Below are 115343 nucleotides of genomic sequence, written 5' to 3' on the forward strand. Positions count from 1 at the left end.
GACGGAATAAGTGAGAAATGGTATCGAAAAATTGAGAAAAACGAACGGAAACCTGGAGTCGCTACCATTCACACCATTTGTCGCGCATTACGTATAAGCAGCGCTGAATCGAGATCGATATACCTCCACTCAATAAAAAGCGAAAAGCGATTATTGAAAATCGCCGATATGTACTTTCGCAAAGAAGGATACATACTGGCTAAACGTGTTATGTCGGGTTTCTTTGCTATTTCAAAAAAGAAAGGTAAACAGTACATGATTTTGACTGGTTTATCGATCATGATTAAATGAGATTTTTATCATGACAATGTAAAAAAACGTATGCTTATATACCTTATTGAACAGGATAAAAGTATGAGTAAAAAGCAGCTTCTATTACTCATTAAAACGGTTTTTATGCCTAAAAAGGACAGAAATCGTTCGACAAATCGATTCTAATTTTGACTTATTTTGTAGAAATAGATACCTGGACGGGGCATTTTTGGAATATAAGGTGCCTTTTTATATAGCTACCGATTAAGGGTTTAACAAACGGTTATTTGGCAATACTGGCTCCTATCATCACAATGATAAGGAGCGGATTATGTTATGAAAAAATCACTGATTACAAACACTCACGGATTTACGAGTGAAGCGTTACGAAAGGAAGAGCGTGTGATTTTTGATGCTTTTTTTCGGCAGCGTGTGACGGCTGTTCGGCTGATTCTTGAAGGTTTTTCTACGGTAAAAGCTGCAGAAGTACTGGGCATTTGTCGCCAGTCTGTCTCTACGTATGTCAAGATGTTTAATCGAGGTGGGATAGCTGAACTTCTTCGCTTCAAAAATGGATCGAAGAACGGTTTTCTGTTACGATGTCACGTTCCGGTATCGCGGATATGCTTCATCGCTTAGGATTGCGTTGGAAGCGTACAACGTATGTATTGGCAAAAGCAAACAAAGAGAAACAGCAGGCGTTTGTACACCAGGTAGAGATGATAAAAAAACGTAATGGACGAAAATACGGTACTGCTTGCACAAGACGAGACCCATGTTCACTCGTATCAAGCCCTTCGGGCTACATGGTCTCCGAAAGGAGAACAGAAGCAGATTCCAACATACGGTCATCACGCTCAGGTGACTTTATTCGGAACCGTAGATACGCAAACCGGCGACATATTCTGTACAACGGCAGATTCCTGTAATGCCGCTTCTTTTCTGGAATTCTTGAAGAAAGTGATGAAGCGCTATGCCAACAAGAAGGTCATTATGATCATCGATAATGCCCGTATTCATCATGCCAAACTCCTTCGTCCTTTTCTAAAAGAGCATCATCAGTGAAGTGCCCCCTGTCAAGTAGACAGGAATAAAAAAGCACGTTAATCAGAGATGGCGCCCATGCCGGGCACACATAAAAAAGAGACTCCGGCAAAACCAGAGTCTCTTTTACGTTTATCACTGAAATTAACGGAGCAGTTGCAGCACTTGTTGCGGTTGTTGGTTGGCTTGAGCCAGCATTGCTTGAGCGGCTTGAGCAAGGATGCTGTTTTTCGTGTTCTCCATAACCGTTTTCGCCATGTCTGTGTCACGAATACGGGACTCAGAAGCAGTCAGGTTTTCAGAAGATGTATTCAGGTTGTTGATTGTATGTTCTAAGCGGTTTTGGAATGCACCAAGTTTGGAACGCTCAGCTGATACTTTTTCAATAGCTTTCTGAATGGTAGAGATAGCGGCTTCCGCCCCAGATTGGGTAGTCACATCAATATTTTTAACACCCAAGCTTACTGTATCCATCTTATTGATGTCAATGTTCATTGTTTGCGATTCATTCGCACCAATGTGCATGGTTAACGCATTATTCGTTGTTGTAATTGTTGTAGTGCTTCCAGCTGCTGCTAACGCAGTATCTACAGTCATACCGAATTCAAATCCGCCAGCATTGAACTTGCTTTGTGTGATCTTAAGAGAGCCACTATTAGAAAACTCCGTACCACCAGAAGAATTCTCTACTTTGAAATCACCAGCAGCGCCATATGTTGCATTTAAGTTAAATGTCATTTTTCCTTCTTGTGCACCAGCTGCTGCATTCAATGTAATTTTTGTAGTTGTTCCATCAGGTAAAGTTCCTGTCAAAGCACCACCAGCAGTTGAATCCCAAGAAGCTGCAGACGCAACCACTACACCATCGCTATTTTTCAAAGTAACATCAAATTTGTTTGCAACACCTGTAGCCTTTAACTCAAGAGTATAATCGCCTAATTCAAGACCAGTAACCTTTGAGGTATCAGCTAAATCAAAAGTAGCAGCTGTCAATCCGGTCGTATTTGTTTTAATATCTACACCCAATGTAGCCGCATTCGTCTGTGTTACAGTATAAGTGTCAGCTTTCAGATCGCTCTTAACAACTTCCGCAGTTTTAATGGCTACATTGTTATTGGACATGGTCGCATTATTGCCAACTGTTCCGTTAAGCAATTTTTTCGTGTTGAATTCCGTCGTATTGGCAATACGATCAATTTCATCTTTCAACTGCGTAATCTCTTTTTGAATTTCCTTACGGTCAACGTCAGTATTGGTGTCATTGGATGATTGTACCGCAAGTTCACGCATACGTTGCAAAATGCTGTGTGTTTCATTCAATGCGCCCTCTGCTGTTTGGATAAGAGAAATACCGTCTTGAGCGTTACGGCTTGCTTGATCCAGACCACGAATCTGGCCGCGCATTTTTTCAGAAATAGCCAGACCTGCTGCATCATCGCCCGCACGGTTGATGCGGAGACCAGAAGAAAGTTTTTCAGTAGATTTCGCCATGTTAGCATTGTTAATACCAAATTGACGGAATGCATTCATGGCATTCAGGTTGTGATTGATAATCATGTTCTATTCCTCCTTGATGATTTCGTGAACGTCCATGTTCACTTATTATTTATTAAAAAGCCAGATGGCTTTTTAAACAGAAAGCGGCATACTCTCAACAACTGACGATATGTGATCGCCACCAGCATTCTTGCGAAACAATACGTCCGCCTATGTCGCGCGCCACAAGCTTCCTTATTGTTTCTTACATTATCTATATCGGAGAGCAAACCGGCCTGTTTAATACTTTTTCGGAAATTTTTTCGACTTCTCATACCTCGTCTTTTCCCTGTAGCAACAAACATGTCTACTCCCTCGGAGCAGCAAAAAAATATCCGGACACAAAGAAACATGGCCCGGAAAGAAAAAACGTATTGGTTAATTATCACTTTGATTGCTCAACCGCTTCAACTGCTCAATATGAATCTCCGGCTTTTTGCCTCCAGCAAGCCGATTCTCGGCCTGAATAGCTTCATAGATTTCCTGCCGGTGAATCTGCACATGCCGGGGTGCTTCGATACCGAGCTTTACCTGATCTCCGTCTATGCTTACAATTTTTATCGTAATCTCGTCCCCAATTACAATCGATTCGCCTGCTTTGCGCGTTAATACTAACATACATTCCGCCTGCCTTTACTGGCCTGCCGCCTCACTCCGTCCGGCAGCTCCTTTCTTTCTATCATTGTACTCTTTGTTGCCCTGGTGCGAAAAGAGCGGTTGACGGACGGAATAGCTGCTGTTCTCCAACACAAGCTGCATCCCTTTACGGTTCACGGTATTCATGATCACCGGAGCAAGCAGGTTGACGGTGGAATCGGCCAGCGGTTCGCGCAGCACAACGATACAATAGCAAAGCACACTGTTACGATCCTGAATCCCAAGTTCCTCAAGCATCGGGTCTGGAATGGTAACCTCATAATCGGGAAAAAGGGGAAACGGATCAATCAGAAAGAAATATAAGTCTTCCCGAATCGAATGTAAGACCGTAAACGGGCTATCTTCAATTTTCATAAACATAAATTCACGTTCTTCAGGAAATCCAGGCAGTCCGTGTTCGAATCGATACACTTCCTCTGCCGCATATTCAAATTCACCGAATAAGCTGGATATCATCTTTGTCGCCATCGGCTAAAACTCCTTTATCGGGACTATCTCCGTTTGTTCTTTAATACATGGTATCAACATGTCCGCCGGTAATCTGAAAATGCAGTTCATTTTTCTGCTGCATCGTATAGAAAATTCGTCCTTTTTCATAATGGTGCCGGAAAGGAGTCGTTTGTACATCGACCGACGTACCGCCAATTTTCCAATCCATATTCAATTGCCCTGGCGTAAACGAAATTTTTAATGAAAAATTTCCGGGGACATTTCCGTATGCGAAACGGTGCTGGGGCAAAGTACGTTTACTGGCAGCGAGCTGGCGAATCACATTCCCCTTATTCTCGATCGCCCCCAGTTGTTCGCCCTCCTCCGTAACGCGCGCAATATATGCGAGCGCCTCCCGTTTGCCGTCCGCAGCCGCTTCGGCGATACACTGAAAAACATGTTTTAGCTCCATATCAGCCCAGCATTGCCTCTGATCAATCGTCAACTTCGACGGGGTGGGATGCAGAACCATCTCGGGCGGTTTCTGCTCCAGTTTCAAACGTGTACGCGACGGTTCAAACCTATAGACAGGCTGCTGCACATCCCAGGCAAGCTTCGCGTTTTTCTGTTGTATCTCAAGGCGTAAAACATTCATTTCTTTCCCGCTCCTCTAGCGAAGGAAATCAAGAAGGGAGGGTTGAATCAACCGCGAACCAGCAGCCAGCGCTGCTCGGTGCACATTTTCATTCGTTTGCAGGTCAATAATAACTTTTGCCAGATCAGCATCTTCCCCGTCAGAAATCATTTTCTCTGTCCCAAACGATTGATTGCCGAGACGATTTTGCAGCAGTTCAACCCGGTTCATGCGTGCGCCCACAGAAGCCCGGACTTTCAGAAAGTTATCAATATGACTTTGAATAATTTCCAAATCGTTCTGAATGTCAGCGGTCGTTGGCGGCGGATCAGTAGGAGAAGGATCTAGATGACTTATGACGTTTTTTAACACGGCAAATACGGTACTTCCACCTGTTTTAAATAGTTCGTCCGGCTGCACATTGATCGGAATTTTGACATTTGTCGATACTTCCAATGGAATTTCACTATTGTTTACATCGGATATTAAATCTTCCGCTGTTTTGTCGTAAGGAGGCGTCAGGGTGTGCGTACCGTTAAAAATGTATTTGTCGGCAAACGTGGTGTTGGCCACCGAACCAAGCTGGTCGCGCAGCTGCCGGATTTCAGTGGCAATTTTTTGGCGTTCTTCTCTTCCGTTCGTATCGTTGGCCGCTTGCGTTAATAGTTCTTTTACACGGAGCAAGATGTCGATGCCCTCGCCGACCGCAGACTCTGTTTGCGTAAGCCAGCTCATCGCTTCATCCGTATTGGAACGGAACTGTTCAATTTCGGAAAAATTCGTTCGGAAAAGCATGCCACGGCTCGCCACAATCGGATCATGGGACGGTTTTGAAATTTTTTTGCCTGTTGACAGCATCTCCTGCAGCCGTTCCATCCTTTGCCAGCTATTCCCCAAATAATAAAGCATATTATTATTTAACATGTTTTGTGTAATCCGCATCATATTCCCTCCTACCTACCTACAATTCCCATACCGTTAATGATCTTGTCAAGCATCTCGTCAACCGCCGTAATAGTGCGAGCCGCAGCATTATATGCATGCTGAAACTTAATCATATTACTCATTTCCTCGTCTAAAGAAACACCGGAAATGGATTGCCGCCTGTTCTCTACTTCCATGACCAGACTCTCGGCGTTTTCTTTCATCCGTTGTGCTTCCTCTGTTTCAACCCCTAAAGTGGCAATCATTGCACGGGTAAAACCATCAAAAGAAGTAGTTGTCCCTCCTATCGAAATAGAAGTGCTCTGCTTTAAGGCATATACAGCTAAAGCTATACTATTATCTCCGGGGTTCGCAGGGTCGTACGCAACCTTATTTGGATCAGTAATCGCAACGCCTATATTTGAAGCATCCGCTCCACTGAAAAAGTTTTCCGAAGAATGTTTTTCATTCACTTCTTTAATAAACGCCTTAGCTAAGTCATTTATTTTGGTAATATAATTATGAATAACCGTGTCGCGAGAGTCGACTAATCCGTAAATCTCTCCTGCCTTGAGATTTCCCGAATCCAACTGCGTGCCTCCTACCGAAATAAAACGACGATCATCCCCATTTGCAAGTTTTCCTGAATCAACAAGCGTAATGGACGCAGGAGTATTTCCTGTCACCAGCTGGACACCACTCGGGTTTTTCAATGTAATATTTACTGGCCCATCCACTTTTTTACCGTCTACATCTATAGGAACCGTTTCCACTTCAATGTCCAGCATTTTAGAAAGCTTATCAATCAAAACGTCTCTTTTATCATAAAGATCGTTTGGTATATAACCGTGCGGCACAATGTCACTGATTTGCTGATTTAAGTCTGCAATTTGCTTTACAATCGTTTCAAGTTGTTCCGCTTTTATCTCAACCTGTGAATTAAAATCTTTTTGTAGCTGTTTCAGTTCCCTATCAATAAAATTTAACGTTTCTGCCAACGCTTTTCCTTTTTGAATGACATATTCACGAGTAGAATAATCCGCAGAAGGTTGGGAAACCTTTTGCCATGAATTCCAAAACTCATCCATGACATAACGAAGTCCTTTATCGGATGGCTCATTCATAATTACTTCGATTTGCTCCAACGCATTCGTCCGAGCTTCATATTGCCCTACATTTTTATATTGGCTACGAAACTGTGCATCGAGAAAACGATCACGCAAGCGCTGTATAGAACTTACTATTACCCCGGTACCCATCTGCCCGGCCTGGCGCTCATTCGTTAGGCTTGGATATGGAAACGGCATTGATGCTTCCATATTTGCTCGCTGGCGTGTATATCCTTCCGTATTCGTGTTCGCGATATTGTGACCCGTAACATTCAACGCGGCCTGCTGAGCAAATAAGCCACGCTTCGCAATCTCTAATCCTCCAAACGTTGATCTCATCGCTTTATCTCCCTTCCTCTACCGATTTCTTCTATCACGGTTTCCCTTTATCCACCACTCACCTTAAAAAAGTGCAGAATAATCGACAACGCTGTACAACTATGCCTTACTGTCAAAAAAACGCACAGAACCTGCGTGATGATTACCTTTCTGCTGATATAGATACGGATCTTCCTCCGGCGCCGTCAACTCTTCCAACGTAAAATTGATAAATGCAAGCGACTGCTGAAGCAACTGCTGATTCAACCTATTCAGCGTCCGCAATTCTGCAATCACGTCTCCCAATCTCTTCTGGCAGCGGGCCAAATTCTCTTTTAGTTCCGGAGTATCGGCCAACTCGATCAACTCACTGAGATAGCATGTCTCCTTATGAATCCCCTGCCGCATAAAATAGAGCGAGATTTGTTGCTCCCGCTCTTGTTCAAGTGATTGGATGGTGTTCATGCAGCGAGATTCAACTTGCAGGATGCAAGCCAGTTCGTCCATATCGCCTTTAATCAAGACTTCCTTCTTGTACCCGGCCAGCTTCAACATCCGCTCATGTTCGGCGAGCAACCGCTCCAAAATTCCCACAACCTTGTATAATTCACTCATTATCTTGTCACCATCCGACATTTATTCCGATTTACATCCCCTTCTTCAACAACGCCTCCGCGATCAGTTTAGCGTCCACATGGTACGTTCCAGCCTGTACCTGTTTTTTTAATTCGGCGATACGCTCTGTGCGTTCTGCCTCCGTTTCCTGATTTTTCTGTAGCTCCAGCGCTTCTGTGGAAATTTCCAACTGATCGCGCTCTTTTCCTTTCTTTTTGGCTTCCTCCTGACGCATTTCTTGCTGGCGGTACGGATGGATTGGCTGAATATGACCCGTTCTTTCAATTCTCACTGTTATCACCCCGGCTTTCTTTATTACATTTATATACTTCTTATTCATTCTTTTTTATTCTTCATTGCTCCATTAATATATACATTTCGTTTGAACTTCGGCATTTGTGCCTATTTCCAGTTCATTAACCGCCTTGTTCTCGATAACAAAAAGCCGATTACTTGTTAATAAAGTAATCGGCAACTTTCACAAAAAGTTTAAGTTTTTCTTTACTTCTCCGCTGCTTCTTTTGCCGCAGCAATGGCTTTCTCATAATCCGGGTGATTTGTTACCTCCGGAACGTATTCCACATACGTTACTTTATTGTCTTTATCCAAGACGAAAATCGCGCGGGTCAGCAGACGAAGTTCTTTAATCGCTACGCCGAATGCTTCGCCGAAAGAAAGATCACGGTGGTCGGACAGCATTTTTACATTCTCAATGCCTGCTGCTCCGCACCAACGAGCCTGGGCAAAAGGCAAGTCTACGCTTACCGTCAACACTTCCACATTTGGAAGTTTGGACGCTTCTTCGTTAAAGCGACGGGTTTGCGCATCGCATACGCCTGTATCAATGGAAGGAACAACGCTGATGAGGTGCACTGTTCCTTTGCCATCATTCAAGGAGTACGGCTGCAAGCCTTGCGCCAATACAGTAAAGTCTTTTGCTGTATCGCCTACTTTTACTTCTTCACCGATAAGGGTTACCGGGTTGCCTTTAAATGTAACGGCTCCTGCTCTTTCAATTGCCATATGTAATTCCTCCCATTCAAAAGTGGGTTGTCCTAGTTACCATTCTAGTAGAGTTTCAACTAAATTACAACATTTACACGTTGTTAACATTTCTAACTTCTACATCGTTTCTTTTATTTTTTTCGCTTTTCCTTTCAACAATTTAAGTGCACCATTTTCTAACCCAACAGTATAGGTAGCCTTATAAAGCGAAATTCGCTGCTCCCCCTGCACATTTTCTTCGGCTTCAATGATCACGACCACTTCGGCTGTGGAAGAAGTAGTGGAGCCGAGCACAATATTTTTCAGCCGGACACTCAATGTATGCAAATATCCTTCCCGAAAGTTTTCATAACTGGTACCAGTCTTCCTTCATATATTAAGGATGCGAATGGAGGACACGAAAAGATGCCTTTCCACGTGTGATTCATGACGTGCTGCAAATGGTGTGGGGACAATCGAGACAAGCTGTTTTACAACATCAACACCCTCTTTACCCCATAAGCTGTAATATGCCGTATCCGACAAAAATAATGAGTATAAAAAAAGCGAGAGTCCCTGTACTGTCATCGATCTATCCCATACAGAACAGGAACCTTCGCTTACTTTTAACCTAAACGGCTCTTCAAACGGTGAATCTGCTCACGATTTTCATGCGCCGTATCAATCGCATAGCGTACTTCTGCACGCAAGTTGCCAATTTCGCGCAAAATTAAATTGTCGCTCTCCAGATTTTTCACCTGCGCTGCACTAATCAATTGCTTCATTTCTTCGAAATTTTGTTGTACTAACCGATCGAGCTCATCAAACCGTTTGTCCGCTGCCTCAAATTTCCCATCAACTTCGTCAAACCGCTTGTCTACCGCTTCAAGCTTCCGATCAATTCCGTTAAACCGTTCGTCTACCGCTTCAAGCTTCCGATCAATTCCGTTAAACCGTTCGTCTACCGCTTCAAGTTTCCGATCAATTCCGTTAAACCGTTCGTCTACCGCTTCAAGCTTCCGATCAATTCCGTTAAACCGTTCGTCTACCGCTTCAAGTTTCCGATCAATTCCGTCAAGTCGTTTATCTACCGTTTCAAACTTCTGATCTATCTCGTCGAATCGTTTGTCTACCGTTTCAAACTTCTGATCCATCTCGTCGAATCGTTTGTCTACCGTTTCAAACTTCTGATCTATCTCATCGAATCGCTTGTCTACCGTTTCAAACTTCTGATCTATCTCATCGAATCGCTTATCTACCGTTTCAAACTTCTGATCCATCTTGTCGAATCGCTTATCTACCGTTTCAAACTTCTGATCTATCTCGTCGAATCGTTTGTCTACCGTTTCAAACTTCTGATCTATCTCATCGAATCGCTTGTCTACCGTTTCAAACTTCTGATCTATCTCATCGAATCGCTTATCTACCGTTTCAAACTTCTGATCCATCTTGTCGAATCGCTTATCTACCGTTTCAAACTTCCGATCCATCTCGTCGAATCGTTTGTCTACTGCCTCGAACCTCTTATCCACTGCACAAAACCGCTCATTCATTTCTCTTCTAAGCGATTTTTGTTCGTTCTCGAACCGATCCATCCGTGAGTCAATGCCGTGTATAGCTTCAAGAATTCGCTCGAGCATTTCACCGCTCATCTTTACCGCTCCCTTTCCCGCTTCTTATAGTATCCATTCTAACATAAAAGCCCGAAACACCTGTACAACTTATCTGGCCACAGTCAACCCGTACACTTCCGCTCCCGGAATCCCTTCTTTCAGCGCACGAGCGGCCGCATTTAGCGAACTTCCTGTCGTGTATACATCATCCAGCAGCAACAGCGCCTGTACCTCAAAGCTATTCACTGCTTGCGCGTCCGAAAAATAAAACGCGTTTTCCAGCGCGTGCAGACGGGCCGCACGTTTTTTCTGACTCTGCTTCTCCGTTTCTTTTCTTCGCTCCAACAGTCCATACACAGGCAAGCCAATCCTCTGCCCCAAGAAACGCGCCATTTCTTCCGCCTGATTAAACGTCCGCTCCACTAAGCGTTTTTCATGAAGCGGAATATACGTAATCGCGTCGATCTTCATCTCTCTATAATACAAATACCAGGCACGCCACAATAGCTCCACCATCATTTCTGCCAGCCTGCGATCTCCACGATATTTATATCGTGCAAGCAACTCTTTCATTGGCTTGTTATAACGGACCGCGCTGCGCGAATAGCAAAAATGCCTGCTTTTGCGCCGGCAACAATCCGGACACGGCTCATTCGTCGGCCAAGCACGCCCGCATATCGGACAAATGGTATCTGTCAAAAACACAAATTGCGATTCGCAAACACTGCAAAACGTCAGTCCTCCTTTTCCTGCTCCAGGCTTAACAGCCGCCTCTCCGCGCTTCGGATTCCCACACAGCGTACACCGCGGCGGTGGCGGATACAAAATATCCAGAAGCCAGCCTGTCCAACGTTTCCAATGTAACAAATTCATATTCTCTCCTCCCTCTTTGTGGCCTTTAGATATCCCAGTTTTTTCGCCAGCCGGTTCATCTCCCGAATCTGTCGAATAGACGCTTTCATCGCCTCAGTCACCTCTTCCGCCATAAAAATAACCATACCATCAGGAGCGACCGCTGAACGGCCTGCTCGCCCTGCAATCTGAACGAGCGCTGCTTCATCAAAAATCGGCGCGTCCGCCTGGCACACCAATACCTGAATCCCCGGAAGTGTCACGCCTCGTTCCATAATGGTCGTCGTCAGCAAAATCTGTAGCCTGCCCTCCCGCAACGCTTTCACTTTCGCTTCGCGCTCCGGATCAGCGGCATGAACAACCGCCAGTTTATTCTGCCATTTGCTGTTGTATGCCATAATATATTCGTATAATTGAGGAAGCTGCTGAATAGCCGGAACAAAGATAAAAGCGGGCACCCCTTTTCGTTCGATATCCTTCAAAAAGGAGAGGAGGGAAAAAATCGGCTTTTTCGCGCTTAAACGTGCGTTTAATTTGCTTTCCTGGCGAATTCCTGGTTCGGGTAGCGGGTGTCCATGGTAGCGAACCGGAATTTTGACATGAGGCAGAAAATCCTTGGCATAGCTGGGTTTGCGTATTCTTTTTTGATAGTCGGGGCGCGGCGTAGCCGTCAAGTATATGATTTTCCCCGACAACGTTCGGGCGCGATTCACCGCAAACGGCAGCATCTCATCTTGGTTGTACGGAAATGCGTCAAGTTCATCAAGTATCACCACGTCGAAATGCCGGTAAAAACGAAGCGCTTGGTGAGTTGTAGCCAGAACGAACCGTGACGCATTCCACTTATCCTGCGCTTTGGCACCGCCGTATAATACGGAAAGCGGATGGTTCGGAAACGCGCGACGCAGCCTCGGAGCCAGTTCCAGCACGACATCCCGGCGCGGAGTTGCCCAAAGCACGCGCTCTCCGTTCGCCAGCACATCATGCAGCAACGGAAACATGACCTCCGTTTTTCCTGCGCCACAGACTGCCCACACCAAAAACTCCTGCATCCCCGTCTCCTGTCGGTAAAAATCAAGCATACTACGTGCCGCAGCCCGTTGCGCCTGTGTCAACTGCGGATAATAAAAAAGGGCTTCCTCGGTGCAACCTTTCGGATTCCGCTTTCTCTCATCAGCTGCAAACAAATAGTGGCTACTGCAACTACTACTGCGCCCCATTGTCAGGCAACGGCAACAGTACGGACATTCTCCCTGACAGCGATAACAGTAAACAATATGGATGTGCTCCTCTTCCGCCCCGCAACGGTTACAGCGGTACCTTATTCTTTCTTCGCTTTTCTCGCCTCGGATCAAACACCAGATCCAAGAAACGAAAAGGGAGAAGCTACTCCCTTCTCCCTTTTCTGAGACCCTTTCCACTCCTGGTTTGCGTTCGACCTTCCCGCTCTGTATCCATTCCTGCAGAAGCTCTTTCATTTCTTCTTCTGTTATCCTTCTCCTGCCATCACGAAACAGTAACTGAAACAGCCAATACACTTCCTCTTCCAAGAGTGCCCGTCCCTGAAAAAGCTTGTAGATTTTCTCCTTATCTTCCCATTTCATAATTCTATCCTGCTACTTTTAAGAATCATATTCATCGTCATCTTCCGCGACCTGCCAGAGCCCCTCATCCACTTTACATTTTCTTAGAATCACTTCTCCTTTTTCCCCCATGAAAAATTCGACAAAGTCGCCTGTCTGCAAATTCACCCTTTCTCTAATTTCTTCTGACAGAAACAAAACTCCGTCTTTCGTCACTTTCACTTCTGTAGTTTTTTTCATAGGTACTTTTTCTCCTTTCCAAAATTAATAACAAGGATGCATATTTTGTCATTCTTTGTACCTATTTAATTCGCCAAAACCCATTATTTTCCTTTTTTTATTTTTCAATTTTTTGTTTTTTTCTGCATTTAATCCCGAATTTTTACATGAAATTTTATGTCTGACAAATCTAAAACGCGGAAATACTGGAAAGAAAGAGGTGAGAATAGGTGGCTAACAAACTCTATGTATCGCACGCGCGCGAGAAATTCCGCGAACGAACAAAAAAATTAAAGCTGGGACAGTACGTTAACGCTCTATATATTAATACATACGATCCGTCCTATTATGAAAAACGACTTCGCTACAACCGCTATGACGCTCGTGCTCTCTATTATTTAGGTCAGCGTTATGAAAAAGAAGAAAACTGGGGACAGGCGCTTCATTATTATAAACAGGCAGTGCAGGCAGAGCCGCACTACGAAGCGGCCATCGGCGCGCTGATCCTGCTCCAGCGCAAACAAGAAGAAAGGTTCAGAAAACTCGCATCGCAAGCAACACGCAGGAGACCCGTAAGAAAAAAAATGTCGCTGCTCCAGATGGTAACAGCGATTTTCACAGGTTACTTTCTCATTTTAATGATCGTATTTGGTATTCTTCTTCGCTAGCGTCTTATTCGACCATTTCGTTTATGTTCCTCATCCAAGTCCGCAGCTGTTGATTAAGCAAAAGTCAAGATAAAGAATAAAACAGATTGCCCGTATGCTTTTTTAATGTGGAAAATCCAAAAACCATGTATGAAGCGGAAGCAATGGTTCTTGAGGTTTTATATTTCTGATTGGCAAATCGGGCCACGCTCTTTGAATCATTGGAAGTAAAGTGGAACTATTCACTTCTTCATTCACATATATTTGAAGTGAGACACCATGCGCTGCAGATACCCAAAGCGCGTGGCGTACCGCGTATTCCAGGTGTTCGTCCGGATTGTCGAGCAAGAGCACCACTTGCAGCGAACCGCTTTTTCTTCCGGTACGCTGCAAATGCGGCGGAAAACGATCAAAAAGGAAGCGGCCGCCCCATACGAGAACCCAAGCCAGTATCACATAGACAGCCGCCGTGATGGCAGCAACTGACCATACCCCATCATGTTTCCCCCCTTTTTTCTTACTATATGCGGAACAAAGCAGGAAGGAAACTGATAACAAACCGCTCCATTATTTATTTGCCCGTTTCTTGCTTCTAACTTTCCGGCTTCTCACACTATGACAACCGTACCCAACCGTTTTTGATCGACATAACAACCGCCTGCGTACGATCCTGCACATCCAGCTTTTGTAGAATGCTGCTGACATGGTTTTTTACCGTTTTTTCGCTGATGAACAATTCTTCACCGATCATGCGGTTGCTTTTTCCTTCTGCCATCAATTGCAGCACTTCGCGCTCGCGCGGCGTCAGCGCCAGAATGTTGCTTTCTTTCTCGCTGACACCAAGCTCGCTCACATCGCTTAACAGCACATTCTCATCATGGTTGTGCTCAATGCTGCTTAGACGACGAAACTCACTAATAAGCTTGCCAGTTACTTTCGGATGAATATAAGCTTCCCCGCGCACTACCGAGTTAATCGCTTCGATTAGCGAGTCGGAATCCATTTCTTTCAACAGATAGCCGGCCGCTCCGGAAAGAAGAGCCTTGTATACATAATTCTCATCATCATGAATCGACAGAATAATAATGCGCGATTCCGGCGCTCGTTCCTTGATGCGCTGCGTAGCCTGCACGCCGGTCATTTTCGGCATGTTAATGTCCATCAGGATTACATCCGGCTGAAATTCAACTGCCATCTGGCATGCTTCCTCTCCATCGGACGCTTCGCCAACAATATGGAAACGATCCTCCATCTCCAAAATCCGCTTAACTCCTTCACGGAATAACTTATGGTCATCTACTAACAGAATCGAAATCTTTTGCTCCGTCATACTAACCTCCATACATTCATTAAGGTTTTGTTTCTATGCTATTACCACGCTTACTGCCTTCTTCAATACGAAGAGGAATACTAAACAGGACGCTGGTTCCTTTGCCGGGGGCGGACGTAATTTTCATCTTGCCCTGCAAAAGCTTGACCCGTTCTCTCATCCCCATGATTCCAAATTGCGGCCGCTCCGCTTTTACCGCTTGGTCGAATCCCACTCCATCATCGAGCACGCGAAAATGCACCACATGTGGCTTAAATTCAAGCCTTACTTCCACATGGCGGGCTTTTGCATGCTTTGCTGTATTGTTTAGCGACTCCTGAATTAAGCGGAATACGGCGACTTCAATCGAATTCTGCAGGCGGCATTCCGGGGTAAGCAACGTAAGCTTCGTCTCGATCCCATGCCGCTTCTCATATTCCTCAAGGTATTTACGAAGCGTCGGCACAAGTCCTAGATCATCGAGTGCCATCGGACGCAGATCAAAAATAATCTTTCTTACATCCATAAGGCTTGCCCTTGTAAGTTCTTTTAATAACCTAAGCTCTACCTTAGCTTCGTCAATCCGATTTTGATTAAGCATTCTCTCAACGATTTCGCTCCGCAAGGTAACATTGGCCATCGATTGCGCCGGACCGTCGTGAATATCGCGCGCCACTCGCTTCCGTTCTTCTTCCTGGGCCTGAATGATCTGAATTCCCAGCAGCTGCTGATTCTGGGCTGACTCCAGCGCAATCCCCACTTTCCTTAAGTTGCCCTGCAGGTAGTTTAGCACAATTCCCATCTGCGCAATCAAGTTTTCCGATTTCTCTATGGTGCTTAAAATGCTGCGGTGGCGCCGCTCCAGCTCGTCCCGCCGCTGCCTGAGATGGAGCTCCTTATCCCTTGAGAGCGACAGCTTAATCTGCATCTGGCTGGCTTGCTCATACGCTTCGCGTATTTCCGCCTCACTATATTGGTGGAAACTACGGCTAATACTAGCCAGCTTCTGGCGCGCCTTTCTCGCCTGCAGTTCAAGTTCATCCGTCTGGCTAATGACCCATTCGATTTCTCTTTTTAGGGCTTCCAGTTCGAGGCTGATATAATTGCTTTCTTTATGCGCGTTTTCCGCGATATCAAAAATCTTTTCCCTACTTTCTTCCACCGACGAAATCGTCTTATTCATGACCTCATCAAGCAGTTGAAAATCAATGTTCGCCTCGGTCACGTACATCCCCTCTCTATCATTAGCCAATAAGTACCATTCGAATTGTTACCTTCTACGCTTCTCTTCCCTACTGGTTGACTTCCTTTATAGGCAAGAAGAACAAAAACTCTTTTCCTATTGTATCATTCATCCCACATAAACAAAACAAGACCCACACACTATTGATGTGTTGGGTCTTTAGTCTTATTTTTATTAGCGAGCGGAAAGTTCAGAAGCTTCTTTCTTAAGAATTTCTGCCTTATCCGTTCTTTCCCATGGAACATTTAGGTCATTGCGACCAAAATGTCCATACGCGGCAGTTTGACGGTAGATCGGTCGACGCAAGTCAAGCTGTTTGATAATGCCTGCTGGACGAAGATCAAAATGTTTGCGCACAAGCTGAACAAGAATTTCTTCATCCACCTTGCCTGTCCCGAATGTATCTACATTAATGGATACAGGCTGCGCCACCCCAATCGCATAAGCTACTTGCACTTCACACTTCTCCGCCAACCCCGCGGCCACAATGTTTTTCGCTACATAGCGCGCCGCATACGCACCGGAGCGATCCACTTTGGTCGGGTCTTTACCGGAGAAAGCGCCGCCACCATGACGAGCATATCCACCATATGTGTCCACGATAATCTTGCGTCCGGTCAATCCAGCGTCACCCTGCGGTCCACCGATAACGAAGCGACCTGTTGGATTGATAAAATACTTCGTTTGCTCATCGAGGAACTCGGCTGGAACAACCGGCTTAATCACATGTTCTTTCAGATCCTTCTGGATTTGCTCAAGCGTTATGGACGGATCGTGCTGCGTAGAAATAACGATCGTGTCCACACGTACTGGTTTGTTTCCTTCATATTCAATCGTTACCTGCGTTTTGCCATCCGGACGCAGGTAGCTCAACGTTCCATCTTTGCGGACTTCCGTCAAACGACGGGACAGTTTATGAGCAAGAGAAATCGGAAGCGGCATCAATTCTGCCGTTTCGTTGCAAGCGAATCCAAACATTAAGCCCTGGTCGCCAGCACCAATCGCTTCAATTTGCTCATCTGTCATTTGTCCTTCGCGCGCTTCGAGCGCCTGGTCAACCCCCTGCGCAATATCAGGAGATTGTTCGTCAATAGAAGTTAGAACCGCGCAAGTGTCAGCGTCAAAACCGAATTTCGCGCGAGTATATCCGATTTCACGAATCGTTTCACGAACCACTTTCGGAATATCTACATAGCAGCTTGTCGTAATCTCGCCCGCTACAAGCACCATGCCTGTTGTTACGGATGTTTCCGCCGCTACACGAGCGTTTGGATCTTTTTCAAGAATCGCATCAAGAATGGCATCGGAAATCTGGTCGCAAATTTTGTCCGGATGGCCCTCCGTTACCGATTCCGATGTGAAGAGATGACGGCCTTTTTTCAGCGCCATGTTCACGTACCTCCTTATAAACCATGAATATATAGATGGTCTTGGTTAAGATACGGTACTCCCTTCCCAAACGTTGTCGCAAAGCAGTAAAAAACCTTTTCCATTATTTTATCCTGGAAAAGGGTCATCTTTTTACTCATTCTTTGCCCTTTATCTTCCAGAATCAAGTATGTATCCATACCTGTTCTGCTGGTTAGCACCGTTCATCGCGCCGGGAACACTTGTCCGCGCTAGCTCGTTGCGCGATGTGGTTGCCGGGCTTCATCGGGCCAGTCCCTCCGCCTGCTCGGGATACAAGGGTCTTCCGTTCTCAATGAGCATATCTTATTTAGGTTTGGATGTCAATAAAGAAAAATACTTGGTTGTTCGTTCGACCGTGCTACCGAACTACATATTCACCGCGGATCATAATGTCCGCCGGGCCTTTTACAACTTTGAGGCCACGGCCGTCATCGCGCGGCAACAACAAATGGTGATTGGCTGGTACCGGCTCGCCCTGCGTAATGTTCGTGCCTGCGGTCAAATCCGGGAGACCATACCCTTCGCCCGGCGGCGTATGAGCGACCACTTTTCCGGTCCGAACAATAAATTCCGTGCCCGCATAGCCAATAATCGTCTTTCCTGCCGGAACTTTTTCCACGATCAGCTTCGCCGCAGCCGGTGTCTGCGTGTCGCTTGCCGGTTTGCCGGGCTGGGATTTCACCACATTCAAAATCTCCTGCTTTACTTTCTCCACATAGCTCTTCGTTACAACCGGATCTGCATCAGAGCCGGGCTCAGGCGTAGCTGCCAAACCGGTGGACACCGCCCCGATCACCAAGGCCAACGCGGCACCTGCCAATCCATATCCCCATTTTTTCATGTACATTCCTCCCTGCGTATACTGATCTAAGGGAAGAAGCCGGGCATCTCTCCCCGGCTTTTCCATCCTCCCAATTACGGTATAAATGGTTATCTAATTGTATATACGCCCGGGAAGGAATTTTGTTGTGAATCCATGCTTTACTTTACATAAACGAACAGATTATCCCCTCTCGTTTCGACAAGGATGGACGGAAAGTCGCTGTCCAATTTTTCAAGCGAAAGCCAGAGGACACCTTTTTCGTTGCGTACATATGCATTATTTTTGCTCGGATATTTGCGCACAGTTTCACCACAGCGCATGGTCGCTATTTCCTGGGACGCATCCCAATAAACTTGGCAACCATACAATTGGGCAAACGGGCGAAGCGCGATAAACCATTTGCCATCGATTTTTTTCGCAACGCTTTCGCCCGCAGGAATACCAGCCACCGAAGCAGTCCCGTTCGAATGTAGAACAAGAGCAGTGGAACCATGCAAATACGAAATCGCCTTGATAACCTGCTCATTCGGGTTTTCTACGATAATATCCGGCGTAATGCCGTGCCCGTTGATCTTCCGAAGTTTCGGGGAGAAATACTCTTCGATCGTCAGCTTTAAAATCCCGCCTTGTTTCAACGGTACCAATTCCTGAACCGTGCCTTTGCCGAATGTTTTGGTGCCGACGATTTTGGCAACATTGTAATCCTGTAGCGCGCCTGTCAGCACTTCGGACGCGCTGGCCGTTCCTCCGTTTACAAGGACGACAACCGGAAGCGAGATCGCTCCGGATTTGGCCATAATCGCCGTTCGTTTGCCGCTTCGATCTTTTACATATACAAGCGCGCCTTTATCGATAAATTCATCGGCAATTTCCAGCGCCGCATCCAGGTAGCCGCCGCCGTTGTCGCGCAAGTCAAGAATCAACCCCTTCATCCCGTCCTTTCGCAGCTTGGCGAGATGCTTGCGAAACACTTCTGCGCTATTTTCAGAAAATGTGTAAAGCACCATATATCCAATTTTATTGTCCAGCATGACACTATCGACCGGCGAGAATTGCAGCGCCTCACGCATGAGTGAAACTATCTGCTCCTTTCCCGCGCGTTTAATCGTAAGTTCTATGCTGGAACCGACTTCACCTTTCATCCATTCCGTAACCTGCTCGATAGACTGCCCGGCAACCCGCTTGCCGTCAACAGCAATGATTTCGTCACCTGCCCGCAAACCAGCTTTTGCCGCAGTCGAACCTTCAAATACACTTTCGATGAGCAATTTGTTATTTTCTTGCTGAATATATACGCCAATGCCTACGAACGTACCTTCTAAGTTGTTATAAAATTCTTCAAACTCCTCATTCGTAAAATAGGTAGTGTAAAGGTCGCCCGTTTCCTCCAACAGCCCGCGAATGGCGCCATCTGTGAGACGCTTTACATCCAGCTGGCTGTTCAAATGTTTTTCCATTACGGTTTGCAGCACTTCATGAATCCGTGCTTCCTCTGCGGCATACGGATTGTTTGCGGCATTCGGCACATTCTCCGCCGCCAGCGTCGGAGCGGCCATGCTTCCTGCTACGGCCATAAGCATGCTCCATACAAGTAAGTGTTTCATCGTTTTTTTCAAAGTACTCAACTTCCTCTCCCTATTCACATTTTGCTGCTTGGTTTACTTCCTTCCTCTTAACTATCATTCGACACGCGCGCCAACTATCCTTTTTTTTCCTCGTATACAGCGAGCGCGGCAAACACTTTGCGCCGCATCCACTGACGGTTGATCTGCCTCCCATGAATCACCAACTGGGAGGAACGGCCACCGTCAAGATTAAGCGCGATATGACAGCCGACCTGCCGCAAAATATGTGCCAGTTCGCGACAGGTCAATCCTGAAGGGCGGCCATCCGTCACCGCAAAAATAACATCCGTCTCTGTCAATCCAACGGCCGTGCGCGGATGAGACTCCGCCGCAATCGTCGTTTCTATATGCGGACTTGCCACAAGGCCCGGCAACAGCAGCGGCGACGACTCCACCGCCCAGTGCGCCTCCTGGAAATCAGCAATCGTTCTTCCTTTCACCGTGTCGATCCGGACGATACCTGCGACATCCCGATACAGGTAAAAACCGCCCATTGAACGGTCAACAGTCGTGCCATTGCTGTATTTCATGCCGGAGATGGAATACCCGCCATCAAGGTGGAAAAAGTTTGCGTTCATTAGAATTATCGGCACTTCCTGTCCTTCTTTTTTGAGCCTGTCATACATACGGGTAAGCCATTCCCCTTCCGGAAGACAGGGAAGCAATTCAATGGGCGTTCGTCGTGAAACCTTTACAAAATGCACCGCCTTTTCTTTCCAATATTTCATTCTACTCTCTGTTCTCTCCTTTTCGTCATCGACCGTATTTTATGGTAAAATAGAAAAGATATTTTGCGGAGGAAAGTACATAGTATTACAGAATACAATGCACTTTCCCAAACATTGAAAAAATGGGACACGCCTGTGTCTTATTTTTTCAGGCACATAAGGATGGGCATCGGTTATGTTATTTCATACGGCTGAATTCTTTTTTCTTCTTATTATTACGTTTATTTGTTATTACTTGTTTCGCAACGCCCGGCTTGTCATTTTAAGCGTAGCCAACTGCCTGTTTTACGCGGCAGCAAGCTGGGGGTTTCTCGGGCTATTTCTTGGCATGTCGTTTACTTCCTATTTAATCGCCCGGCGAATTCCGAAAGGACAAAGTCGGTTCTGGCTCACGATCGGAATTATTCTGAACGTGGCCAACCTAGCATTCTTTAAATATTCTATGTTCATCATTCAAAACCTGGAAGCGGTAACCGGCCTGACGCTGGTCGCCAAAGACGGATTTTGGGCCCATATCGTGCTTCCGATCGGTATTTCCTTTTATACGTTCCAGCTTATCGCCTATCTGACAGACGTATATAAAGGTCGTATCGAGCCTACGGATTCATATCTTCGCTTCTGGGTATTTATCGCGTTTTTCCCGCACCAGCTGGCGGGCCCGATCATGCGTGGGCATGAATTCATGCCCCAGGTAGAACGGACACATAAACTAACGCTGACACCGACGGAATTCAAATACGGTGTCTACCTCATTCTATGGGGACTTGCAAAAAAAATTCTGATCGCGGATCAAGTGTCTCCCATCGTTGATGAGTATTTCAAAAATCCAGCTGACTTGACAATGGCCCAAGCCTGGACAGGCGCATATTTGTTCGGATTTCAAATTTACGCCGATTTTTCCGCGTACAGCGATATGGCGGTCGGACTCGGGTATCTGTTCGGATACCGCCTACCACTAAACTTCTTAAGCCCGTATATTAGCGCGAATGCGACCGAATTCTGGCGACGCTGGCACATTACACTATCGAGCTGGATTCGTGACTACATCTACATTCCGCTGGGAGGTTCGCGCAAAGGCCGCTTGCGCAAGGACGTCAACCTGCTTGCGGCGATGTTGATTTCGGGACTATGGCACGGCGCGATGTGGACATTCGTCATCTGGGGCTTCCTGCACGGAATGCTGCTGATTATTCATAAATGGTATGCAGACGGACTGAAAAAGCTGTTGGATGCGCTGCCTTCGCCAGGCAAAGCTGTCTCTCGCATAATAGCCGTGCTATACCGGATAATCGCCGTGGTTCTCTTTTTCCACATTACCACGGTTACATGGGTATTTTTCCGGGCAGAAAGCGTGCAGGACGCGTTCGATTATATAACGGCCATGTTTGACCCGGCAGGCTGGGCCAATTTCGTGCAGCAAATTTCATCGCAGGCGTTCTACCTACAGATCGTCCTGGTGCTGTACGCTGCCCACTTGCTGGAATATATCGTGCGCCGCAATGAAGAAGGAATCGCAGCATGGTGGCACCGCCTGGTTCCGTCTCCTGTGCGTGGAATCGTATACGCCCTGCTTGTGTTCGTCGTTATCGCCATGATTAAGGGTGAGAAGCATGATTTTATCTATTTTCAGTTTTAAATTAAACAAAAAAGGGAGCTTCCTTCAACTTGTCAGAAATGAGAAAGGAGAAGTTACATTAAGACGCTCAAAGAGACGTCGGAAGCAGTCGTGGTGGATGCGCGGATTTTTGTGGGCTTTGTTGCTTGTGGCGCTGTGCGAAGCGTTCATTTTCCGCAATCCGGCGCTGTACGGGATGAGCCCGGCCAGCTTTATCGGGCAAATTACAGATGTCGAGAAACGACTGGAAAGCCAGAATACAGCGAAAATCAAACTGCTTGTACTCGGCGATTCGCAAAGCATGGACGCGCTGCGCCCGCCGCTGCTCGCCGCAAGGTACGGCCTGAAACCGGATGAAGTGTTCAACCTGAGCATAAGCGGTGGCAAAGCGGTTGATATGCTGCACCTGTATGAGAAGCACAAGCAAGATCTGCCGAACCTTCAGCACGTCATTATTTCGGTAAACGAGCACCAGTTAAACGCTTCTACTGATTTTTCAGACAACAAATTCCGCTATCACGCGACGCTTGCGGAACGGTTGCAGGTGCCGCATTTCGAAAACAAAATGGATCTGGCTTTCGGCTGGCTGCTTTATTCATATGGACTGCGTGAAGTGTGGACCGAGATGGCGAAGCTGTACTGGGAAGACAAGCTGCCGCAGCCACCGCGGGATCAATACAAATACAAATGGGGGCTGCCGCCTGTGGAAGCCCGCGAGGCCAATCACCTTGGCCCAGCCTATGCTGCCGAAGTAGCCAAGCGATGGATGCGCGACTACCAGTTAAAAGGCGTGGAAACGAACGCCCTGGAACGGCTGATGAAAGAATTGTCCAAGCAGGGAGTATCGTTCACCGTAGTCCAGCTTCCGCGTACGCAGGCGTTTGAAACCATTATGAAAAAACAGTACGCTTCCGAGCAGGCCGCTTACCGTCATCTAGTCGGAGAACTGTCGACCAGATATAATGGGAGATTCATAATCATCCCGCCGACGCTGGATGATTCGTATTTCCGCGATGCGAACCATGTGAACAAGAAGGGCGCAGAAAAAATTACGGCAGAGCTGTCCTTATAGCTCTGCCGCTTTCTCACCATTTTCCGCGCTTATTGCTGCTTCATCGTGAAAATTTCCCGATCATGCTCTCCGATCTTCATATCATAGAATCGCAAATCCTTCTTCGTGACCATGTTTTCACACAAAGTTTTTAATCCGCCTTTCATATCCGCTATATCATACTGGACAGAATCGATAACTGCTCTGCTTTCAAGCTGATTGTTTCGGATCGCGTGTACCATCTGGTGCAATTCTTTCTGCCCGACTTCCAGTATATCTACGCGCTGTTCCAGCTTATCCATGCGTCCTTCCAACGTATCCATGCGCTGTCCGAGCTTGTCCATGCGCTGTTCCACTTTGTCGAGCCGATTATCTATATTTTCCAACTTCTGATTAACATGCTGCAGCTCGCCCAATATCCGGTTCAACACAGCTTCCATCCCATTGCCTCCCCGTGATTTTATGCACTCATTATACCACAAAAGCCGATCGATGCATTCAATTATTTTACATTTTTTAACAAATGGGAGACTTGTAGACTTTGCTGCTCTCCCTTTTTCCACGACGAAGCGGAACAGAGGCCTGTATTACTGCGGGCAGACAAGATGCATTCGCGTCAGAGTTGAAAACTTTTCAAAACATATGATTGAATATTCATTCACTTATACAAACAACAGACTTCTTTGCAAATTTTTATGTGTGAATAAATGTGAAAAGTTATGAGTGAATATTCATTCACAAATAAATATAAAATATCATCCAAGCCGCATTATTCAATAAACACCGTCTGACTTTCTGCATCCCAACGTGCCTTCGCGCCCAAAGCTTGCACGACATGATAAACCGGAAGCATCATCCGTTCATTTTTAATCTCTGCAACCACATCGGTCGGGACAACCGTTCCGTTTACCATAATCTTTCGTTCTCCTACCTTGATTTGTACGACCTTATCGCCTTTGAATAAAGTAACCGTATGTGCTGCTTTGTCCCAGACGATATCCTTCTCCCCTACACCAAGTACTTCGGCGACATAGCGAACAGGTAAATAGGTACGGTCATCCTTAATGTACGGAGCCGCATCCATAACTTTCTCGTTATCGCCGATTCTATAAATAGTACTGCCTATCGTAAACGAGCCGCTCATTTTTGTATCAGTCGGGGCAGGCGTGATAACGCTTGCATACTGAAACGCAGAACCTGTCGTTACATTGAAAACTTTGCTATTGAATGGATGGGATAGCGCATAGCCCGCAACTTTCGCTTCCATGACTCCTTCCGGCACGCTCCGATCCAGGCCAAGCTTAATTCCCGAAATTCTAATTTTGGAAGGTTTGGTGCTCTCCGCTTTCACATTGAATGTAATCGCATCGTATATAGATTCCGCCTTTACAATCTGCACGGAAGCTGTATCAATTTTCAAATCCCCTTCTATGACTTCAACTTTCGGCGTCGTGGTATATGTAACCCCTTTTGGAAGATAAACCACGACGAATCCGTTCTCCGTCCCAAGCGGTCCCATATCGATCGCCTTTCTAATGGCACCCGGCATTGTCTCAGCGAGGAAAATATCAGGTGCTTCCTGCCCCTGCAAACCAATTCTCAACTTTCCTTCCCCCGCCGCTTTAGGAATCACCGGGGGGATGACTTTAGCGACGAGAACTTTTTGCTTTTCGATACCCGCTCCCTCAACCGTCGCCTCGATATCGCCCAGGGTACCTGTCTTCACGGCGATGGCTGCTTCAAAGACAAGCTTGCGCTTGCTGCCGGAAGGCGTGGACGTGGAAGGAATGGTGAACGTAATCCGATTGCTATCGCTGTTGACAACGCCTCTCACGTCGCTGCCTGAATAACTGATAAGATGCCTCACTATATTGCCGGAAGGCGTAACCGTTCCAACGATTTTCACAGTGCTCGGGAACTCGACTTCAACTTCCCGCCCTCCTATGAACGCGCCTGGCGAAGTTTCTTCAATCGTCATTTTGACAACTTTTTTGTCATCAAATTTACTGGAAAGAATCTGGTTAACTTGCTCTACCTTTATATTCGCTCCCCACTTCTGATACTTCGCCACAACCACTTCCGCATCGCTCAGTTCCGTACCGGAAATCGATACGTATACATCCCCCGGAACGGCTCCGTCTTTCGGCTTCACCCTCGGTTTTACATAAAGAAAACCGCGATCCTTACTCCCTGCTGGAATATTCAACGTTGCCCGTAATGTATTCCCATCCTTAATAATATTTGTAAAAGTCGCTCCGGTAAATCCGCCCGTACCTGTCAGCTTGATGTCCCGCCATTCAAACTGCGACGGCAAGCGGAACGTAACCGGCGTAGAGGAGCCCCGCGTAATCTGTCCTGGAGAAGCCTCTTCAATCCGTACTATACCTGTGTCAGCTTCCGTTTCCCCTATCGCCTCTACCGTATCAGCAACGGCTATCGTCTTGCCTGTCCGAACAATAGCGAACGTATACTCGCCGGAAGTAATGGTGCTATCCATCGGCTCCACCTTGACCTTCAGTTCGCCTGTCGCACCATTCACTTTGATATCCAGGGGAATCCGTATCTTGTCCGCTTGATCCCCATCGTTGTTCACGATATTCGGGCCTGCCGGTGTAACGACCAGAGTGCTCTCCGTCATCAGTACCGCCGTGGCGTTTTCCAAACCCGCCGGAACTCGATTCCATTCCACTCCTGGCGGCAATGTCACACGAAATGTATCTCTAGTAGTAAAGTCGATATCCTTTTCGCCTACATACAAACTGGCAGCCGGATTGCCATCAGCATGATAATTAGACGAAAGATGTAAAATCCGGTCTACGTAATTGTTGCTGTTCGCTTCTACTATAGACATCCAGGGCATCACTGCCAGAGGCGCCGCTAGTGCCACAAAAGAAACCTGCCGTACTCCTTTATACCATTTTTTGTGACCTCTTTTCATCACTTTCCCCCTTTTATGCTCTTGTTTTTGCCTCTCACCATGCCAGAACACGATCAATAGAAAGCGCTATCATTTCCTTGAGCACTCACCCCCTAAAAAAATTCTAATATTTTCATATATTTAGATTATATATACAAAATTTTGGAATCGTCAATAAAAAATATAAATAATCATTCTTTTTAAAATATTCTTTGAGACAAAAAAATAGGAGACACTCGCAAGTGTCTCATCAAATGGTTCTGCCTCCCTTTCTCCATCACAATCAACCTTTTATCCGAAATGTTCCGCCGCCTGAATCGACCATTCACTGAAATCAGGATTTTGCTTTTTCCGTGATTCTTTATCATACACAAGCTTCCAGCGCGTGACTGATTTCGGCGCAAGCTTCACCTGCGATAAATCAAAAGCCTGCGCAGCGACGACATCTCCGGCCGCATCGCGCAGCACGAACGCCATATCTTTTTTTAGCGCCACTTCTTCCGTTCGGCCATTGCGCAGGAATAAGTCAACCACTAAGCTTCCATCTCTTGCATCATCCACCGCGGCACCAATAAAGTTGATCTGGGCCTCCGTCTCTTGAATCGCTTTTCGAATATTTTCCGTCACTTGCTGTTCCTGTTTTTCCATGTACTCACGCATCGAAAAATGTACCGCCGGTTCAAAGTCTAGCTCCGAAACGACCGGGCGAACCGAGCCATCCTCCATATGGAAGCCTACCTTCCAAGACGAAAAGTCGGCCTGTGGTACCAGAAAGTCATGGTGTGGGAACAAAAAGCGCAACGGCACCGCGCTATGCGCGGGAATCACCGTCTCCTTCATGTCAAACATACTGCGGGCCACCGTATTTTGATTGGCATCCTGTAACACCAGCGGCAGCCGTTCCAGAGAAATGTCCGCATCCATATTGTTGCGCAGTATCAGCGTCAGCTTCAGCCCGTTCACTTCCTGCTCGATTTTATAGCCGTCAATCGCAACCTGTCCTTCCGCAATCGGGGACAACTCGCTTATGAAGAACTGAAGTACGTATCCTTCCTCCTGAGAAAAACTCTTATCGTGCCCCGGCAGGAAATAAAGTTTCATTCTCGTATTTGTTTCCTCTACTTCGCCGGCCGCTTCCGCTTGTTCCTCTTTCTTTACCGTATTCTCTGCTGTCTCCGCTTCCGACGCTGCACCCGAAGAGCGGAGTTTTTTAAAAAACGAAATCATAGGTAGAATTCCTCCTTTTGTTCCTTGTCTATTATATCCTTTTTGCATGCAAAGCAGAAGGATAAAACAATGGAAAGTAAGAAAAATCTCCGGTGGCAGAACAGAACAAGCCGTTCCGTCGTCTTTTCTCTTATTTCTGTTCCCGCTCCTGCAATAACGCGCGGCGCAGCTTGCCCAAGGCCCGTTGCTTGCATTTTTTCATACGTTCATACGGCACATTCAGCCGCCTGGCAACCGCCCGCAAAGAATAGCCGTCACGAATATGCAAGGTTAGGCAAAGCGCCTCCATCTCCGACAAATATGCCATCCACGCCTCCCAGACAAGGGACGCATCCGGCGGCAATAAGTCCGCGTCTTCCCATTCCGGTGTCCCTTCCTGTTCCTCTTCATCCCCTTGTGCCGTAAGAAGGCGATGACGGTCATACCAGCGTCGTTCCTGCGCGTACCAGTTCAGTAGTGCGCCTCGCACAACCATAAACAAATAGCTGGAAAGCGAAGCGCCCCGTTCCGGATTATACAGCCCGAGCTTCTGCCAGCAGGCGATTCGCGCCACCTGTTTCGCTTCCTCACGCACCACTCCGGCAGAGTAACGGGATATCCAGCGCTCCAGCAACGGTTCATATTCCTGGAAAAAAAGTGCCCAATCTTTCTCTTCCATACTTCTTGTCCCCCATTGTGCGAGGGCCGGCCCTGCAAAGATTTCGCGCACTTTCATCCTAGCGGAAGCGCGCATTCGGCGCAGAACACGGTTATGGAATAGAGAAAAATTGTTCACCTTTTCATATGGGACATAGCGACTATCACGAGATAGGCGTCAGTTTTTACACTTTTCCGCCGTAATAGGGGAAAATTGAGCTTCTTTCCTGATGCGGGCCGTAAATTTATAATACACAAACTCGGCGTGAATCAGCTGCTTTTTCAAGCGCTGGAATGAATACGGAAGCTCCAGCGTATGGTTATCTTCAAGGACAAGGGTCACAGAGGCATCGTGCGAATGGAAACGGTAGGACTGGATGGAAGACATACTTACGTACGCTGTTCGGTGTGCCGCGTTGTCGTACCGCGGATACCAAAACGGTATGAGCGTCAGCCCGGCGGAAAGCACGAACGGCGCATGCTTACGCTGACCCAGTATCTCATAGGAAAAACGTAAAAGAAGCTTTTCGCTCATACAAAACCAGCGAATTAAACGCTTACAAAAATCCTTGCTGTTGCAGACTACATAATAAGTATCTGCACCAACATACAAAACCGTAACATCCCCCACACCCGGCTGCCGCGCTGGATAAAACGCATGGCCATGCCGCGCAAATTGCTCAACCGCTTCTGCCACTTCGACAAACTCCTCCATATAATCCCTCCCTATATACTACATTTTTAGGAATAATGTCCTTAGGTATATTATATCAACATTTTTTGTAAAATCAGGATATGATTCATCGCAAGTTTCATGATGATTTCCTAATATTTGTTGTTTTTCAACAAAAATCTATCCTGCTATCTTTACCGTCTCGACATCTGTATGATAGAACCTCATGTTCCCTGCCCGCTTGTCCTTTTCCCACAACAAAGGAAGAAGCGCTGCAAGTGTATTTCGCAGCGCCTTATGCAACAAACATTACTGGGCGGAACCGCCGCCAGCGGATGCTCCTGCGGCAACCCAAGGTTTCTCATATGCCAGCTTCAGATTATCAAGTTGAATCAATGTGTCAAAAATTTTCTTTTTCTTATCGGCTACTGCCAGCTCGGCAGCGGTCACGTCAGCTTTAATTCCTACGCCAGTATCATAGCGTACTTGCGCCATTTTCAACGTTTCTTCCGCTTTTTTAAGCTCAATCGTTAGCACTTTGTACTGTTCTTCCAGCTGCTTGATAGAATAATAGATGGAACGCATGCCGTCGGCCAAATTCTTCTTCGTATCTTCTACCTGATTAGCTGCTTTCCGCACATCGATTTCTTCTGCTTTGTACGAAGTCGGGCTGCCTGCGTTATACGTATACAGGTCCACATCCATGCGCTGAATTTTCACCTGTTCTTCCGCCATCGCTACGGCATCGCTGTTCGATACGATAAAGGTAATGTCATTTTCCAAATCAGTTTCACTTTTATCAAACGGTTTGAACTGTGGTTCATCCACAAGCGCAAAACGCGCCTCCTGCGAAGCGCCAATGAGCGCATTCAGCTTCGTCCAGGCATCATCCAGCGCTTTTTCGGCAGCAACTTTTTGTTTAAGGGCAGAATTATATTTTCCTTCTTCCTGGCTTAATTCGTACTGGCTCAGCGCCCCTTCTGATGCTTTATAAAAAGCCACATTTTTTTGCACTTCCTGGTTTTTGGCATTGGCCTCAGCCAGCTCTTTCTGTTTCTGCGCTTTTAAAACATTGTTGTAAGCTGTTTTCACCGAATAAATAATGTTATCTTTTTCCAGATCATATTTGCGTTTGCTGATGCGCCAGGCCATATCTGCTTGCACTACACCTTTCGCCTGAGCGCGCACCATTTCATCCTTTGGTCCATTACCCACGCCAACAGGATAATATTGAATACCTGAACCGAGATTCTGACGAATTTCAAACGAGCGATCGATTTCATCCCCCGCATTTTTCAGCGGAATGCTTGCGTTAAACGCCCGTTCCAGCGCCTGTTCATACGTAAGCGACTGGCTCTGGACGACCAAAGTTGTTTCAGCCGCGTATACCGGAAGAGAAAGCGGGAATAATAGAGCAGTAGAAAGGACAAAAGCAGGTAGCTTTTTCATATTTTTCATCTCCCTCTAACAAAAGGAAAATAGAGTTGTAAGAAAAAAGGAACTCCCATATGGGAGCCCCTTTTTCATGTAGTTGTCAAGCTTATTATTTCACTTGGATTGTGATTTCGCTCGTTTCTTTGTTCCAGTTGATTTCAGCGTTCAGCGCGTTAGCCAGGTAACGGATCGGAACCATTACGCGGTTGTTTGTTTTCTCTTTATTGCGCCATACCGGAACATCCATCGGAGTTTTTACACCGTTAATTGTCAGGAACTTGTCGCCGACTTTACCGGAGATTACGCGATCGCCTTTGAAGATTGTGAACGTGCTAGTTTTGTCATCCCAAATGATTTGATCGTCGGATACGTTCAGCGCATTAGCAGCGAAGCGTACCGGCAGGTAAGCGCGATCCCAGCCTACAAGCGGAGCAGCATCCATTTCGAATTCTTTACCGTCAACAGTGTATGTTTTGCTGTTGAGCTTGAATACGATGTTCTTCGCTGTTGTATCGGACGGAGCCGGCGTAATCGTTGAACCAATTTTGAAAGTTACAGCATTTTGCGTATTGAACGTACCCGGAGTTTTGTTAGACACCTTGTTAATGCTTGTTCCTACCCAACCATTAGATTCATTGACATAGTTTTCAACAACTGCAGAGCCACCGATTTTTGCTTCAATATCGCCTTCCGGAACGGTACGATCCAGAGTCAGGCGAACATCAGAAACTTTCAGTTTCATCGGCTTAGAAGTGCTTTCCCCTTTAACCGGGATGGCCAGAGCATTGTCATTGTTAATACGGCGGATGTTGCTGGAATCGATTGTGCCGTCGCCTTCTACTACTTCAACTTTCGGAACTTTAGAGAATTTCACGCCGTCAGCAAGCTTAACAACGATTTCTCCAGTTCCGCCTTTACCATTTTCGTGGTTCTTTTCAAATACGCCTTTTTTCGCTTCTGTAATGTAGAAGGTAGGACCTTCCTGATCCTGTGCACCAATTCTCAGCTTCGCTGTGTCACCTTCCACAGAAACTGCTGCCGGAGCAACTGCTTTTGCAACGACTACTTTACGTTCTTCAATGCCGCCACCTTTGATAGTTGCTTCGATATCCCCAGTTTTGTTTGCTTCTACGCTCAAAGCAACTTTAAATTCGATTTTACCAACAGTGGAACTAGATTTACCACCGTTGTTTTCCTCGATGGTAAAGCTGAATTCATCGTCTGTACCATCAACTTCCCCATTGATACCAACCTCTGGTTTGTTTGCTTTGATTGGTCCAGATACATTCCAATCAGAAACATTAACAACTTTCACCCAAGACGGGAACAACACATCAACATCACGGCCTGCTACAAGAGAACCTGGTACAGTTTCTTCGATTGTAATCTTCGCTGTCTTCGTATATTCATCGAATTTGCCAGCTACAAGTTCTTCTACCTTTTCAACTTTTACATCTACATTGTAGTCGCCGTATTTTGCAACCGTCACATCGGCATCAGAGAAATCGCCGCCGCTAATGTTAACTCTTACTTCACCTTTTGCAGCATCGCTATCCGCTTTGATGTGAGGCGTGATGTAAATGTATCCGCGATTGCCGGAATTGCTTGTATCAGGAAGATTTTCGAAGTTTATAATCAACTCGTTGTCAGAAGACGGTTCAACAGTATATTTGTCGTTACCTGCATAACCACCGCCCAGAGTGACATCTGTTTTCACCATGCCATTCCATTTAAAGTTGGAAGGCAGTTTCAATTTAAGAGATTGAGCGCCCTTCAAAGCACCAAAAGAATTTTCTTCGATGCGGATACGTCCACCATCGCCAGTTTTACCGATAGATTTTACTTCATCTACTGATGTAATTGTTTTACCGGAACTTGCAATAGCAAACACTTTCTCTTCGGACGTGATGGTGCTGTCCATAGCTTCTATTTTCAGCTTAAGCTCACCGCTTGCACCATCTAATTTAACATAAAGCGGAATTTTAATTCTGTCACTTTGATTTTTTTCTACAAATCCATCTTCTAATTTAACTTCTAAATCTTTTTCAGTTCTAAGAGTGGCTTTAACAACGTTGCCACCAGTTGTAATTTTGAATGAGTGGTCTTTTGAATCATAAGCACTAATACCATTAGAGTTAGTATCACTAGCATTTTTTATCGCTTCTTCATCCCATTTAGCACCGGATGGAAGAACAACACGGAACGTATCACCTGTAGAGAAATCAATATCGTCTTCATTCACATATAAATAGCTAGTTCCAGATAACTTGCTGTTGTTGTTCACATTCAAAATCTTATCAACAAGGTTTGAGCTGTTTGCGCTAGCAGGAGCAGCAAACGGAGCTGCCAGAGAAGCAAGAAGCGCAGAAGTCGTTAAAACTTTAAGAGCTTTATTCGTCTTCACGTTTTTTTCCTCCTAAGTTAGGGTAATATTTTTGCGGAATTTGCCACCGTGTTTACCATTCCGATTCTTAGCCGTCAGTAAACACGTGTCTTCATTGTGAAGGAACATTTCCGCTTTCGGTTCGGTTGAGAGTATTGTTTATCTATATATCTCGAGCCTCTTACTCCCACTATGTACCTTCACCCCCTTTCGAGGAGTAGAGCTCTTCTTATGTACAATGTAGTATAATGAAAGTTTCACGTGAGACTAAATCATAGAATGACTCTGGTATAATCTACTATTTCATGTCTCACAAAGCACAGTATACAATGCCCCAGTCTAAAAGTAAATAGAGAAGCTAGTAAAAAATGCATCTATTCACTTGTTAGACATATCTGCAATATACTGCATTAATATAGACGAATATTCATAGAGAAAAGTTGCGCAAAATCTAATGTATTTTTTTGTTTGCTACTTTCTCTTTGAAATATTCATCCTTTGTCATTTGACTTACATCTTATTAGACGATGAAACCTAAAAAAAGTTGCACCTGCCGAAAAAAATTTTTTTCGGCAGGTACAAAAACCTATCGTTTTTTCATGAACTGATTCTGTCTTAAGATTCGGTTCTCTCTTCTCTCAGCAAAGAAACACTAACCCCAAACAAAATCCAGAAAATAAACCCTGTCCCGATAACCGAGTCATTGAACATAGCCTGTACAAGGTACGCACACCATCCGGCAAACAAGCTGGCGAGAATCGCCTGCCGTTCTGTCTGAATTCGTCTTTTAAAAAGGAGCACATGCTGCCAGGCATGACGCACAATAAGAACGAGAAATGCCAGCAACATGATTACCCCTGAACCAAATGCCAGCCCAATGTACATGTTATGCGGCTTATCCACAATCGTGTTCGGATCATTGATTCCCGAGTTTTTATACGGATCGTCCTGCGGAAAGTAATACGCTAACGTATCCATTCCATAGCCAAGGAACGGGTTTGCCTGAATAAGTTCCAGTGTTTTGGACCATATATAGACACGCCCCGTTCCCGCTGCCCAGCCCTGCGGCGGTAAGTTGAATTCGTCGTCTGCATTTCCAGACTCGGTTGCCGCACTAGCAACATGCACAGAAAACGGGGAATGCTTTTGTACAAAATCTTTCCATCCAATTGCTTCGCCTGCGCTGTTCTTCCCTTCCATTGCCCCGCTGGAAGTTCCAAAGAAAAAGCCTAAACTCTCCTTCCATACTAGCGAATTATGGCTATTCATAGCAAAGAAAACTAACGGGAACGCAATGAGTATAACTAATGCTGGTAAAAGCGCGGCTTTTTTGTTTCGTCTTAGTAAAACCATTACAAAAATAAGCGGCAATAGCACAACGAACGTAACAAAGCCACTGGTTGACAACGAACTAAGCAAAAGAGCAAACGCAACAACGGCACAAATAATATCCAATGCCTTCTTCTTTCCTTGGCCAGAAAGCAAGGCTTTTGTCAAAAACAGTACAACAAGCATACCGGCAATCCCGCTAACATAGTTAGGATTGTTAATGGTACTGCTCACGAATCCGTTTAATGATTCTTTCGATAATCCGGCCGGAAGCAGAATCCCCTGGAAAAAGGCATTATTCAGTATATCGTAACCATAAAAATACGCGAGACCAAGCCCGGCATTGATGAATAAAAGCGGGTACAGCGCATAAATAAGAAGATCCATTTTCTTTTCTGTATACAAAATATTAGCGGCAATAAAGAAAAGAATAAAATAGCCAAGGTACGTCAGCGTTCCCTCATGTCGGTTGTACTGTCCAAACATCGCAAGCGTTTTATACTCCGCAAATACACCGGATAACAGGACAAACACAAACATGATAAGAAGCGGAAAATTTATATAGCTTGGTTGAATCTGATACCCTTTGGCCAACATCTTGTATACAAAAACACAAATAGCAAATGCAACTACAAGCATAAGCCAGATAAATTTGTAATATGTAAAAATATCCGCCTTCATCCCCGTATCAAGTGACGTACCTGTAATCACAGGAGAGAAGAAGGGAAAAATGGCGGCTCTTGTTAGCAATGGAATAACAGCAAGCGCAAACAGTAACCCCCAGATTAAGACTCGATCCGCGCTTTTCTGTCCTTCCATATTCAGCATTTGATCAATATTCATTCCCTGTTTTGTGCTCACTTTATTTCCCCTCCTTCGTTATTTATATTTCGTCGCCATCTCTCTCAGCATGGCGTCTGCCTGTGCGGATAACTGTGGATTCGTATTTACTTTCTTCGCTTCTTCTAAATATCTTTTTGCCTTTTGATAGTTTTGCTTCTTATATAGTACCTCTCCATACTGAACAAGATATTTCTGATTCCTCACTAAAAATGGCCTTTGCTTCCGCGCCTGAATAAAATATTTTTCCGCCTCATCATATTTACCCTGACCGGCAAAACTGGAAGCGTATCGCCATTGCAATATGTAGCTGTCTGAATGTGTGGCAAGCAACGGTTTTAGTACTTTCTCCGCTTCGGCAAATTGGTTTTGCTGCAAATGTTTTTGCGCCTGCATATATGCTTGCGCATCCGCTTGATACACTTTATCCTGGTTTCCTCCCATGACTATGGCAGTGATGATACCGATAAGTGTCAACCCAAGTAAGCTATATACAATATTATTTCGCGTTCGTCCTGAGACCTTTTCTTCCATTGCACTTCCTCCATTTCTCCTTTTCCTTTTACTCGCTTCGACAAATCTTGCTAATCATCCTGCCTATCCAACAAAAAACTCGTTGGCTTATCTTTTTCCACATAGAAGACGAACAGCCGCTTTGTAGTACGTCAGTTGAAAAGAAAACGACAAAAAAACAGGGAGCTTCCCTGTAAAAATGCCTAGCTTCTTCTTTTGCCCACGATTTTTCCTTGTCCTGCGGCTATTTCAAGATTCAATTTCTTGATTAGATCTTGTTCATAAAGCTGTTGATTATGGTTTACCCCGCTCGATTGTTCCCACTGAAAAACGACCCGCAATGTCTGCAACAAAATTTTAATATCAAGCGCCAGCGAATAGTTACGTACATACATTAAATCAAACCGTAACTTATCCTCTACCGTCGTACTATACTTTGCCATCACCTGCGCCAGGCCGGTGATGCCAGGCTTCACAGACATTCTATATGTGTAATCGGGTAAATTCTCCTTAAATTGATTGATAAAAAAAGCACGTTCTGGCCGGGGCCCGACCAGACTCATATCCCCTCTCAATACATTAAAAAGCTGTGGAATCTCATCCAGCCTTGTGGCCCGGATAAACTTCCCTAACGGCGTAATGCGCGGGTCGTCATCTGTCGCCAGGGTCGGGCCTGTCTTCTGCTCCGCATTATGTACCATACTTCTAAACTTGTAAATCATATATTCTTTGCCGTTCCGGCCGATTCGTTCCTGCTTGAAAATCGCCGGCCCTTTCGATGTAAGCGGAACGAGAATAAACAAGACAAGCATAATAGGGCTTAACAATACGATTAAAACCGCGGACACCACGATATCAAATGCACGCTTCAAAAACAATTGTGCAGCGGTTAATCCCGGAGGCTGTACGGACAATACCAACATGTCGTCAATTTGCTGGGGTTCGGCATCCAAAATAAACAACTCAAAAAGATCAGGAACAAGCAATACTTCTTTACCATATCGCGAATAATAACTTAAAATCTCCGCCCGTTCTTCCCCGGTTAATGCAGGACTTAATAACACAACATCTACTTCATGAATGGTCCCTATCATTTGTTTCCAATGGGCGACAGGTAGGAAACTATGAATAATAAACCAACCAGACGTATGCTGTAAAAATTTCTGGGCGAACAGAAGACCGCTTTCCAAACTTTCATCAATAATAAGCACTTTCCGCCGACCATACTTTTGCTTGGCAATCCACCAGATAAAGGAACGTATTCCAACAAACAGAATGATTTGAATGATCGCTGCAATTACAATGACACTGCGCGGAAACGAGAATCCGCGATACCAGAACGTCAATACCATGGTAAAAAGACTAAGCGTCCCAATGGATAAAATAATTGTATATATGAGATTGTAAAGACTTTTTCGACGCCAGTTCGAATATAAGTCGAACATATAAAAGATGATAAGCGCTGTTAGAGAAATCCATGGTAATACTTTTATATAGGATGACCAGTTATAAGTCGGAATGGTTTCGCCAAACTTGAACCAGAATGCCGCAACGATGCCGACATTTACAAGCAATAAATCAAAAACAGAAAAGAGCGCTTTGTAAAGTTTCATCATTGTATTCCTGCCCAATCTAATCGCTCCTTTCATAAATACCGTTTATATAGCGTAACCCAAGTACAACCACTCCTATTTTTTGTCCAACAACTGTTCTTCAGCAACTTTACGTAATTTACGTGCCGGATTACCAACAACAATACATTCAGATTCAACTGTTCGTGTTGCTACACTTCCCGCACCAATTACGCCTTCCTCTTCAACAATTAATCCAGGAAGTAAAGTTGCATTCGCACCAACTCTACCACCATCTTGAATTGTACACCCCTTAAATGCCTTAAATCTCTTTTCTGTTCTACCCATGTAATTATCATTACTTGTAACTACACCAGGAGCTACAAACACATCGTTTCCAATAGTTGAGAAAGCCGTAATATATGCATTCGTTTCAATTTTGCAACGTGTTCCTACTGTACACTCATTCTCTACTGCTACTCCACGACCAATAATCGTTTGCTTTCCGATAGATACCTTCTCACGAATCGTAGCCAAATCCGCAACAAAAACTTCATCATCCAAAAAAGCTTCCGCATAAATAATGGCTCCTGTTCCTATCGTACATCCTTCCCCGATCATTGCCGGTTTCCACTCTTTTTGCGCTTTCAAAATCGAACGTTTGGCTCTCATCGGTTTCTTTCCGATGACTACATTATCATGAATATGACAGTTATCCCCTATTTTGCTTCCTTCATATATGACAACGTTATGACCGATGATTACGTTGTCACCAATCTGAACGTTCTTTTCTATAATACAATTATATCCTAAATAAACATTTTGTCCCATAATAACTGTATTATCTATATGATTACTCATATATTCCTCTCCTTTACAATTCTTTTATTACATTAGCAAGCTGTTCAGCTTGCCTTTCTCGATTATAATACTTTTCAACAATCTCAACACCATTAATCGATTTTCCGTTTCTATTCATCTTGTTACTTGCGATTTTTTTACAGACTTCCGAAAGTTGGTACTCGTTATCTTCTTTTATATTGCCATACAAACCAATATCAAATTTTTCAAGGAATGCTTTAATTTCTCCCTTTACCGTCGTTATAATCGGTTTATTATGAAGGAGATAGTCAAACAATTTATTAGGAAGTGCCCCTTCAAAAAGCGGAATGTCTTTCAGACAAATAATGAATACATCGGCACAGGATAAATAATCATTGATTTTTGACTTAGAAACAGCCGGCAGAAATATAATATGACTATCCAGCTCCAACTTTTTTGATAAATTAATTAGCTTTTGCTTCTCTACCCCTTCACCAATGAAGACAAACTTAATATGTTTTTCCGCGCGAAGTTGTTCAGCTGCTAAAATTACTTGGGCTAAGTCATTAGCTGGTCCATGGGCGCCAGCGTACATAAATACAACATCATCCTCTTGGATTCCCATTTGTTTTCGCAAGCTTTCTTTCTTTGATTCGTTAATAGAAAAAGACACTGTTTTTAAATCAATGCCATTTGGAAGAAAGAAAATCTTATCCCGAGTAATCCCCTTTTCTTTCAAACGTTGCTCGATTCCTTTTGTTAAAACGATGATTTTTTCCGCATTTCGGTATAAAACACGTTCCATCCAAGCTAATATTTTCACAACCAGATTCTTATTGTTTTTACTTCCAATTTCAATTAAAGACTCTGGCCATAAATCCCTTACTTCCAAAATAAAATGCGCCTTCTTCCATTTAGCAAGAAGCATAGCAGCAAATGCTACGAATAGTGTAGGTGAAGAGCCAATAATACTTGTTGGACGTTCTTTTTTACATACTCCTACTAGAAACAGTGTCATTGCAAACAATAACATGTTTATCATTCTTGAAAAGCCATTATCTTTATACGGAATGGCACCTACCCATTGAAAAATGAAATTTTCAACTTTTTCCTGCTTTGAAATAACCCATGGAGAAAATCTGTATTTTTTGTTATGATGAACAAAATTACATCCCCATAGTAAAACTCGAAAATACTTTGACAAATATTTAGCCAACTCATAATGACGGGAACTGGCCGGATATTCTGGTGTTGTACTATATTGGTTAATAATCCATATGCTTTCCTTCATTATTATTCACCAAATAATTCCTTATACAGGCTTACGATCTTCCTACTTTCATGTTCCCAATTTCCTTCGTTCAAAGCCCACTCTTTCGCCCTATTTTTACATCTTTTCAAATACTCTTTATCTACTATTAAATTTTTTATCGCCTCGGCAATGCTCGTTGGCTTGGAAGGGTTAAAGAGCTCTCCGAAACCAATCTTTTTATTCAGTCGATCAATTTCGGGCAAATCACTTGCCACAACGGCCAATCCAGCCATCATGTATTCTGATAGTTTATTAGGCAAACTATAATAGTTATTTAAGCAGGTAGGCTTATATGGCATAATTCCAATTTCGCATTCACTAGCTTCCTTCACAAGTTGCTTCATGGGAACCGGAGGGCAAAATTCAATCTGTCCACTTTTGATATATGGCTCAGCCAATGAACGTAATTTCTCTTCAAGTGGCCCTTTTCCTCGAAAACGTAATATGACATGGGGAGGAAAGTACTTTACTGATTCTATCGTTTCTTCCAATCCTCTATCTTTAAGATAGCCACCATGATATAAGACGACTATCTTTTTTTTCACAGTATCTGATATGTTGCTTGCTTCACGCATATCAATAGAATTTCCTATTTTTTTTGTAAAGTTATGGACGACACAAGGTATTGTACGCAACGAATATCTTTCCATTAATTCTCTAGCAATTGATTGATTTACCGTGATAACTTGATCTACACGACGGATAAAAAAACTCTCCATTCCTTTAATAATTTTCTTAAACCATCCCGGAAAATCAGCTCGTTGCTCCACCCACAATTCATGCGAATCATATACACAATACGCCCCATGAATTTTGGAGGCGAGATAAGCAAATGGCAGCACTTCAAAATCATGAGCATGATATACGTCTGATTTCATCTTCAATGCAACCCATCCAATTTTCAATAACCCTACCATCTTACTTGCGCCTACTCTTAGCAATGTGAGTATGCTTAATTTCTCAGTATTTACTTTTCTTTTTAGTATATTGTCTACTCTATGTACCGAATAGCCATTTACTTGTTCTGTACTGGCTGTAGAAGGTGAAAAACGTGTTCCGATAACCGTAACTTCATACTTATCAGAAAGAGTTTCTGCTTCTTTTGTTACCCGTGGATCTGAAGTAACCTCATTAAAAACAAGCATGCAAACCCTTTTTTTCATCGTCGTGCAACCTCTTCTCTTGCTTTCCCATCGGAATCAACATATCTAGGGTCCTCATCAATGAAGATTTTAAACCACATCTCAATATTTATCATACTCCACAATGCCCAACTATACGCAGAAGAAGAAGCAATAAGCTTTTCTATTTGTTTATCATCAAAAAGGCTACGTTGTTTTGCATTTTTATCTAACAATATATCTGCAACAAATTCTTTGTCTTCTTCAAACCATACATTAATTGGTGTAGGAAAACCTTTCTTATCTTTACGATGCAAGATTTCATTTGGAATGATTCCTTCAATCGCTTTTTTAAAAATATACTTTGGTTCCAATCCTTTTACTTTCATATGCGGCGGGATAGTAGCCGCTAACTCTACAATCCGATAATCGAGCATAGGCACCCTTGATTCCAATGATACAGCCATACTCATCCTATCTTCCACCTGCAATAAACCGGGTAAATACGCCTTCATATCATGGTACAGCATTTTATCGAAAATATCATCTGTTACATCTTTGCGTATAAACTGAAAAAACGCTTCATCAGGGTTATAGCCTGCTAATTGGGTACGTAACGTTTCACTAAATACGGAAGAAGCATTAGCAAAAGAAGAACTGTACTTCCGCCAAACATCTTCAAAACTACAAGTCCCATTGTTATGTTCCATGAGGTTTTTCCTTATCTTTTCTATCGTGGTTTTTATGCCATGCTGCTTCATGTATCCTTTTACAAAAACAAACTTATTTGCTAGCTTCTTTAATAGAGATTGCTCAATAGCTTGTTGCGTATTTATAGATTTAGTAAAACCTGTTGATTTTTCATAGGTAAAGAAATAACGGGGATACCCGCCGAAAATTTCGTCTCCCCCTTGTCCTCCTAACGCTACTTTTACGTTTTTTGCGGCTAATTGACATACAGCATACTGAGGAATAATCCCTGGTCCCACACACGGTTCATCCATGTGCCACACAAGCTTATGCAACGACTTTTGGAAAAAACTTTTGCTTGGAACGGTTTCTAGATATGTCGTATTGGCTGCTTTAGATACAACTTTCGCGTATTTTGTTTCATCATAAAATTCATCTTCCGTAAACTTACCGGAAAATGTTTTAAACGGCTTCTGAAGGTGTTTAGCAGCAAGACAAGTGACTGTACTCGAATCCAATCCGCCACTTAAATGACATCCTACAGGGACATCACTCCGTAAATGTATACGGACTGCATCATCAATTACAGAACGTAGTTCTTCTACAAATTGTTTCTCCGTCTTCTCAGCATAGTTGAATGTAATATCCCAGTATTGTTCAATTTGTAATGGTTTGTTTTCCCCTACAATCGCATAATGCCCGGGCATTAGCTTGTGAATACCTTTAAAAAACGTTTTATCACCTGGAATATACATAAAAGAGAGATAGTCCAAAATAGCAGGATAATTTGGCTCTCGTCTAATGGTTCGATCCGCAATAATAGCTTTAATTTCGGAAGCAAATATGAACCGTTCATGATCCGCGTAATAATACAGAGGTTTGATCCCCATTCGATCTCTTGCGATGAATAGTTCTCTTTTTTCTTTATCCCAAATGGCAAAAGCGAACATTCCATTCAGCAAAGATAAGCAGTCTTTCCCTTTTTGCGCAAACAGATGAAGTAACACCTCTGTATCTGATTCTGTTTTAAAGCTTACTCCGGATCTAACAAGATATGTTCTAAGCTCTACATAATTATAGATTTCACCATTGAATACAATGGTATAACGGCCATCAACCGTTGTCATTGGTTGATGGCCTAATTCTACATCAATAATGCTTAATCTACGAAATCCTAAGCCTAAATTATGGTCTATATATATCCCTTCATCATCGGGACCACGATGAATAATCATATCCCGCATTTTACACAAGCACCCTAAATTAATGGGTACTTTATTTAAATCAAAAACACCAACGAACCCGCACATATACAGAGCTCCTTAATAATTAAATTCAAGTAAACTTTATTTATCAATAAATATTTTAAACCATAATTCTAAACATAAAGCTCCCCAAATAACACGACCAAAATCTTTCTCTTCTTGTATTGTCTTCTCTAATGTATCAGAATTAAATATTCCTCGATTCTTAGCTTGCTCATCTAATAAAACTTCTTTAGCAAACTCACCTAAAGAATTTCTAAACCACAAATGTAATGGAACAGGAAAGCCCATTTTATCTTTACGATTGAACACTTGTTCTGGAAGCAAATTTTTAACAACCTTCCGGAAAAGATACTTAGGTTGTCCACCTTTGAACTTTATAGTAGGCGGAATAGTAGCCAGTAGGTCCGCTATACGATGATCCAGCAATGGAACACGCGACTCTATTCCCCACGCCATACTCGTTCGATCTTCTACATGCAACAAAGCAGGTAGATGAACTTTTAAATCAAAATAAAGCATTCGATTCAAAAAAGAAGCCGAGTTTGAACCGTGGAAAACTTCACAAAACGAATCAAATACATCCTCGCTATTATTAAATATATCATGGTTATAAATTTCTTTTACACCGCCTGAACGGTCCATTAATCTAAAATATCGACGGTCTTGAGTTTCAAACAAACCTTCACTCCAGAAATACTTCAACATAGGAACGTACTGTTTTAACATAGGAAGGCTAGGGATGATTGATGTTAATGTAGCAGCATAATCACCACTCTTATCTGTTTCTTGGATGGCACCTTTTAAACACTCTTCTAAATAACCGATCAGGTATCTTGTATAGCCAGCGAAAATTTCATCTCCACCTTGTCCTCCTAATACTACTTTCACATGTTCAGAGGCAAGTTTAGATACCATATACTGTGGAAAAACCCCCGGTCCAGCAGCAGGCTCATCCATATGGTAAATAATTTTAGATAGTGATTCTATAAAGTCCACTTCCGTAGGATAAGTCTCTAAATACTGAGCACCCACATTTTCTGCGACCATTTTGGCATACAACGTCTCATCAAACTTCTCTCCTTCATCAAAAGCACCAGTGAATGTTTTAAGACTATCTCCCGTCATATTAAACATAGAAGCTAAGCTTACAACAGTACTAGAATCGAGCCCTCCAGAAAGATGCGCACCTAAAGCAACGTCAGAGCGTAATCGAATTTTTACTGCATCATCTAAGAGAGTACGCAATCTATCTACAAAATATTCTTCTGTATGATCGGTATCAATATCAAAGCTTAAATCCCAATACTTTTTATTCTCAATAATTTTACCTTGATCATTCACAACCATATAATGTCCAGGAAGAAGCTTGTTAACTCCATCAAACAATGTCTTCTCACCTAGAACGGTCTGAAAAACTAAATACTCTTGAATTGAACTCTGATTAGGTTTTTTATTTATAAGTCCAGTCGCTAACAATGCCTTGATTTCAGAAGCAAAAACAAAATTTCCTGATCCTCGCCAATAATAAAATGGCTTGACCCCCATTCGGTCTCTAGCACAAAATAGAATTTTCTTCCGTTCATCCCAGATTGCAAAAGAGAACATTCCAATAAAGTATTTAACACATTCTATCCCGAATTCTTCATAGGCATGAACAATTACTTCCGTATCTGTATATGTACGAAAACGATGTCCCTTGCTTCGAAGGTTTTGAGCCAACTCCAAATAATTGTATATACAACCATTAAAGGTTATCCAAATGGTTCCGTCCTCATTGGATAAAGGTTGCTTTCCACCTTCAGGATCAATGATTGCTAATCGGCGATGACCAAGCCAGACATTTTCTTGTTCAGAGGTCCATTCTCCTCTACCATCTGGACCTCTATGAATCAACGCCTTCAACATTTCTACGCCTATCTGGTTTGTTGGTACAGAACCAGCTTTATTTGATACAACTCCTGCTATTCCACACATATGATTTTCACCCGCATTATTTTTTTGTGGCTATATGCTTATATATCTCCAAAAGTTTTTTTCCTTCCACTTCCCAATTCAGTTCTTCTGCCGCTCGCTTACAATTTATTCGCATGGACGATAATTTTTGATTAGATGCCAACAGTTCTGTGACGGTTCTACCAAATGCTTCAGGTGAACTCATATCAGTTACACAAATAAATCCGTACTTCTCTTGCATCATTTGAAAAAATGGTAAATCATCAGTTATTATAGGGACACCTGCAAGAACATATTCGAATAATTTATTTGGTGAGCAATAGCGATGATTCTCATCAATAGGACGATAAGGAATAACACCAATATCAGCACCTACAGAATAATATAGCATTTCATGGCTAGGCACTTTTCCTAAGAAGAATACTCGCTCTAATACGCCTAACTCTTCAGCAAGTTTTCTTAAAGTAGCCTCATATTCACCATAACCTACAAGAGCCAGACAAGTATCTTCGGGGAAAAAAGAAACTCCTTTTATTAATGTCTCAATATTTCTCTCAGGAGAAATCCATCCTTGATATAGAACAACCTTCCAATCAGATGGAATTCCCCCTTTCTCTTTTACTATGTTGCCAGTATAACTTGTAAACCTATCAGGAAGTTCTGTACAATTCATAATTACTTCAGGTTCTTTAATATGGTAGCGTTCAGCCATCAAACCAGCAATGAAAGGATTCACTGTGATTACAACATCGGGATAACGAATATATTTTTTTTCATCTTTAAAATACTTACGTTGCAATGAAATTGGTAAAACATCCTGAGCATAATAAAGTTCGTGAGCGTCATAAATAAGCTTAGCTCCTTTTTTACGGGCAGCTTGAATACCCGCTTTAAGGCATGGTAAATCATGAACATGATATACATCTGCATCAAATTGAAGTAATTTTGTAATCATGAATTGGTCAAAAGGATTAATCTCAAAAAACTTTCGAGCCAGTCTCATAAAGACTTTATTAACAAACATCTTTATTTTGTCATTATCAGGTAGCATGGCTCTAATTTTTTTGAGCCTTTCATCATCCCAGTCATATTTGTACCTGTAAATTTCTATCCCATCTAAGACATAGTGTTCTTCTTCAGGACATTCAAACCCCGCTAAAAGAATGACAGAATGACCAGCTTGAACCAATGTCTTTGCTTCAAGTAATATACGACGATCAATCATATAAGAGTCAGGGGTTATCATTACAATTTTCATTAACTGTACCTCTATAAAAAATTCATTTTATGTTCTTCAAACAAAAGGAGCCTACACTAAAATTTTGCACCTAATATCTTGTAGCATAAATTACTCGCTCCTTAGTACCCGGTAAAACATATTTTAGTGTAGACTCTCCCTTTATAATCATTAAATTATCGTTTTTCAAACTAGATGTTGAAAAACTATTCTATACTCTCCATCAGATACTTTTCAATTACAGGAGTTTTCAACTCAGCTCTTCCAATTTGCCCACCTGTTTCCGCGCCTAATGTCGAGATTCCATTATAATAAACGAAATATTTTCCATTATCTCGAAAAATATTTAAACCATAGCGAATATTATCCCATCTTCCTTCCCAATCACGATCAACATATACAGGATTATTTGAATACGGTGTTACTTTATCTCCTTGTACTATATACATATCTAAATAATGTTGGTTAATATTGGTTCCTTCTATAAATAATATTAACTTACCATCTTTTCTTACTCCACCAATAGTATAATAACCATCTGCTAACTTACTATCCTTTCTAATAACCACTGATGGATTACCCCATCTTATGCCATCATTTGATACGACTTTTTTGATTTCAATTCCGTCATTTGCATTAGAGCAATAATACATTTCAAATAAATTATTTTCTGTAATGGTAATAAAAGGATCAAGAATTTTATCTTTTAAAATTTCTCTACCTATTCTCCACTTTAATCCATCGGGAGAATATGCTATATACAGCTTGTTATATTGGTCACCTTGATTTTGAGCAACGGAAAAATACATCAAATATTTCTTTTCACTGTCGCCTTTTATCGGATTCTCTATAACAAATGGAAAAGCATAATTCCCTTTAAATTCTAGGTTTTTCTCATCAAATAATCTCCCTTGTTTTACCCAGCTATGCCCATCTTTACTAGTAGCTAAAAATATTCTCCATCTATTATCATCGCCATACGCACTATAATACAAAAAGTAAATATCACCATTTCTCATTATAGAAGGATACTCCACATGTTTTGATTCCTCTGAATTAGAAGTAAGCGAAATAACCGGCTCATTCGTAGTATTTTCAAACAAATTTTCTGGGAAACGATCAAGCCAACGGGCAGGAACCATTTTTTTAGAATGTTCCCAACGTTTTGCGTAATATAAAAATGTTTTAGAATTTGCTACTTTACCTATAATATCTACTAAAATTTGATTATCATCCAAATATTTAACATCGATTGGCGAATTCGGATTAGATGCCGTTCTTTTCAAAAAACTATCGATAAATTCAGGTTTCAACTCAAAACGTTCTTTCCGCATAGATAGAGAAGAAGGTAGTTTTCCAATTAACCAATATTCATTTTCGTCATATAATTGCAAATCAATATTCTTGTTATCTCTCGAAATATAGTTTACTTCTATAAATAACTGATTATATTTATTAAAATCATTTAAATATACAAATTTAAACGGCGAATGGTTATACTTTCCTTTAATGCCATTAACCATCCTTCCCGATATTGATTGTAAAGAAGTAGGAGACCCCCAATTCATATAAATCGGATCTGCCCAAATATAAAAATTATTATTAACATCATCATCATTTTTCGATCCTACCTTCACCTCAGATAAGATCTTTTCATTATCTTTATTTTTCCCAATTAATTTTACATTAAATATAAAAGCATTTCCATCACCTACAAATCTCCCCGTAATTTCTTTCCTAACAGGAGCTAAACTATACGAAGAAATAGGTGAACCAAAATAAGGAAGTGTTACTTCATACTCTTTCAATAAAGGTTCAAACCTTGCGACTGATTTTTGGAACAAAACTTCAGCTTCATGATTGTTCATAATGACAGAATAATCATAAAGCGCCAACATACTTACTGCTGCTCCATTTAATACTCTTGTTGGTATCTTAGTAGGATACTCTTCAAAAAAAGGACCTTCCTTTTCAAAACGAGTAAAGCCACCTTTTTCTATTGGAACTGTATAAGAACGATAAATTCTATCAGCAACATCTTTATACTTTTTTTCATTTGTTTTTTCATAAAGATAGGAAAAAAGACCAAGCGATAGCCCTTGTGTCAATGCTGAATTCCAAGGTGCTTTTAACGAATAAGGATAATATGGTGCAAAATCGAAATTAAAAGGAAAGAAGATAGCACCATCTATTTGTTTAGAATGTTTTAACAGCCACTGAGCATGTTTATCTGCCGCGGATACATTGTTGGCTAATATAAACGCTAACCCATCTGCTGCAACTTTTGTTGGATTAGCAATAGGCTTTCCATCTGTCTTCCATCCCATCTGTGGCTCTACATAAGGATTAACAATACTTTCATCATCTTTAGAATTAAAAATATTTTTATAAAAATTTCCTATATAAAACTGTTGTAAAGCTAATTTATCTAAACCACTTCCTTTATCTAATTTCACATTTGCATAGACACTAGTATTTAAAACTATAGTGCTTACCAAAACAATAGCAATAACAAAAATAATAATATACTTTTTACAGAATGATGATTCTTTATTTTTTGTCTTGAACATTATTCTATCCCTCATTTGTACCTATTTCTTGATACTGTTGACATAACTTCCGAGCTAATACTTTATAATCAAAATTATTCTTAGCATGTTCTCTTATTCTTTCCGAATCATACTTATCTATATTTTTTGCCACTTTCAAAATAGCTTCTGCTAACGAATCAACGTTCTCCTTCTCACAAAGTTCACCTAAAAATTCTTCCGTAATAATACTTTCTGGTCCTCCGCATTTAGTAGCTACTAATGGCTTACCAGAAGACATAGCCTCTATCAATACTACTCCAAAAGTCTCCACTTTACTCGGAAGAACAAAAATATCACATTCTTCACGCATCATTCGAGCAACGTCAGCCCGTGATTTTAAACCAAGCATTTGACATGAATCATTTATTCCTAATTGATTAATCTTTTCCTTTACTTGATCAAAAAGTGAGCCGTCACCCACAATTTTTAATGAAATTGAAGGAAGTACCTTTTTTACTTTGCTAAAAGCTTCAATTAAACAAAGCGGATTTTTAACATCTTCCAAAAAGCCTACATATAGCAATTCTATATTTTTATTCTTTTTCTGTTTTATAGGCTCGTAATAAAACTCACTCGTAGATACCCCATTATATAACGTTTTAATTCTGTCAATAGTATCTTGATTTGAGTAATAACTTTTAATTTCATTTGCAAGCGCATCACTTACAGCCCAGACTCGATCAGCTTTCTCAATAGCATGAAGTGTTAACTGTTTGACAATAGGCTTCCCAGTAAGATAAGTAAACGGGCCAGTATGCTCCGTTATAACAAAAGGAACCTGAAAACGATTAGCTACTTGTAAACCAGCTGTTCCATCCAAATACCCTGTGTGAGCATGTACAATATCAAACTTGAAATCTTTCCATACACGATCAATTACAGACATAACAGCTGAACTATACAACCAAGCATGGAACTGAAAAGGAATCAAAGGAACCCCAACACGATAATAAGGATATAATACTGGCACATCTTTATATTCTGTCCAAGTAACTTGTTGATTTAAATGAGGGTAATGTCTAAAAGCCCTAATTATTCTAAAGGGATTTAATCCGTTTACCCAATATGGTCTGCAAGATATCACCCTAGCATCAATTCCTTCATATTCTCTTAGAGCTTTTACTTGTTCATGTATAAATGGCCCACTAAGCTTTTGCTCAGGATGAGGGAACATATGAGAAATTATTAAAACTTTTTGGACTTTGCGTGTAGCGATATTATGCCAATACTGTTCTCTTTCCGTAGATTTTTGGTAGGCTATTTCTGCATGTGCCCTTTGCTGTTCTTTTTCCTCTAGCAATTTTTCAACATGTACTCTCTGCTTTTCTTTTTCCTCTAGCAATTTTTCAACATGTACTCTCTGCTTTTCTTTTTCTTCTAGTAATTTCTCTGTTTGACTCCTTTTTCTCTCAATTTCCTCTACAACAGCACTTAACCAATTCATTTTTCTTTTAGAAAAATTATAAGAATCTTCACTAGCCTGTAATAACTCATGTATTGAAACTGGATTATGCTCCTCAAAAGAATTCATAGTTTCGTTCAACCATGTAGGTTTAGGAAATAATCCTGCTTCTTTTACCCATAATCCCCACGAACGCTTTAACTCTTTTTCTTCCATTACCAGTACATTATGTCCCTTGTTTAATTGCAAAAAAGGAACTATACTGCTACTTTTGGTATTAGAACAATATGTAATCCTGTGTAATTTCACACCACCATATAAATACACAGAAAGAGCAAGCCCAAATTTATCTGCACTCCATACAGATTCTAATGTAATTTTGAAAGTTTGATACCTATCGGTAACATGGGTCTCAAAAAGCAACTCTACTTGACCTGTAATTCCATCAATTGCATATAAAGCTAAACCATCATCGGTTTTACTACCTGTAGCTTCGATTACAATACAATCTCCTATACTAGGAACTACAGGAAAACGCATAGGTACTTCAGTTCCATTCATCTCTAAACACGATTTTGCAATTCCTCCATCAACAAACTCTACATTTTCTGGCAATCTAAATCTTGCCCATCCCGAGCCAATTGTAAAATCAGGATGTACGGCTTGCAATTTATTTTGAAAATCAATACAGTATAAATCACTTTTTTTTTCATTAATCACACGAATCGGCTTCGATAAAGTGGTTGAGGCATTCCTGGACTTATAAAGAGCCATTATTTCACTTCTATTATTACGAATAAGGTTATTAGGATTACCAAACCATTTTTTATGCCTTGTTGCCTCAATAACTTTTATACTAACCTCATCTCTCAGCGCTTTTCCGGCTTGCTCATTTGATCCACAATTAGGACAAACAGCTCCATCCCAATGCTGATAAATTCCTATTTCTCTTTGTATTTTAATTGTAGGATCAAAGGGAGGTAACGTTGTGTCTCCACTATATCTTACTTCACTAATTTTCCAATCATTGTTTTGTATTAAACATCTTAATTTACCTTCATCAAACGCTCTTTGGTGCCAATGTATATGATAAATTGTATCACAAGAAGCACATCTCGCTTCGTTTGTCTCTATCTGCTCATTGTGAGGAACTGTAATAAGGATATACTTATTTGCTACTCTTTGCAGTTCATTTAACCCCTTATCATATATATCCTCTGGCAAATGTTCAAGAACATCATTAATCATAACAAGATCGAATGAGTTATCCGGGAAGGGAAGCTTGTCTATGGAACCAACTACCTTTTCTCTCTTCACATACTTAAGCGCTTCCTCACTTATATCAACACCTACAACACGAAGATTTTTAGGCAATAAGTTAGTAATATGCCCATCACCACATCCAACATCTAAAATGCTTTCTACGTCTTCAGGCAATATATCAATAATGTCAAAAAGCACCTGCACTTGATATTTTTCTGGAGAATTACCCCATATTTTTTCTTGCTCATAGTAAATACCTTCATCTATCATTTAAATATCTCACCTCAAAAGGTTGTACACATAAACCTTTTTCTACATTATCATTAATCGCTTGAACCACTTGAAAATGAATGCTTCTATCTAACACATGATAACTTTCTGCCTCAACACCAATGTAAGAGGATTTTTTAAATATAGCTGCACTAGCAACATATGATCCTTTTCCTAAAAACAATTGTTTGATTGAAAAAACAAAAGTTCCCTTATTAGAAAATTTCATATCACCATAACTATTTTCATCAGCAATCCACTGACTTGCACATCTTCCATCAGGTAAGTAAATACAAAAAACGAAAACAGGATTAATTAATTCAACATCAGAAGTATACTGAAAGTGAACTTCCATGGGTTTTTCTATCTCAAAAACCTTTGCTTCCTTCCCCTCATGATCAAGCATACGAACCGCAACAATACGAGCTTCTTTATTCCCGTATTCATTTATTTCATCTGTGGTCACCGCACTTTCCAAATCAGTGGATAAATCTATTATTGAATTTGATGTGGATAAAACAGACTTTTCTTCGACTTCAGAATCATCTCGTCTAACATCAAAAATATTGCAAGGAACTTCAATTTTATAAATAGAACGGCTTCCAGGAGATAAGAGCTGAATTCGCTTGTAGTCACTTCCATCATAAACTTCAATTGCAATTGTATCTTTTGTTACTTCCATATCAATTTCTAAAGTTAGGTTACCCCTACTATTAATCAACAACGATTTAGGAACAGAAAACTCGAATGGGGCATGACGATATTTACCTTTTAAGTTTGTATATTCACGATACATCTCATCTTTATCTTTACATGCTGGTCCCCAATCCATAAATCCTTTCGTATCAATTAAATGATGAGGCTGATCTAATGAGTTATCCATAGGATGACCAACATCAATTCGCCCTATCTGTCCTTCTGCTGATGATAAGGTTAATGAGTATACTCGGCTTCTACCAATAGGCTCTTTTCCATTCTCTGTAACAAAGTGAAATAACAACGGCTGATAAATATCCTCGTAACGCTCAAGAGCAGCAGCATGTTTTTTTAATACTTTCAAGTCCCTAGCACGCAAACGAATTTCTTCTTCTTTACGTACCATTGCTGAATATTCTTTAATAATTTCAAGAGGATTACCATCAGCTCGTATCCTCCCCTTATCAATCCAGATTATCCGTTCACACAACTGCAGAACACTATTCAAGTCATGACTTACAAACAGAACAGTAGCACCAGACTGTTCTGTAAGTTTTCTCATTCTTTCTACACTTTTTCCAGCAAAATATGCATCGCCTGCTCCCAATACCTCGTCAATAATTAATATCTCCGGTTCTATGGCTGTAGCAGTAGAAAAAGCAAGTCTTGCATACATACCGGCAGAATATGTCTTAATTGGCTGATCAATAAAATCCTCTAGTTCTGCAAAGTCTATAATCTCATCTTCTTTTAAAGCTATTTCCTTGGCAGAAAGACCTTGATAAGACAATGAGGCTCTAATATTTTCCCTACCTGTAAATTCGGGATGAAAACCAGTCCCTAATTCCATTAAAGCCTGAATATTCCCATTAACCTTAATTTCTCCTTCAGTAGGGGAAACATTTCCTATAATGATTTTTAAAAGTGTGCTTTTACCCGCTCCATTACGCCCTATAATACCAACCCGTTCACCTTTTTTTATTTTCAAGTCTAGATTACGTAATGCCCAAAATTCTTGATAATAATTCTTCTTCCAGAAATTCAATCCAAAGGCATCAAATATTTTATCTTTAGGATAATTATATAGCTTATACAGTTTACCTAATTTCTTTATTTCTATAGCCAAATTAGACATTATCTACAAACACCCGCTTCATTTTTATAAAAAACCAATACCCCAAAATAAATGTCAACAAAGAAACAGGAAGCAGTATCAAAAAAACATCTTTACTAGGAAAATGACCTAACATTAAAACATCCTGATAAGAAACAATTAGATAATACATTGGATTTAACGCCAAAAAAGGCTGAAGATTTGCTGGAATCATATCTTCAGTATAAGCTATTGGGCTTATCAACATTAGTAGTAGTATTAAAACAGAAACAATACTTTGGAGATCTCTTACAAAAACATTTATACTCGACAGAATCCACATCAGACCAATTGAAAACAATATTTGAAGTAACCATATAACAAGGAAAAATGGAAGCCAAACTGTCCATTTTCCTAATAACCCTAAAACAGCCAACAGCATAATCATTCCTGTAAATTGAGTGCTTTGTGAAACTAACACTGCCTTAACAGGAACTAATTCAATAGGAAATAATGTATTTTTTATTAAGCTTGAATTAGAAACAACTGATGACACCCCATTACTCAGCGCTTCAGAAAAACCAATAAAGGGAATTAGCCCACAAAAGATTAAAGCTACATACTCATTAGAATTAAACAAATGAAATTTCACTTTAAAAATAAATATATATACCATAGCATATGCTCCAAGCAACAATAGCGGATAAAAGAATAGCCAGAACATACCTAATACAGAACCTGCAAAACGTGTTCTAATATCACTCTTTGTAGTTTGCCATAGCAGATTTCTGAATCTATATAAAATCAAAAACGGTTCTATTATTTTCATGAGCTGTGATCACCAACTAACAATTCGACTATTTTATCTGATGCCTTACCATCTCCATATATATTTGATGACCAATCAACTTTAAAATCACCATCTATCACACGATAATAAGCATCTAAAATCCTTGATTTATTAGCTCCACATAATACATTTGCACCAATTTCTACTGTTTCAACCCATTCTGTTTCTTCTCTTAACGTAATACAAGGTGTTTCCACAAATAAAGCTTCTTTTTGTACACCACCGCTATCAGTTAGTATCACTTTTGCATTATGTTCCAATTCAATCATTTGCAAATAAGGTAATGGTTCAAGTATTTTTATAGAATCGGAAATATCGATATTATAATTCTCTATAAATTTTCGTGTACGAGGATGCAGTGCAACTAATACAGGAATCTGCTTAGATATCTCTTTAAATGAATCAAAAATCTGCCGAAGCGATTGGGGAGAATCCGTATTTTCAGCACGATGTACCGTGGCTAATGCAAAGCCTTTCCGTTGTACTCCAAACGGAAGAACGGAACTAGTTTCTAGCCTAGCTCGATAATATTGCATACAATCATACATAACATCTCCAACATTTTTTACACCTTCTGTAATTCCTTCACGTTCTAAATTAGTAACCGCCGTTTTTGTTGGACAAAAAAGAAGGGTAGAAACATGATCTGTTAGTACCCTATTTATTTCCTCAGGCATTCTACGATTATAACTCCTTAAACCGGCCTCAACATGAGCTATAGGTATATGCATTTTACTTGCAGCAAGAGCTCCCGCAATTGTTGAATTAGTATCACCATATACTAATACCCAATCTGGTTGTTCTTTTCGAAGAACTTCTTCAATCCCTTTCAACATATCTGCTGTTTGTTGTGCATGCGAGCCAGAACCTACATGAAGATTATAGTCAGGTTGAGGAATCCCTAGCTCTTTAAAAAAAACTTCACTCATATTATGATCATAGTGTTGTCCGGTGTGAATTATCACTTCAGCAAGAGACTTTTTGGAATTTAAATTATTAAAAGCTCGTGATACAGCGGCAGCTTTAATAAATTGAGGTCTTGCCCCCACTATCGTAACGACCTTCATTACAATAAATCACCCTTTAGCCTTTTTAGATTTTCAAAAATCATCAATTGTCATAACTTATAGTATAAAGAAGAGTTGAATTTTTTATCTTTTAACGCATTTTTTAACGCATTTCTCGTATCAAAAATTACTTTCGATTCACTGATAATCAAATCATAATCAAAAGCACTATGGTCGGTAGTTATCATAACTAAATCCGCGCTTTGTAGCACTTTTTTGCTCAATTCTACTGTTTCGATATTTTTCCCATTTAAACTAAATTTAGGTACGTGCGGATCTACTACATCAAAATATGCACCCGCTAATTCTAACCTTTTAAGAATGGATAGAACTGGCGACTCACGGACATCGTCAATATCCTTTTTGTAAGCAACACCTAATACAGTTATCCTAGAACCATTTAAAGATTTTCTTTCCTGATTTAGTATCTCCATGGTTCTATTAATTACAAAATCAGGCATACTATTATTAATCTCACCGGCTAATTCGATTAAGCGAGTATGATAATTATATTCTCTCGCCTTCCATGTTAAATAAAATGGATCGATTGGAATACAATGCCCGCCTAATCCTGGCCCAGGATAAAATGGCATGAATCCGTATGGCTTAGTCTTTGCTGCATCAATGACTTCCCACACATCAATACCCATTTTTTGACATAGTATAGCCATTTCATTGGCCAAAGCAATATTTATATGACGGAACGTGTTTTCGTAAATCTTTTCCATCTCAGCTACTGCCGGGCTTGATACCTCATGCACTTCTCCTTCCAAAACTGCACGATACATAGAAGCAGCTACTTTGGTACATTCCTCTGTTACGCCCCCTACAACCTTGGGAGTATTTTTAGTATTATATTGCTTATTACCCGGATCAACACGCTCCGGAGAGTATGCCAAAAAGAAATCTACTCCGCACTTTAAGCCTGATTGTTCCAAAATGGGCTTAACCAACTCTTCTGTTGTTCCTGGATAAGTGGTACTTTCTAGTACGATCAACGTTCCTGGTCGAATATATTTAGCAATTTCACGAGTAGAAGACTCAACATAACTCGTATCTGGTTGTTGATAAATATCCAAAGGTGTCGGCACACATATTGCTACTGCATCAACTTCATGAATAAAAGAAAAGTTGTTTGTTGCCTTTAACTTTTGATTTTGTACAATTCGACGTAAATCGTCATCAACCACATCACCAATATAGTTAATTCCCTGATTAACCATATCAACTTTATTTTTTTGGACATCAAAACCAATTACATTAAATCCTGCTTTCGCTTTTTCTACAGCCAATGGTAAACCAACATACCCTAATCCGACTACTCCAATAACAGCTTCTCTTTTATTAAATTTTTCTATTAAACTATTAGCTAATGAAGATAATCGTACAGTTGCTGATATACTCATTTAATTACCCTTCCTTGCAAAAAATTCTTTAACAACTGAAATTACGTGTTCCTGATCTTCTGTTGTTAATTCAGGATATAGCGGTAACGCCAACGTTCCTAAAGCCGCTTTCTCGGACTCTGGAAGACTTCCTGCTTTATAACCTAGGTCAGCATATACCTCTTGACGATGCAACGGAACAGGATAATAAATTCCAGATGAAATCCCATTCTCTTTTAAGTATTGAATAAGCTCATCCCGATATTCTGTTTGAATAATATATAAATGGTACACCGCTTCACGTTCTGCTTTTATAAAAGGTAATTGAATCGGTAACCCTTTCAGAGATTGGCTATAGAAATCAGCTTTTTCTCTCCGCTTTTGATTCCATTGATCAATATACTTCAACTTTACCTGGAGAGTCGCTGCCTGTAAGGCATCCAAACGACTATTATACCCAATCATCGAATGGTAATACTTAGGATAACTTCCATGCACACGAAGAATTTGAACTTTACGAGCTAATTCCTCGTCATTTGTGACAATAATTCCTCCATCACCATAGCCTCCAAGGTTTTTTGTTGGGAAGAAGGAGAAGCACCCTGCATTTCCAATTGAGCCAACTTTTTTACCTTTATATGTTGCACCAATCGCCTGACAAGCATCTTCTACAACATATAGATTATATTTATTAGCAATCTCCATTATCTCATCCATATCGGTTGGTTGCCCAAAAATATGAACCGGTATAATCGCCTTTGTTTTTGAAGTGATAGCAGCTTCAAGTTTGGTTACATCCAGATTATATGTATCAGGATCAATGTCAACAAATACAGGAGTTGCACCTAACTGGGAAACAACTTCTGCCGAGGCAAAAAAAGTAAACGGCGTCGTAATTACTTCATCGCCAGGTCCAATTTCAAGCGCATCCAATGTTAATAAAAGGGCATCTGTTCCATTTGCTACACCAATGGCATATTTGACACCACAATATTCAGCCAAAGATTCTTCAAACTTTTTAACAGTCGGCCCCATTATGTAATTTCCGCTTTCCAATACTTCGTCAATGGCAATTTTTATTTCTTCTTTAATCATTTGATATTGTGCTTTTAAATCCAACAATTGAATTTGTTTGATTACTTTTTGCATAACAATTTCTCCCTTATTTCCTATAAATGCTTTAATTTTACTGGTTTTTTTCTTTCGCTTGCTTCATATATGGCTAATACTAACTTCAAAGCATTCTTCCCATCTTCTCCAGTTACTTTCGGCGAACGATTTTGCTGAATCGCCTCGACAAAATCAGTAATAATCTGCTGATGTCCAGAAATACCGTAGGGATCAAGGTTAATCTTTTCGATTAGTGCTACTGCGTCTGTCTCATCAACTTCTTCAAAGACCCAATGCTTAATCCAATTAGCCGTTGTGCCTCCAATAACAGCACTTCCCGTTTCTCCAAATATACTAAGCGATTCCTCGTAGTTTTTAGGATAAATAGTCGATGCAGCTTCTATTACACCTAAAGCACCATTGGAGAATATAAGGGTCGCTACCGCTACATCTTCGGCTTCAATGTTACGCAAACGAGTTGCGGTATAAGCTTGTACTTCCTCAACAGGTCCAACCAGCCAGAGAAGCAAATCCAAGTTATGTATTGCCTGATTCATGAGGACCCCACCGTCCATATCCTTCGTACCACGCCATGCTGCCTGATCGTAATAGGCTTGATTTCGATTCCAGCGAACCGTAGCATTTGCATGACTTATTTTTCCAAACAAGTTGTTATCCATTGCTTCTTTCAAGGCGATAACTGCTGGCCGAAACCGATTTGGATGAACGACGGTTAGCTTTACATTATTTTTTTCACAAGCTTCTATAATCGAATCGGCATCTTCTATAGTCAAAGCAATAGGCTTTTCAACGATAATGTGCTTTCCATAACTTGCCGCTTTAATAGCTAAATTTGCATGAAGACCGCTTGGAACACATATATTAACTGCATCAATTTGCGGTTCATTTTCCAACATCTCTTCCAATGATAAGTATCCTTTTATCTTATATGTATCTTTAAACTCTTCCAAGCGAGCCGGATTATTATCACAAAAAGCAACTAATTCAGCATGATTAATACTTCTAATAGCTTCGATATGTTTTTTGGCAATATGGCCACATCCAACAATAGCAAATCTAATCATTTGTATATCTCCTTCTAAAAGTACAAAAAGACTATTTAATTTCTCCCCATACGACGAGCATCTTTTGCTGTTCAAACTTCTCTCTATACTTATTAAACTCTTCACGGCCAAGTAGTGTAACCTCAATCTTTCTGCCAATTAAACTTTCTGACTTCTTTATTAACACTTCCAAATAGTGCTCATCTATTTCCCCTACAATTGTAAAGTTAATAGTACCTGAATCAATTCCTCTTGCATAATCACCCGTAATAAACGCTAATTCCACATTACCTAAATGTTGTAATACATCATCAACCAATCGATCAATTCCCACATATTTCTTCACAATACTATGCAATTCTCCAAATAACACATGCTTTTTATTCGCCCGGTACACTTTCATCCGGCCTTCGCTTTCTGCCTCCAGCAAGCCCGCTTCTGTCAGCCGGTTCAGTTCCACGCGCACCGCGTTGGTCGACTCGCCGAACTCTTCCGCCAGCGAACGCAAATAGCCGCGCGCTTCTGCGTTCAAAAAAAACTTCAGCAAAAGTTTGATCCGCGTTTTCGACGTAATTAAATAGTCCAGCAATTTCTTCACTCCGGAACCATCCTGCAAAAATCAGCAGGAAAGGAAATCATTTTCGAGTAATAATTTTACTCGTCATTTTATTAGACGTCAACCGCAGCGGTTTGTTGCGGTCAAAAAATTTTTTCGCTTTGTTTATTTAAGCTGTATGCCCTGAATAAACGCGCATTTCACATCGAATCATAGAAAAGACTCGCGGATGAAAGCCGCGAGTCTTTCTTCATTTAATTTACCTTCTCTATTTCGTACACTTCATTATTCAGCAGGTAAATCGCTACGTTGTCACCTTTACGCAGACCGCGCAACAGCGATTGCAGGTTGACCTGACGGTTAAACAGGCTGTCCGGCAGGTAGTAGCTTTGCTTCGCGGTATAGATTCGGTCGCCCAGCGGATCAAGCGAATTAAAGGTAGTCTCGACTTTCGTCAGTACAACGATACTTTTCGCGCCATTGGTTGCCTCTGCCACCTGTACACGATCACCCGACTTCAAAACGTTGATATTCGTATATTGGCGATCACCAATCTGGATTGTTGTTCCATATGCAGCAGTCACTTCGCTGGTCACGCCGTTCAAGTCACGCACCACAATCCGGCCCGTTTCCGGAGACACAGATACAACTTGTCCATATACGTTCGGCACAATCGCAATTTCTTTGAGATCATCACCCAAATATGTGGCCCGTAGCACATCGCCCTTCTTCACATCAGACACTCTCGGGTACGGGATACCCGGAATGGAGAAGGTCACGCGGCTATCGATGATGACATCATGCGATCTTCCATTTTCATCCTGTACGGTGAGGCGATTCGAGTATGTGCCCCCATTTTCTGTAACACGGTAAACGAACGAGCGTTCCACTTCAATATCCGTAATCTTGTTTCCATTCATCTTCATCGCGATCTTGTCGCCAATCCGCAGATCGCGCAGATCCTCACCGCGCACATCGTAAATCGTAATATCTACCTTCGGATCAACTACGTATACTTTCGTTTCGCCTGTTGCCAGCTTCACTGTCAACAACTTATCATCCGTATTTACGCGTACCACTTCGGCCCGGACGCGGTTATCGGCGTTAATATAGATAATTTTGTTGTCTTCGTTCAGCTGAATCGAAACATTCATATCCTTATCCAGTGCATCCAGCTCTTTTTTCGATGAACCGTTAATCAAAATCTCCGCGTTGGAAACGACCTCGTACGCCTTGAGTTCACCGTTGGTGGTCTTCAGCGAAAGAATACGGTTCTTTTTATCCAGAGCAAAGATGCTGCCGGACAATAAGTCTTTATTGTTGTAGACGGTACGATTCTTCACAGCCAGTGACGTAATCATATCCTTCTGTACTTTAAATTCCACTTTGTCGCCGACTTTCACGTCCGCCAGCGTAGGCGCAAGCGCACCGTTTAGCGTAATAATGGCGTTCTGTGCAACCGTATATGCCTGAATCTTTCCATCTTCACCTTGCAGAGTTACGAATCGATCCTTATCGCTGATCGCCTTAACCGTTCCAACGTCTCCCCCATTTGTTTTGCCGGCTTCCGCTTCGACAACAACCTTGCTGACGATGCCGTTCGTCAGCTCCAGCTTAACCTCATCGCCCGGAAGTAAATCTTCGATGCTCGGGAACCGCTTGCCTTTGTATTCGACATACGTAATATCACTGTACTGGTACGTCTCCAGTTTTCCGCTGGACGCTTTAATCGTCAGCAATTTGTTTTGCTTGTCGACATCATAGACACTGCCTTGCAAGCTTTGTGCCTTGCTTAAGCCCGTACGGAACAATTCAGAAACCTGTCCATCCGTGTTCAATCTGAATTCTACCTCATCGCCGTTCACAAAATCGGAAAGCTTAAGCCTGTCCATTCCTGCTCCGATTACCGCATCCTTGGCGATCGTATAAGTTTGCAATTTTCCATCAGCCAGGCGCAATACAACCGTGTTGGCTTCTATAAACACTTTTTCCAGTACCGCTTTGTCATATTTCGACTTTTGTTTAAAGTTGATGACTTCCACGTATCGAGCCTGTCCATTTTCACTAATAACGAGCAATTGACTGTCCGTTCCCAGATTAGCGGATGTTGTCTTTACATTTCCGTTATAAAACTGGGTGTCGCTTGTAATGGTATAGCGGTACTGTTCCTTGCCTGACTCATCGGTCAGCGTTAACGTATTGCCGCTTACGCTTTGCAGATAACCGATGCGGGTGTTAGCCGATTCAATCTTAAGGAAACGTTCTCCCTTGCTGAGCATGGTGACCATTTCCGCGCGCGTTACGGCACGGTTCGGCTTGAAAGCCGTTCCTGCTCCTTCTTTGTATCCGGAGATTAAGTCATTCGCAACAGCTACATCTACATACCCCTTCGCCCAATCCGGAATGCTTGATCCGTCGGTAAACAAGGTGGAAGATGCTTTGCCTACTTCCGACTCCTTGTCAATCATGCGAACCATAAGCTGTGCGACCCAGGCGCGCGAAGCAGGCATATCTGGATAAAAGTTTTTCTCCGTTGGCTTAATCAGCCCTTTGGAAATCGCCAGCGCAACGGAACCTTTTGCCCAGTCCGGCACACTGTACGGAATCGCCGTACTCTCGTATTTTTTCGCTTCTTCCGTAAGTCCCATATTTCGGACAACCATCGCCAGCGCCTGCAATTGCGTTACACTTTCGTCCGGTCTAAACGTTCCGTCGTTATATCCGGCCACCACATCGCGAAGCCCCATCTTCAAAATATACTGGCTGGCCCAGTGATTGGCAGACACATCTTTAAACTGGCCGGATGCAGCATTCGACGCGGCATCAGCCACAGCAGGTAGAAGTCCGTTTACGCTAAGCAGTCCGGCAAGCGTAAACGGAACGATAGTACGTGTAATACGCTTCATGTCTCACGGTCACTCCTCTTTCTTGTTTTTGTATCATGTCATTCTCTACTATACTTAATTTTAAAAGATTTTGCAGGTAACGTATACTAGACGAAGATAATATTGTAAATGTTTCAAGAAAGCCCCGCGGTCTTTGCCCGCTTACCCTCATGTTTATATAGCAAAGGCAGAACGCTACGTTGCGAGTTTTTCAAGCGATATCATCAGAAAACAGTCCGGCTGATGGAGCAGCCGGACTGTTTCGCACTGCTAAAATGTAGGGGTTTTTGCGGGAGCCGGCTGGTTCTTGGCGGTTCCTTCCCCTAGTTGCCCTGCTCCGTTTTCGCCCCAGGCCCAGACCGTTCCGTCCTCTCCAATGGCGAAACTGCTGCCGGACTTCGCATATACTTGTTTGATATTTGATAGTTTGCCAACCTGAACAGGCACGCTGCTTTCCTTTCCTTCTGTTTTTCCTATGCCTAATTGCCCTTGATTATTTTTGCCCCAGGCCCAGACTTTTCCGTCTTCATCAAGCGCAAGCCCGTGATCTTCACTTACAGAAATCATCTTGATTTTAGTGAGGACTTCGATTTTTACAGGCATCAAACGATTTTCTCTCGTTCCATCACCCAATTGTCCTTCATCGTTCTTGCCCCAGGCCCAAACCGTTCCATCACTCTTCAAAGCAAAATTGCTGTCTCCAACCGTAAAGAGCTGCTGGACATCGGATAAAAAGTTAACCTGGACAGGAGTTTTACTAGCACCATTACTACCATTACCAAGCTGGCCGAAATCGTTATTGCCCCACGCATACATATTGCCACTCCGTTGAAAAGCGATGATATGGTTCGTTCCCATGACGATCCTGGAAATTCCTTTCAAATCATCAATGCGGACAGGGATGTAGCGGTCTTTGGTCGTGTCGTCGCCAAGCTGACCTTCATTGTTACGGCCCCACGCATAAACCGTGCCATCATTTTTTACGGCAAACGCGTGGCCCTGACCGCCAGCAATGGACGCTATGTCCCGCACCTCCAAAACTCTCGTGGGCGTTTTAACAAAGGCTCCTGCTCCTTCGCCCAATCCCAGCTGGCCGTATTTATTGCTGCCCCACGCATAAATGGTGCCATCCTTCGTTAATGCCAGACTATAGCCATTGCCATCACTGTCGTTGGCCGCTACGACTTCTATAACATCGCTCAATCCTTTTACCTGTACCGGCGTATTGCGTGACTGGTTCGTACCATCGCCCAGTTCGCCGGATTTGTTTGTGCCCCAGGCCCAGACCGTTCCGTCGTTGGTCAGCGCCAGGAAATGCTCCTTGCCATTCACAATGGTTTTTATATCGCTCAGCTCTTTAAAAAGCTGCGGGGTCGCAAGGTTTTTGCCTTGTTCTGTTGTCGGTAGGAAGTTTTCCTTTCCGCTTCTCCAAACTTCTTTTTTACCGATGAAGAAGGTGTGGTCTTTATCTCCCTGAATGCTTACAATTTCATTTTGAATTTGGAATTTCTGTGTGACCGAGGCGCTGAGTTTCTTGCCTGACTTGGCGTAAATACTATCGTTTACGCACAAAAAGTATGTTTGTCCCGATCCATATCCGTTTGTGGGCGGTTTGACCGTAATGGTTTGATCTTTATCGCCAAACACAAGCGTGACAGATACTTTATTACCGGATTCATCCTTTACGAACAAAGCGCTATCATCGACCGTATAGCGTTCGATTGGCGTATTAAAACGAATCACCCATCTTACGTCAGTCGGCTGTTTGGCTTTCGCGTCCATTCCGTTTTCGGTCTGGATGCTGACAACAGCCGGCGCTCCTGTTTTGATTTCCTGTGCCAAAACAACCGGCGCTCCGGGCAACCATGCACCAGATAGTAACCCACACGCCGTGACCAACGGAATCAACGTGTTCTTTTTATTCATCTTTGTCCTCTCCCAATTATTAATAGTCGATCTAATTATTATTCTACTTTATTATAGGTCTTTTTTAGAAGAAAATCGTTTTATTTCCTTTATGATTTGCAAGCGAACGTTTTTGAGCGGCGGGAGCGAAGCAGCCATAACGCGAGGAGAATACTATAGAAAACGCCAAAAGCGTCCAGCCAGACGTCAAGCAGCATGCTGTTGCGGTGGGCGGTAAAAAGCTGGTGGAAAAAAGCCTAATAAAAAGACGAGCGCCAAGCACTCGTCTCTTTCACTCATTGCTTTCCTGTTGTCATCTGCTTGATTCTGCGGGCCGTTTCCAGAAGCGGTTTTTTCTTCTGGCCGACCCAACCGATGAGCTCGGCGACAAGTTGCAAAATGAATAGCAACGCGCATACGATAATGAGCGCGCCCCACAGCGTTGACTGCGAGAACACAATCGCCGCAGTCGCGAATACGAAGCTGATACCGTAGATTGCCAGCACTGCGCCGCGGTGAGACAATCCCATCGCCAGCAGGCAGTGATGTAAGTGCTCCTTGTCTGCCACCGAAATCGGCTGCTTATTGAGGAAACGACGCACCATCGCAAAAATCGTGTCCGACAGCGGTACCCCAAGAATCAGAATCGGTATAATAAAAGCAAATAAGGTTGTGTTTTTGAAACCCATAATGGATAATGTCGCCAGATTAAATCCAAGGAACAAGGCGCCAGTGTCGCCCATAAATATTTTAGCCGGGTGGAAATTGTAACGGAGAAATCCAAGAATCCCGCCCAACAAGATCGCACAGTACAGAGCGACCACTGGATTTGGCATCACGAATACCGCCATAATCATCATCGCGGCCGTGGCGATGCCCGATACACCGGCGGCCAGTCCATCCAGCCCGTCAATCAGGTTAACCGCATTCGTAATCCCAACAATCCAAAAAATTGTAATCCCTATGGCAATCCAATCCCACTCAAAGCTTAGCATGCCCTGAAATGGCAAATTTACAAACTCAATTCGCAGGCCATAGTACACAACAACCGCCGCAGCCACAATCTGGCCTAATAGCTTCAACTTTGGAGACAATTCGAAACGGTCATCGAGCGCGCCCACCAGCACAATGATCGTACCGCCAATAAAGATTCCCAACGTCGCCCGAGAATACGTCTCCACCATCGCTTCAGAAGAAATGCCCATCTGCTCAAGAAACGGGCCAATTTTCTCAAGGAACGGAGGGAATACCAGCAGGTACGCCGCCAAAAAACCGAGGTAAATCGCAAGTCCTCCAAGACGCGGCATCAGACGCTGATGAACTTTACGGTGATTGGGCTTATCCACAGCGCCGACAGCAATCGCGAGCTTTTTCACAAGCGGCGTCGCTATGAGCGCCACGACAAGCGAAAGAATAAACCCGTAAATATAACTACTCTCCATGTTTCCTCTCCTTATATTTTCAATTATATCCTTCAGTCTTTTGCTTCATTTTCTACGCAGTATAACTTGATTCCACAGTACCGATAGCACGAACTTCGGCAAAAGCAACTGCCTTCTCCAACGCTTCGGCTGCGACAGAAGACGATACAGCCATTCCAGATTCAGTTTCTGCCAGACTTCAGGCGCCCGCTTGACTTTACCGGACAGTACGTCAAAGCTGCCACCGACGCCCATCGCCAGATTGACCGGCAAATCTGGCAAATGGCGGGCGATCCACTCTTCCTGGCGCGGGGCGCCAAGCGCCACAAACAACAGGTGCGGGCGTTCCCGCTTGATATGATCCAAGATGTTCTTTTCCTCTTCCTTGGAAAAATACCCGTCAAAATGCCCGCTGTAACAAGCATTAGGGTATTGTTTCTTTAGTGTTTCCGCAGCTCCCGCGCTGGATTCGGGAGAAGCACCAACCAGCATGTATTTCCAACCGTATGTATCGGCTTGCACCATCAAAGCGTGCAGCAATTCGTAACCCGCCACGCGCTCCGGCAATGGTTCGCCAATCCAGCGGGACGCAAGTACGACGCCAATTCCGTCCGGGGTAACCACTTCAGCCCGGCGCAACAAGTTCAAGTACGAAGGATGCTGGCGTCCCATCATAACAATCTCCGGGTTGGCCGTTACGACTTGTGTTTTCTTGTTGTCCACAATCCGGCGGGTGAGCAGTTCAACCGTCTCCTGCTTGGTCGCATGCAGAAACGGTACACCCAAGATGGTGACCCGCTTACATGTATCCATACCTGTATTCATCCATTCCCGTTTTTCTTCATCTACATACTAAGGCGGTACAATCCTCCATATAGATTATACCGCCTCCATTTTATATTAGATCCGACAAAAGTACAAACAAAAAAAGATCCCTTTTTCTCGACAAAATTTCACAACCTAGAGCTATTGATTATGGCGAGTGTTTCCTCGTTTACTCATGGAAAGAAAGGATATGCTGCTTTATTGGCCTGGCGGGAACGCCGACCGCCGTACAATGGGCAGGCAAAGGCTTAGTAACGACCGCTCCCGCACCAACAACTGTATATTCACCGATTTCCATACCAGGAATCACGACCGCGCCGGCGCTTATCTGCGCCCCTTCGCGAACCGTGACATTGCCGGATAGATTCGCGCCCGGCAAAACCGCCGCATAGTCTTCAATGACGCAGTCATGGCCGACCGTACAACCGTAATTAATAAGCACGTGTTCGCCGATGGTGACATTGGTCGTAATGACGCTGCCCGCGCATATCGTCGTACCTTCGCCGATCTTGTTTTCATCGCCGCATACGGCAGTCGGATGAATCAAAGTAGCAAATTGTGCGGTCGGCTGCCATTGTTTTATGTGCTCTATGACTTTCTTTTTCACCTGCGGACTTCCTATCCCGCAAATGACAAACACATCCCGGAAGCGCGGTTCCGCTAACAAGTCCAATGGACCGAGCACCGGAAATCCATTGCGTATCTCTCCGTGAATGGATGGGGTGTCATCCAGATAACCGAGCACTTCCCACTCAGGCCGGACATTGTTGATGTCTTTGATTAGCTGGACGGTTTCCCTTCCTTGACCGCCCGCACCAAGAATAATGATTTTTTTCATGTTATTCCCCCTATACTCGGTAATACTTCCGATACCATGCCGCAAAACGATGTAACCCATCCGCAAGCGGGGTTTGTGGACGATAACCAGTCGCGCGGATCAGCTCCTGCACGTCAGCATATGTATCCTTTACGTCGCCCGGCTGCAACGGCAACCATTCTTTTTTTGCTTCCCGGCCAAGCACCTGTTCAAGCGTCTTAATAAATTCAAGCAACGAAACCGGTCGTTGGCTACCGATATTATAAATCCGGTACGGCGCATAGCTCGACGCCGGGTCCGGCGCTTCCGTCCTCCAGGCCGGGTTCGGCACCGAAACACAGGACATTAACCGCACAATCGCTTCCACCGCGTCATCAATATACGTAAAATCACGCTTCATATTTCCCCGGTTAAAAATTTTTATCGTTTCCCCGGCGAGAATGGCGCGGGTAAACGAAAAATACGCCATATCCGGCCGGCCCCATGGCCCGTAAACGGTAAACAGACGGACACCTGTCGTCGCAAGACCATATAAGTGGCTGTATGTATGGGCCATCAATTCATTCGCCTTTTTGGTAGCGGCGTACAGGCTTACCGGATGATTCACGTCATCATGTTCGGAAAACGGCTGCTTGCCATTCGCGCCGTACACCGAACTTGAGGACGCATACAACAAATGCTTAACCCGATGATGGCGGCACGCTTCCAGCATATTTACAAATCCGGTTAGATTTGAATCAGCATATACATACGGATTCTGCAAGCTGTGACGCACTCCGGCTTGGGCGGCCAGATGAATAACTATTTCGATTCGATAGGCGGAGAACAAGTCTTCGATTGCCTGCCTGTCCTCAAGCGCCGCCCGTACGAACGTGAAATGGGGTTGTCCGATAAGCTGTGCAAGCCGTGCTTGCTTCAGCGATACATCATAATAATCGTTGAGGTTATCAAGCCCGACCACAGGATACCCTTCGTGCAGCAAGCGTTTTACCACATGGAAGCCAATAAAGCCCGCACATCCTGTTACAAGAATGGTTTCTTTTGTTCCCATAAGCCGTTCCTTCTCTCTATGTTTGTTTTTTACTATTATACAATAGAACATTCACGGTAGCCGGTCGGGCCGGCAAAACATCTACCACAAAAAAATGCCCCCTGCCGGCGTATATCATCCGGCAGGGGGCTGGCTTTCTTCCTAGTTTCTGTCTTTTTTGTCGTTATTCTTTTTGTCTTTCTCTTCTTTATTTTTATCTTTTTCTTCTTTATCTTTGTCCTTTTTTGGTTCAACCGTTACGTCAAGCTTACCAACATCAATGCTTTTCAATTTGGCAGTAATGGTTGTTGTACCCGGCTTGTGCGCCGTTAACTCCCCTTTCCTGTTGACCGTCGCTACTTCCGGATTCGAAGACTCCCATGTTACACCCGAGCGAATGGATATTTTGCGCGGGAATGAAACATTTACTGTAAGCTGTTTGGTCTTGCCCGGAACAAGGCGACCCGGCTGAATGGACAGCGTTACATTTTTCCGGATGAATGCCTGAAGAAAAGCATTACGTGCTACATTATTTGGATCGATCTCCGCTGCCAAACGTTTTCTCATTTGAATGACTTCATCGATAGAAAGGGTAAGTTCAGCAAGTTTGTTTGCAAATTTCTTGTATTTGCCGTGCTCCAATGTTCGCTTAACAGCATCATCAACAATGTCATCCAGCGGTTTATTCGTATCCACCATATGATCCATCATGAGGTCAGCTATAATTTGCTTGCTAATATCCTTAACAAAATCAAGTAAATCTTTTATCCCAAACTCGTTCCCAAACAATTTTTGCAATGTAGCAGAATGCTTTTGTTTAAAAGAAAGCAGGTTTTCTTGTAGATTATCCGGCGTATAGAAAAGCAGCGTAAAGTCACGAAGAAGAAAAGTCGCTTCTTCAACTGTTACGCCTTTTTGTTTTGCCGCTTCAATAAATTGCGGATTTTGAATCACGGTATCGCGCCACCAAATCAGGGACTTTTCCTGAATCGAATCGCGCACCTGGCGAAGCTGTGCCTTTCCCTCTGGGGTTAAGCCCTTAAGAACCTGAATAAACTCTTCAATATAGTCCGCTTTCATCCCCATCACAAAGTCATCCGCCTTCTCTTTTGCGTAAGAAACCTGCGGCGCAAAAGCAGCGACCGAAGGCAAGGCTACGGAAGCAGCCAGCACAGGCAGAAGCAACTTACGCGTAAACTTTCTTTCCTTCTTCATACTCAATCCCTCCATTTTCTTATTTAAGCGCATGTGGCAACCCGGCCAGCAGGGCACCAAACAGCCATACCCAGCGATTATCATATAAATCTCCACTAATCTGCGCGGCGTACAGACTGAAAAAAAAGCAAGTAATGACAGTAGCTATCAGAGAAACATCCATCCCTGAAAGTTCGCTCTTTTTCTTGCTTATCATTAACCGTACGGTTGCAAACGCAGCTACTGCCAGTACAATCAGAAATGCCGCAAGCCCAATCGCACCCAATTCGCACATCACTTCCAAAAAGATGTTGTGCGGATAGCGAATTTCTTCGGAGTACATCCGGGCAAACGAACCTGTCCCCCATCCTGTGAACCAGCGCTGCTGGAACAGATACCAGGCAGCCTCAGCAAATACAAAGCGGGCATCCACGGACGTCCCTTTATCTTCCTGAAACAGTAGAGTAAGCCGAATCCATGCGGTTCCTCCGGTAATCTTCTCCACAGGAATAACAGTAAATATGGAAACAAGAAGAGCACCGACAATCCCCAATGTCAGCAGAAAGCGGGAGCGCTTCTTGTTGCTGCTTTTCAACCAAATCAGTAAACCATACATGACAAGCGCCAAAATAAATCCAATGAACGCCTGCCGCGAGCCGGAGTAAAAAGCGGCAATTGCGTAGATGGCAAGCGCGATATAGCCGCATACCGCAAAACCACGTACTTTAATACAGTTAATTAGAAACAGCGTACTCAGCGCCCCAATAACCATAAATCGCCCGAACACATTCGGACCGCCACCCAGTGCAGAAATTCTCCCATTAGCCAAACCGCCGCTCAGGACGCCGCCCGCGATCCCCAACAGTGCCAGGCCAAATGTGATGACAGCCAGTCCAAGGAAAAAGTTCACATAATGCTGCCGTGACGTCACCATGCTTAACGCCAGCACAAGCAAAGGCAACGTGTAAAAAGCAAACTCTATCAACTTTGTTGTCCCATAGGAAGGAGAAACGGAATACATCACTCCGGCTGCCAGCACCGCCAGGAAAAGCAAACAGGCAAATAAATAGGCTCTACTAAGAAGAGCATGAAATCTGCGGCGCATGATCATTACGAATACAGTCAAACTCAAGCTGAGAGCGGCAACATAGACCGGGCCATCTATCGTTTCCAGGAAAGGAACACGATTAAAGCGTCCGCCCAGCGATGTAATAACCAGCCCCAGCTCCGGCAGCGCAAAGATCACAAGCGCAAGCAGCACGACCACCAGCAAACCAATGATTTGAATAGCCGGAATGCTTACGCTCAGAGCAGCAAGCATCACACCCAAAAGCGACATACCGAAAAAAGGCAACATTCTTTCTTTGAGCCGGGGAGCTACGGTTTTAAACGACATATACTACAACGCCTTTCCGTGTCATTTTTTATGCGACATCTTTTGCTGTTTTATCTGTTCCGCACAACTTCCGAATGCTCATTGCCGAGAGGAAAAACAGAATCACATACCCGACTGCCATAACGCCTCCGTATAAGCCAATGGCCAGCGCAGGCGGAGCTTTCCACCAGGCCGCGCTGACAAGCGCGGCGATAATCAGCACGATCCGCCCGATCTGCCAAATAAGATGAACGTGCTGGCATTCAATAATATCAAGCGTCTGCGAGAGCGGAAATACAACAAACTGAATCAAGTACATGAAAGAAAGAATCTGGATGTATCGCCCCGCTTCGTACCAGATGCCTCCAAATACGAGCGCAAACAACTGCGGACCGGCGATCCCAAGCAACAAAGAAGGAAGGAGGCCAATGAAAAACAGTTTCTTTGCTGTTTGATAGAATAGACGAAGCAACTGTTCCGGATTTTGCCGGGCGAGCCGGGAAGATTCACCCGTATAGACCTGGGCTACAGATTGCCCGATCATGGTCATGGGCACACCGATAACCCGCTGTCCAAGAGCGAACCAGCCAAGAACCTGCGGCCCGTAGAAACTCGCAAGAATAAGAGCAGGCAGCTGCAAGCCGCCGCTGTTAAGAAGCCCGGACCAGCTGGAGAATAACGGGAACCGATAATAACGACAGGCCGCCTTTCCCACACCAGAAAGTGAAATCTTCCGCAAAATATGCCGGTCATGACGCCACGATAGCAGCGCTAACGTTCCGCTGCCGCTGACCCGTCCAACTACATCTCCATAAAGCAGGCCAGCCGGCCCTTTGATAAATAATCCTGCCAATATCTGTGTACATACCATTCCGAAGCTTTGACTGAATTTCGTACGTGAGATGCTGGCGAATCTCTTATAACGAATCGCCCAATAGTTAAGAGACTGGTAGAGACCCAGCCCCAGAAAGCTGACAGGCAGCAAAAACAGATACGGCAGCATCTTCTCTGCCTTCAACGATAATAGCAGCGTATCGCCGAACAAAAAAACAGCCGTACCTATGAGCAGCGTCATACCAAATACGACCAGGACAGATAAAGCAAATACATTGGCCGCTGTCTCTTCTTCTTCCGGTAGAAGGATCGCCAGCTCATACCGTAAAGATGAAATAACTACAAGAATCGATAACATAGCGGTAAATACCGCCAGTACACCGAAACTCTCCGGCGTATATAGCCGGCTAAGAATAGGAGATGCAAGGAGTAACAAGCCCTGCGCAAGCGCCGTGCCCCCTGCCAATACCACGACGTTTCTGGCAAATTTGCTTTTCGGCAGCCTGCGCTTGATTTTTTCTACTACCCCCTGAACCCCTGCTATTCTATTCACATAGTCCGCCTCCTGTATGTTCACTCAATTTATTTGCAGTCTACTCATTGCAAATTCCGCTTGATACCAGTGTGTAGTCAGCCGGTTTCGTATAAATGGCCATACCTCCGACCACCGCAGCGCCGGAGCCGGGAGCGATCCCAAGCCACACCCTCGCCACTTCAGGCCCGACAACGAAGAAAAGAGGATCGCTGTTGTCAGAGCCTGTAATATATACACCTCCATACCTTTTTTCTGACCAGTACGGAACATTTTCTTCCTTTCCTTTCAGCCACCCTCCATGTTTCGCGTTTACGATATTGCCCCTGGCATCATAACCTCTTATTACAACTCTCCCGGCACTGTTTCCCGGAGAAGCGCGTTTAACAACAAAAGATTTTACTTTTCTTGTATCGATCATGACGCCAAGCGCCGTATCTTTCACAATAAACGTACCATCCTGATTTCTGCTAATTGCCTGGCCGCTGACGCTACCAAGCACATCATTGGATCCGTCAGTCAAAAAAGACATGCCCACAAATGAAATGTGGCCGTCTGGCAGCATGCGGAACCGCTCAGACAGGTTATAACTGGCCAAAAGGTGGCTGTGCTCTTCCAGCACCCGCTCGGAAGCGCTACTGGTAATTGTGGACGGGTACAGGGAGCGATCATCAATACGCGCCGCTCCCATACCAGTCGAAATGACATTGTCACTGCTACCGTTAACGATACGCGCTGCATACGTACCGTTTCCTTCGTTCCGAATGTATTCAAACGTATTAAGCTTTCCATGTTCGATAAGAATTGGCAGCGCTTCAGCCCCCTGAACCAGCCCACTCTGACTCAACTCAAAACTCGGTTTAATAAAAATATTATTATTGTTGTTTTTATACGTTCCATCCTGGCTTGTAATCACAACTCCGATTCGATCCTCGTTCGCATGAAGTGAGGGACGTACCGAAAATCGGCCTCCCATATACAAATTTTCGTTTATCCAGCCAATGCGACCGTTCTTTCCCTTTTGATTGGTCAGTTCCACTCCGATATGATTACCAATAAACTGACCGAGCCGTACTTCATTGTAGGCAAATCCTTTGCCAGCACCAATAAACTGGCTTCCTATGGTAAAGCAGTCGGCCTGTCGAATATCAATAAAGGAAGATGTGGCATTAAAAATCCGAATCCCGATCGCCTGCTTCGCCGGATCACTGGAAAGCCAAGCAGACTGCTTCTTTCGAATGACAGCAAGACCCGTGTAGGATGCCCGTGTCGTTTTCCCCTGCTCGCCAATTGTTACGAACGGTTCATACGCATCTCCTGTATAAATCAGGGGAGCGTGCTGCTCAACCGAGACATTCGGCGGTATCTGTATCGGGGTATCCAGGGCATAGCCCTCGGCAGGAGGAAATACCAAGACAATATTCGATTCAGGAGAAAATTGTGATGCTGACAGTTTCTCCGCATAAGCAATGGCTTGCGAAACGGCCAATGCATCATTCGTTTTACCATCCCCTACCGCCCCGAATTGCATCACATCTATCATTCGTTTTGCTTTCTGCGCGTCCTGCGTATTTCCGCCTTGAACGTTAACCTCCGGCTTTGATAGCAAAACAAACCCTACAGCTACGAAGCTCATGATAAGACTCAGAACAGATACATAGGTTGACCATCGATGCTTCATGTCTACTCCTTTGTCAGCAGTTGGGAGCCGTCTTCATATACAAGCGGTACGATAAACCTTTCTTCTTCCGCTTTGCTCTTTAGCTTGGAAGAATGTACAGGTATGGCGGCAACGGTACCGAGTACCGGAAGATCAAGATGACTCTCAATTTCTTCTTCTGTACGTATTCTCCGATCTGTTAATTCCAGCAAAAATGCCAGTCCAACCGAAACCGCCAATCCAAGAAAGAAAGCTGTACTGATATGCAACGCCAACGTTACCAACTTAGTCGAAGACGCCCGCTCCGCTTTTGCCTCCGCCAAAACTTGTATGTTTTCGATGTTCATCCGTTTAACAACTTCACTTTGGAAGGTAGCAGCGAGCATATTCGCTATCTGTGCTGCCTTTGCCGGATTACGATCTTCTACGGTAATGGCCATAACCTGCGAATGACGTATGCCGCTTACGCTGATTTTCTTGGCTAATGCTTTCCCTTTATCCGGCTCCCCCAGTTTCCCGGCAACAAGTTCCAGAAGGGAAGGGCTGATAATGATTTCATTGTAGGTTTTAATCAGTTCTACATTCGCCTCAAGCTCCGAGGCAGGAAGCAAATACATTCCGCTTTCCTGCCTGGCCTTATGAATCAGCAACTCAGCGGTCGCCTTATAAGCAGGAGGAATGAAAAAAAAGCTAAGCACAGCGCTGGTTAAGACTGCGGTTAGCGTGATGGTCACTATCATAAAAAGATATCGCTGCAAAACACGAAGAAGTCCTCGTACATCACTCTGTATCCGGTATTGTTCCATGCCTATTGTCCCTTACTGAGCCATTTACTTTACATCAAGCAAACGTTGAATGATGACAGCAACCTGGGCACGGTTGGTTTTTGACTTCGGCGCGAAATGATGCTGATCCATTCCCGTGATGATCCCTTTTTCTACTAGCAGGGCTACGTTTGCTTGCGCCCATGTTGCAATATTCTTCCGATCTGCAAACTTCTCTAACTGTTTCTTGTGCTCCGCAGCAGGCTTTATACCCATCGTTACATCCAGCGCGCGAGCGACCATGGTCGCCATTTGCTCCCGTGTCACCGGCGCATTCGGATCAAACTTGGTTTTGCTCACACCGCTCACGATATGGAGGCGCGCCGCAATTGCCACATCAGCGGCAAACCAGTCTTCGTTTTTCACATCGGTAAACGAAGGGGATGGACCTTCTGCTGTTTTCTCATTTAACTTGAGCGCCTGAACCAGCATACGGGTAAACTGTGCCCTGGTTACATGGCCAAGCGGTTCAAATTTGTCTTCGCTTATTCCATTCAATACACCCGCCGCCACAAGCGCTTGAATCGCTTCTTGCGCCCATGGTACTTCTCCTAGATCAGTAAAAGCAGGCACCGGTTTGTCTTCGGGTTTTGCAGGTTTTTCAGGTGCTGGCTGAACCGGCAACTGTTCCGGTTTTTCCGGTGCAGGTTCTGTCGTTTTCACCGGTTCCGTTACCGGTTCCTTGATCGGTTCTTTTGCCGGCTCCTCCTCTTCATTCGGAGATGCTGTGATTTGGTCTTTTGCCTGCATTACATCTTCAATCGTGATATTGGATTCGCGTACTTCCTGCTTCAGCTTTTCATATTTCTCCGTGTCAACCGTTTGTTTTACCGCTTCTTCCGCAATTTGCTCAAGCGGCTTATTCGGTGATTCCAGCATTTCCTGCATGGCTTTTTCTTTGATCATCTGCTGTTCTTCCGGGGTGAGTTGCTGCAATAATTCTTTCATTTTTTGCACTTTGCTATCCGTTACATCCTCCGTTGCCGCCTTTGCCGTTGTGGTCCATCCTATCGGCAGCAGCGTAACAGAAGGCATTGCCACCGCAGTCGCAAGCAGCGACAACGCCAGTTTATGTCGAAATCCGTTTTTCTTGTTCATATCTATCCCTCCATAATTATTCGTAGCGCAACGCTTCGATCGGGGGAATCCTTACCGCCCGCAGCGCCGGAATCATCCCGAACAGAAGACCTGCACCGATCGCAAACACAATCGTATACCCTACCATCTCCAGCGGAATATGGTTCGGCAGTATCGGAAAATACGTGTGAATGGAATAAAGAATTCCGTATGTCGCGGCCAAGCCGAGCAGGGCGCCTGTCACGCTTAAAAAAACCGCTTCAAACAAGAACTGGGCGAGAATATGCCACGATTTTGCCCCAACCGCCTTGCGAATCCCAATTTCCCTTGTCCGCTCTTTCACCGTCAAAAGCATTACATTCATAATCCCAATACCCCCAACCAAAAGCGCGATACCGGTAATCGCAAGGGTAATCACACCGACCAGATCCATCACGGTTTTGATAACATGAATCACTTCTTCTGCCTTTACCAAGTTGAAATCTTTTTTCTTATGGTTTTGTCCGATAACATTGTTGATCTGCTTTTCGACCTGCGGCACGTTTTCCGTCTTTTTCGCGGTGAAAAATAGCAAAGAAGCATTGTCCACGTTGCCTATCTTTTCAACCACATGGTATGGCGCATATACCCGATCATCAATATTGAAACCGAACATTTTCTTCTCATCCAGAACGCCGATCACCATAAAATTCTCCCGGTTAATCGTAACCGTTTTTCCGACCGCGGGCCTGTCGCCGAATATGTTGTGCTTAATGTTGGCCCCAAGTACAATGACATGCTTGTTCTGCTTGCATTCGGCATCGGTAAAAAATCGCCCATCCGCCAACCTGACATCAAGAATAGGCAGAAGATCAGGCGTTGTCCCGGTAAAAATCATTTCATATCCTTTTTTGTTATACATAAGCACGCCCATGAATTCATTTTGTGGTGCCGCCTTTTCTACGCCCGGAACCCGCGCTTTAACATCCATCGCATCCTTGTATGTGAGCGTGCTGGCGGAAGGCGCGAAGGAAGCAAAGTCGGAAATACCGCTATCAATGGCTTTCTTATTCAGCAACTTGCCCGGTACAACGGTAATCTGCCGGGCGCCAAGCCCGGAGAATTGTTGCAGCAAGCTCTGGCTAAAATTGTAGAGCACCGTCATCATCGAAATAACGAGCAGCGCGGCGACCGCCACGCCCAAAATCGCCAGCAACGAACGACCGCGATACATCCAGATGCCACGCAAGGCCATCCTCACATTACGGAATAGCATTACCCGCGGTTCGCCTCCCTTTCCGGCGCACCACGATACGGAACGAGCTTGCGATCCAGCATATACAGAATTCGTTCCGCAATCCGGGCCAGCTCGTAATCGTGGGTTACCAGCATGATGGTTTTGCCCTGTGCATGCAGACGTTGCAAAATGTTGATCACCTCTTGTTTGGATTGCACATCCAGATTTCCTGTCGGTTCGTCGGCCAACAGAAGCGAGGGCGAGGCGACAATCGCGCGGGCAATGGCTACTTTCTGCTTTTGACCGCCGGACAGGTGAACGGGTACGTCTTTTTTGCGTGAAAGCATCCCGACCCACTCTAGCGCCTCATCCACCCGCTTGCGCTTCTCCCGGGCAGACATCCGGGTATACTGAAGCGGCAGGGCAACATTCTCGCCGACGGTCAGCCGAGGAACGAGCATGAACTGCTGAAAAATAAAGCCAATATGGCGGTTGCGGATAGCAGCCAGGCGGCCCCCGCCATATTCGGTTACATCTTGTCCGGCGAGCCGGTATGTGCCTGAGTCGGGCTTGTCCAGAAGCCCAAGGATATTTAGCAACGTCGATTTGCCGGAGCCGGAAGGGCCGAGGATGGATACGAATTCACCCTGTTTCACATTCAAGTCCAGATCTTCAATGACGGTTCTTTTTTCCCGCCCATCTTTGTAGTGGCGGGAAATGCCCCGAAGCTCAATCATAGTTGCCCATCCGTTCTATGAATGGTTTGAGCTGGAACACGATGTCATCCACAATGTCACGCGTGTCCATCGTGTCGAGCTGTTCGCCTTTTTGATAGACATCCAGCAAAATATGAAGCAGAATTTTTTGATCGAGCTCGCTTTCCATGAGTTTCGCCATCACCAGATATCAACTCCCATTACTTTTCGGCGCCAAGCGCCACTTCGAGTTTCAGCCGTTTCACGATCGTCTCCGCCGCTTTCTGCTTGCTTTTCGCTTCCGCGATGTCGGCCGCCGGCAACTGATATGTTGGCACAATCTCTTTCAGCATCGCCTTCAGCTCTTCCGGCGCAACCGGCATATAATTGTTGGAAGCCGCCTGTTCAAGCTTTTCAAGTTTGGCCATAAATTCCGGAACAGAGAACGGGGTCGCCCGGCCGATAAAAATCCGGTTATGCGCTGTCGCCGTCGTGCCTTCCTCGGCGGTCAGCAGCTCCTCATACAGTTTCTCGCCCGGTCGCATACCGGTGTATTCGATTTTGATATCACGTTCCGGTTCCAGCCCGGACAAACGGATCAGGTCGCGCGCTAGCTTATCAATTTTTACCGGCTCGCCCATATCAAGCACAAACGTCTCGCCACCCTCCGCGATGGCTCCGGCCTGAATAACCAGCTGCACCGCTTCCGGAATGGTCATAAAATAGCGAACCATCTCCGGGTGCGTCACAGTGACAGGGCCGCCTTCTTTGATCTGCTGCTTGAAAAGCGGAATCACACTACCGCGGCTGCCCAGCACATTGCCAAAGCGTACCGCAACGAATTTCGTGCTGCTGCGACGGTTCAGGCTCTGGATAATCATCTCGGCAATTCGCTTGGTCGTGCCCATTACGCTTGTCGGATTGACCGCTTTGTCCGTCGAAATCAGAACGAAACGCTCCACGCCAAACAAGTTGGCGCACTGGGCCACGTTTTTCGTTCCGATAACGTTGTTCTTAATCGCTTCCGCTGGATTGCGTTCCATCAGCGGCACATGCTTGTGCGCCGCAGCATGGAACACCACCGCCGGGCGATATCGGTCAAACACTTCCACAATCCGCTGCCGATCCTGGATATCAGCGATAATCGTCTCATATTTCAGGTTTGGATATTTGCGTTTCAGCTCGTTTTCGATTGCGTAAATGCTGTTTTCACCATGGCCGAGCAGAAGCAACGTTTCCGGGTCAAACGCGGAAATCTGACGGCACAGCTCCGAACCGATCGAACCGCCCGCCCCCGTCACCAATACAACCTTACCTGTCACATAATCGGCAATTCCTTTCAGATCGACTTCCACCGGATCGCGTCCGAGCAAGTCTTCCACATTGACATCGCGAATCGTACTGATCGACACCTTGCCATGAATCACATCGCTGACGCGCGGCAAAATTTTAATATTTGCCGCCGTCTTCTTGCAGATATTAATGACTTTTGCCGTTTCCGACTTTGCGGCGGACGGCAGCGCCAAGATGATCGTATCAATGCCAAGCCGCTTTACGACAGCCGGGATGTCGCGGCGCGTGCCAACAACGGGCAACCCGGCCACTTCCATGTACAGTTTGGATGGATCGTCATCAATGAACGCGACCGGATACAGCGTCGTGTCTGGAAAACGCTGAAGCTCCTTCGCTACGAGCGTGCCCGCGTCCCCGGCGCCTACAATGAGCGCCTTTTTATGGTGCGGCTGGATTTTCACGTATCTGCCGCGCGCGATGCGCCAGATCAGGCGCGAACCGGCAATACCGACCGTTGTCGTCATCCATGAGAGAAGGAAGATCGAAAGCGGGATGACGATACCCACCCCCAGCGCGCGCGCCGTAAAATACAACGCAAAGGTCAATACCAACGCCAGTGTGGTTGCGCGAATGATAAGCAAGAGTTCGCCGATGCTTGCATACTTCCAGACGCAACGATAAAGATGCGATACATAAAACACACCGCATGTAACAAGCAAAATCAGTCCTATCGCATACGGCATACTGTTCCAGAACGGCTCCGGAATGTGTCCTTCGAACCGGAGCAAATAGCTGACAAGCACCGATCCAAGCACGATGAAAGTATCAACCGCCAACAAAAGAATTCTCTGCGCATATTTCACAGCGGCTCACCTCCGTTATTTCGTTTCGATATACAGTTTAAGCGCTCGTTTAATACCCTGAATCACCCGTTCCTGCTCCTCTTCCGTTAGGCTGGAGCCGGAAGGCAAGCAAATGCCGTTATGGAATAATTCATCAGATACACTGTGCCCTTCCGCGTGCGGATAATATTTGCAACCTGTAAACAATGGTTGCAAATGCAGCGGTTTCCAGACCGGACGCGCTTCGATGTTTTCTTCTGCGAGCACATCCACAATCTCAGCCGCGCTTACGCCGGTCTGTGCTGGATCTACCGTCAGAGCAGTAAGCCAGCGGGTCGCAAAACCGGATTCTGCTTCCGGCATAAATGCGAAACCTGGCACATCCGCAAGCGCATTGACATAGCGATCAAACACTGCGCGGCGAGCTTGTATCCGTTCATCCAGCACGCGCAACTGACCGCGACCTACTCCCGCGAGAATGTTGCTCATCCTGTAGTTATAGCCCAGCTCGCTGTGCTGGTAGTGGCGAGCCGCATCGCGCGCCTGTGTTGACCAAAAACGAGCTTTCTCCAGCGCTTCCGTGTCGTCCGAAACAAGCATGCCTCCGCCAGACGTAGAAATGATTTTGTTTCCGTTAAAGGAGTACACACCGAAAGCACCGAACGTACCGCTCTTTTTGCCTTTGTATGTCGCGCCGAGCGACTCGGCCGCATCCTCAAGCACCGGAATACCGTATTTTTCGCACAGCGCAAGCAGCGGCTCCATATCAGCGCTCTGACCGTACAAATTCACAATTACAACCGCTTTCGGCAACGCGCCTTCCGCTTCAGCGTCCCGCAGCGCTCGCTCCAGCGCGCCGGGCGACATATTCCATGTCTCCGGTTCGGAGTCGATAAAGACCGGCGTTGCGCCCTGGTACAAGATTGGATTGGCGCTCGCCACAAACGTTAAACTTGAACAAAACACCGTATCGCCCGGCCCGACACCCAACAGGCGCAGACCAAGGTGAATGGCCGCCGTGCCAGAACTGAGCGCAAGCGCTCCCTTCGCGCCGACATACTCAGCCAGTTCGCGCTCGAATTCTTCCACGTTCGGCCCGAGCGGCGCAATCCAGTTCGTCGCAAATGCTTCCGCGATATAATGCTGCTCTTCTCCACTCATGTGTGGCGGAGATAGGTAAATTCGTTTGTTCATTGTTCTCATGCCTCTTTCCGCTCATTTTGGTACGTATTCCCGCTCTGTCCCATAAACTCCGTCGTCGTCGCATGTCCTTCTTTGTTAATGCCTTCCGAGCGGATCACTTTGAAAAGCGTCAGCCACAAAATTTTCATGTCCAGCCAGAATGACTGGCGATCCACATACCAGACATCCAATTCAAATTTTTCTTCCCAGCTGATGGCGTTCCGTCCGTTCACCTGCGCCCATCCGGTAATGCCGGGTTTTACCTCATGACGGCGAGCCTGGCGCGGCGTGTAGCGCGGCAGATATTCCATCAGCAATGGACGGGGCCCAACCAGGCTTAGCTCGCCTTTGACCACATTGAACAGCTGCGGCAATTCGTCGAGGCTAAGCCTGCGTAGCCAGCGTCCGAACCCGGTCAGGCGAACTTCGTCAGGCAACAACTCCCCGTTTTCGTCCCGCTCGTCGGTCATGGTGCGGAATTTGTAAATGTAAAATGGCTTGCCGTGCAGACCGGGACGCTTCTGTTTAAACAGGACAGGCGAACCCAGCTTTATACGCACAAGCAGGGCGGTAATACCCATAACCGGAAGGGTCACCACCAGCAGAACTAGTGCGCATACCAGGTCAAATACTCGTTTTGCCATGTTCTCCCCTCCGTTTCGCTGCCATCATCGTCAGCTATTTGTCCCGTCTTACCCTTGATTACGCAGCAATTGGTCTTCAGGAACATCACGCAGCTTTCTGGCCGGAATACCCACAACCAGTTCTTCCTTCTTTACATCCCTCGTAACGACGCCGCCGGCCGCGACCGTTCCGTCCTCTTCAATCACAATGCCCGGCAGTGTAATAGCACCTGCACCAATGCGGCCACCGTCCTTGACGGTAATGCCTTTCATCTTACCGAAGCGCTCTTTGCTGCGGGCCATATAGTTGTCATTGCTGGTGACAACGCCCGGCGCGACAAACACATGGTCGCCAAGATTGGAATATGCCGTGATATAGCAATTGGTCTCCAACTTGCATTTGCGGCCGATGGAGCAATCGTTCTCAATTGCAACGCCGCGGCCTACGATCGTACCTTCCCCCACCGTCACGCGTTCACGAACGGTGGCAAGGTCAGCTACAAATACTTCATTTTCCAGAACAGCTCCCGCATAGATGATAGCCGATGTGCCAATCGTGCAACCGTCGCCGATTACGACCGGGGGATTCTTTTTCACTTCTTTCAGGGCAGAATGTTTCGCTTTAACCGGTTGTTTGCCAATGACCGCGTTATCCTGAATGACTACGTTATGCCCAATGACACTGCCCGCGTAAATGATAACGTTATGCCCGATTGTCACATTCTCTCCCAGCACAACGCTGTCCTCAATAATCGTGTTTTTACCAAATGTTATGTTCATATGTTTAGTTTCCTCCCTTCCTTGGTTGCTCCGACCTGTACCGGTGCCACCGCCAGACGATCGCAACCACCGTACGACAAATCTTCTTCTATAACATTAATGAAACGGTGTGCCAGCTTTTCCCACGAGTGATTGCTCTCTACATAGAAACGCCCCTTCTCTCCCATTTGGTGAAGAGCGGTTTGATTTATGGCTAACCATTGCAATGCTTGCGCCATTTCCTGCGGATTGCTAACTTTCAAACCAGCGCCTGAGGTTTCAATTGGCGTTTCCGGTAGCTGGCATAACAGCACGATCGGAAGCTTCGCTGCCATATAGTCATACATCTTATTTAAACTGAATCCCCATTTGTAAATTTCTGCGTCCTGCATAGAAATCAGCCCCACATCGGAACGAAGCAGAATCTCCGGAACTTCCTCTTTTTTGACAGGAGGAATAAAAGTTATATTGGTTAACTTTTCTTTTCTCGCCCGTTCTACAAGCCGCTGCTTCTCCGGTCCATCCCCAATCATAAGAAAATGAATGTGATGATTTCGGTCTTTCAGAATACCGGCTGCATCAAGCACCGGATCCAGATGGTTGGCAATGCCGTGCGCACCCGTATACGTAACAATCAGCTTGTTCTCCAAAGAAGCGAACAACCGCTCAAGATCCGCGGAAAGCAAAGCCTGCTGCTCATACCGCTGCAGGTCGGCACCATTCGGAAGATACAGCACTTTTTCTGTATCAATCCCCTGCTGGGCCACATACTTATCCGCCTTGTCAAACAGGACGATAATACGGCGGGCATTTCTGTATAAAAAAAGCTCTAACTGACGGAGCATCCAAACGACCGGATTCCGTTCAGAAACTTTGCCGAGATCGATCAAGGTTTGTGGCCATAAGTCTCGCTCTTCAAAATAAAACGTACAATTGAACTTTTTGGCGAGCAAACAACCAACAAGCGCCGCCAGCGGGTGCATGAGTGTTCCGATAATTAAATCCGGTTTTTCTTTTCGTTTTTTGCCAAGCAAATAAGCATGGATGGTATAGCTCAGCATGTTGGCGACCCTGCGCCAATCGTTCTTCTTATAGGCAGGTGTTTTGATCCAGACGAAGCGGACGCCATTATACTGTTCTTCCTTCCATCGCAGATGCTTTTCCGGAATATAACGCTCCTTTCTCTCCTGATGGGTAAAGGAAGAAGCAAAAATCGTGACGTTATAATTGTGTTTGACAAGCTCTCGAGCTAAATCGTAATGACGCGTACCACCGCTCGCACCTGGTGCAATCGCATAATGGTTAAAAATCCAGATGTTCACCTCTTGCTCTCCCTCCTTTCAAAATCGAAAATTCCAGGCAATTCATTCCTCCATCCCATCGATAAACCACTTGCTTATCGGTTTGCATGGAAGAAATAAGAAAACAGCTGGAAAGATACAGATACTGTAACCTTTCCAGCCAATCTTTCACCGTTCCCTTTTCTGCAAGCTTTTTTCCTGATTAATTCACGGCGAGAAAAGCCAAAAGAATAAGGTGCTGAAAAGGGAGAAAACGACAAGTCAAGAGAGCGCAAATTCCAGTCATATAGCTCGATGTTTCCATATGCCTTTCATCACACCCCTTCAATATTCTTATAAAATTTCATATCGTTTCGGCTTGACCGCATTTTTCAGTGCATTTCTAGTATCAAGCACAGCGTACGCGGTACGGCCGATAAAATCGTAGTCAAAAGCGGTATGATCCGTTGTAATCACCACAAGATCTGCCTTTTTCAACGTTTCCTCCGTAAGATCGACCGACTCGTATTCCTTGCCATGGCGTTTAAAAGACAGAACATGTGGGTCGCTGTAAACGACATGCGCCCCTCTCTCCTCCAGGATGTCAATGATATGAAGCACTGGTGATTCACGAATATCGTCAATGTCTTTTTTATAAGCTACGCCAAGCAAATGGATCGTTGAGCCCTTCAGCGGTTTACCATCCTGATTCAACAGATTGGCAGCGCGCTCCGTCACGAATTCGGGCATGCTTCTGTTAATTTCGCCGGCCAGCTCGATCAAGCGTGTATGGTAGTTGTATTCTCTCGCTTTCCAGGTCAGGTAAAATGGGTCAATCGGAATGCAGTGTCCGCCAAGACCCGGCCCCGGGTAAAACGCCATGAACCCATAGGGCTTCGTTTTTGCCGCATCGATCATTTCCCATACGTTGATCCCCATCTTGTTGCACAGAATCGCCATTTCATTCGCCAGCGCGATATTAATATGACGGAACGTATTCTCATAGATTTTCTCCAGTTCAGCGACTGCCGGGCTGGATACTTCATGCACGTCGCTGTCCAGCACCGCACGGTACATGGAAGCAGCAACTTTGGTGCAATCCGGCGTTACGCCCCCGACCACTTTCGGTGTATTCTTCGTGTTAAACTGCTTGTTACCCGGGTCAACACGTTCTGGCGAATACGCCAGGAAGAAGTCCTTGCCGCAGACAAGCCCCGATTCTTCCAGAATCGGCTTGAGCAATTCTTCGGTCGTGCCCGGATATGTGGTACTCTCCAGCACAACGAGCATGCCAGGATGAAGATATTTCGCCACTTCACGCGCCGACGATTCCACATAACTTGTGTCTGGTTGTTGATAGGTATCCAACGGTGTTGGTACGCAAATTGCCACCGCGTCTACTTCGTTGATAAAAGAGTAGTCAGAGGTTGCACGCAGCTTTTTCCGCTCTACAATTTCGCGCAGATCATCGTCCACAACATCACCAATGTAATTGATACCTTGATTGACCATCTCGACTTTACTAGCCTGCACATCGAACCCAATGACGTTAAAACCGGCTTTCGCTTTCTCAACCGCAAGCGGCAAGCCGACATACCCGAGGCCCACCACACCGATAACGGCCGTTTTCTGTTCAATTTTTTGAATAAACTGCTCGACTAACGAAGTTGCGAACGCTGCTGCTTGTGTCATACTCTCTCTCCCTTCGCTTCGAAGAATTCGCGGACAATAGAAATGACATATTCCTGATCATCAATCGTCATTTCAGGATAGAGCGGCAGCGCAAGCGTACCGGCGGCCGCTTTTTCCGACTCAACAAGACTTCCGGCCACATATCCGAGGTCTTTATATACTTCCTGCCTGTGCAACGGTACCGGATAGTACACGCCGGTCGCGATACCGTGTTGCTGTAAATGACCTATAAGTTCATCGCGATACTTGGTTTGAATGATATAAAGATGGAAAACCGCTTCGCGATTTGGCTTTACGTATGGCAACTTGAGAGGCAGGTCTTTCAGCGCGTTGTTATACATCATGGCTTTTTCACGGCGTTGCCGGTTCCACTGGTCAATGTATTTCAGTTTTACCTGCAACATGGCCGCCTGAAGCGCATCGAGCCGGCTATTGTAACCGATCATGGAATGATAGTATTTCGGATTGCTACCATGTACGCGCAGAATTTGGATTTTGCGCGCCAGTTCTTCATTGTTTGTCACTACGATTCCGCCGTCCCCGTATCCGCCCAAGTTTTTCGTCGGGAAAAAGGAGAAGCAACCGGCGGTTCCAAGCGATCCAATCTTTTTCCCATTGTATGTAGAACCGATCGCCTGGCACGCGTCTTCGACTACAAACAGGTTGTATTCATTCGCGATCGCCAATATTTCGTCCATATCAGCGGGCTGTCCGAAGATATGAACAGGCATAATTGCTTTTGTACGCGGTGTAATGGCTGCGGTAAGTTTTGCCGGGTCGATGTTGTATGTGTCTGGATCGATATCGACGAATACCGGTGTCGCACCCAGCCGCGAGATCACTTCCGCGGAAGCGAAAAACGTAAACGGAGAAGTAATCACCTCATCTCCCGGCCCGATTCCAAGCGCGTCCAACGTCAGAAGCAACGCGTCCGTACCGTTGGCGACGCCGATTGCGTATTTCGTGCCGCAGTATTCCGCCATAGCCTGCTCAAAATTTTTCACGAATGGCCCCATAATGTAGTTGCCGCTCTCAAGTACGTTGTCCACAGCCTGCTTAATTTCCGGTTTAATGTCCTGATACTGGGCGGTTAAGTCCAGCAGGGATACTTTGCGCATTGTCTTTGTCATATTAGTAAACTCCTCTCACTATTGTACTAACTACTTCTTTGTGATGGCTCCATTTTACGGGAGCGTGTTTTTCCGCCGCTTCGTATATGGTTAGTACGAGCTGAAGAGCATTACGCCCATCCCATCCGGTGACCAGCGGTTCTCTGTCTTCTCGAATCGCTCGGATCATGTCGGCGATAATATGCTGGTGACCCGGCGTACCATACGGATCCTGCTCTACCTTTTCCATGATTTTAGCAGTCTCTTTTTCCGGTATGTCTTTAAAAATAAGGTGTTTAATCCAGTTGGCAGTCCGTCCTGAAATGACCGCTGTTCCAGTTTCGCCGAAAATGCTAAGCGATTCTTCATAGTTTTGCGGGTACACCGTCGCGGCCGCCTCGATGATGCCAAGTGCGCCGTCTGTGAACCTCAACACAGCAACCGATACATCTTCCGCTTCGATATTGCGCAGGCGGGTCGCGTTATACGCCTGTACTTCTTCGACCGGTCCGGCAAGCCAGTACAGCAAGTCTAGATTATGAATCGCCTGGTTCATTAATACGCCGCCATCCATCGCCTTTGTACCGCGCCATGCCGCCTGATCGTAATAACTCTGGTCGCGGTTCCAACGCACGGTGGCATTCACGTGGCTAAGCTTGCCAAACAAGCCTTTGTCGATAAGTTTTTTCAGTTCTGTCACAGCCGGGCGAAAACGGTTTGGGTGTACTACAGACAGCTTGACATTGTTTTCCGCGCACGCCTGAATGATGCGATCCGCATCTTCCAGCGTCAGTGCGATCGGTTTTTCTACAATGACATGCTTTTTCGCCGCAGCAGCCTGCACGGCCAACGGAGCGTGTAGACCGCTTGGCGTGCAAATGTTGACTACATCAAGATCCGGTTCGTTCGCCAGCATCTCTTCCAGTGAAAGATAGCCACGAACGTTATGTTTTTTCATATATTCCTGAATTCGTGCAGGGTTCGTATCACAAACCGCTGCCAGCTCCGCTTGTTCAATATTACGAATTGCTTCGATATGCTTGGTCGCAATATGACCGCATCCAACGATAGCAAATGAAATAGTAGACATATAAACAAAAGCCACCCTTCATCCAAGAGATAAAATAAATTGAATGATTTCGGGATTGGTTATATAATAGTAAGAAGTAACATTTTGATAAAAAGATAGAATAGGTGAATTATGGGCATTCAACCCGACCTCACACCATACCCTCGACGATAAAACGTCTAAGGCATTGTTGCATGCCCACAGCATGGCCGAGTGCCTGCAGTGATAAAGGTGCAGCAGACTGTTACCTTGGCCCCGGCATTTAGAAGAGGCCGAAAAATTTTTTTCTTTTCTTTTTTGGTTCAAACGAGCGCGGCGGGGGCGCTATAATATCTTTTCCCGCAAGAACGAGACAGGCATTTTCCCGAAAGAAATGCGTGTACTGTTCTCCGATATTTCTATTAATCCATTCATAAGCCGCTTGCAGCGCGAATCCTCTTTTCGTTACATGGTGTGCGTCTGAAGCAATAAAGTGAATTAAATCGTGTTCAATAAGTTTGCGGGAAATGTTTTGTAAACGGCTGCCAAATTGACCGATGACGCTGGCTGCCGTCAACTGGGCAAACGCGCCTTCTTCCACCATGCGATGCAGGATAATGGGACGTTCGCATATTTCCTGATTTCGTTCTGGATGCGCAATAATGGGAAGATAACCTTCTACCTGCATATCAAACAACAGGCGGTACGTATAAGCTGGAACATGATCACATGGCAGTTCAATCAATACATACAACTGTGTTTCATTCATTGTTAACAACGTACGTTCTGCCGCCCGAAAATCCCGAAGAATGTCGCCATATAAATGCAGCTCCATTCCCGGAAAAATTGTGAGCGGAATCACATGTTCTTTCAATAAGCGATTCGCTTCATCCGTTTTCTGCAAAATCAAGGGAGCAGGGTTTTCATATTTTCCATCCTTATGGTGTGGCGTAGCGATCACATGCGTAATGCCATTCTGCACAGCATCTTTTGCCAGCGCCAGTGTATCCTCCGGACACTGCGCCCCATCATCCAGCCCCCATAAGATATGATTGTGAATGTCTACATTCATTCTGTTTTTCCCTTCCCTATCTAAACCTTTTTCTGCTAGTTCTTGTAATAATAGTAGTAATTGTTATGTTTTATTTGCTTATTATTAAGCACGACACCAAGCAGGCGCGCGTTTGTATGCTCAAGCTGCTGCTTGGCCCTAGCGGCCAGGTCACGGTTCGTTTTGCCCGCGTTGACAACCAGAATGCATCCGTCCACTAGTCTGGAAAGAATCGCTGCGTCTGCAACCGCAATGACCGGTGGTGTATCAAGAATGATCGCTTCAAATTGGCTATGCAATTCTTTTAATGCCAGCTTCATCTTCTTTGATCCTAATAATTCGGCAGGATTCGGCGGAATGGGGCCTGCTGTCATAATAGCAAGGTTCTCAATTCCGGTTTCTTGCACAGCATCTCGTAGCTGGATCTGACCTGCTAAGTATGTAGTCAGGCCCCGACGGTTCGGCACCTGAAAAATATGATGACCGGCTGGCTTCCGTAAGTCTGCATCTATGTATAGAGTGCGCTTAGCTGCCTGCGCCATCACCACAGCCAGATTGGTGGCAGTGGTTGATTTCCCTTCTGCCGGACCCGTGCTCGTAATTAAAATTGTTTTGATTTCTTCGTCTACACTCGCAAATTGAATGTTTGTACGTAACGTACGATATGCCTCTGCTATCTGCGATTTCGGGTTCCAGTAAGCAATTAATTTTTCATATCGCTTTTTATCAATTGCTGTATTCATCTGTTCTCACCTGCCGCTGCCATCCTAACTTTCTTTTCCTCTTTCAGCCTCGTGTGCTTCGCGCCGTTCTTTGCATCAATGACGGCAATCGTACCAAGCACAGGTAATCCGAGATGTTTTTCGACATCTTCTTCCGTTTTCAACGTATTGTCCATATATTCAAGCAAGAAAGCAAGGCCGACAGAAAGCATGGAGCTAATGGCCAAAGCAATCGCAACATTGACCAGAAGTTTTGGCTTTACTGGCGTGGCTCTCTCATCTGCCTTTGCTTTAGTAAGTACCTGAACGTTGTCCACTTTCATTAGCTTCACAATTTCCGAATTGAATGTCTGCGCTACTGTATTGGCGATAAGTGCCGCTCTTCGCTGGTTCGTATCTTCAGCCACAATAGAAATAATCTGTGAGTTTTTGACTGCGGAAACCTTAATCTGTTCAGTTAAGCTGGCTACTTTATCCGGTTCCCCCAGCTTTTGCGCTACAATTTCCATGATCCGCGGGCTTTTAATGATTACGCTATACGTTTCTATCAATTGCAGATTAGACTCAATTTCTGACATCGAAATGATTCCTGTCTTGTCTCCATCCTGTGATTTGTTTACAAGCAGTTCCGTTTTTGCCTCATACACAGGGGTCATCAGAAATTTGGTAACCCCCGCGCTGACTCCCACAACTCCCAGCGTAATCAGAACAACCATCCAAAGTCGTTTGCGAAGAATAGTGACCATTTCTCTAATATTGAGCGTTTCTTCTTGCAATGACATCCTCCAGTTCCTCTCTCAGATTTTCAATTTTTGTCGATGGCCTTCACGTAAATCAATATATAACAAGGTTTCGAAATGAAAAATGATACAAAAATTGTATTTTATTACGCTATTCTTGGTTAATTCATACCAACTTACTATTTTGAATTTTCAGTTTTAAACTTTACAATGTCACTTTTTTTAGAAGGTTTCATTATTTTTCTGTGATCAATTTATTAAAAGTATATGAAAAACATTATCATTTCGATTTTCATTTTTTCTCACTCTTTTCCTTATATATCAAGCGTTTCAGCCATTTTAATGCAAAGAGGTATGAAGTAAAAAATAATAATTCCTTCTTTTTTCCTTGACAATAAAATTTCTATGAATTTTCACCCAGATCAATCATATCTTTTTTTGTAGTAAATTATATGTCTTCCTATCAAACCCGCCTATTTTTCGAGTTTTTTCGTCATTTTTAAATAAGAAAATCTCGCGGACATTGTCGGTCTTTCTCTCCTTCCGTGCCACACGCTCCACATGAAAAAAAGAAAACATTTGGAACACACCTCGCAAGTTTTTCCTCACTTACTTATGAAAAGAAAGCATATGTTGCTTTATTACTGTAAAGTAACATATGCTTTCTTACTACAAAAAAAGAGAGGCATTCATAGCCTCTCAATCTATGAATATTTATTTGTATACCCGCAAAAAAGCATCCATACGATCGATAGCCACTTCCAGATTTTCGAGCGATGTAGCATACGAGCAACGGATGTGCGTCGCTCCACCTTCGCCGAATACATGACCTGGAACGACCGCCACCTTCTGCTCAAGAATCAGTTTTTCCGCGAACTCTTCCGCCGTCATACCGGTGGAAGCGATAGAAGGAAACGCATAAAAAGCGCCCTCCGGTTTGTGGCAGGGCAAGCCAATTTGCTCAAATGCCTTTACGACGTAATTGCGGCGTTGCCGGTAGCTCTCAACCATTCGCTTTTTCGCTTCCATACCGTGGCGCAGCGATTCAAGCGCCGCCACCTGTCCCATAATCGGGGCGCACAACATCGTATATTGATGAATTTTTACCATAGCCTGGATGATATCTTCCGGTCCCGCAGCGTATCCAATACGCCAGCCAGTCATCGCAAACGCTTTGGAAAATCCTGATAGCAAAATCGTACGCTCTTTCATTCCCGGCAGCGATGCAAAGCTCGTATGGCTTGTATCGTATGTCAGTTCCGCGTAAATCTCGTCGGAGATTACGATTAAGTCATGGCGTTTGACCACTTCCGCAAGCTTTGCCAGTTCTTCTTTCTTCATAATGGAACCGGTCGGATTGTTCGGAAAGCAAAAAATGATCGCCTTGGTTCTGTCTGTCACCTTTTCTTCAATATGCTGGGGCATTAATTTAAACTGCTGTTCAATGGATGTCTGCACCGCCACGGGCACGCCACCCGCCAAGCGCACGACCGGATCATACGATACATAGCACGGCTCCACCACTAATACCTCATCGCCAGGATCAAGAATCGCACGCAGCGCCAGATCAATTCCTTCACTCGCTCCGACTGTAACCACAACCTCTTTGTCCGGGCTGTAATGGACATCAAAAGCAGCAGCAAGATATTTGCAAATCTCTTCCCGCAGCTCATACAGACCGCTATTAGACGTGTACGCGGTATAACCTTTTTCAAGCGAAGCGATCGCTGCTTCCCTTGTATTCCATGGCGTCACAAAGTCCGGCTCTCCTACCCCAAGCGAGATAACGCCTTCCATAGAAGACGCCAGTTCGAAAAACCGGCGGATGCCGGATGGCGGAATCAATTGGATCGTACGTGACAATCTACGGTTGGCAACCTGCATCGTACTCATGGCGTCACAACCATCCTTTTGTCATCCTCGGGCTGTTCTAAAATTACGCCGTCATGCTTATATTTTTTAAGAATAAAGTGCGTTGTGGTCGAAATGACAGAATCCAAAGCAGACAATTTCTCCGATACAAACTGCGCAACCTGACGCATCGTTTTTCCTTCAATAACGACCGACAAATCGTAAGCACCGGACATCAAGTATACGGACTGCACTTCTGGAAAACGGTAGATTCGCTCCGCTACATCGTCAAATCCGACATCGCGTTTCGGCGTTACCTTTACGTCAATCATCGCAGTCACCAGGTCATTTTCATCGACTTTTTCCCAGTTTACAATTGCCGGATACTTAATAATGACTTTCTCTTTCTCCAGCTTGGCAATCGTTTCTTTTACGTCTTCCACCGTCGTATCCAGCATCGTAGCGATAGTTTCTGCGGAACGGCGGCTGTTCTCCTCCAAGATGTGCAGCAATTCGCGCTGTTTCTCTCTCTCCATATTCATCCAACCTTTCTGCATAAACTTACTTTATTATTTTATCCAACAGCGCAGCTCGAAGCTTCTCTTTATCCTTATCCGGCTTCAGACCGCAAAGTTCTCCCCTGACTTATAATAATTTTTAAATAATTCCTATCAAAAAAAAGAAAAGTGTTCTTTTATCCGAACACAAGATCATACATGTGCTTCCATGTTTTTATATCAAACACTTCAAAGGCGTTGCCGTCGCCCAGAATGCTGTATCCCGTAATTAAGCCCGCCAACAGAGCGATAAATAAGAGAAAAGGCACAAGTGTAATTTTGAGAAGTAGCGGCATGCTTTCCCTTCTCTTTGCTCTTTTTTTCCGGGATGCTCTATTTTTCCGTGGATACTCCCGGGCGGCCGCCGCAGCTGAAACTGCGGAGCTAGACGGCTGTTTATGTTGTTCTGGCATCTTATCAACCTCTAAAAATTCGATTAGTAATATCCATCATCTGATCGTTGTATGAAAGCGCCCGCGCGTTAAATTGGAGCGCCCGCTGCGCCTCAATAAGCGAAGTCATCTCTTTACGCAGATCGACGTTGGACATTTCAAGGCCGCCCTGGCGAACCGCTAGGCCCGCTTGCAGCGTCATGCCCGCCGGGTTGCTCAGCCGCGCGTATTCGTTAAGCTCCGCCCCAGCCGGTATTGCATAGTAATTCTCTCCGACCCGTTCTAGTATATTCGGGTTCTGCACCGTGTATACCCCGAGGCGCGGTCCCTCCTGCTCCATACCGTTCAAACGATATGTAATCCGTCCATCCGCCTTCACTGTAAAATGCGTAGCGCCGACGGGAATACGGATCGGCTGGGGATCGCCGCCATCATCCATTACGAAATCGCCGGAGCCGGTTACCAACTGAAGCCAGTTTCCTGACGGTATAAGCTTAAAATTGCCGTCCCGGGTGAAAAGCGCCTGAGCACCGTTGGGCGACAACCGCTGTACGCGGAAAAACGCCTCTTCCCCCTCAAGGTACAAATCAGTAGGCACATCCGTCTTCTTGATGGCTCCTGAAGCAAAGTTGGTTTGCAGCATCGCTTCTTTCGTTCCGAATCCCGGTCGGGTGCCAAACGGCGTTAAGCGGCTAGGCTCATATCGCGCGTAAGGCTGATTGTTCAATCGACGAACCAAGAGCGTTTCAAACGTCGTATCCTGGCTCTTGAACCCCACAGTATCGGAATTAGCCAAATTATTCGCAATTGTATCAATGCGCAGCTGCGTCGCCCGCATGGCGGAAGCAGAGTTAATCATAGAATGGTTCATCACTTACACCTTCTTATCCGATTTTCCCGACTTCATTCAGCTTCTGCAACGTAATGTCATATGCCTGCAACACGCGCTGATTCGCTTCATAGCTGCGAAGCACCGCCATTAAATCAATCATCGTTCTGCCGGCGTCAACATTGGAACGTTCAATGTATCCCTGCTTGATGGAAACAGCCGGATCAACCGCCGGATTGTACAAAGTCGGCGCTCCATTTCCTGTATAACGAAAGGTCGTATCCGCCTCTTTCACAAGATCTGCTGTCGGATTATCGATTCGATAAATACCCAGTCGTGTGGGAGCAGTGCCCGGATTTCCCAGCGCGATCAATCTCCCGTCGGACGTAACCTGCAAGTTCTCCTTATTCAACGGCGCGTCCCCGAGAAGCGCGCGCAAGTTAATCGGCTGACCAGCCGCATTCAGTACTGGATATCCTTCCATTGTGGTTAGTTGACCAGCGGCATTCATCGTCCAATTCCCGCTACGTGTATAGTAGACTTGTGGAGGACCTCCGCCTTCACCCGGCTTTTGAACCGCAAAAAACATGCGGGGCTGTACCTGCCTGCCGTCCACTTCGATAGTCGGAATTCCCCCGTCAACCAAAGCGATATCCAGCACTTTTCCTGTCTCAAAGATATCTCCCTGTGCAAAATTAGGCACTAATTCCTGATTGTATACTCCATGCGAAAGGCGGCCAATCACCTGCTTCGAGCCCGGAAACGCGGGCAGCCCCGCCACTCCACCGGCCGTGTCGCGAATGCGTTCCAGCAATAGCTCGGGGAACGTGCGGAATGTGGAGTTATCCGCTTTATACCCCGGTGTATTCACATTTGCCAAATTGTTCGTTAACGCGTCCTGCCGCGCCTGATTAGCAATCATGCCTGAAGCGGCAGCGTCTAGTCCACGCAGCATGTTCTTTCCCCCTGTTTTCCTCCATGACAGATAAAGGCAAGCGACGTAAATACGTCTTATTTATTATAGCAAATCAATCTCAAAAAACCTACGGAATCTATACTTACGAAAAAATCTTTTTACGCATTTTCCGCTGCGGAGACTTGTCCAAATTCTCCAGCATAATGCCTGTCCCTACCGCTACGCAGGCCATCGGACTCTCCGCGATGAGCACCGGCACTTTTAGTTCTTCACTCAGCAAACGATCCAGACCATGAAGCAGCGCTCCGCCCCCCGTCAGCATAATGCCGTGGTCAATAATGTCAGCCGCCAGTTCCGGTGGCGTGCGCTCCAGCACATTCTTCGAAGCCATCACAACAGCCTGAGCGACTTCCTGTAACGCTTCGCATACCTCTTCAGATGTGACAGTGAGCGTCTGCGGTAAACCTGTCACCATGTCGCGGCCGCGAATATCGATCTCTTCCTTGCGCGATCCGGGAAACACCGTGCCGATTTGGATTTTAATATCTTCGGCAGTACGCTCCCCGATAAGAAGCTTATACTTTTCTTTAATGTATTTCATAATAGCGAGATCACACTTGTCCCCCGCCATCTTAATAGAAGAGGCGGTGACGATGTCTCCCATAGAAAGCACGGCTACATCGGTCGTCCCGCCACCCATGTCGACCACCATATGACCGTACGGCTGGAAAATGTCCATCCCGGCGCCTACGGCGGCCACTTTAGGTTCTTCTTCGAGGAACACTTCACGCGCTCCGCATTTTTGCGCCGCTTCCCGAATCGCTTTTTGCTCGACGGAAGTAATATTGGTCGGTGTACAGATCAAGATACGCGGCCGAGCCATGAAACCTTTGACGCCTATCTTCTTAATAAAATAATTAAGCATCGCCTCGGTAATCTCGAAGTCCGCAATCACCCCGTCTCTTAGCGGGCGGATAGCTACAATATTTCCCGGCGTGCGACCAACCATGCGGCGGGCTTCTTCCCCGACGGCCAGCACCCGTTTCGTATAGGTATCAATCGCTACAACCGATGGTTCATCAAGCACAACGCCATTGCCCTTTACATAAATGACGACGTTGGCCGTGCCCAAATCAATTCCGATATCTCTGCCCATCATGTGAGAGCCTCCCTGTAACTATTATATCATCAGAATATTGTACTACGCATATTGTCCTGTCACAAGGAGAATTTTCTCCTAGGCAAGCTCTTCGGCCTCCTTCTTCCGATATGCCTTGCTTTTGCGTTTGTACTTAATCTTAGTCGCTTCTCCCCCTCTTAGATGACGTACCGACTTATGATATTCGAGAATTTCTTTAACTTCATTGGCCAGTTCAGGATTGATTTCAGGCAGTCGTTCCGTCAAATCTTTGTGCACCGTACTTTTCGACACGCCAAACTCTTTGGCAATCTTGCGAACGGTATTTCTCGTTTCCACAATGTAGTGGCCGATTTTCATCGTCCGCTCCTTGATGTAATCGTGCACGCTTCTCGCCTCCTAATGCTAATTGGTCAGTGGTCTGATACATTATATTGAGGCAAGTGCGCATATATGCGAAAAAAGGCTGATAGCATGTACTATTCAGCCTTTTTTCTTCATTTTCTTTTATTTTCGTTTTATTTTGCCGAAGGCGTGTCTTCTTTTTTCAGCAGATATTGTTCTGGCGGTACTGTTTCTCCATTTTTATGCACCTCAAAGTGCAGATGGATGCCGAGTGCTTTTTCGAATACGTTGCGACCCGCCATTCCAAGTATTGTACCCTGATCGACCGTATCGCCAACCTTCACTTTAGCATCTTCAAGGCTGGCATATACGGTAGAAAGTCCGTTCTTATGCTCGATTTCTACCTGGTAACCAAGCATCGGGTCACGCTCCGCTTTTACAATTTTACCGGCGGCTGCGGCCATAACTTCAAAAGATTTCTTATCTTTGCTCGCAATCGCGATGCCTGTGTTCGGCCAGTAAGAGTTGTCATACTGAATAAGCGCGGCTTCCTGTTCTTTTTTGTCAGATGTGTCATCATAGAACCCCATAACTTTCTCGGTCTCATCCGCTTTTGCCGGCCAAGCGAGCGGTTTGTCGGATACGCTCACCGGTACAGCAGACGGTTCATTCTGCTTAACCTCAGCCACCTGCTGCGGCTGTGTCACTTCCGGCGTAGCCTTCTGTGGCACCCCTGTATTGTTTGAGAAATCTTTGCTGTTTTGATACCACATTACGCCCGCAAGAATAATAGCTGCAATTCCCATATACATTGCGGGAAAAATCCATTTTTTGCCCAAGATACGTCTCCAGCCACCGGATTGTACTTTTTGAATTGGAGAGGATGTTTCAGTAGCTTTTCTTTTTTCATCCATTGTTTATCACCTCAGCATCCAGTTTTGACAGGAATATGAGGGAATAAACATAAGGAGAGAAGTTTTTTGCATAAAAAAGACGAAAATTGGGCACAAGCTTTACTCTTTTTTGCTTATTTTATTACGCTACTTTATCCACTTCTCTCCATTTTCAATGTTAACGCCTTTATAAAAATATTTGACAATTTCCTCTACCGTTTTTCCTTCTTTCGCCATACCATTGGCGCCCCACTGACTCATCCCGACTCCATGGCCATATCCAAACGTGCGGATGACGACGTTTTGTCCTTTAATGCTTAATGAAAAGTGCGAAGAATTGAGGCCGAGAAGCTCACGCACCTGGCGTCCGGTAAATACTTTGTCCCCGATTTTGATCTCTTTTATGCGCTGTCCGGCAGTACGGGAAATAGTTTTGTTCCAGGAATCATTGCCTGCGGCGACAGGTTGGGCAATCTTTACTTTTAACCTCTTTTCAAGTTGGTCAATAGACATTGTTACCGTCTCCTGATAGCGCGGCGCATTGGCGTCCCAGGGCACTTTTACACTGCGAAGATACGGAAGTTTGTATCCCCAATAGTCCTCGGAATTTTCGGTATAACCATTGCTTGTGGCAAAAAAAGTGGCATTAATCGGTTCATTTTGATACGTAAGAACTTGTCCGGATGTCTCCTCAACCGCCTGCCGAATACGCGCCTCCTTCCACGTATATGAACTCCCCCACCGCTCCCTTTTTTGTTTTTCGTCGATATACACTTGATGTTTTACCGTATCAGTCACATGTGCGCCTTTTGGAACATCGCTGAAATCTTTTTTGGCAAGACGGAGCGCGATATACGTGCGAGCGGCAAGAGCCTGGGCTTTGAGCGCTTCCATTTCAAATTCGGCGGGCATTTCGCCCGACACAACACCGCTCACGTAGTCTTCAAGCGGAACTGATTCAATTTTTCCGGTTTCGACCCGGAACACTTTAATCGAAAAGTTAATATGCATAACCGGCTTCTGTGTCGTATGTGAAGTCCTTGGAGCTGCGCTTTTTCTGATAGCAGACGCGGGCCGGGGTTGCTCATCAGATCCAGAATAAATAAGGACAAGCGTCGACGGAACCGCAAGCAGAATGATGACAATAGCAAGGGCGATATAGAAAATCGGCTTCATGTTTCTCCCCTTCCGGATACCAGTTGGACAACTTTTCTTTCTCTACAAAACTATGCCGCAAGAAGAGAAATATGCATCTAATAAAAAGAACAGGCTTATCTTTCACATGCCTGTTCCTTTTTTTCTTATTGTTCATCAAGTAATGCCTCTAGCTTTTTACGTAAAGCCCGTTCGCCACGTTTTCTTTCTTTTTCCTCTTCCTGAAGTGCCTTCATAATAGAAAAACACATTGCAGCTAAAATAACGGCGAACGGCAATGCCGTTACGATGGATGCCGTTTGCAATCCTTCGAGCCCTCCGCTAATAAGCAACACAATGGCAACCACAGATTGCAGAATCCCCCAAATCACCTTGACTTTGTTGGATGGATGCAAATCGCCATTAGAAGAGAGCATCCCTAGGACAAACGTTGCGGAGTCTGCAGAAGTAATAAAAAATGTAATAATAAGCAACGTCGCTATCCCGGCAAGAATAGAGCCTAGCGGCAAATTCTCCAGCATGACAAACAAAGGTCTCGTCACATCTGTTTGGACAATTTCGGCTAAATGTGCCCCCATAAAAATTTCTTGATAGAGGCCCGTTCCACCGAAAACAGCAAACCAGAGAAAGCTAAACAAACTCGGAATAAGCATAACACCAAGCACGAACTCGCGAATCGTCCTGCCTTTGGATACACGCGCAATGAACGTTCCGACAAATGGAGCCCACGCAATCCACCACGCCCAATAAAATAGCGTCCAATTTGCCACCCATGTGCCTTCCGTAAATGGTGTAAGCCGTAAACTCATCTGAATTAAATTTTGCACATAATTTCCTAGCGTAGTTGTATACGTATCAAAAATAAACGAAGTCGGTCCTACCAATAATGTAAAAACCAACAAACTGAACGCCAGTATCAAATTGGTATTACTCAATAGTTTAATCCCACGATCAAGCCCTGTTGTCGCCGACAGCAAATACAACACGGTAACAACAGCAATAATGATAATTTGTGTGGTGGTCGTATTAGCTATCCCGGTAAGATGAGTAAGGCCACCATTAATTTGCAAAACGCCAAGACCAAGGGAGGTGGCGACTCCGAATGCGGTTGCAATAATAGCCAGAATATCAATCAGCTTACCCAAAGGCCCCTTTACTTTTTCGCCTAATAACGGATAAAACGTTGCACTGATCAATCCTTTTTGTCCTTTACGAAATTGGAAGTAGGCAAGCGATAACGCAATGATGGTATAAATCGCCCACGGCTGCAAACCCCAGTGAAAAAAAGAATAACGCATCGCCTGACGCGCCGCTTCCGCTGTTTGCCCTTCTCCGGTGGGTGGAGTCACATAATGACTGAGCGGTTCCGCAACCCCCCAGAACACAAGTCCAATCCCCATCCCGGAACTAAACAGCATTGCAAACCATGTCAGATTGGAATACTCTGGTTCATCATCATCATTTCCCAATTTCACTTGTCCATATTTTCCAAAAGCCAAATAAAGCGCAAATACTAAGAACGAAAAAGCTGCCAATAGATAAAACCAGCCGAAATCCCTGGTTATGACTTCTAGTGTCTGGTCAGCCGCTTGCGAAAGACTTTCAGGCAGCAGACCTCCCCAAACAACAAAAGCAACGATTACTGCAATCGAAATGTAAAATACCAAACTTTCCACCTCTTCTTTTAGTTTTGCAATAGGGAATAGCCAAACAACGCTTCTTTCCCTATTATTCACACTCCTCCTCTCCTGTTTTTAGATAAAAAAATCCCTTGAAAACTGTGAACTTTCAAGGGACTTCTTTTCTCCAATAAAACCAGAATCAAATAAGTACAAAAATGCGCTTAGGCAAGGGACGCTTTTGTAGAAGAAGCAGCCATAGCTATTCCTTCGCTCACTTCATCCTTTACAAGCTGCACAACCGGTGTGCTGTGGCGCTCAATATCCGCGCCCAGCGCGCGAAGCTTGCCTACGATATCCACATATCCGCGGTCAATATGGTGCAGTTCCGTCACTTCTGTCTCACCTTCCGCGATAAGTCCGGCAAGAATGAGCGCCGCCCCGGCCCGCAGATCAGTCGCTTTTACTTTCGCACCCGTCAAGCGCGCCTCGCCGTTTATGATTGAGGTACGCCCTTCAATCCTGATATTGGCACCCATACGCTTAAATTCGTCGACATGCATGAAACGATTCTCGAATACCGTCTCGGTAATCATGCTGGTACCTTTGGCGGACAGCATCATCGCCATAAACTGTGCTTGCATATCAGTAGGGAAGCCAGGGTGCGGCAACGTTTTGACATCGACACATTTCAGTTCCGGGCCGCAGTACACGCGGACACCGTTTTCCAGTTCATCAATAATGACGCCCATTTCGCGCATTTTTGCTACAACTGGTTTTAAATGATCGGCGATGGCGTTCTCGACAAACACATCGCCACGCGTAATCGCAGCCGCCACCATAAACGTGCCGGCTTCAATCCGGTCAGGAATTACAGTATGTACGGCACCAGTCAAGCGCTCCACACCATCAATGCGAATCGTATCCGTTCCCGCTCCACGTACGCGTGCGCCCATCGCATTCAGATAATTCGCCAGGTCGACAATTTCCGGCTCCTGCGCCACGTTTTCGATAATCGTGGTACCCTCCGCAAGCGTCGCTGCCATCATAATATTTTCCGTGGCTCCAACGCTCGGAATATCCAGATAAATTTTCGTACCTTTCAGGCGGCCATCCGTACTGGCAAAAATGTAACCCTGACCGATTTCCACCTTTGCGCCCATGGCTTCGAAGCCTTTCAAATGCTGGTCAATGCCACGCGAACCAATCGCGCAGCCACCCGGAAGCGGAATCTTCGCTTTCCCTTTTCGGGCTAAAAGCGAGCCCATAACAAGGAAAGAAGCGCGCATTTTACGAACCCATTCGTACGGCGCCTCCACTTCTGATAAATTCTTCGCATCTACTTTCAATACTTCAGCTTTACTGTCGTATTTTACATCTACATTCAGTGCACGAATCACTTCGCTAATTGTATAAACATCATCCAGTCCAGGAACGTCATGAATGACACTTACTCCCTCTTCTGCCAGAATCGATGCTGCAATGATGGGCAATACGGCATTTTTTGCGCCGTGTACCCGTACTTTTCCCGATAGACGTCGTCCACCGCGGATAATAATCTTGTCCACGTTACATTTCCCCCCGCGTCCTATGCTAGTATTCCACTGTAATAATTGGTATTCCTGCTATTATCATCGTTTCTTGATTGTTTTTATCATAATGGGTTGCAACTTGCAAGTTCATGGAGCGATGGTTTGTTTTAATAGCTGTATTAAATAGGGGCGAATAAACTGAATAGCTAAGGACCGTTTCTTCTTCCAAGCTTTCAACCATTGTTCCGTCGAGAAAAGCCAGTATTTGTCTGACTTTCTTCTTTTGCAAGTCATTTTCCAGTTTACCATTATAAATTCCCCTAACACAAGAGATAATTTGCGGTAGCTCAGAACTATTTGCAGGAATTTGCATATATTCCGCGATCATGTGCTTCATGACCCGTACCTGGTTTTCTTTACCCCGGAACGTTAGCCCCAAATTACCGTGCATGTCTTTCCCCTGCGCGGAAACATACACGCTCACATATGCAATTAGTTCAATGTCTTCATTGCTCTTTCGCTCACCACGGTATATACGCACGCCGTCGTCCCGCTGCTCTTCCCTCCAAGATACTAAACCGACCTGTCTGGCAATGGCTTGCAAAAAAAGCTCCACGTCCTGCTCATCTTGAAAACGAAGGCCGACCTGCTTATATCGTATCTGTACCTCACGAATGGATGCGCCTGTGCTTTCAACAGCCGCAAGCAATGTCTCCGCATCGGAAAAAGCCCGCTTAGCAATCGCTTCTCGTGATGCTAAAGATACAGACATCCCCGCTAATACAGGGTACGCCAGTAGCAAAAATAACATAAAAATTCCCGCTACCCCGATATATTTCCATACTTCCGTCATTCTCATATATTTTCCTCTCCCGTTTCTCTTGTTTTACTACTCAGTCTGCGCGAAAAACGGGAACCCTATACTGTCAAATGTTTAGAAAAATTGACGAAGCAACTGTGTCCAGCCGAAATAGTCGGTGAAAAAAGACGCAACACCATGCCCGATAAAGATGGACAAAAAAATTTGCAGCAACTTGGCGCGCGCGCCTTTCGGATTTGCCACAAACAGATCAAACCGAAACGCCTGTAGCGCCCAGAAACTCAAGCCAATGCACACAAGCGACAGTAAAATGTTGATCATTCCTGCTACTGCCATGTTCGTCTCACTTCCTTGATATAATTATAATAAACAAACTCACAGGCGTTGCCGCTCTTTCTCTCCCTCCGCCCCACACGCTCCACATGAAAAAAGGCAACGAAAAAAAAATGTCCCCCGCTTATTGTATCACAATAAGCATAGAGGAACATTCTTCAATGACTTATTCTCTATTCACTGCCCACCAGGTTGAAACATTTGTTGCAGCGGAAACTTATGGTGAATATATTGCATGACCGGATCTGGCATAATGCCAGCTGCAACTGTGCCAACAAGCGCAATCAATACAACCAAACCAATGGAAGCCGGAACTTTCAAAGGAGCTTCCGTTTTGCCTGGACGCATATACATCTGGCGAATCACACCAAAATAATAATAGTAAGACACTACGCTGGTCGCGAGCATAATACCTGCCAGCCAGTAACTACTGTGCACAATGGCGCTCATGAAAATGTAAAACTTGCCGAAGAATCCAGCCGTAATCGGGAGACCAGCAAGCGAAAGCAGGAAGAATGTCATGGCAATAGCCATCCACGGCGCCCGATGATACAAACCCGCGAATGATTTTAAATCTTCCGTTTTCTGATCGCGATTCACGAGCATAATAATCGCAAACGCCCCCATATTGGCGAACAAGTATGCAACCAAATAGAACATTGTTTGCTCAAACATCAGCACCGTTAACGTAGCAAATGGTACAAGCAGATAGCCAGCCTGAGCAATGCCCGAATAAGCCATCATCCGCTTTATATTCACCTGACGCATGGCCAGCGTATTGCCGATAATCATGGATGCCGCAGCAACAATTGCAATGTAAACACTAAGCGTATTCACCAGCACGGAACCTTGCTGACCCGTCTCCATGTCAAAGCTAACTAAACTGCCAAAGCTAATGAGGAAAACACGCAAGACAATCGCAAAGCCAGCCGCTTTGGAAACAACCGATAGAAACGCAGCAATCGGCGTCGGCGCTCCCTGATATACGTCGGGCGCCCACATATGATACGGCACCACAGATATTTTGAACGCGAAGCCGACAAACATTAAGAAAAACGAGAAATAAACCAAAAAGTCGAAGCCATCATAAAAGACGCTCGATAACCGTTCAGCAATCACATACAGATTCGTTGAGCCTGTCAATCCGTAGATAAATGACATGCCATACAACGTAATCGCCGATGCAATGCCACCGGAAATAACGTATTTAAACGCCGATTCATTGGAATGGATGTGCTGTTTTCTTGTTCCGACCAAAATATAGGAAGAAATCGAAAGAAGCTCAAGCCCTACAAACAACGTAATTAAGTCGGAAGAAGAAGCCATCAGCATCGCGCCAAGTAAGGCGGTCAGAATTAAATAATAGTATTCACCTGAATATCTTATGTTTTTACTTTCATCGATATAGGTAAGCGAAATAAGAAACACAAAGGCTACACCGCTTAAGAAAAGCAACTTGAACGCATTGGCGAACCCATCCACACGGTACATATCGTTAAGAATAGATACAACATTTTGGCCGGTGTTTCGTACTACAAAATATCCCGCAACGATGATTCCCAAAAATCCAATCCAGGCGAGAATGCGCCGGTCGGCTTTTTTATTCATGAATAAATCAAGCAGCGAGAGGAGCGTAGCGACACCCAGTATAATAAATTCAGGGCTCATCACCGACCAATCGTATTGAGCAAGGTTCCCCCATTTACTAACACTACTCATCGGCTTTTACCCTCCTATCCTTGGCACGATATTTTGCAGCGTTGTCTGCAGCGGTTCGCTTAGTACGGCAGGATATACACCGATTAAGATAACCAAGCTTAACAGAACAACCATCGGAACAACTTCAATCGCCTGTGCGTCAGACAGCGACTCATGCTTCTGCTGAATAGGGCCAAACGTTGTTCCAAGTATCGCGCGCAGTAAGTACGCTGCCGTCAGGATAAGACCGAGGGCGCCAACAGCAGCGATCACCGGCTTTACGCCGAACAAGCCGACAAAGGAAAGAAATTCACTAATAAATCCGGACATACCTGGCAGACCAGCTGAAGCCATCATAGCGGTCAATAAAACCCCGCTGATCATCGGCATTGATTTCGCAAGCCCGCCCAGCTCACGAATATTGCTTGTGCCCGTACGTTCATGCACAAGCGACACCATATAAAACATGAGGGCTGCGATAAGACCATGCGATACCATTTGGAAAACCGCGCCCTGAAAGCCCTGAAGATTCGTGGCGGCAAGACCAAGCAACATAATTCCCATATGGCTTACGCTGGAGTATGCCAGCATCTGCTTGAGTTCATCCTGCACAAGCGCAAGTACGGCGCCGTACAAAATATTAATCACGCCCAATACTGCGATAAGAGTGGACAGTTGATTCATCCACTCAGGGAAAAATGCTGCGTTCATACGAATAAGCGCGTAGCCACCAATTTTAATAAGCACGCCGGAAGAAATCATAATGACCGCCGGATGCGCTTCCTGGTACGCTTTAAGCATCCATGTATGGAACGGAACGACAGGAATCTTAATCGCAAACGCAATCAGCAAGGCCAAGAACAGGCCGAAACGAATAGAATCCGGAATATAGCCTGGCAGATTGGGCACATTACGCGGCGACATCGGATCGGTTAACAGTTGCCTAATCTCTTCCATGCTCAACGTACCTACAAGAATAAACAGCGTTACGAATACGATAAGCATAATCGCCGAGCCTACGCCGTTATAAAGGAGGAACTTCATGGCCGCCCTCTCTCGATCCATGTATCCCCAAATTCCCATCATAAAGAATAGCGGAATAATAGTAAACTCAAAAAAGATAAAAAACTGAAACAGATTCGTTGAAGAGAAGACACCAAGCATTCCCATCTCAACGATTAGAAATAAAATGTAAAACTCTTTCCAGCGCTTATTAATGCTCAGTGCCGCTACCGCTGCCATTGTACTAATGACAGTCGTCAGTACAAGCAATGGCATGGACAGACCGTCCACCCCGACCTCAAATGTAATCGGAATTGCCTGTTCGCCGATCGGAATGCGAATCCAGTTCCATTGCTGTGACAATTGCATGCCTTCCGCTACCAAGTTAAAGTTAGCATACAGCATGAAAGTCAGCACAAGCGGAACGAGCGTCGCCAGAATCCCGATCGCTTTGACTGTGCCAGGCAGGCTTTTCGGGATAAAAGCGAGCAACAGCACACCCAAAAGTGGTGAAAATGTTAGGATTATAAGAAAATAGTTCGCCATTGCCCAACATACCCCCCTGCTATTGTTAAACCAACAATTAGAAGCACGAGCCCGATAAAGGCGATTGCTCCATATGTCTGGATTTGTCCGTTTTGCATTCTTGCGCCCACACCGCCGATTCCCCTTGTAAACGCGGCAATGAGACGCACGAGTCCATCAATAACCCATACGTCAAATATATGGAGTCCTTTTCCGATCGCGCGCAACGGTTTTACAAATACGGTATCGTATATTTCATCCATGTAGTATTTGCGGAACGATACCCGGTACAGCACGCCACCTGTACCTTCCGCCGGCATTTTGCCCCTGCCGTACATCATCCAGGCCAGCGCAATACCTGCAACAGACACCGCAATTGCCACAATCGTTACCCATCCAGCACCGTGCGTACCACCATGAAACGCGGTCATATCTTCCGTCAACCATTCTCCCAGGACAGGTTTCCATGGCGTATTAATAAATCCAGCAATAACAGCTAGCACAGCCAGCACAATCATTGGCAACGTCATAACGCCGGGTGATTCATGCGCCTGACTTCCGCCCCTCGACTGCCCACCGAATGTCAGGAAAAAGAGGCGGAACATGTAAAACGCCGTAAACGAAGCAGCGATCAGCGCAACGACAAACAAGTCAATATGCCCGGAATCCAGCGTTGCCACGAGAATTTCTTCCTTGGACCAAAAGCCGGCAAAAGGTGGGATACCGGCGATAGCAAGACAACCGACCAAAAAGACGGGACCTGTAATGCGCATTTTCTTCCATAGGCCGCCCATTTCAAAAATATCCTGCGTATGCACGGCGTGAATCACACTGCCCGCCGCAAGGAATAATAGAGCTTTAAAGAAAGCGTGCGTCATCAGGTGAAATGTCCCTGCCACATAGCCGGCCGCGCTCGCCGCGCCAAGCGCCAGCATCATGTAACCAAGCTGGCTCACGGTAGAATATGCGAGCACGCGTTTAATATCCCTTTGCGTCAAACCTATAGAAGCGGCAAAGATTGCGGTAAAGCCGCCTATATAAGCGACAACCTCCGTTGCTACCGGCGAGGCGAGGTACAAATCATACATCCGCGCCACCAAATACACACCTGCTGCCACCATTGTCGCGGCGTGAATTAACGCGCTGACAGGCGTCGGACCTTCCATCGCGTCCGGCAACCACGTATGAAGCGGGAATTGACCGGATTTACCAACCGCACCGACAAAAATCAAAATGCCAAGCAATGTAAGTTTCCATTCTTCAATGGCGCCCGCCGCGATCTTATTGAAAATTTCGCTGTAATCGAAACTGCCAACCCACCAAAAAATAAGCGCAAGCGCAATAAATAGCCCAACGTCTCCAATACGTGTCACGATAAACGCCTTCTTCGCCGCCGCTCTCGCTTCCGGTTTATAAAAATAAAAACCTACAAGCAAGAATGAACATACTCCGACAAGCTCCCAGAATATGTACAGCTGAAGAATGTTCGGCGAAAGCACTACGCCCAGCATGGAGAATGTAAAAAGGGCAAGATACTGATAAAACACCGGAAAACGTTCATCGCCGCGCATATAGCCGCGAGAATAAATGTGAACCAGCATACTAACGAGTGTGACAACAACCAGCATCATTGCGTTCAGCTGGTTTACCTCAAAGCCCATTGTAATTTTCTCCCCGGCAAATGTTAACCAATGAAAATCTGTATTGATATAATCTGTGGCTCCCTCGACAAACCGCTCAAAAAAAACCAGAAGGGCGAACACAAACGACGCAGCTGTCGCCAGAATCCCGACGTACGCCGCTCTTTCTTTCCATTGACGACCAAAAGCCACAAGCAGCACGAAAGCTATAAGCGGGAAGAGCGGTATGAGCCAGGCATTCGCTATCATATCCATATTCACCAGTCCTTTTTCCATTCTATCGCTTCATCAAATCCATCTCATCAACCTGTACAGTATTACGGTTACGGTACAGGGAAATGAGAATGGCCAGCCCTACTGCCGCCTCGGCTGCTGCTACCGTAATGGTGAACAACGAGAAAATCTGCCCTGAAATATTTGGAAACATGCCATACTTGGCAAACGCGACAAGGTTAATATTGACCGCATTTAGCATAAGCTCGATCGACAACAACACAATAACGGCGTTCCGCTTGGTCAGCGCGCCATACAACCCGATGCAGAAAAGAATTAACGCAACCAGCAAATATGAAGTAACCGGTATACTCATTCGTCCTCCGCCTCCTTCTTAGCCAAGATAATGGCTCCTACAAGCGCGACCAGCAAAAGAACAGAGACAGCTTCAAACGGAATGACGTAATGGGTAAATAACTGAATTCCAATTTCTTTCACATTGTTCTGCTTTGTGAAATCGGCCTGCTGATCGCCCCAATGTGCGCTTTGAATACCTAAGAATGCAACGATAAAAAACACGGCGATCCCAGCAAACGCAATGTATTTAAAAGGCCCTTTTCTCTCTGTTACTTCCGTCGCATCATGGCGTGTTAACATAATACCGAACAGCATCAAAATAGAAATCGCCCCGGAGTACACCAACACTTGCGTCACACCGACAAATTCGGCTTCCAGCAGCACGTAAAGCCCAGCAATACCTAAAAACGTAAACGCCAGCGCCACTACCATATGCACAACCCGGGTAAAGCTAATCATAAAAACCGCTCCCCCGATGGTCAACAAGGCGAGAACAAAAAAAGCGATGAATTCTCCGCTCATCTATGCGTTCCCTCCCCGTACATTCGTATTATTAGCGTCCAGCCACTTGAGGTTCTTGAACAACTCGTCACGGCTATACGCTGCAAGCTCAAAGTTGGTTGTCATCACAATCGCCTCAGTCGGACACACTTCCGTGCAAAGATCGCACAGAATACAGATTTCAAAGTTAATATCGTACGTATCAATGACTTTTCCTTTTTTGTTCGGATCATCGCTTTTTTTCCCGACAAGATTAATGCAGTCTGTCGGACAAATCCGGGCGCACTGATTGCACACAATGCACTTATCAGGTGAGAAATGCTGAATGCCGCGAAACCGTTCCGGCCACACCATTTCCTGGTCCGGATACATATGGGTCACTTTCTTTTTGGTCATCTGTTTAAATGTGTAAGCCATCCCCTTGGCAAAGCCTAGCATAATATCACCTCTTTTATAGCACTGTTTTTAACACCGCGGTGATTAAAATATTGACAAGCGCAAGCGGCAACAGTACTTTCCACCCCATCTGCATAAGCTGGTCAACGCGCATCCGCGGGAATGTCGCCTGTAACCAGAAAATAAAGAAGACAATAGCGCAAAACTTGATGGCGAACCAAACGATGCCCGGAATAAATCCGAGGAATTCAAACGGCGGCAACCATCCACCTAAAAACAATACTGTTGTCAGCGATGCCATCGCAAAAATGTACACATACTCGGCCAACATGAAGAAAGCCCAACGGAAGCCGCTATACTCAACATGATAACCGGAAATAAGTTCCGATTCTGCCTCCGTTAAGTCGAACGGTGTCCGGCTTAACTCCGCAAGCTGCGCGATGATGAAAATCACAAACCCTAAAAACTGTGGAATAAAAAACCACATACCCATTTCCTTTTGCTTCTCAACAATATCAATCAAGTTGAGACTGCCGGTCATAAGAATAACGCCGACGACAGACAGGACGAGCGGAATTTCGTAGCTAATCATCTGCGCCGCGGAACGCATGGCGCCAATGAGCGCCCATTTGTTATTGGATGCCCACCCACCTGTAACAACCCCCAGCACTGTAATACCGGAAATTGCAATATAATACAGTAGTCCGACACCTAAATCGGCGAAATGAAGCGATTCGGTAAACGGCATCACCGCCAGCACAGCGAACGCAGGCATAAATGCAAGCACCGGGGCGAGAATAAAGAGCGGTTTGTCCGCCGCTTTCGGAATGATATCTTCTTTTAACAAAAGTTTTAGCACGTCGGCAACCGTTTGCAGAAGGCCGAAGGGACCAACCCGGTTTGGACCAATACGAAGCTGCATCCAGCCAAGAATTTTACGCTGAAAATAGATAGAATACGTTACAAATCCAAGTACGATAGCCAGAAGAATGACCGCAGACAAAACAAAAATAAAGCCGTTCTGCCATCCCAGGCTCTGTTCTAGATAAGCGCCCATCAGCCGTCTACCTCCCCTAGCACAATATCAATGCTTCCGAGAATCGCCACCATATCGGCAATGTTTTTGCCTATCAGCAGTTTCGGAAGAATCTGCAGGTTCGCGAAAGACGGTCGGCGGAACTTTATCCGGTACGGCTTATCTTTGCCGTTGCTGGCGATATAACAGCCAATCTCTCCGCGCGGCGATTCAATTCGAGTGAACGCCTCTCCCTGCGGCGTACGAATGACGCGCGGAACTTTCGCCATGATCTCGCCGTCAGCCGGGAATTGCTCAGCCGCTTGCTCAACGATTTTTAGAGATTCTTCCATCTCCCGTAAGCGGAGCTTATAACGGGCATAGCAATCGCCCGCCGTCTCGGTCGGCACTTCAAAATCAAACCGATCATAAATAGAATAGGGAGCATCTTTGCGCAAGTCCCATTTCACGCCAGTGGAGCGAAGCAACACACCACTTAGCGAATAATTGATCGCCTCTTCCTGCGTAATCACACCAATGCCTTTCAAACGGTTTAAGAAGACCTCATTTCCGCTGACAAGCTGATGGTAACCTTCCAGTTGTCCGCGCATGTATGAAACGAACTCTTTCACTTTATCAATCCAGCCTTCCGGCGCGTCCCATTTCACACCGCCGACACGCATGTAGTTATACGTAAGGCGGGCGCCGCACAATTCGTTGAAAAGGGCAAGAATTCGCTCTCGGTCCGCGAACGCGTACAAAAATGGGCTTAACGCCCCGATGTCGAGCAAGTATGTGCCAAACCATACCATATGACTGGCGATGCGCTGCAATTCCATCACGATTACGCGCAGATATTCGGCACGCTCGGGAATTTCCAGCCCCATGAGCGTCTCCACTGTATGCACCATCATATAGTTATTGGTCATCGCGGACAAATAGTCCATCCGATCTGTATAAGGAATGATTTGGGTGTAATTCAAGTTTTCTGCCAGCTTTTCCGTACCGCGGTGCAAATACCCGATCACCGGAGTCGCCCCCGTAATTGTTTCCCCATCAATTTTGACAATCAGACGAAACACCCCGTGCGTACTCGGGTGTTGAGGACCTACATTGAGCAGCATTTCTTCGGTTCTGATTCCCGACTTGGTGCCCACCTCCTCACACCTCCTCGTCATATTGTACATAATCTTTGCGAAGCGGATGTCCTACCCAGTTATCCGGGAGCAGAATACGCTTCAAGTTGGCGTGACCTTCGTATGTAATGCCAAGCAAATCATACGTCTCGCGCTCAAACCAATCGGCGCCTGCCCAAATATCCATAACAGATGCGACTTTTGGGTTATCCCGAGCCAGTTTTACCTTTACGCATACATTGTACCGCTGTTTGTAGGAATAAAGGTACACAATCGACTCCATATACGTTTCATAATCCACGCCAAGACTTAAAGATAAATAATCGAATGCCAGTTCTTCATGGTCATGCAGCAAGCGAGCTACGTCATGCCATTTCTCTTTCTTGACGATTAAGGTTGGCATATGCTCGCTCAACTCGTTAATGTACGAATCCTCAAGCACATCGGCACCAAAGTTTTCTGTTATAACTTTCACAATCTTATCAAGTACCGGCTGCTTTGGAGACGGCTTTTTGGAGCCTTCGTCCGCTTCTGCTCTGCCCGTTGTACCTGCTGCCTTTGCCTTGGCCGCGGCTGCGGCGGCGGCTTTCGCTTTGGCAGCGGCAGCGGCCTTCGCCTTAGCAATTGCATCTGCGTCCCCTTCAGCGGCTTTTCCTCCCGCTCCTTCCGCTTCCATGCGTTTGCGCTTTGCCTCCGCAGCAGCTTTGGCTGCAGCAGCGGCTTTCGCTTTTTCTTCCGGTGTCGGCTTCTTCTTCTCTTCACTCATTCACCGGTCACCCTCTTCCCCGTCTTTGCTTCGTATCTAATCTTCTCTTGTAGTTTGTTAATGCCGTAAATAAGCGCAGGCGGGCTCGGCGGGCAACCCGGAATATACACATCAACCGGGATGATCTGATCCACGCCCTTCACTACGGCATAAGAATGCACATATGGCCCTCCGGCTGTAGCGCATGACCCCATGGCAATCACCCATTTTGGCTCAGCCATCTGGTCGTATAAACGGCGCACAAGTGGAGCCATTTTCTTTGTAACGGTACCAGAGACAATCATACAGTCAGCCTGACGCGGTGAAGCCCGGTAGAACACGCCAAAACGATCCGTATCCCAGTTGGCACCGCCTGTGCCCATCATCTCGATCGCACAACAAGCCAGACCGAATGTTAACGGCCAAATGGAGTTGCTGCGGGCCCAAGCCTTTAACTGTTCAAACGTACTGAAAAAAACATTGCGTTCAAGCTCTTTGCGTTCTTCCAGACTGATGTCCTCCAAGTTCAGTTCCATTCTAACACCTTCTTCTTCCAGGCATAGATTAACCCTATTACAAGCAGCACAATAAAAATAACCATTTCGACCAGTGCGAATAACCCAAGGCTGTCATAGGCGACCGCCCAAGGATATAAGAAAACCGTTTCTACGTCAAACACTACGAACAAAAGAGCGAAAATGTAGTATTTAACGTTAAATTGTACCCAGCTTGACCCTACCGGCTCCACCCCGCTCTCATAAGTTTTTCTCTTTTCCTCCGTCGGATTGCTAGGGCGCAGAAAACGCGCCAATGTAAGCGCACCCACGGGCAAGAGAATACCCAAAAAGAGAAAAATAGCAACAATCAGATAATTATTCATGTATACTGTCGCCATACTTTTCCCCCCTACCCTAAATTATGAATTTTTTATAAATCATTGATTAAAAACTTTAAATAGATGAAAACTCCATACAATTATATCAAATGGTACAGGTACTGTCTAATAGTGGAATTTCAAAGCTTATGATATATTGGGAACTGCGCCGTTTGGTATAATGGTAACGAAATTTTATAGATAAGGAAGTGATTCTTTTGGAGACAAAGAAAATAGGCGTCATCTTCGTCTGTTTAGGAAATATATGCCGCTCTCCACTGGGAGAAGGAGTATTCCGGCATCTGGTGAGAGAAAAAGGAATTGAGGATTACTTCGTCATCGACTCGGCAGGCACTGCGAGTTATCATGTTGGAAAATTGCCGGATCCAGGTTCCAGACGCGTCGCGGAAAAACACGGGATTTCGCTGGCCGGACAATTCGCCCGGCAGTTTACCACAAAAGATTTGACCCAGTGGGATTATGTCATTGCTATGGATGCTTCCAACCAAAGCAACATTCGATGTTTGGGCGCAGTAAACGGAAACTTGCACCTGCTTCGCGAATTTGATCCTGAAGGCCCCGGTGACGTTCCCGATCCATGGGCGCGCGGTGATGAAGCGTTCCTTGAAACGTACACCATTATCCGCCGCTCCTGCGAAAAATTGCTCGAGCATATTATCAAAGAGCACAATCTGCCTAGCTAACTTTGCTTTGTTTGTCTTTCCTTCATTATAACATACGATGCAAACTTTAGTCTTAGACATGAAAAAAGCTCCTCCGAAACTTATGGAGGAGCTTTTCCTTCATAGAATTAGCATATTATTTTCCGGCAACATCTAAACGCGTCATGGCGCGTTGCAGCGCCAACTGTGCACGTTTAAAGTCAATGTCTTCTCTCTCGTTTTCAGCGAGGCGGCGCTCTGCGCGCTCCTTTGCCGCTCTTGCGCGGTCTACGTCAATCTCATCAGGAAGCTCGGCCGTTTCCGCAAGAATGGTGACTTTATCCCTGCGTACCTCCATAATGCCGCCGCTCACTGCGATTTTGTCGTCTTCGCCTTCGTGCTTCTTTACCAGAACCGGAGCAATCTTAAGCGGTGTAACCATCGGAATGTGATTCGGCAAAATACCCAAATCCCCTTCAACACCTCTGGCTACAACAATGCGAGCATCGCCGCGGTAGACAACCCGTTCTGGAGTGACGATTTCGACTGCGATTGTATTCATTTACGAAACCCTCCCCATTATCAGGGTTGAACCACTACATTTTCTTAGCTTTCTCAACCGCTTCTTCGATTGTTCCTACATACAGGAACGCTGCTTCCGGAAGATCGTCGTGTTTACCTTCCAGAATTTCTTTGAAGCTACGAACCGTTTCTTTAACCGGAACATATTTGCCCGGGAAGCCTGTGAACTGTTCAGCAACGTGGAACGGCTGGGACAGGAAGCGCTGAATTCTGCGTGCGCGTCCTACGATCGTTTTATCTTCATCAGACAATTCGTCCATACCGAGGATGGCAATAATGTCTTGCAGTTCTTTATAACGTTGCAGGATAGCCTGAACGCCGCGCGCTACTTCGTAATGTTCCTGACCTACAACGGCAGGAGTCAGAATCCGAGAAGTGGACGCCAGCGGGTCTACCGCAGGATAAATACCAAGCTCGGAAATACCGCGGTCAAGGTTCGTTGTCGCATCCAAGTGCGCAAACGTTGTTGCCGGTGCCGGGTCGGTGTAGTCGTCCGCCGGTACGTAAATCGCTTGGATAGACGTTACGGAACCTTTCTTCGTAGATGTGATACGCTCTTGCAGTTGCCCCATCTCCGTAGCCAGCGTCGGCTGGTAACCTACCGCAGAAGGCATACGCCCAAGCAGCGCGGATACCTCGGAACCTGCCTGCGTGAAACGGAAGATATTGTCAATGAATAAAAGTACGTCACGTCCTTCTACATCGCGGAAGTATTCCGCCATGGTCAAACCTGTCAGCGCTACGCGCAGACGCGCTCCCGGCGGCTCGTTCATCTGGCCGAACACCATGGATGTTTTATCGATAACCCCGGAATCTACCATCTCGTGGTACAGATCGTTACCTTCACGGGTACGTTCGCCTACGCCCGCAAAGATCGAGTAACCGCCGTGCTCCTGGGCGATGTTGTTAATAAGCTCCTGAATCAATACCGTTTTACCTACGCCGGCACCACCGAACAGACCGATTTTACCACCTTTTGCGTATGGCGCAAGCAAATCTACAACCTTAATACCTGTTTCGAGCATTTCATCGGCTGTGGATTGTTCTTCAAACGACGGCGCTGCGCGGTGAATCGGATAATATTCAACATCCTTTGGCGCTTCTTTCAGGTCGATTGGCTCTCCAAGCACGTTAAATACACGACCCAGCACTTTCGGTCCTACCGGCACAGAAATCGCTTTGCCTGTGTCTACCGCTTCCATTCCACGAACCAAGCCGTCAGTGGAAGACATAGCAACCGTACGAACAGTATTGTCTCCTAGGTGAAGAGCTACTTCCAAAGTAAGATCGATAACCTTGCCGTTATCGAGTGTTTCGTTAATTTTAATAGCGTTATAAATCTCAGGCAGGTGTCCGCGTTCGAACTGAATATCTACGACCGGACCCATAACCTGAAGTACGCGTCCCTTGCTCATCTGTTTCCCTCCTATCTAACGCATCGAAGCTTATTCGAGCGCGCTCGCTCCGCCTACGATTTCGGCGATTTCCTGTGTGATCGCCGCCTGGCGGGCACGGTTATAAAACAGTGTCAGGCGTTCAATCATATCTGTAGCGTTATCCGTTGCGTTGCCCATTGCGGTCATACGGGCCCCTTGCTCGCTCGCCTTAGCGTCCAGCAGCGCGCTGAAGATAAGGGTTTCCGCATATTTCGGCAACAGGTCGGCAAGCACTTCGTCTGCAGACGGTTCAAAATCATATGTCGGCGTACCTTCTACCTTCTCGATCTCAGCAAGCGGCAAAAGACGCAGTTCCGTCGGCACCTGCTGAATCGCGCTGACAAACTTATTGTATACAAGGTATAACTCGTCAATTTTTCCGTCGGCAAACAATTGAACAGCATTGCGTGCTATGCTTTTAATGTCAGCAAACGTCGGAGAATCGGACAGATTCACGAACTCGTCCGCAAGCGGATATCCGCGTTTTTTAAAGAAGTCACGACCTTTACGCCCCAATGCGATGATCGTGTATTCATCTTTGCTGTTATGCCGTTCGGCGATGGTACGCGCTACGAGACGAAGAACGTTGGCGTTGTATCCGCCCGCCAGCCCCCGGTCAGACGTAATGACTACATAACCCGTCTTCTTTACGGGACGACTTTCAAGCATTGGATGCTTCGCTCCTGACGTACCAGCCGCAATACTCATTACTACTTCGCGCATTTTTTCCGCGTAAGGACGAGCGGCTTCCGCTCTTTCCTGGGCGCGACGCAATTTCGCGGCAGCGACCATCTTCATCGCCTTTGTAATTTGCCGCGTATTCTGCACACTCTTAATGCGCGACTTGATTTCACGAAGTCCTCCTCCGGCCACGATTGTTCACCACCTTTATCCTTCATCTAAATAAAGCTTCTTTCGTTTATACAACATACGAATTACTCAGAAGTTACGAACGTCTTCTTGAACTCTTCAATGGCTGCGTTCAATTGATCTTCTGGTGGTAACTCTTTCGTGTTCACAATCGTGTCGAAGATTTCTTTTTTGTTATGTTCGATAT

General features: G+C 45.0%; 105 protein-coding genes, 2 pseudogenes and 1 riboswitch (1 of these 108 cut by a window edge). Of the genes and pseudogenes, 7 read left to right on the plus strand and 100 right to left on the minus strand.

The features are described 5' to 3' along the window. Nucleotides 1–588: 588 nt before the first annotated feature. The 3 genes and pseudogenes from K3F53_RS19515 to K3F53_RS16985 form a co-directional block, all read left to right on the plus strand. A pseudogene (locus K3F53_RS19515) lies at nt 589–777 on the plus strand (helix-turn-helix domain-containing protein); the annotation flags it as partial. A 74-nt stretch (nt 778–851) separates the two neighbouring features. Further along, nucleotides 852–902: pseudogene (locus K3F53_RS19800) on the plus strand (hypothetical protein); the annotation flags it as partial. Nucleotides 903–987: 85 nt separating this feature from the next. Then, nucleotides 988–1317, plus strand: coding sequence for a transposase (locus tag K3F53_RS16985; RefSeq protein ID WP_246615655.1), 330 nt, complete (start codon nt 988–990; stop codon nt 1315–1317). A 123-nt stretch (nt 1318–1440) separates the two neighbouring features. On the opposite strand, the gene K3F53_RS16990 is transcribed toward K3F53_RS16985, so the two are convergent. From K3F53_RS16990 to K3F53_RS17055, 14 genes are all read right to left on the minus strand, one after another. Further along, nucleotides 1441–2853: a flagellin N-terminal helical domain-containing protein gene (locus tag K3F53_RS16990; protein ID WP_057897505.1), complete on the minus strand. Its 1413-nt coding sequence runs from the start codon at nt 2851–2853 to the stop codon at nt 1441–1443. A 357-nt stretch (nt 2854–3210) separates the two neighbouring features. Beyond that, on the minus strand, nt 3211–3450 hold the full coding sequence (gene csrA / locus K3F53_RS16995) for a carbon storage regulator CsrA (RefSeq protein WP_057897504.1): 240 nt from the start codon (nt 3448–3450) through the stop codon (nt 3211–3213). A gap of 15 nt (nt 3451–3465) precedes the next feature. After that, entirely contained in the window at nt 3466–3957 is a 492-nt protein-coding gene (gene fliW, locus K3F53_RS17000; protein WP_220559154.1) for a flagellar assembly protein FliW, read from the minus strand. A 40-nt stretch (nt 3958–3997) separates the two neighbouring features. Then, nucleotides 3998–4573: a DUF6470 family protein gene (locus tag K3F53_RS17005; RefSeq protein ID WP_057897502.1), complete on the minus strand. Its 576-nt coding sequence runs from the start codon at nt 4571–4573 to the stop codon at nt 3998–4000. A 15-nt stretch (nt 4574–4588) separates the two neighbouring features. Beyond that, the gene (flgL, locus tag K3F53_RS17010; protein WP_082705844.1) at nt 4589–5497 is read right to left on the minus strand and encodes a flagellar hook-associated protein FlgL; all 909 of its coding nucleotides are present in this window, start codon (nt 5495–5497) and stop codon (nt 4589–4591) included. A gap of 8 nt (nt 5498–5505) precedes the next feature. Beyond that, on the minus strand, nt 5506–6924 hold the full coding sequence (gene flgK, locus K3F53_RS17015; protein WP_057897500.1) for a flagellar hook-associated protein FlgK: 1419 nt from the start codon (nt 6922–6924) through the stop codon (nt 5506–5508). A gap of 99 nt (nt 6925–7023) precedes the next feature. Further along, entirely contained in the window at nt 7024–7518 is a 495-nt protein-coding gene (locus K3F53_RS17020) for a flagellar protein FlgN (RefSeq protein WP_057897499.1), read from the minus strand. Between the two features lie 31 nt (nt 7519–7549). Beyond that, nucleotides 7550–7810, minus strand: a complete 261-nt coding sequence (gene flgM, locus K3F53_RS17025) for a flagellar biosynthesis anti-sigma factor FlgM (protein ID WP_220559155.1) — start codon at nt 7808–7810, stop codon at nt 7550–7552. Between the two features lie 209 nt (nt 7811–8019). Beyond that, nucleotides 8020–8541: a thiol peroxidase gene (gene tpx, locus K3F53_RS17030; protein WP_057897497.1), complete on the minus strand. Its 522-nt coding sequence runs from the start codon at nt 8539–8541 to the stop codon at nt 8020–8022. A 99-nt stretch (nt 8542–8640) separates the two neighbouring features. Beyond that, nucleotides 8641–8850 carry a hypothetical protein gene (locus tag K3F53_RS17035; protein ID WP_057897496.1) on the minus strand — a complete coding sequence of 70 codons (210 nt, stop codon included), beginning with the start codon at nt 8848–8850 and terminating at the stop codon, nt 8641–8643. 278 nt (nt 8851–9128) lie between these two features. Beyond that, nucleotides 9129–10154 carry a coiled-coil domain-containing protein gene (locus K3F53_RS17040; RefSeq protein WP_220559156.1) on the minus strand — a complete coding sequence of 342 codons (1026 nt, stop codon included), beginning with the start codon at nt 10152–10154 and terminating at the stop codon, nt 9129–9131. Between the two features lie 69 nt (nt 10155–10223). Next, a complete protein-coding gene (locus K3F53_RS17045) occupies nt 10224–10988 on the minus strand; it encodes a ComFC family protein (protein WP_057897494.1) in 765 nt (254 codons plus the stop codon). Further along, nucleotides 10985–12571, minus strand: a complete 1587-nt coding sequence (locus K3F53_RS17050; protein WP_220559157.1) for an ATP-dependent helicase ComFA — start codon at nt 12569–12571, stop codon at nt 10985–10987. The genes K3F53_RS17045 and K3F53_RS17050 overlap by 4 nt, the downstream gene beginning before the upstream one ends. 18 nt (nt 12572–12589) lie before the next feature. Beyond that, a complete protein-coding gene (locus K3F53_RS17055) occupies nt 12590–12790 on the minus strand; it encodes an AbrB/MazE/SpoVT family DNA-binding domain-containing protein (protein ID WP_220559158.1) in 201 nt (66 codons plus the stop codon). 209 nt (nt 12791–12999) lie between these two features. Between K3F53_RS17055 and K3F53_RS17060 the strand changes: the two genes are divergently transcribed. Continuing rightward, nucleotides 13000–13437 carry a tetratricopeptide repeat protein gene (locus K3F53_RS17060; protein WP_220559159.1) on the plus strand — a complete coding sequence of 146 codons (438 nt, stop codon included), beginning with the start codon at nt 13000–13002 and terminating at the stop codon, nt 13435–13437. A 102-nt stretch (nt 13438–13539) separates the two neighbouring features. On the opposite strand, the gene K3F53_RS17065 is transcribed toward K3F53_RS17060, so the two are convergent. The 7 genes from K3F53_RS17065 to K3F53_RS17095 all read right to left on the minus strand — a co-directional run bounded on the left by K3F53_RS17065 (nt 13540) and on the right by K3F53_RS17095 (nt 20554). Then, complete coding sequence (locus K3F53_RS17065; RefSeq protein WP_057897490.1) at nt 13540–13872, minus strand: hypothetical protein; 333 nt, start codon at nt 13870–13872, stop codon at nt 13540–13542. 157 nt (nt 13873–14029) lie between these two features. After that, nucleotides 14030–14746, minus strand: a complete 717-nt coding sequence (locus K3F53_RS17070) for a response regulator (RefSeq protein WP_175493636.1) — start codon at nt 14744–14746, stop codon at nt 14030–14032. Nucleotides 14747–14765: 19 nt separating this feature from the next. Further along, nucleotides 14766–15950, minus strand: a complete 1185-nt coding sequence (locus K3F53_RS17075) for a sensor histidine kinase (RefSeq protein ID WP_246615656.1) — start codon at nt 15948–15950, stop codon at nt 14766–14768. Nucleotides 15951–16142: 192 nt separating this feature from the next. Next, complete coding sequence (gene metK, locus K3F53_RS17080; RefSeq protein ID WP_139184992.1) at nt 16143–17351, minus strand: methionine adenosyltransferase; 1209 nt, start codon at nt 17349–17351, stop codon at nt 16143–16145. 153 nt (nt 17352–17504) lie between these two features. Next, nucleotides 17505–17655, minus strand: a riboswitch (SAM riboswitch). Nucleotides 17656–17736: 81 nt separating this feature from the next. Continuing rightward, complete coding sequence (locus tag K3F53_RS17085) at nt 17737–18219, minus strand: hypothetical protein (RefSeq protein ID WP_139184989.1); 483 nt, start codon at nt 18217–18219, stop codon at nt 17737–17739. Between the two features lie 140 nt (nt 18220–18359). Further along, nucleotides 18360–19826, minus strand: coding sequence for a S41 family peptidase (locus K3F53_RS17090; RefSeq protein ID WP_220559160.1), 1467 nt, complete (start codon nt 19824–19826; stop codon nt 18360–18362). 74 nt (nt 19827–19900) lie between these two features. Then, a complete protein-coding gene (locus K3F53_RS17095; protein WP_057897484.1) occupies nt 19901–20554 on the minus strand; it encodes a phosphodiester glycosidase family protein in 654 nt (217 codons plus the stop codon). 175 nt (nt 20555–20729) lie between these two features. Here K3F53_RS17095 and K3F53_RS17100 point away from each other — a divergent pair, with 175 nt between their 5' ends. Beyond that, nucleotides 20730–22190: an MBOAT family O-acyltransferase gene (locus K3F53_RS17100; RefSeq protein ID WP_220559161.1), complete on the plus strand. Its 1461-nt coding sequence runs from the start codon at nt 20730–20732 to the stop codon at nt 22188–22190. Nucleotides 22191–22287: 97 nt separating this feature from the next. After that, a complete protein-coding gene (locus K3F53_RS17105) occupies nt 22288–23241 on the plus strand; it encodes a hypothetical protein (protein ID WP_139184991.1) in 954 nt (317 codons plus the stop codon). A 29-nt stretch (nt 23242–23270) separates the two neighbouring features. Here K3F53_RS17105 and K3F53_RS17110 read toward each other — a convergent pair whose 3' ends face one another. The 75 genes from K3F53_RS17110 to K3F53_RS17480 form a co-directional block, all read right to left on the minus strand. After that, nucleotides 23271–23660 carry a hypothetical protein gene (locus K3F53_RS17110; RefSeq protein ID WP_220559162.1) on the minus strand — a complete coding sequence of 130 codons (390 nt, stop codon included), beginning with the start codon at nt 23658–23660 and terminating at the stop codon, nt 23271–23273. Nucleotides 23661–23989: 329 nt separating this feature from the next. Continuing rightward, nucleotides 23990–26158 carry a copper amine oxidase N-terminal domain-containing protein gene (locus tag K3F53_RS17115; protein ID WP_057897480.1) on the minus strand — a complete coding sequence of 723 codons (2169 nt, stop codon included), beginning with the start codon at nt 26156–26158 and terminating at the stop codon, nt 23990–23992. A 270-nt stretch (nt 26159–26428) separates the two neighbouring features. Then, a complete protein-coding gene (locus K3F53_RS17120) occupies nt 26429–27364 on the minus strand; it encodes an SLAP domain-containing protein (protein ID WP_220559163.1) in 936 nt (311 codons plus the stop codon). Nucleotides 27365–27494: 130 nt separating this feature from the next. Further along, the gene (locus tag K3F53_RS17125) at nt 27495–28022 is read right to left on the minus strand and encodes a sigma-70 family RNA polymerase sigma factor (protein ID WP_057897478.1); all 528 of its coding nucleotides are present in this window, start codon (nt 28020–28022) and stop codon (nt 27495–27497) included. Between the two features lie 156 nt (nt 28023–28178). Then, nucleotides 28179–28715 (minus strand): competence protein ComK, encoded by a 537-nt coding sequence (locus K3F53_RS17130; RefSeq protein ID WP_057897477.1) that lies wholly within the window; start codon nt 28713–28715, stop codon nt 28179–28181. Nucleotides 28716–28982: 267 nt separating this feature from the next. After that, nucleotides 28983–30122, minus strand: a complete 1140-nt coding sequence (locus K3F53_RS17135; protein ID WP_220559164.1) for a TolC family protein — start codon at nt 30120–30122, stop codon at nt 28983–28985. 94 nt (nt 30123–30216) lie between these two features. Then, entirely contained in the window at nt 30217–32511 is a 2295-nt protein-coding gene (locus K3F53_RS17140) for a copper amine oxidase N-terminal domain-containing protein (protein ID WP_220559165.1), read from the minus strand. A 594-nt stretch (nt 32512–33105) separates the two neighbouring features. Beyond that, nucleotides 33106–34680, minus strand: coding sequence for an O-antigen ligase family protein (locus K3F53_RS17145; protein WP_057897474.1), 1575 nt, complete (start codon nt 34678–34680; stop codon nt 33106–33108). An 18-nt stretch (nt 34681–34698) separates the two neighbouring features. After that, nucleotides 34699–35193 (minus strand): tetratricopeptide repeat protein, encoded by a 495-nt coding sequence (locus K3F53_RS17150; RefSeq protein ID WP_057897473.1) that lies wholly within the window; start codon nt 35191–35193, stop codon nt 34699–34701. A 182-nt stretch (nt 35194–35375) separates the two neighbouring features. Beyond that, nucleotides 35376–36788, minus strand: a complete 1413-nt coding sequence (locus tag K3F53_RS17155; protein WP_220559166.1) for a sugar transferase — start codon at nt 36786–36788, stop codon at nt 35376–35378. A 72-nt stretch (nt 36789–36860) separates the two neighbouring features. Continuing rightward, complete coding sequence (locus tag K3F53_RS17160; protein WP_246615657.1) at nt 36861–37604, minus strand: acyltransferase; 744 nt, start codon at nt 37602–37604, stop codon at nt 36861–36863. A gap of 13 nt (nt 37605–37617) precedes the next feature. After that, a complete protein-coding gene (locus K3F53_RS17165) occupies nt 37618–38856 on the minus strand; it encodes a glycosyltransferase family 4 protein (RefSeq protein WP_220559167.1) in 1239 nt (412 codons plus the stop codon). 2 nt (nt 38857–38858) lie between these two features. Beyond that, complete coding sequence (locus K3F53_RS17170; RefSeq protein WP_220559168.1) at nt 38859–40040, minus strand: glycosyltransferase family 4 protein; 1182 nt, start codon at nt 40038–40040, stop codon at nt 38859–38861. After that, complete coding sequence (asnB, locus tag K3F53_RS17175) at nt 40037–41998, minus strand: asparagine synthase (glutamine-hydrolyzing) (protein ID WP_220559169.1); 1962 nt, start codon at nt 41996–41998, stop codon at nt 40037–40039. Before asnB (K3F53_RS17175) ends, K3F53_RS17170 begins: the two co-directional genes overlap by 4 nt. Nucleotides 41999–42034: 36 nt before the next feature. Further along, a complete protein-coding gene (asnB, locus tag K3F53_RS17180) occupies nt 42035–43930 on the minus strand; it encodes an asparagine synthase (glutamine-hydrolyzing) (protein WP_220559170.1) in 1896 nt (631 codons plus the stop codon). A gap of 16 nt (nt 43931–43946) precedes the next feature. Beyond that, nucleotides 43947–45167 (minus strand): glycosyltransferase family 4 protein, encoded by a 1221-nt coding sequence (locus K3F53_RS17185; protein ID WP_246615658.1) that lies wholly within the window; start codon nt 45165–45167, stop codon nt 43947–43949. 185 nt (nt 45168–45352) lie between these two features. Next, the gene (locus K3F53_RS17190; RefSeq protein WP_220559171.1) at nt 45353–47716 is read right to left on the minus strand and encodes a D-glucuronyl C5-epimerase family protein; all 2364 of its coding nucleotides are present in this window, start codon (nt 47714–47716) and stop codon (nt 45353–45355) included. Between the two features lie 4 nt (nt 47717–47720). Further along, nucleotides 47721–50672, minus strand: a complete 2952-nt coding sequence (locus K3F53_RS17195) for a glycosyltransferase (protein ID WP_220559172.1) — start codon at nt 50670–50672, stop codon at nt 47721–47723. Continuing rightward, nucleotides 50662–52503 (minus strand): ABC transporter ATP-binding protein, encoded by a 1842-nt coding sequence (locus K3F53_RS17200; RefSeq protein WP_220559173.1) that lies wholly within the window; start codon nt 52501–52503, stop codon nt 50662–50664. The genes K3F53_RS17195 and K3F53_RS17200 overlap by 11 nt, the downstream gene beginning before the upstream one ends. Beyond that, nucleotides 52496–53290 carry an ABC transporter permease gene (locus K3F53_RS17205; protein WP_220559174.1) on the minus strand — a complete coding sequence of 265 codons (795 nt, stop codon included), beginning with the start codon at nt 53288–53290 and terminating at the stop codon, nt 52496–52498. The genes K3F53_RS17200 and K3F53_RS17205 overlap by 8 nt, the downstream gene beginning before the upstream one ends. Beyond that, nucleotides 53287–54378, minus strand: a complete 1092-nt coding sequence (gene wecB, locus K3F53_RS17210; RefSeq protein WP_220559175.1) for a non-hydrolyzing UDP-N-acetylglucosamine 2-epimerase — start codon at nt 54376–54378, stop codon at nt 53287–53289. The genes K3F53_RS17205 and wecB overlap by 4 nt, the downstream gene beginning before the upstream one ends. A 50-nt stretch (nt 54379–54428) precedes the next feature. Continuing rightward, on the minus strand, nt 54429–55784 hold the full coding sequence (locus K3F53_RS17215; protein ID WP_220559176.1) for a nucleotide sugar dehydrogenase: 1356 nt from the start codon (nt 55782–55784) through the stop codon (nt 54429–54431). After that, nucleotides 55785–56912, minus strand: a complete 1128-nt coding sequence (locus K3F53_RS17220) for a DegT/DnrJ/EryC1/StrS family aminotransferase (RefSeq protein ID WP_220559177.1) — start codon at nt 56910–56912, stop codon at nt 55785–55787. A 20-nt stretch (nt 56913–56932) separates the two neighbouring features. After that, the gene (locus tag K3F53_RS17225; RefSeq protein ID WP_220559178.1) at nt 56933–57958 is read right to left on the minus strand and encodes a Gfo/Idh/MocA family protein; all 1026 of its coding nucleotides are present in this window, start codon (nt 57956–57958) and stop codon (nt 56933–56935) included. 31 nt (nt 57959–57989) lie between these two features. Continuing rightward, the gene (locus K3F53_RS17230; RefSeq protein ID WP_246615659.1) at nt 57990–58535 is read right to left on the minus strand and encodes a winged helix-turn-helix domain-containing protein; all 546 of its coding nucleotides are present in this window, start codon (nt 58533–58535) and stop codon (nt 57990–57992) included. A 212-nt stretch (nt 58536–58747) separates the two neighbouring features. Further along, a complete protein-coding gene (locus K3F53_RS17235; RefSeq protein ID WP_220559179.1) occupies nt 58748–61399 on the minus strand; it encodes an S-layer homology domain-containing protein in 2652 nt (883 codons plus the stop codon). 249 nt (nt 61400–61648) lie between these two features. Then, the gene (locus tag K3F53_RS17240) at nt 61649–63304 is read right to left on the minus strand and encodes an RCC1 domain-containing protein (RefSeq protein ID WP_057897457.1); all 1656 of its coding nucleotides are present in this window, start codon (nt 63302–63304) and stop codon (nt 61649–61651) included. A gap of 275 nt (nt 63305–63579) precedes the next feature. Further along, nucleotides 63580–64725 carry a glycosyltransferase family 4 protein gene (locus K3F53_RS17245; RefSeq protein ID WP_057897456.1) on the minus strand — a complete coding sequence of 382 codons (1146 nt, stop codon included), beginning with the start codon at nt 64723–64725 and terminating at the stop codon, nt 63580–63582. Nucleotides 64726–64770: 45 nt separating this feature from the next. Next, on the minus strand, nt 64771–65517 hold the full coding sequence (locus K3F53_RS17250) for a WecB/TagA/CpsF family glycosyltransferase (protein ID WP_220559180.1): 747 nt from the start codon (nt 65515–65517) through the stop codon (nt 64771–64773). 181 nt (nt 65518–65698) lie between these two features. Further along, the gene (locus tag K3F53_RS17255) at nt 65699–66367 is read right to left on the minus strand and encodes an acetyltransferase (protein ID WP_057897454.1); all 669 of its coding nucleotides are present in this window, start codon (nt 66365–66367) and stop codon (nt 65699–65701) included. A gap of 10 nt (nt 66368–66377) precedes the next feature. Then, nucleotides 66378–67397, minus strand: coding sequence for an NAD-dependent epimerase (locus K3F53_RS17260; protein WP_057897453.1), 1020 nt, complete (start codon nt 67395–67397; stop codon nt 66378–66380). 141 nt (nt 67398–67538) lie between these two features. Beyond that, nucleotides 67539–68591 (minus strand): Ig-like domain-containing protein, encoded by a 1053-nt coding sequence (locus K3F53_RS17265; protein ID WP_057897452.1) that lies wholly within the window; start codon nt 68589–68591, stop codon nt 67539–67541. A gap of 19 nt (nt 68592–68610) precedes the next feature. Continuing rightward, nucleotides 68611–69966: an O-antigen ligase family protein gene (locus tag K3F53_RS17270; RefSeq protein ID WP_091260447.1), complete on the minus strand. Its 1356-nt coding sequence runs from the start codon at nt 69964–69966 to the stop codon at nt 68611–68613. A 28-nt stretch (nt 69967–69994) separates the two neighbouring features. Next, nucleotides 69995–71332, minus strand: a complete 1338-nt coding sequence (locus K3F53_RS17275) for a lipopolysaccharide biosynthesis protein (RefSeq protein ID WP_220559181.1) — start codon at nt 71330–71332, stop codon at nt 69995–69997. Between the two features lie 40 nt (nt 71333–71372). Further along, complete coding sequence (locus tag K3F53_RS17280; RefSeq protein ID WP_220559182.1) at nt 71373–72992, minus strand: hypothetical protein; 1620 nt, start codon at nt 72990–72992, stop codon at nt 71373–71375. Nucleotides 72993–72994: 2 nt separating this feature from the next. Further along, entirely contained in the window at nt 72995–73777 is a 783-nt protein-coding gene (locus K3F53_RS17285; protein WP_091260448.1) for a YveK family protein, read from the minus strand. Between the two features lie 24 nt (nt 73778–73801). Continuing rightward, nucleotides 73802–74893, minus strand: coding sequence for an S-layer homology domain-containing protein (locus K3F53_RS17290; RefSeq protein ID WP_057897447.1), 1092 nt, complete (start codon nt 74891–74893; stop codon nt 73802–73804). 16 nt (nt 74894–74909) lie between these two features. Further along, entirely contained in the window at nt 74910–76127 is a 1218-nt protein-coding gene (locus K3F53_RS17295; RefSeq protein WP_057897446.1) for an ABC transporter permease, read from the minus strand. After that, a complete protein-coding gene (locus K3F53_RS17300) occupies nt 76127–76825 on the minus strand; it encodes an ABC transporter ATP-binding protein (RefSeq protein WP_220559183.1) in 699 nt (232 codons plus the stop codon). The genes K3F53_RS17295 and K3F53_RS17300 overlap by 1 nt, the downstream gene beginning before the upstream one ends. Next, the gene (locus tag K3F53_RS17305) at nt 76818–76988 is read right to left on the minus strand and encodes a YwzD family small protein (protein WP_156423982.1); all 171 of its coding nucleotides are present in this window, start codon (nt 76986–76988) and stop codon (nt 76818–76820) included. Before K3F53_RS17305 ends, K3F53_RS17300 begins: the two co-directional genes overlap by 8 nt. Before the next feature lie 16 nt (nt 76989–77004). After that, on the minus strand, nt 77005–78939 hold the full coding sequence (locus K3F53_RS17310) for a polysaccharide biosynthesis protein (protein ID WP_220559184.1): 1935 nt from the start codon (nt 78937–78939) through the stop codon (nt 77005–77007). Nucleotides 78940–78954: 15 nt separating this feature from the next. Beyond that, a complete protein-coding gene (locus K3F53_RS17315) occupies nt 78955–80112 on the minus strand; it encodes a DegT/DnrJ/EryC1/StrS family aminotransferase (RefSeq protein WP_057897443.1) in 1158 nt (385 codons plus the stop codon). 5 nt (nt 80113–80117) lie between these two features. Continuing rightward, nucleotides 80118–80744, minus strand: coding sequence for a sugar transferase (locus K3F53_RS17320; protein WP_057897442.1), 627 nt, complete (start codon nt 80742–80744; stop codon nt 80118–80120). A 48-nt stretch (nt 80745–80792) separates the two neighbouring features. Next, a complete protein-coding gene (locus tag K3F53_RS17325; protein WP_057897441.1) occupies nt 80793–81503 on the minus strand; it encodes an N-acetyltransferase in 711 nt (236 codons plus the stop codon). Continuing rightward, the gene (locus K3F53_RS17330; protein ID WP_220559185.1) at nt 81500–82804 is read right to left on the minus strand and encodes a glycosyltransferase family 4 protein; all 1305 of its coding nucleotides are present in this window, start codon (nt 82802–82804) and stop codon (nt 81500–81502) included. The genes K3F53_RS17325 and K3F53_RS17330 overlap by 4 nt, the downstream gene beginning before the upstream one ends. Nucleotides 82805–83116: 312 nt before the next feature. Further along, entirely contained in the window at nt 83117–84454 is a 1338-nt protein-coding gene (locus K3F53_RS17335) for a nucleotide sugar dehydrogenase (RefSeq protein ID WP_057897439.1), read from the minus strand. Further along, on the minus strand, nt 84451–85584 hold the full coding sequence (locus K3F53_RS17340; protein ID WP_057897438.1) for a DegT/DnrJ/EryC1/StrS family aminotransferase: 1134 nt from the start codon (nt 85582–85584) through the stop codon (nt 84451–84453). Before K3F53_RS17340 ends, K3F53_RS17335 begins: the two co-directional genes overlap by 4 nt. A 1-nt stretch (nt 85585) precedes the next feature. Next, complete coding sequence (locus K3F53_RS17345; protein ID WP_057897437.1) at nt 85586–86653, minus strand: Gfo/Idh/MocA family protein; 1068 nt, start codon at nt 86651–86653, stop codon at nt 85586–85588. A 241-nt stretch (nt 86654–86894) separates the two neighbouring features. Continuing rightward, on the minus strand, nt 86895–87683 hold the full coding sequence (locus K3F53_RS17350) for a tyrosine-protein phosphatase (protein WP_057897436.1): 789 nt from the start codon (nt 87681–87683) through the stop codon (nt 86895–86897). A gap of 35 nt (nt 87684–87718) precedes the next feature. After that, on the minus strand, nt 87719–88405 hold the full coding sequence (locus K3F53_RS17355) for a CpsD/CapB family tyrosine-protein kinase (RefSeq protein WP_057897435.1): 687 nt from the start codon (nt 88403–88405) through the stop codon (nt 87719–87721). Then, nucleotides 88402–89160, minus strand: a complete 759-nt coding sequence (locus K3F53_RS17360; RefSeq protein WP_246615660.1) for a YveK family protein — start codon at nt 89158–89160, stop codon at nt 88402–88404. Before K3F53_RS17360 ends, K3F53_RS17355 begins: the two co-directional genes overlap by 4 nt. A 678-nt stretch (nt 89161–89838) precedes the next feature. Then, nucleotides 89839–91017: an aminotransferase gene (locus K3F53_RS17365; protein WP_220559186.1), complete on the minus strand. Its 1179-nt coding sequence runs from the start codon at nt 91015–91017 to the stop codon at nt 89839–89841. Beyond that, the gene (locus K3F53_RS17370; protein ID WP_057897432.1) at nt 91014–91511 is read right to left on the minus strand and encodes an Lrp/AsnC family transcriptional regulator; all 498 of its coding nucleotides are present in this window, start codon (nt 91509–91511) and stop codon (nt 91014–91016) included. The genes K3F53_RS17365 and K3F53_RS17370 overlap by 4 nt, the downstream gene beginning before the upstream one ends. A 158-nt stretch (nt 91512–91669) precedes the next feature. Further along, nucleotides 91670–91945: a DNA-directed RNA polymerase subunit beta gene (locus tag K3F53_RS19525; RefSeq protein WP_057897431.1), complete on the minus strand. Its 276-nt coding sequence runs from the start codon at nt 91943–91945 to the stop codon at nt 91670–91672. 4 nt (nt 91946–91949) lie between these two features. Next, nucleotides 91950–92795, minus strand: a complete 846-nt coding sequence (locus K3F53_RS17380) for a flagellar hook-basal body protein (RefSeq protein WP_057897430.1) — start codon at nt 92793–92795, stop codon at nt 91950–91952. A gap of 13 nt (nt 92796–92808) precedes the next feature. Beyond that, entirely contained in the window at nt 92809–93708 is a 900-nt protein-coding gene (locus K3F53_RS17385) for a flagellar hook-basal body protein (RefSeq protein WP_220559187.1), read from the minus strand. Between the two features lie 103 nt (nt 93709–93811). After that, nucleotides 93812–94828, minus strand: coding sequence for a rod shape-determining protein (mreB, locus tag K3F53_RS17390; RefSeq protein ID WP_057897428.1), 1017 nt, complete (start codon nt 94826–94828; stop codon nt 93812–93814). Between the two features lie 78 nt (nt 94829–94906). Next, a complete protein-coding gene (gene spoIIID, locus K3F53_RS17395; RefSeq protein ID WP_057897427.1) occupies nt 94907–95194 on the minus strand; it encodes a sporulation transcriptional regulator SpoIIID in 288 nt (95 codons plus the stop codon). 131 nt (nt 95195–95325) lie between these two features. Next, entirely contained in the window at nt 95326–96066 is a 741-nt protein-coding gene (locus K3F53_RS17400; protein ID WP_220559188.1) for a M23 family metallopeptidase, read from the minus strand. A 126-nt stretch (nt 96067–96192) separates the two neighbouring features. Continuing rightward, nucleotides 96193–97221: a stage II sporulation protein D gene (gene spoIID, locus K3F53_RS17405; protein ID WP_057897425.1), complete on the minus strand. Its 1029-nt coding sequence runs from the start codon at nt 97219–97221 to the stop codon at nt 96193–96195. Between the two features lie 125 nt (nt 97222–97346). Further along, nucleotides 97347–98867: a glycine betaine uptake BCCT transporter gene (locus K3F53_RS17410; RefSeq protein WP_057900206.1), complete on the minus strand. Its 1521-nt coding sequence runs from the start codon at nt 98865–98867 to the stop codon at nt 97347–97349. A gap of 176 nt (nt 98868–99043) precedes the next feature. Continuing rightward, nucleotides 99044–100387: a UDP-N-acetylglucosamine 1-carboxyvinyltransferase gene (murA, locus tag K3F53_RS17415; protein WP_057897424.1), complete on the minus strand. Its 1344-nt coding sequence runs from the start codon at nt 100385–100387 to the stop codon at nt 99044–99046. A 25-nt stretch (nt 100388–100412) separates the two neighbouring features. Beyond that, on the minus strand, nt 100413–101210 hold the full coding sequence (locus K3F53_RS17420) for a YwmB family TATA-box binding protein (RefSeq protein ID WP_057897423.1): 798 nt from the start codon (nt 101208–101210) through the stop codon (nt 100413–100415). A 75-nt stretch (nt 101211–101285) separates the two neighbouring features. Continuing rightward, a complete protein-coding gene (locus K3F53_RS17425) occupies nt 101286–101507 on the minus strand; it encodes a DUF1146 family protein (protein ID WP_057897422.1) in 222 nt (73 codons plus the stop codon). Nucleotides 101508–101681: 174 nt separating this feature from the next. Then, entirely contained in the window at nt 101682–103223 is a 1542-nt protein-coding gene (gene nuoN, locus K3F53_RS17430) for an NADH-quinone oxidoreductase subunit NuoN (RefSeq protein ID WP_057897421.1), read from the minus strand. Nucleotides 103224–103229: 6 nt separating this feature from the next. After that, a complete protein-coding gene (locus K3F53_RS17435) occupies nt 103230–104750 on the minus strand; it encodes a complex I subunit 4 family protein (RefSeq protein WP_057897420.1) in 1521 nt (506 codons plus the stop codon). Further along, a complete protein-coding gene (gene nuoL, locus K3F53_RS17440; protein WP_408863263.1) occupies nt 104729–106645 on the minus strand; it encodes an NADH-quinone oxidoreductase subunit L in 1917 nt (638 codons plus the stop codon). The genes K3F53_RS17435 and nuoL overlap by 22 nt, the downstream gene beginning before the upstream one ends. Nucleotide 106646: 1 nt before the next feature. Then, nucleotides 106647–106958: an NADH-quinone oxidoreductase subunit NuoK gene (nuoK, locus tag K3F53_RS17445; RefSeq protein WP_057897419.1), complete on the minus strand. Its 312-nt coding sequence runs from the start codon at nt 106956–106958 to the stop codon at nt 106647–106649. After that, nucleotides 106955–107461: an NADH-quinone oxidoreductase subunit J gene (locus tag K3F53_RS17450; RefSeq protein WP_057897418.1), complete on the minus strand. Its 507-nt coding sequence runs from the start codon at nt 107459–107461 to the stop codon at nt 106955–106957. The genes nuoK and K3F53_RS17450 overlap by 4 nt, the downstream gene beginning before the upstream one ends. After that, entirely contained in the window at nt 107462–107878 is a 417-nt protein-coding gene (gene nuoI, locus K3F53_RS17455; RefSeq protein ID WP_057897417.1) for an NADH-quinone oxidoreductase subunit NuoI, read from the minus strand. Between the two features lie 13 nt (nt 107879–107891). After that, on the minus strand, nt 107892–108893 hold the full coding sequence (nuoH, locus tag K3F53_RS17460; protein WP_057897416.1) for an NADH-quinone oxidoreductase subunit NuoH: 1002 nt from the start codon (nt 108891–108893) through the stop codon (nt 107892–107894). Beyond that, the gene (locus K3F53_RS17465; RefSeq protein WP_236781999.1) at nt 108893–109975 is read right to left on the minus strand and encodes an NADH-quinone oxidoreductase subunit D; all 1083 of its coding nucleotides are present in this window, start codon (nt 109973–109975) and stop codon (nt 108893–108895) included. Before K3F53_RS17465 ends, nuoH begins: the two co-directional genes overlap by 1 nt. 37 nt (nt 109976–110012) lie before the next feature. Beyond that, nucleotides 110013–110753, minus strand: a complete 741-nt coding sequence (locus tag K3F53_RS19725; protein ID WP_220559189.1) for an NADH-quinone oxidoreductase subunit C — start codon at nt 110751–110753, stop codon at nt 110013–110015. Next, nucleotides 110750–111268 (minus strand): NuoB/complex I 20 kDa subunit family protein, encoded by a 519-nt coding sequence (locus K3F53_RS17475; protein WP_057897413.1) that lies wholly within the window; start codon nt 111266–111268, stop codon nt 110750–110752. The genes K3F53_RS19725 and K3F53_RS17475 overlap by 4 nt, the downstream gene beginning before the upstream one ends. After that, nucleotides 111259–111627, minus strand: a complete 369-nt coding sequence (locus K3F53_RS17480; protein WP_057897412.1) for an NADH-quinone oxidoreductase subunit A — start codon at nt 111625–111627, stop codon at nt 111259–111261. The genes K3F53_RS17475 and K3F53_RS17480 overlap by 10 nt, the downstream gene beginning before the upstream one ends. A 188-nt stretch (nt 111628–111815) precedes the next feature. On the opposite strand from K3F53_RS17480, the gene K3F53_RS17485 reads away from it, so the two are divergent. Beyond that, nucleotides 111816–112310 (plus strand): low molecular weight protein-tyrosine-phosphatase, encoded by a 495-nt coding sequence (locus K3F53_RS17485; protein ID WP_236781941.1) that lies wholly within the window; start codon nt 111816–111818, stop codon nt 112308–112310. A 115-nt stretch (nt 112311–112425) separates the two neighbouring features. Here K3F53_RS17485 and K3F53_RS17490 read toward each other — a convergent pair whose 3' ends face one another. The 4 genes from K3F53_RS17490 to atpA all read right to left on the minus strand — a co-directional run. Beyond that, nucleotides 112426–112830, minus strand: a complete 405-nt coding sequence (locus tag K3F53_RS17490) for a F0F1 ATP synthase subunit epsilon (protein WP_057897410.1) — start codon at nt 112828–112830, stop codon at nt 112426–112428. Nucleotides 112831–112864: 34 nt separating this feature from the next. Further along, the gene (atpD, locus tag K3F53_RS17495) at nt 112865–114265 is read right to left on the minus strand and encodes a F0F1 ATP synthase subunit beta (protein ID WP_057897409.1); all 1401 of its coding nucleotides are present in this window, start codon (nt 114263–114265) and stop codon (nt 112865–112867) included. A gap of 30 nt (nt 114266–114295) precedes the next feature. Further along, nucleotides 114296–115159: an ATP synthase F1 subunit gamma gene (gene atpG, locus K3F53_RS17500; RefSeq protein WP_057897408.1), complete on the minus strand. Its 864-nt coding sequence runs from the start codon at nt 115157–115159 to the stop codon at nt 114296–114298. A 62-nt stretch (nt 115160–115221) separates the two neighbouring features. Continuing rightward, a protein-coding gene (gene atpA / locus K3F53_RS17505) for a F0F1 ATP synthase subunit alpha (protein ID WP_057897407.1) crosses the window boundary here: on the minus strand, nt 115222–115343 show its 3' end. Its footprint extends 1390 nt past the window's final position; only the last 122 of its 1512 coding nucleotides appear in the window; the start codon falls outside the window, past its right edge; the stop codon is at nt 115222–115224.

Source organism: Aneurinibacillus thermoaerophilus (assembly GCF_019603355.1).
Lineage (GTDB): Bacteria > Bacillota > Bacilli > Aneurinibacillales > Aneurinibacillaceae > Aneurinibacillus > Aneurinibacillus thermoaerophilus.

What these genes read in the sequence shown, in the direction of transcription:
- K3F53_RS17365 (WP_220559186.1), bottom strand. Translation starts at nt 91,017, where the DNA reads ATGAGTACGATGCAGGTTGCCAACCGTAGATTGTCACGTACGATCCAA.
- K3F53_RS17245 (WP_057897456.1), bottom strand. Translation starts at nt 64,725, where the DNA reads ATGGAGAGTAGTTATATTTACGGGTTTATTCTTTCGCTTGTCGTGGCG.
- K3F53_RS17045 (WP_057897494.1), bottom strand. Translation starts at nt 10,988, where the DNA reads ATGAATTTGTTACATTGGAAACGTTGGACAGGCTGGCTTCTGGATATT.
- K3F53_RS17160 (WP_246615657.1), bottom strand. Translation starts at nt 37,604, where the DNA reads ATGAGTAATCATATAGATAATACAGTTATTATGGGACAAAATGTTTAT.
- K3F53_RS17150 (WP_057897473.1), bottom strand. Translation starts at nt 35,193, where the DNA reads ATGGAAGAAAAGGTCTCAGGACGAACGCGAAATAATATTGTATATAGC.
- K3F53_RS16990 (WP_057897505.1), bottom strand. Translation starts at nt 2,853, where the DNA reads ATGATTATCAATCACAACCTGAATGCCATGAATGCATTCCGTCAATTT.
- nuoL (WP_408863263.1), bottom strand. Translation starts at nt 106,645, where the DNA reads ATGGAAAAAGGACTGGTGAATATGGATATGATAGCGAATGCCTGGCTC.
- K3F53_RS17480 (WP_057897412.1), bottom strand. Translation starts at nt 111,627, where the DNA reads ATGGCGACAGTATACATGAATAATTATCTGATTGTTGCTATTTTTCTC.
- nuoH (WP_057897416.1), bottom strand. Translation starts at nt 108,893, where the DNA reads ATGGGCGCTTATCTAGAACAGAGCCTGGGATGGCAGAACGGCTTTATT.
- K3F53_RS17255 (WP_057897454.1), bottom strand. Translation starts at nt 66,367, where the DNA reads ATGAAAAAAATCATTATTCTTGGTGCGGGCGGTCAAGGAAGGGAAACC.
- K3F53_RS17450 (WP_057897418.1), bottom strand. Translation starts at nt 107,461, where the DNA reads ATGAGCGGAGAATTCATCGCTTTTTTTGTTCTCGCCTTGTTGACCATC.
- flgL (WP_082705844.1), bottom strand. Translation starts at nt 5,497, where the DNA reads ATGATGCGGATTACACAAAACATGTTAAATAATAATATGCTTTATTAT.
- K3F53_RS17200 (WP_220559173.1), bottom strand. Translation starts at nt 52,503, where the DNA reads ATGTCTAATTTGGCTATAGAAATAAAGAAATTAGGTAAACTGTATAAG.
- K3F53_RS17335 (WP_057897439.1), bottom strand. Translation starts at nt 84,454, where the DNA reads ATGACACAAGCAGCAGCGTTCGCAACTTCGTTAGTCGAGCAGTTTATT.
- K3F53_RS17250 (WP_220559180.1), bottom strand. Translation starts at nt 65,517, where the DNA reads ATGGATACATGTAAGCGGGTCACCATCTTGGGTGTACCGTTTCTGCAT.
- K3F53_RS17165 (WP_220559167.1), bottom strand. Translation starts at nt 38,856, where the DNA reads ATGAAGGAAAGCATATGGATTATTAACCAATATAGTACAACACCAGAA.
- K3F53_RS17325 (WP_057897441.1), bottom strand. Translation starts at nt 81,503, where the DNA reads ATGAACATAACATTTGGTAAAAACACGATTATTGAGGACAGCGTTGTG.
- K3F53_RS17285 (WP_091260448.1), bottom strand. Translation starts at nt 73,777, where the DNA reads ATGGAACAATACCGGATACAGAGTGATGTACGAGGACTTCTTCGTGTT.
- K3F53_RS17120 (WP_220559163.1), bottom strand. Translation starts at nt 27,364, where the DNA reads ATGATTTCGTTTTTTAAAAAACTCCGCTCTTCGGGTGCAGCGTCGGAA.
- K3F53_RS17490 (WP_057897410.1), bottom strand. Translation starts at nt 112,830, where the DNA reads ATGAATACAATCGCAGTCGAAATCGTCACTCCAGAACGGGTTGTCTAC.
- K3F53_RS16985 (WP_246615655.1), top strand. Translation starts at nt 988, where the DNA reads ATGGACGAAAATACGGTACTGCTTGCACAAGACGAGACCCATGTTCAC.
- K3F53_RS17420 (WP_057897423.1), bottom strand. Translation starts at nt 101,210, where the DNA reads ATGAGAATGACGGAAGTATGGAAATATATCGGGGTAGCGGGAATTTTT.
- mreB (WP_057897428.1), bottom strand. Translation starts at nt 94,828, where the DNA reads ATGATGGGCAGAGATATCGGAATTGATTTGGGCACGGCCAACGTCGTC.
- K3F53_RS17465 (WP_236781999.1), bottom strand. Translation starts at nt 109,975, where the DNA reads ATGCTGCTCAATGTAGGTCCTCAACACCCGAGTACGCACGGGGTGTTT.
- K3F53_RS17350 (WP_057897436.1), bottom strand. Translation starts at nt 87,683, where the DNA reads ATGAATGTAGACATTCACAATCATATCTTATGGGGGCTGGATGATGGG.
- K3F53_RS17270 (WP_091260447.1), bottom strand. Translation starts at nt 69,966, where the DNA reads ATGTCGTTTAAAACCGTAGCTCCCCGGCTCAAAGAAAGAATGTTGCCT.
- K3F53_RS17265 (WP_057897452.1), bottom strand. Translation starts at nt 68,591, where the DNA reads ATGAAGAAGGAAAGAAAGTTTACGCGTAAGTTGCTTCTGCCTGTGCTG.
- K3F53_RS17125 (WP_057897478.1), bottom strand. Translation starts at nt 28,022, where the DNA reads ATGGAAGAGAAAGATTGGGCACTTTTTTTCCAGGAATATGAACCGTTG.
- K3F53_RS17280 (WP_220559182.1), bottom strand. Translation starts at nt 72,992, where the DNA reads ATGAAGCATCGATGGTCAACCTATGTATCTGTTCTGAGTCTTATCATG.
- K3F53_RS17195 (WP_220559172.1), bottom strand. Translation starts at nt 50,672, where the DNA reads ATGATAGATGAAGGTATTTACTATGAGCAAGAAAAAATATGGGGTAAT.
- asnB (WP_220559169.1), bottom strand. Translation starts at nt 41,998, where the DNA reads ATGTGCGGGTTCGTTGGTGTTTTTGATTTAAATAAAGTACCCATTAAT.
- K3F53_RS17235 (WP_220559179.1), bottom strand. Translation starts at nt 61,399, where the DNA reads ATGAAGCGTATTACACGTACTATCGTTCCGTTTACGCTTGCCGGACTG.
- K3F53_RS17340 (WP_057897438.1), bottom strand. Translation starts at nt 85,584, where the DNA reads ATGACAAAGACAATGCGCAAAGTATCCCTGCTGGACTTAACCGCCCAG.
- K3F53_RS17385 (WP_220559187.1), bottom strand. Translation starts at nt 93,708, where the DNA reads ATGCTGCGTGGACTAGACGCTGCCGCTTCAGGCATGATTGCTAATCAG.
- asnB (WP_220559170.1), bottom strand. Translation starts at nt 43,930, where the DNA reads ATGTGTGGAATAGCAGGAGTTGTATCAAATAAAGCTGGTTCTGTACCA.
- K3F53_RS17055 (WP_220559158.1), bottom strand. Translation starts at nt 12,790, where the DNA reads ATGAAAAAAACTACAGAAGTGAAAGTGACGAAAGACGGAGTTTTGTTT.
- K3F53_RS17110 (WP_220559162.1), bottom strand. Translation starts at nt 23,660, where the DNA reads ATGGAAGCTGTGTTGAACCGGATATTGGGCGAGCTGCAGCATGTTAAT.
- nuoK (WP_057897419.1), bottom strand. Translation starts at nt 106,958, where the DNA reads ATGAGTATACCGGTTACTTCATATTTGCTGGTTGCGTTAATTCTTTTC.
- K3F53_RS17370 (WP_057897432.1), bottom strand. Translation starts at nt 91,511, where the DNA reads ATGGAGAGAGAGAAACAGCGCGAATTGCTGCACATCTTGGAGGAGAAC.
- K3F53_RS17425 (WP_057897422.1), bottom strand. Translation starts at nt 101,507, where the DNA reads ATGGCAGTAGCAGGAATGATCAACATTTTACTGTCGCTTGTGTGCATT.
- nuoN (WP_057897421.1), bottom strand. Translation starts at nt 103,223, where the DNA reads ATGAGTAGTGTTAGTAAATGGGGGAACCTTGCTCAATACGATTGGTCG.
- atpD (WP_057897409.1), bottom strand. Translation starts at nt 114,265, where the DNA reads ATGAGCAAGGGACGCGTACTTCAGGTTATGGGTCCGGTCGTAGATATT.
- K3F53_RS17240 (WP_057897457.1), bottom strand. Translation starts at nt 63,304, where the DNA reads ATGAATAAAAAGAACACGTTGATTCCGTTGGTCACGGCGTGTGGGTTA.
- K3F53_RS17095 (WP_057897484.1), bottom strand. Translation starts at nt 20,554, where the DNA reads ATGAAATATTGGAAAGAAAAGGCGGTGCATTTTGTAAAGGTTTCACGA.
- K3F53_RS17475 (WP_057897413.1), bottom strand. Translation starts at nt 111,268, where the DNA reads ATGGAACTGAACTTGGAGGACATCAGTCTGGAAGAACGCAAAGAGCTT.
- K3F53_RS17185 (WP_246615658.1), bottom strand. Translation starts at nt 45,167, where the DNA reads ATGAAAATTGTAATGATAACCCCTGACTCTTATATGATTGATCGTCGT.
- K3F53_RS17135 (WP_220559164.1), bottom strand. Translation starts at nt 30,122, where the DNA reads ATGAAAAAGCTACCTGCTTTTGTCCTTTCTACTGCTCTATTATTCCCG.
- K3F53_RS17050 (WP_220559157.1), bottom strand. Translation starts at nt 12,571, where the DNA reads ATGAAATGGGAAGATAAGGAGAAAATCTACAAGCTTTTTCAGGGACGG.
- fliW (WP_220559154.1), bottom strand. Translation starts at nt 3,957, where the DNA reads ATGGCGACAAAGATGATATCCAGCTTATTCGGTGAATTTGAATATGCG.
- K3F53_RS17300 (WP_220559183.1), bottom strand. Translation starts at nt 76,825, where the DNA reads ATGATTGAGCTTCGGGGCATTTCCCGCCACTACAAAGATGGGCGGGAA.
- K3F53_RS17295 (WP_057897446.1), bottom strand. Translation starts at nt 76,127, where the DNA reads ATGCTATTCCGTAATGTGAGGATGGCCTTGCGTGGCATCTGGATGTAT.
- K3F53_RS17345 (WP_057897437.1), bottom strand. Translation starts at nt 86,653, where the DNA reads ATGTCTACTATTTCATTTGCTATCGTTGGATGCGGTCATATTGCGACC.
- K3F53_RS17435 (WP_057897420.1), bottom strand. Translation starts at nt 104,750, where the DNA reads ATGGCGAACTATTTTCTTATAATCCTAACATTTTCACCACTTTTGGGT.
- K3F53_RS19725 (WP_220559189.1), bottom strand. Translation starts at nt 110,753, where the DNA reads ATGAGTGAAGAGAAGAAGAAGCCGACACCGGAAGAAAAAGCGAAAGCC.
- nuoI (WP_057897417.1), bottom strand. Translation starts at nt 107,878, where the DNA reads ATGCTAGGCTTTGCCAAGGGGATGGCTTACACATTTAAACAGATGACC.
- K3F53_RS17130 (WP_057897477.1), bottom strand. Translation starts at nt 28,715, where the DNA reads ATGGAGGAGTTTGTCGAAGTGGCAGAAGCGGTTGAGCAATTTGCGCGG.
- K3F53_RS17170 (WP_220559168.1), bottom strand. Translation starts at nt 40,040, where the DNA reads ATGAAAAAAAGGGTTTGCATGCTTGTTTTTAATGAGGTTACTTCAGAT.
- K3F53_RS17070 (WP_175493636.1), bottom strand. Translation starts at nt 14,746, where the DNA reads ATGACGGAGCAAAAGATTTCGATTCTGTTAGTAGATGACCATAAGTTA.
- K3F53_RS17100 (WP_220559161.1), top strand. Translation starts at nt 20,730, where the DNA reads ATGTTATTTCATACGGCTGAATTCTTTTTTCTTCTTATTATTACGTTT.
- wecB (WP_220559175.1), bottom strand. Translation starts at nt 54,378, where the DNA reads ATGAAGGTCGTTACGATAGTGGGGGCAAGACCTCAATTTATTAAAGCT.
- K3F53_RS17190 (WP_220559171.1), bottom strand. Translation starts at nt 47,716, where the DNA reads ATGTTCAAGACAAAAAATAAAGAATCATCATTCTGTAAAAAGTATATT.
- K3F53_RS17320 (WP_057897442.1), bottom strand. Translation starts at nt 80,744, where the DNA reads ATGGCAAAACGAGTATTTGACCTGGTATGCGCACTAGTTCTGCTGGTG.
- K3F53_RS17005 (WP_057897502.1), bottom strand. Translation starts at nt 4,573, where the DNA reads ATGAATGTTTTACGCCTTGAGATACAACAGAAAAACGCGAAGCTTGCC.
- csrA (WP_057897504.1), bottom strand. Translation starts at nt 3,450, where the DNA reads ATGTTAGTATTAACGCGCAAAGCAGGCGAATCGATTGTAATTGGGGAC.
- K3F53_RS17020 (WP_057897499.1), bottom strand. Translation starts at nt 7,518, where the DNA reads ATGAGTGAATTATACAAGGTTGTGGGAATTTTGGAGCGGTTGCTCGCC.
- K3F53_RS17115 (WP_057897480.1), bottom strand. Translation starts at nt 26,158, where the DNA reads ATGAAAAGAGGTCACAAAAAATGGTATAAAGGAGTACGGCAGGTTTCT.
- tpx (WP_057897497.1), bottom strand. Translation starts at nt 8,541, where the DNA reads ATGGCAATTGAAAGAGCAGGAGCCGTTACATTTAAAGGCAACCCGGTA.
- K3F53_RS17400 (WP_220559188.1), bottom strand. Translation starts at nt 96,066, where the DNA reads ATGGATGAAAAAAGAAAAGCTACTGAAACATCCTCTCCAATTCAAAAA.
- K3F53_RS17205 (WP_220559174.1), bottom strand. Translation starts at nt 53,290, where the DNA reads ATGAAAATAATAGAACCGTTTTTGATTTTATATAGATTCAGAAATCTG.
- K3F53_RS17220 (WP_220559177.1), bottom strand. Translation starts at nt 56,912, where the DNA reads ATGCAAAAAGTAATCAAACAAATTCAATTGTTGGATTTAAAAGCACAA.
- K3F53_RS17225 (WP_220559178.1), bottom strand. Translation starts at nt 57,958, where the DNA reads ATGATTAGATTTGCTATTGTTGGATGTGGCCATATTGCCAAAAAACAT.
- K3F53_RS17355 (WP_057897435.1), bottom strand. Translation starts at nt 88,405, where the DNA reads ATGAATACAGCAATTGATAAAAAGCGATATGAAAAATTAATTGCTTAC.
- K3F53_RS17315 (WP_057897443.1), bottom strand. Translation starts at nt 80,112, where the DNA reads ATGAACAAACGAATTTACCTATCTCCGCCACACATGAGTGGAGAAGAG.
- K3F53_RS17380 (WP_057897430.1), bottom strand. Translation starts at nt 92,795, where the DNA reads ATGAACCATTCTATGATTAACTCTGCTTCCGCCATGCGGGCGACGCAG.
- K3F53_RS17040 (WP_220559156.1), bottom strand. Translation starts at nt 10,154, where the DNA reads ATGAGCGGTGAAATGCTCGAGCGAATTCTTGAAGCTATACACGGCATT.
- K3F53_RS17290 (WP_057897447.1), bottom strand. Translation starts at nt 74,893, where the DNA reads ATGAACAAGAAAAACGGATTTCGACATAAACTGGCGTTGTCGCTGCTT.
- spoIID (WP_057897425.1), bottom strand. Translation starts at nt 97,221, where the DNA reads ATGAAGCCGATTTTCTATATCGCCCTTGCTATTGTCATCATTCTGCTT.
- K3F53_RS17260 (WP_057897453.1), bottom strand. Translation starts at nt 67,397, where the DNA reads ATGGGAACAAAAGAAACCATTCTTGTAACAGGATGTGCGGGCTTTATT.
- K3F53_RS17215 (WP_220559176.1), bottom strand. Translation starts at nt 55,784, where the DNA reads ATGAGTATATCAGCAACTGTACGATTATCTTCATTAGCTAATAGTTTA.
- K3F53_RS19525 (WP_057897431.1), bottom strand. Translation starts at nt 91,945, where the DNA reads ATGCCAGAACAACATAAACAGCCGTCTAGCTCCGCAGTTTCAGCTGCG.
- K3F53_RS17155 (WP_220559166.1), bottom strand. Translation starts at nt 36,788, where the DNA reads ATGATGAAACTTTACAAAGCGCTCTTTTCTGTTTTTGATTTATTGCTT.
- K3F53_RS17085 (WP_139184989.1), bottom strand. Translation starts at nt 18,219, where the DNA reads ATGAAAAAATGGGGATATGGATTGGCAGGTGCCGCGTTGGCCTTGGTG.
- K3F53_RS17105 (WP_139184991.1), top strand. Translation starts at nt 22,288, where the DNA reads ATGCGCGGATTTTTGTGGGCTTTGTTGCTTGTGGCGCTGTGCGAAGCG.
- flgK (WP_057897500.1), bottom strand. Translation starts at nt 6,924, where the DNA reads ATGAGATCAACGTTTGGAGGATTAGAGATTGCGAAGCGTGGCTTATTT.